Source organism: Nonomuraea sp. LPB2021202275-12-8 (assembly GCF_037044575.1).
Lineage (GTDB): Bacteria > Actinomycetota > Actinomycetes > Streptosporangiales > Streptosporangiaceae > Nonomuraea.
Genome location: NZ_JBAHWD010000018.1, coordinates 55597 through 168794, shown reverse-complemented (window position 1 = coordinate 168794; position 113198 = coordinate 55597). Strand labels below are relative to the sequence as shown.

At 71.3% G+C, this 113198-nt stretch carries 104 protein-coding genes (2 of these 104 only partly in view); 52 read left to right on the top strand and 52 right to left on the bottom strand.

The annotated features are described in order from the left end of the window. From V5E28_RS29275 to V5E28_RS29265, 3 genes are all read right to left on the bottom strand, one after another. Positions 1–11: the start of a PucR family transcriptional regulator gene (locus V5E28_RS29275; protein ID WP_336211516.1), read on the bottom strand. It extends 1609 nt beyond the left edge of the window; 11 of the gene's 1620 nt are visible here — the first part of the coding sequence; the start codon lies at positions 9–11; the stop codon falls past the left edge of the window. Positions 12–75: 64 nt separating this feature from the next. Beyond that, entirely contained in the window at positions 76–1695 is a 1620-nt protein-coding gene (locus V5E28_RS29270; protein ID WP_336211514.1) for an AMP-binding protein, read from the bottom strand. Between the two features lie 13 nt (positions 1696–1708). Beyond that, the gene (locus V5E28_RS29265) at positions 1709–2410 is read right to left on the bottom strand and encodes a TetR/AcrR family transcriptional regulator (protein ID WP_336211511.1); all 702 of its coding nucleotides are present in this window, start codon (positions 2408–2410) and stop codon (positions 1709–1711) included. Positions 2411–2465: 55 nt separating this feature from the next. Here V5E28_RS29265 and V5E28_RS29260 point away from each other — a divergent pair, with 55 nt between their 5' ends. Continuing rightward, entirely contained in the window at positions 2466–3914 is a 1449-nt protein-coding gene (locus tag V5E28_RS29260; RefSeq protein ID WP_336211508.1) for an MFS transporter, read from the top strand. A gap of 93 nt (positions 3915–4007) precedes the next feature. After that, positions 4008–4313: a hypothetical protein gene (locus V5E28_RS29255; protein ID WP_336211505.1), complete on the top strand. Its 306-nt coding sequence runs from the start codon at positions 4008–4010 to the stop codon at positions 4311–4313. A gap of 16 nt (positions 4314–4329) precedes the next feature. On the opposite strand, the gene V5E28_RS29250 is transcribed toward V5E28_RS29255, so the two are convergent. After that, positions 4330–5040, bottom strand: a complete 711-nt coding sequence (locus V5E28_RS29250; RefSeq protein ID WP_336211502.1) for an alternative oxidase — start codon at positions 5038–5040, stop codon at positions 4330–4332. A 213-nt stretch (positions 5041–5253) separates the two neighbouring features. Then, a complete protein-coding gene (locus V5E28_RS29245; protein WP_336211499.1) occupies positions 5254–5526 on the bottom strand; it encodes a WGxxGxxG family protein in 273 nt (90 codons plus the stop codon). Positions 5527–5816: 290 nt separating this feature from the next. On the opposite strand from V5E28_RS29245, the gene V5E28_RS29240 reads away from it, so the two are divergent. The 3 genes from V5E28_RS29240 to V5E28_RS29230 are packed head-to-tail and all read left to right on the top strand — an operon-like array spanning position 5817 to position 9769. After that, entirely contained in the window at positions 5817–7094 is a 1278-nt protein-coding gene (locus V5E28_RS29240) for an aspartate aminotransferase family protein (RefSeq protein WP_336211496.1), read from the top strand. Beyond that, on the top strand, positions 7091–8596 hold the full coding sequence (locus V5E28_RS29235) for a CoA-acylating methylmalonate-semialdehyde dehydrogenase (RefSeq protein WP_336211494.1): 1506 nt from the start codon (positions 7091–7093) through the stop codon (positions 8594–8596). Before V5E28_RS29240 ends, V5E28_RS29235 begins: the two co-directional genes overlap by 4 nt. A gap of 57 nt (positions 8597–8653) precedes the next feature. Continuing rightward, the gene (locus V5E28_RS29230; protein ID WP_336211492.1) at positions 8654–9769 is read left to right on the top strand and encodes an extracellular solute-binding protein; all 1116 of its coding nucleotides are present in this window, start codon (positions 8654–8656) and stop codon (positions 9767–9769) included. Positions 9770–9904: 135 nt separating this feature from the next. Here the strand turns inward: V5E28_RS29230 and V5E28_RS29225 are convergent, their stop codons facing one another. Beyond that, positions 9905–10081: a hypothetical protein gene (locus tag V5E28_RS29225; RefSeq protein WP_336211488.1), complete on the bottom strand. Its 177-nt coding sequence runs from the start codon at positions 10079–10081 to the stop codon at positions 9905–9907. Between the two features lie 232 nt (positions 10082–10313). Then, entirely contained in the window at positions 10314–11642 is a 1329-nt protein-coding gene (gabT, locus tag V5E28_RS29220; RefSeq protein WP_336211486.1) for a 4-aminobutyrate--2-oxoglutarate transaminase, read from the bottom strand. Positions 11643–11733: 91 nt separating this feature from the next. On the opposite strand from gabT, the gene V5E28_RS29215 reads away from it, so the two are divergent. Further along, the gene (locus V5E28_RS29215; protein WP_336211484.1) at positions 11734–13425 is read left to right on the top strand and encodes a PucR family transcriptional regulator; all 1692 of its coding nucleotides are present in this window, start codon (positions 11734–11736) and stop codon (positions 13423–13425) included. A gap of 27 nt (positions 13426–13452) precedes the next feature. Here V5E28_RS29215 and V5E28_RS29210 read toward each other — a convergent pair whose 3' ends face one another. Next, positions 13453–14079 (bottom strand): TetR/AcrR family transcriptional regulator, encoded by a 627-nt coding sequence (locus tag V5E28_RS29210; protein WP_336211481.1) that lies wholly within the window; start codon positions 14077–14079, stop codon positions 13453–13455. Positions 14080–14310: 231 nt separating this feature from the next. Here V5E28_RS29210 and V5E28_RS29205 point away from each other — a divergent pair, with 231 nt between their 5' ends. Both V5E28_RS29205 and V5E28_RS29200 read left to right on the top strand, forming a co-directional pair. Beyond that, positions 14311–15738, top strand: a complete 1428-nt coding sequence (locus V5E28_RS29205) for an aldehyde dehydrogenase family protein (RefSeq protein WP_336211479.1) — start codon at positions 14311–14313, stop codon at positions 15736–15738. 24 nt (positions 15739–15762) lie between these two features. Next, positions 15763–18342, top strand: coding sequence for an NACHT domain-containing protein (locus V5E28_RS29200; protein WP_442945880.1), 2580 nt, complete (start codon positions 15763–15765; stop codon positions 18340–18342). Positions 18343–18344: 2 nt separating this feature from the next. Here the strand turns inward: V5E28_RS29200 and V5E28_RS29195 are convergent, their stop codons facing one another. Together V5E28_RS29195 and V5E28_RS29190 are read right to left on the bottom strand one after the other, a co-directional pair. Beyond that, on the bottom strand, positions 18345–19505 hold the full coding sequence (locus V5E28_RS29195) for a trypsin-like serine peptidase (RefSeq protein WP_336211475.1): 1161 nt from the start codon (positions 19503–19505) through the stop codon (positions 18345–18347). Between the two features lie 55 nt (positions 19506–19560). After that, positions 19561–20547 carry a trypsin-like serine peptidase gene (locus tag V5E28_RS29190; RefSeq protein WP_336211473.1) on the bottom strand — a complete coding sequence of 329 codons (987 nt, stop codon included), beginning with the start codon at positions 20545–20547 and terminating at the stop codon, positions 19561–19563. 186 nt (positions 20548–20733) lie between these two features. On the opposite strand from V5E28_RS29190, the gene dxr reads away from it, so the two are divergent. Together dxr and ispG are read left to right on the top strand one after the other, a co-directional pair. Beyond that, positions 20734–21924 carry a 1-deoxy-D-xylulose-5-phosphate reductoisomerase gene (gene dxr, locus V5E28_RS29185; RefSeq protein WP_336211470.1) on the top strand — a complete coding sequence of 397 codons (1191 nt, stop codon included), beginning with the start codon at positions 20734–20736 and terminating at the stop codon, positions 21922–21924. Between the two features lie 40 nt (positions 21925–21964). Then, a complete protein-coding gene (gene ispG / locus V5E28_RS29180; protein ID WP_336211468.1) occupies positions 21965–23134 on the top strand; it encodes a flavodoxin-dependent (E)-4-hydroxy-3-methylbut-2-enyl-diphosphate synthase in 1170 nt (389 codons plus the stop codon). Positions 23135–23179: 45 nt separating this feature from the next. Here ispG and V5E28_RS29175 read toward each other — a convergent pair whose 3' ends face one another. Continuing rightward, positions 23180–24013, bottom strand: coding sequence for a MarR family winged helix-turn-helix transcriptional regulator (locus tag V5E28_RS29175; RefSeq protein ID WP_336211465.1), 834 nt, complete (start codon positions 24011–24013; stop codon positions 23180–23182). A 122-nt stretch (positions 24014–24135) separates the two neighbouring features. On the opposite strand from V5E28_RS29175, the gene V5E28_RS29170 reads away from it, so the two are divergent. The 4 genes from V5E28_RS29170 to V5E28_RS29155 all read left to right on the top strand — a co-directional run bounded on the left by V5E28_RS29170 (position 24136) and on the right by V5E28_RS29155 (position 28066). Further along, a complete protein-coding gene (locus V5E28_RS29170; protein ID WP_336211462.1) occupies positions 24136–24747 on the top strand; it encodes a hemerythrin domain-containing protein in 612 nt (203 codons plus the stop codon). A 545-nt stretch (positions 24748–25292) separates the two neighbouring features. Then, on the top strand, positions 25293–26885 hold the full coding sequence (locus tag V5E28_RS29165; RefSeq protein WP_336211459.1) for an alpha/beta hydrolase: 1593 nt from the start codon (positions 25293–25295) through the stop codon (positions 26883–26885). Positions 26886–26921: 36 nt separating this feature from the next. Then, complete coding sequence (locus V5E28_RS29160; protein WP_336211535.1) at positions 26922–27764, top strand: GNAT family N-acetyltransferase; 843 nt, start codon at positions 26922–26924, stop codon at positions 27762–27764. 38 nt (positions 27765–27802) lie between these two features. After that, positions 27803–28066: a hypothetical protein gene (locus V5E28_RS29155; protein WP_336211456.1), complete on the top strand. Its 264-nt coding sequence runs from the start codon at positions 27803–27805 to the stop codon at positions 28064–28066. A 34-nt stretch (positions 28067–28100) separates the two neighbouring features. On the opposite strand, the gene V5E28_RS29150 is transcribed toward V5E28_RS29155, so the two are convergent. From V5E28_RS29150 to V5E28_RS29135, 4 genes are all read right to left on the bottom strand, one after another. Further along, positions 28101–28478 carry a DUF3037 domain-containing protein gene (locus V5E28_RS29150; protein ID WP_336211454.1) on the bottom strand — a complete coding sequence of 126 codons (378 nt, stop codon included), beginning with the start codon at positions 28476–28478 and terminating at the stop codon, positions 28101–28103. Then, positions 28475–29284: a HipA family kinase gene (locus V5E28_RS29145; protein ID WP_336211451.1), complete on the bottom strand. Its 810-nt coding sequence runs from the start codon at positions 29282–29284 to the stop codon at positions 28475–28477. The genes V5E28_RS29150 and V5E28_RS29145 overlap by 4 nt, the downstream gene beginning before the upstream one ends. A gap of 123 nt (positions 29285–29407) precedes the next feature. Further along, positions 29408–30280: a TIGR03619 family F420-dependent LLM class oxidoreductase gene (locus V5E28_RS29140; protein WP_336211449.1), complete on the bottom strand. Its 873-nt coding sequence runs from the start codon at positions 30278–30280 to the stop codon at positions 29408–29410. After that, complete coding sequence (locus tag V5E28_RS29135) at positions 30277–31524, bottom strand: LLM class flavin-dependent oxidoreductase (protein ID WP_336211446.1); 1248 nt, start codon at positions 31522–31524, stop codon at positions 30277–30279. The genes V5E28_RS29140 and V5E28_RS29135 overlap by 4 nt, the downstream gene beginning before the upstream one ends. 92 nt (positions 31525–31616) lie before the next feature. On the opposite strand from V5E28_RS29135, the gene V5E28_RS29130 reads away from it, so the two are divergent. From V5E28_RS29130 to V5E28_RS29120, 3 genes are all read left to right on the top strand, one after another. Further along, a complete protein-coding gene (locus V5E28_RS29130) occupies positions 31617–32426 on the top strand; it encodes an LLM class F420-dependent oxidoreductase (RefSeq protein ID WP_336211443.1) in 810 nt (269 codons plus the stop codon). A 21-nt stretch (positions 32427–32447) separates the two neighbouring features. Further along, on the top strand, positions 32448–34109 hold the full coding sequence (locus V5E28_RS29125) for a protein kinase domain-containing protein (protein WP_336211438.1): 1662 nt from the start codon (positions 32448–32450) through the stop codon (positions 34107–34109). A 106-nt stretch (positions 34110–34215) separates the two neighbouring features. Further along, positions 34216–36423, top strand: coding sequence for a protein kinase domain-containing protein (locus tag V5E28_RS29120; protein ID WP_336211436.1), 2208 nt, complete (start codon positions 34216–34218; stop codon positions 36421–36423). Between the two features lie 51 nt (positions 36424–36474). On the opposite strand, the gene V5E28_RS29115 is transcribed toward V5E28_RS29120, so the two are convergent. Further along, entirely contained in the window at positions 36475–37254 is a 780-nt protein-coding gene (locus tag V5E28_RS29115) for an alpha/beta fold hydrolase (RefSeq protein ID WP_336211434.1), read from the bottom strand. Between the two features lie 238 nt (positions 37255–37492). Next, entirely contained in the window at positions 37493–38029 is a 537-nt protein-coding gene (locus V5E28_RS29110; RefSeq protein ID WP_336211432.1) for a TetR/AcrR family transcriptional regulator, read from the bottom strand. Between the two features lie 96 nt (positions 38030–38125). Here V5E28_RS29110 and V5E28_RS29105 point away from each other — a divergent pair, with 96 nt between their 5' ends. Then, positions 38126–40333, top strand: coding sequence for an MMPL family transporter (locus V5E28_RS29105; protein ID WP_336211430.1), 2208 nt, complete (start codon positions 38126–38128; stop codon positions 40331–40333). 40 nt (positions 40334–40373) lie between these two features. On the opposite strand, the gene V5E28_RS29100 is transcribed toward V5E28_RS29105, so the two are convergent. Continuing rightward, on the bottom strand, positions 40374–40970 hold the full coding sequence (locus tag V5E28_RS29100; RefSeq protein ID WP_336211427.1) for a dienelactone hydrolase family protein: 597 nt from the start codon (positions 40968–40970) through the stop codon (positions 40374–40376). 90 nt (positions 40971–41060) lie between these two features. After that, the gene (locus V5E28_RS29095; RefSeq protein ID WP_336211424.1) at positions 41061–41282 is read right to left on the bottom strand and encodes a hypothetical protein; all 222 of its coding nucleotides are present in this window, start codon (positions 41280–41282) and stop codon (positions 41061–41063) included. A 356-nt stretch (positions 41283–41638) separates the two neighbouring features. Between V5E28_RS29095 and gdhA the strand changes: the two genes are divergently transcribed. Next, positions 41639–42982, top strand: a complete 1344-nt coding sequence (gene gdhA / locus V5E28_RS29090) for an NADP-specific glutamate dehydrogenase (RefSeq protein WP_336211421.1) — start codon at positions 41639–41641, stop codon at positions 42980–42982. Here gdhA and V5E28_RS29085 read toward each other — a convergent pair. From V5E28_RS29085 to V5E28_RS29075, 3 genes are all read right to left on the bottom strand, one after another. Then, positions 42979–43629, bottom strand: coding sequence for an ArsR/SmtB family transcription factor (locus V5E28_RS29085; RefSeq protein WP_336211420.1), 651 nt, complete (start codon positions 43627–43629; stop codon positions 42979–42981). The two genes, gdhA and V5E28_RS29085, sit on opposite strands and share 4 nt — an antisense overlap. Further along, a complete protein-coding gene (locus V5E28_RS29080; RefSeq protein WP_336211416.1) occupies positions 43629–44129 on the bottom strand; it encodes a cupin domain-containing protein in 501 nt (166 codons plus the stop codon). Before V5E28_RS29080 ends, V5E28_RS29085 begins: the two co-directional genes overlap by 1 nt. Before the next feature lie 69 nt (positions 44130–44198). After that, positions 44199–45287, bottom strand: a complete 1089-nt coding sequence (locus V5E28_RS29075) for an alcohol dehydrogenase catalytic domain-containing protein (protein ID WP_336211414.1) — start codon at positions 45285–45287, stop codon at positions 44199–44201. Positions 45288–45411: 124 nt separating this feature from the next. Here V5E28_RS29075 and V5E28_RS29070 point away from each other — a divergent pair, with 124 nt between their 5' ends. The 3 genes from V5E28_RS29070 to V5E28_RS29060 are packed head-to-tail and all read left to right on the top strand — an operon-like array spanning position 45412 to position 50104. Beyond that, a complete protein-coding gene (locus V5E28_RS29070; protein WP_336211412.1) occupies positions 45412–46695 on the top strand; it encodes an ABC transporter substrate-binding protein in 1284 nt (427 codons plus the stop codon). Continuing rightward, positions 46692–49364 carry an ABC transporter permease subunit gene (locus tag V5E28_RS29065; RefSeq protein WP_336211409.1) on the top strand — a complete coding sequence of 891 codons (2673 nt, stop codon included), beginning with the start codon at positions 46692–46694 and terminating at the stop codon, positions 49362–49364. The genes V5E28_RS29070 and V5E28_RS29065 overlap by 4 nt, the downstream gene beginning before the upstream one ends. Then, positions 49364–50104, top strand: coding sequence for an ABC transporter ATP-binding protein (locus V5E28_RS29060; protein ID WP_336211407.1), 741 nt, complete (start codon positions 49364–49366; stop codon positions 50102–50104). Before V5E28_RS29065 ends, V5E28_RS29060 begins: the two co-directional genes overlap by 1 nt. Here the strand turns inward: V5E28_RS29060 and V5E28_RS29055 are convergent. Then, complete coding sequence (locus V5E28_RS29055; RefSeq protein ID WP_336211405.1) at positions 50092–50241, bottom strand: hypothetical protein; 150 nt, start codon at positions 50239–50241, stop codon at positions 50092–50094. The two genes, V5E28_RS29060 and V5E28_RS29055, sit on opposite strands and share 13 nt — an antisense overlap. 44 nt (positions 50242–50285) lie before the next feature. Next, positions 50286–50648: a hypothetical protein gene (locus V5E28_RS29050; RefSeq protein ID WP_336211403.1), complete on the bottom strand. Its 363-nt coding sequence runs from the start codon at positions 50646–50648 to the stop codon at positions 50286–50288. Positions 50649–50911: 263 nt separating this feature from the next. Here V5E28_RS29050 and V5E28_RS29045 point away from each other — a divergent pair, with 263 nt between their 5' ends. Then, on the top strand, positions 50912–51742 hold the full coding sequence (locus V5E28_RS29045; protein ID WP_336211400.1) for a TIGR03619 family F420-dependent LLM class oxidoreductase: 831 nt from the start codon (positions 50912–50914) through the stop codon (positions 51740–51742). Between the two features lie 106 nt (positions 51743–51848). Here the strand turns inward: V5E28_RS29045 and V5E28_RS29040 are convergent, their stop codons facing one another. Then, positions 51849–52310, bottom strand: coding sequence for a carboxymuconolactone decarboxylase family protein (locus tag V5E28_RS29040; RefSeq protein ID WP_336211397.1), 462 nt, complete (start codon positions 52308–52310; stop codon positions 51849–51851). Between the two features lie 233 nt (positions 52311–52543). Between V5E28_RS29040 and sigJ the strand changes: the two genes are divergently transcribed. After that, positions 52544–53410, top strand: a complete 867-nt coding sequence (gene sigJ / locus V5E28_RS29035; protein ID WP_336211394.1) for an RNA polymerase sigma factor SigJ — start codon at positions 52544–52546, stop codon at positions 53408–53410. A gap of 361 nt (positions 53411–53771) precedes the next feature. Here the strand turns inward: sigJ and V5E28_RS29030 are convergent, their stop codons facing one another. After that, positions 53772–55559 (bottom strand): CHAP domain-containing protein, encoded by a 1788-nt coding sequence (locus V5E28_RS29030; protein ID WP_336211392.1) that lies wholly within the window; start codon positions 55557–55559, stop codon positions 53772–53774. A 363-nt stretch (positions 55560–55922) separates the two neighbouring features. Between V5E28_RS29030 and V5E28_RS29025 the strand changes: the two genes are divergently transcribed. Beyond that, positions 55923–56567, top strand: coding sequence for a PaaI family thioesterase (locus V5E28_RS29025; protein ID WP_336211389.1), 645 nt, complete (start codon positions 55923–55925; stop codon positions 56565–56567). On the opposite strand, the gene V5E28_RS29020 is transcribed toward V5E28_RS29025, so the two are convergent. The 6 genes from V5E28_RS29020 to V5E28_RS28995 form a co-directional block, all read right to left on the bottom strand. Next, positions 56548–57297 (bottom strand): glucose 1-dehydrogenase, encoded by a 750-nt coding sequence (locus V5E28_RS29020; protein WP_336211387.1) that lies wholly within the window; start codon positions 57295–57297, stop codon positions 56548–56550. The genes V5E28_RS29025 and V5E28_RS29020 overlap by 20 nt on opposite strands. After that, positions 57284–59344: an acetate--CoA ligase family protein gene (locus V5E28_RS29015; RefSeq protein ID WP_336211384.1), complete on the bottom strand. Its 2061-nt coding sequence runs from the start codon at positions 59342–59344 to the stop codon at positions 57284–57286. Before V5E28_RS29015 ends, V5E28_RS29020 begins: the two co-directional genes overlap by 14 nt. Beyond that, on the bottom strand, positions 59341–60909 hold the full coding sequence (locus tag V5E28_RS29010; protein WP_336211381.1) for a class I adenylate-forming enzyme family protein: 1569 nt from the start codon (positions 60907–60909) through the stop codon (positions 59341–59343). Before V5E28_RS29010 ends, V5E28_RS29015 begins: the two co-directional genes overlap by 4 nt. A gap of 15 nt (positions 60910–60924) precedes the next feature. Continuing rightward, positions 60925–61248 (bottom strand): VOC family protein, encoded by a 324-nt coding sequence (locus V5E28_RS29005; RefSeq protein WP_336211379.1) that lies wholly within the window; start codon positions 61246–61248, stop codon positions 60925–60927. After that, the gene (locus V5E28_RS29000; RefSeq protein ID WP_336211377.1) at positions 61245–61607 is read right to left on the bottom strand and encodes a Zn-ribbon domain-containing OB-fold protein; all 363 of its coding nucleotides are present in this window, start codon (positions 61605–61607) and stop codon (positions 61245–61247) included. The genes V5E28_RS29005 and V5E28_RS29000 overlap by 4 nt, the downstream gene beginning before the upstream one ends. Positions 61608–61682: 75 nt before the next feature. Beyond that, positions 61683–63527 (bottom strand): protein kinase domain-containing protein, encoded by a 1845-nt coding sequence (locus tag V5E28_RS28995; RefSeq protein WP_336211375.1) that lies wholly within the window; start codon positions 63525–63527, stop codon positions 61683–61685. A 161-nt stretch (positions 63528–63688) separates the two neighbouring features. Here V5E28_RS28995 and V5E28_RS28990 point away from each other — a divergent pair, with 161 nt between their 5' ends. Beyond that, complete coding sequence (locus V5E28_RS28990) at positions 63689–64291, top strand: isochorismatase family cysteine hydrolase (protein ID WP_336211373.1); 603 nt, start codon at positions 63689–63691, stop codon at positions 64289–64291. Next, positions 64291–65028, top strand: a complete 738-nt coding sequence (locus tag V5E28_RS28985; protein ID WP_336211371.1) for an SDR family NAD(P)-dependent oxidoreductase — start codon at positions 64291–64293, stop codon at positions 65026–65028. The genes V5E28_RS28990 and V5E28_RS28985 overlap by 1 nt, the downstream gene beginning before the upstream one ends. A 21-nt stretch (positions 65029–65049) precedes the next feature. On the opposite strand, the gene V5E28_RS28980 is transcribed toward V5E28_RS28985, so the two are convergent. Then, entirely contained in the window at positions 65050–66225 is a 1176-nt protein-coding gene (locus V5E28_RS28980) for a serine hydrolase domain-containing protein (RefSeq protein ID WP_336211369.1), read from the bottom strand. A gap of 31 nt (positions 66226–66256) precedes the next feature. Here V5E28_RS28980 and V5E28_RS28975 point away from each other — a divergent pair, with 31 nt between their 5' ends. Genes V5E28_RS28975 through V5E28_RS28955 form a run of 5 tightly spaced genes read left to right on the top strand, consistent with a single transcriptional unit; the run spans position 66257 to position 72107 of the window. After that, on the top strand, positions 66257–67168 hold the full coding sequence (locus V5E28_RS28975; RefSeq protein WP_336211368.1) for a cyclase family protein: 912 nt from the start codon (positions 66257–66259) through the stop codon (positions 67166–67168). Between the two features lie 45 nt (positions 67169–67213). Beyond that, positions 67214–68158, top strand: coding sequence for a hypothetical protein (locus V5E28_RS28970; RefSeq protein WP_336211366.1), 945 nt, complete (start codon positions 67214–67216; stop codon positions 68156–68158). Next, positions 68155–69246, top strand: coding sequence for an NAD(P)/FAD-dependent oxidoreductase (locus tag V5E28_RS28965; protein WP_336211365.1), 1092 nt, complete (start codon positions 68155–68157; stop codon positions 69244–69246). Before V5E28_RS28970 ends, V5E28_RS28965 begins: the two co-directional genes overlap by 4 nt. 3 nt (positions 69247–69249) lie before the next feature. Further along, on the top strand, positions 69250–70476 hold the full coding sequence (locus V5E28_RS28960; protein WP_336211363.1) for a cytochrome P450 family protein: 1227 nt from the start codon (positions 69250–69252) through the stop codon (positions 70474–70476). Then, entirely contained in the window at positions 70473–72107 is a 1635-nt protein-coding gene (locus V5E28_RS28955) for a class I adenylate-forming enzyme family protein (RefSeq protein WP_336211360.1), read from the top strand. The genes V5E28_RS28960 and V5E28_RS28955 overlap by 4 nt, the downstream gene beginning before the upstream one ends. Before the next feature lie 91 nt (positions 72108–72198). On the opposite strand, the gene V5E28_RS28950 is transcribed toward V5E28_RS28955, so the two are convergent. From V5E28_RS28950 to V5E28_RS28925, 6 genes are all read right to left on the bottom strand, one after another. After that, on the bottom strand, positions 72199–74352 hold the full coding sequence (locus V5E28_RS28950) for a hypothetical protein (protein ID WP_336211359.1): 2154 nt from the start codon (positions 74350–74352) through the stop codon (positions 72199–72201). A 78-nt stretch (positions 74353–74430) separates the two neighbouring features. Then, entirely contained in the window at positions 74431–74730 is a 300-nt protein-coding gene (locus V5E28_RS28945) for a hypothetical protein (protein WP_336211358.1), read from the bottom strand. Between the two features lie 136 nt (positions 74731–74866). Beyond that, positions 74867–76390, bottom strand: a complete 1524-nt coding sequence (locus tag V5E28_RS28940; protein WP_336211356.1) for an AMP-binding protein — start codon at positions 76388–76390, stop codon at positions 74867–74869. 30 nt (positions 76391–76420) lie between these two features. Beyond that, on the bottom strand, positions 76421–77476 hold the full coding sequence (locus V5E28_RS28935) for an LLM class flavin-dependent oxidoreductase (RefSeq protein ID WP_336211354.1): 1056 nt from the start codon (positions 77474–77476) through the stop codon (positions 76421–76423). A 90-nt stretch (positions 77477–77566) separates the two neighbouring features. After that, positions 77567–78661: a M20 family metallopeptidase gene (locus tag V5E28_RS28930; protein WP_442945882.1), complete on the bottom strand. Its 1095-nt coding sequence runs from the start codon at positions 78659–78661 to the stop codon at positions 77567–77569. A 50-nt stretch (positions 78662–78711) separates the two neighbouring features. After that, entirely contained in the window at positions 78712–80256 is a 1545-nt protein-coding gene (locus tag V5E28_RS28925) for an AbgT family transporter (protein ID WP_336211349.1), read from the bottom strand. A 127-nt stretch (positions 80257–80383) separates the two neighbouring features. Between V5E28_RS28925 and V5E28_RS28920 the strand changes: the two genes are divergently transcribed. Continuing rightward, a complete protein-coding gene (locus tag V5E28_RS28920; protein ID WP_336211348.1) occupies positions 80384–81394 on the top strand; it encodes an Lrp/AsnC family transcriptional regulator in 1011 nt (336 codons plus the stop codon). Between the two features lie 30 nt (positions 81395–81424). Here V5E28_RS28920 and V5E28_RS28915 read toward each other — a convergent pair whose 3' ends face one another. The 4 genes from V5E28_RS28915 to V5E28_RS28900 form a co-directional block, all read right to left on the bottom strand. Next, complete coding sequence (locus tag V5E28_RS28915) at positions 81425–82864, bottom strand: sensor histidine kinase (protein ID WP_336211344.1); 1440 nt, start codon at positions 82862–82864, stop codon at positions 81425–81427. Then, positions 82861–84510 (bottom strand): FAD-dependent oxidoreductase, encoded by a 1650-nt coding sequence (locus V5E28_RS28910; RefSeq protein ID WP_336211341.1) that lies wholly within the window; start codon positions 84508–84510, stop codon positions 82861–82863. The genes V5E28_RS28915 and V5E28_RS28910 overlap by 4 nt, the downstream gene beginning before the upstream one ends. Before the next feature lie 68 nt (positions 84511–84578). Further along, on the bottom strand, positions 84579–85340 hold the full coding sequence (locus tag V5E28_RS28905; RefSeq protein WP_336211338.1) for an SDR family NAD(P)-dependent oxidoreductase: 762 nt from the start codon (positions 85338–85340) through the stop codon (positions 84579–84581). Between the two features lie 28 nt (positions 85341–85368). Continuing rightward, positions 85369–86256: an RNA polymerase sigma-70 factor gene (locus V5E28_RS28900; protein WP_336211336.1), complete on the bottom strand. Its 888-nt coding sequence runs from the start codon at positions 86254–86256 to the stop codon at positions 85369–85371. 98 nt (positions 86257–86354) lie between these two features. Here V5E28_RS28900 and V5E28_RS28895 point away from each other — a divergent pair, with 98 nt between their 5' ends. Continuing rightward, the gene (locus V5E28_RS28895; RefSeq protein ID WP_336211334.1) at positions 86355–87029 is read left to right on the top strand and encodes a ThuA domain-containing protein; all 675 of its coding nucleotides are present in this window, start codon (positions 86355–86357) and stop codon (positions 87027–87029) included. A gap of 33 nt (positions 87030–87062) precedes the next feature. Further along, entirely contained in the window at positions 87063–87557 is a 495-nt protein-coding gene (locus V5E28_RS28890; RefSeq protein ID WP_336211332.1) for an NUDIX hydrolase, read from the top strand. Here the strand turns inward: V5E28_RS28890 and V5E28_RS28885 are convergent. The 3 genes from V5E28_RS28885 to V5E28_RS28875 are packed head-to-tail and all read right to left on the bottom strand — an operon-like array spanning position 87533 to position 89950. Then, positions 87533–88411 carry an alpha/beta fold hydrolase gene (locus V5E28_RS28885; protein ID WP_336211329.1) on the bottom strand — a complete coding sequence of 293 codons (879 nt, stop codon included), beginning with the start codon at positions 88409–88411 and terminating at the stop codon, positions 87533–87535. The two genes, V5E28_RS28890 and V5E28_RS28885, sit on opposite strands and share 25 nt — an antisense overlap. A gap of 44 nt (positions 88412–88455) precedes the next feature. Further along, positions 88456–89079 carry a MerR family transcriptional regulator gene (locus tag V5E28_RS28880; protein ID WP_336211327.1) on the bottom strand — a complete coding sequence of 208 codons (624 nt, stop codon included), beginning with the start codon at positions 89077–89079 and terminating at the stop codon, positions 88456–88458. A gap of 22 nt (positions 89080–89101) precedes the next feature. Next, on the bottom strand, positions 89102–89950 hold the full coding sequence (locus V5E28_RS28875; RefSeq protein WP_336211323.1) for a LysR family transcriptional regulator: 849 nt from the start codon (positions 89948–89950) through the stop codon (positions 89102–89104). A 438-nt stretch (positions 89951–90388) separates the two neighbouring features. On the opposite strand from V5E28_RS28875, the gene V5E28_RS28870 reads away from it, so the two are divergent. Both V5E28_RS28870 and V5E28_RS28865 read left to right on the top strand, forming a co-directional pair. Beyond that, a complete protein-coding gene (locus V5E28_RS28870) occupies positions 90389–91465 on the top strand; it encodes a thiolase C-terminal domain-containing protein (RefSeq protein ID WP_442945879.1) in 1077 nt (358 codons plus the stop codon). 499 nt (positions 91466–91964) lie between these two features. Next, positions 91965–92477: a hypothetical protein gene (locus V5E28_RS28865; RefSeq protein ID WP_336211319.1), complete on the top strand. Its 513-nt coding sequence runs from the start codon at positions 91965–91967 to the stop codon at positions 92475–92477. Between the two features lie 224 nt (positions 92478–92701). On the opposite strand, the gene V5E28_RS28860 is transcribed toward V5E28_RS28865, so the two are convergent. Further along, the gene (locus V5E28_RS28860; RefSeq protein ID WP_336211318.1) at positions 92702–93118 is read right to left on the bottom strand and encodes a hypothetical protein; all 417 of its coding nucleotides are present in this window, start codon (positions 93116–93118) and stop codon (positions 92702–92704) included. 60 nt (positions 93119–93178) lie between these two features. On the opposite strand from V5E28_RS28860, the gene V5E28_RS28855 reads away from it, so the two are divergent. The 6 genes from V5E28_RS28855 (at position 93179) to V5E28_RS28830 (ending at position 99254) form a co-directional block, all read left to right on the top strand. Continuing rightward, on the top strand, positions 93179–94048 hold the full coding sequence (locus V5E28_RS28855) for a MurR/RpiR family transcriptional regulator (protein ID WP_336211315.1): 870 nt from the start codon (positions 93179–93181) through the stop codon (positions 94046–94048). After that, complete coding sequence (locus V5E28_RS28850) at positions 94045–94791, top strand: SIS domain-containing protein (RefSeq protein ID WP_336211312.1); 747 nt, start codon at positions 94045–94047, stop codon at positions 94789–94791. Before V5E28_RS28855 ends, V5E28_RS28850 begins: the two co-directional genes overlap by 4 nt. 128 nt (positions 94792–94919) lie before the next feature. Beyond that, entirely contained in the window at positions 94920–96278 is a 1359-nt protein-coding gene (locus V5E28_RS28845; RefSeq protein WP_336211309.1) for a cellulose binding domain-containing protein, read from the top strand. A gap of 12 nt (positions 96279–96290) precedes the next feature. Then, on the top strand, positions 96291–97556 hold the full coding sequence (locus V5E28_RS28840) for an extracellular solute-binding protein (protein WP_336211307.1): 1266 nt from the start codon (positions 96291–96293) through the stop codon (positions 97554–97556). A 4-nt stretch (positions 97557–97560) separates the two neighbouring features. After that, positions 97561–98439, top strand: a complete 879-nt coding sequence (locus tag V5E28_RS28835) for a carbohydrate ABC transporter permease (RefSeq protein WP_336211306.1) — start codon at positions 97561–97563, stop codon at positions 98437–98439. Then, a complete protein-coding gene (locus V5E28_RS28830; protein WP_336211305.1) occupies positions 98436–99254 on the top strand; it encodes a carbohydrate ABC transporter permease in 819 nt (272 codons plus the stop codon). The genes V5E28_RS28835 and V5E28_RS28830 overlap by 4 nt, the downstream gene beginning before the upstream one ends. A 2-nt stretch (positions 99255–99256) precedes the next feature. On the opposite strand, the gene V5E28_RS28825 is transcribed toward V5E28_RS28830, so the two are convergent. Further along, positions 99257–100222: an N-acetylglucosamine kinase gene (locus V5E28_RS28825; protein WP_336211304.1), complete on the bottom strand. Its 966-nt coding sequence runs from the start codon at positions 100220–100222 to the stop codon at positions 99257–99259. A 103-nt stretch (positions 100223–100325) separates the two neighbouring features. Here V5E28_RS28825 and V5E28_RS28820 point away from each other — a divergent pair, with 103 nt between their 5' ends. The 5 genes from V5E28_RS28820 to V5E28_RS28800 are packed head-to-tail and all read left to right on the top strand — an operon-like array spanning position 100326 to position 105170. Then, positions 100326–101171: a MurR/RpiR family transcriptional regulator gene (locus tag V5E28_RS28820; RefSeq protein ID WP_336211302.1), complete on the top strand. Its 846-nt coding sequence runs from the start codon at positions 100326–100328 to the stop codon at positions 101169–101171. Continuing rightward, the gene (locus V5E28_RS28815; RefSeq protein WP_336211300.1) at positions 101172–101906 is read left to right on the top strand and encodes an SIS domain-containing protein; all 735 of its coding nucleotides are present in this window, start codon (positions 101172–101174) and stop codon (positions 101904–101906) included. Positions 101907–101925: 19 nt separating this feature from the next. Continuing rightward, on the top strand, positions 101926–103338 hold the full coding sequence (gene ngcE / locus V5E28_RS28810) for an N-acetylglucosamine/diacetylchitobiose ABC transporter substrate-binding protein (protein ID WP_336211297.1): 1413 nt from the start codon (positions 101926–101928) through the stop codon (positions 103336–103338). Next, positions 103338–104249, top strand: a complete 912-nt coding sequence (locus V5E28_RS28805; RefSeq protein WP_336211295.1) for a carbohydrate ABC transporter permease — start codon at positions 103338–103340, stop codon at positions 104247–104249. The genes ngcE and V5E28_RS28805 overlap by 1 nt, the downstream gene beginning before the upstream one ends. 3 nt (positions 104250–104252) lie before the next feature. Then, positions 104253–105170 (top strand): carbohydrate ABC transporter permease, encoded by a 918-nt coding sequence (locus tag V5E28_RS28800; protein ID WP_336211293.1) that lies wholly within the window; start codon positions 104253–104255, stop codon positions 105168–105170. 4 nt (positions 105171–105174) lie between these two features. Here V5E28_RS28800 and V5E28_RS28795 read toward each other — a convergent pair whose 3' ends face one another. Then, on the bottom strand, positions 105175–106341 hold the full coding sequence (locus V5E28_RS28795; RefSeq protein ID WP_336211290.1) for an ROK family protein: 1167 nt from the start codon (positions 106339–106341) through the stop codon (positions 105175–105177). A 75-nt stretch (positions 106342–106416) separates the two neighbouring features. On the opposite strand from V5E28_RS28795, the gene V5E28_RS28790 reads away from it, so the two are divergent. Further along, complete coding sequence (locus V5E28_RS28790; RefSeq protein ID WP_336211286.1) at positions 106417–106977, top strand: GNAT family N-acetyltransferase; 561 nt, start codon at positions 106417–106419, stop codon at positions 106975–106977. Here the strand turns inward: V5E28_RS28790 and metE are convergent. Next, positions 106959–109139 (bottom strand): 5-methyltetrahydropteroyltriglutamate--homocysteine S-methyltransferase, encoded by a 2181-nt coding sequence (metE, locus tag V5E28_RS28785; RefSeq protein WP_336211283.1) that lies wholly within the window; start codon positions 109137–109139, stop codon positions 106959–106961. The two genes, V5E28_RS28790 and metE, sit on opposite strands and share 19 nt — an antisense overlap. A gap of 86 nt (positions 109140–109225) precedes the next feature. On the opposite strand from metE, the gene V5E28_RS28780 reads away from it, so the two are divergent. After that, on the top strand, positions 109226–110065 hold the full coding sequence (locus V5E28_RS28780) for a LysR family transcriptional regulator (protein ID WP_336211533.1): 840 nt from the start codon (positions 109226–109228) through the stop codon (positions 110063–110065). Here V5E28_RS28780 and V5E28_RS28775 read toward each other — a convergent pair. Next, on the bottom strand, positions 110058–110738 hold the full coding sequence (locus tag V5E28_RS28775) for a DNA alkylation repair protein (protein WP_336211280.1): 681 nt from the start codon (positions 110736–110738) through the stop codon (positions 110058–110060). The two genes, V5E28_RS28780 and V5E28_RS28775, sit on opposite strands and share 8 nt — an antisense overlap. Further along, positions 110735–111403, bottom strand: a complete 669-nt coding sequence (locus tag V5E28_RS28770) for a TetR/AcrR family transcriptional regulator (RefSeq protein ID WP_336211277.1) — start codon at positions 111401–111403, stop codon at positions 110735–110737. The genes V5E28_RS28775 and V5E28_RS28770 overlap by 4 nt, the downstream gene beginning before the upstream one ends. Before the next feature lie 125 nt (positions 111404–111528). Between V5E28_RS28770 and V5E28_RS28765 the strand changes: the two genes are divergently transcribed. Then, positions 111529–112890, top strand: coding sequence for an alkaline phosphatase D family protein (locus tag V5E28_RS28765; RefSeq protein ID WP_336211274.1), 1362 nt, complete (start codon positions 111529–111531; stop codon positions 112888–112890). 26 nt (positions 112891–112916) lie between these two features. After that, positions 112917–113198, top strand: the 5' end (the start) of a protein-coding gene (locus V5E28_RS28760) for a glycoside hydrolase family 3 protein (protein ID WP_336211272.1). The gene runs 1197 nt beyond the window's last position; the window shows 282 of its 1479 coding nt (coding positions 1–282); the start codon lies at positions 112917–112919; the stop codon falls past the right edge of the window.

Here is a 113198-nt window from a genome sequence, read left to right as displayed (position 1 = left end):
GTGGGCAGCACGTGGCCGAGCCTATCCGATCAATCTGTAAGAACGGACCAGTGCTGCCTGACACAGTGCCAGAGATCACTTCAAGAGCTCGTCCTCGCGGTACTCGCGGCCGGCCGGCTGGTCGCGCAACTCCACGCGGCGGATCTTGCCGGAGATCGTCTTGGGCAGCTCGCCGAACTCCAGTCTGCGCAGCCGCTTGTACGGGGCGAGCTCGCGCCGCGAGTGCTCGAAGATGGACCGCGCCGTCGCCTCGTCCGGCTCGAACCCGGGCGCGAGCGTCACATAGGCCTTCGGTACGGCCAGCCGCACCGGATCGGGGGCGGGCACCACGGCCGCCTCGGCCACGGCCTCGTGCTCCAGCAGCGCGCTCTCCAGCTCGAACGGCGAGATGCGGTAGTCGGAGGCCTTGAAGACGTCGTCGGTCCTGCCCACGTAGGTGATGTAGCCGTCGGCGTCCCGGGTCGCGACGTCGCCCGTGTGGTAGTGCCCGTCTCTCATCGCTTCACCCGATCCCGCGATATATCCGGACATGAGGCCCATAGGGCGGTTGTCGAGCGGAAGGCAGATCTCCCCGTCGTCGCCGGGTTCGCCGGTCTCCACGTCCAGCAGCACGATGTCGTAGCCCGGCAGCGGCCGCCCCATCGAGCCCGGTCTGACCGGCTCGCCCGGCACGTTGCCGATCTGGGCGGTGGTCTCGGTCTGGCCGTAGCCGTCCCTGATCGTGAGGCCCCACGCCTTGGCCACCTGGTCGATGATCTCCGGGTTGAGCGGCTCTCCGGCGGCCACCGCGGTGCGCAGCGGCAGCTTCCACGCTGACAGGTCCTCCTGGATGAGCATCCGCCACACGGTCGGCGGCGCGCAGAAGGTCGTCACCCGCTCGTCGCGCAGCACCTCCAGCAGTCCCGTCGCCGAGAAGCGGGTGTAGTCGTGGATGAGCACGGTGGCGCCGGCGTTCCAGGGGGCGAACACGTTGCTCCAGGCGTGCTTGGCCCAGCCGGGGGAGGACACGTTGAGATGCACGTCGCCTGGCCGCAGGCCGATCCAGAACATGGTCGACAGGTGCCCGGCCGGATAGGAGGCGTGGGTGTGCTCCACCAGCTTGGGCTGCGAGGTCGTGCCCGAGGTGAAGTAGAGCAGCAACGTGTCGCCCGCCCGGGTGGGGCCGTCGGGGACGAACCGCTCGGGCGCCTGCGTGCTGTCGTGGTAGGACAGCCAGCCGTAGGCGTCGCCGATCGCGATGCGGGTGTAGGGCCCGCCCTCGAACCTGCTCGCGTCCGCGGCGTTGGCGATCACGTGTGAGACGTCGCCGCGCTCGATCCGCTCGGTGATGTCCTTGGCCGTCAGCAACGTCGTGGCCGGGATGACCACCGCGCCCAGCTTCATGGCGGCCAGCAGTGACTCCCACAGCTCGGCCTGGTTGCCCAGCATGAGCAGGATCCGGTCGCCGCGCCGCACTCCTTGCTCGTGCAGCCAGTTGGCCACCCGGTTGGAGCGTACGGACAGCTCGGAGAAGGTATAGGAGACCTTCCCGGTGATCTTGAGCGCGATCGCGTCGGGGGTCTCGGCGGCCAGCACCCCGTCGAACCAGTCGAGCGCCCAGTTGAACTCCGCCAGCTCCGGCCATCGGAAGTCCCTGCGGGCGCTGTCGTAGTCGGCGTCGAGCAGGAAGTCGCGGGCCGCACGGAAATCGCTCATGCTCCGGATCCTGCTACGTCACCAGCCGCGCCTCAAGGCCATCGAGCATCGAGGCGAGCCCGAAGCTGAACGCCATCTCGCGCACGGCCAGCGGATCGGCGTGCTCGGCCTCCTGGATGACCTTCGCCAGCTCGGGGTAGTCGGCGGCGGCCGTGGCGACCGCCTCGACCATGCTCGCCCGGTCGAACGAGTGCTCGGCCACCGCCTGGTTCCACGCCACCTCGGGGATGGTCATGCCGAAGACGTACGCGGTGAGCGCGGTGTTGGCGTAGTCGATCTCCAGGCCGGCGAAGCCGGCGAGCTTGAAGGCCCGGCGGAGAGAGTCGGTGATGCCCATGGCGTTGGGGCCGAGCGCGGGCGTGCGCCCGATGAGCCCGACCGACCAGGGGTGGCGCAGGATCAGCTGCCGCAGGCCGCGGGCGAAGGCCCCGACGGCGTGGCGCCAGCTCGCCTCGGCGGGATCCGGCATCGTCATCCCGCTCCAGAACTCGTCGTAGACCAGCTCCAGCAACTCGTCCTTGTTGGCCACGTACCAATACAGGCTCGTCGCGCCCGAGCCGAGCTTGGCGCCGAGCTTGCGCATGCTGAGACCGTCGAGGCCCTCGGCGTCGAGCAGCTCGACCGCCGCCCTGACGATCTCGTCGCGGCTGCGGCCAGGGGACCTGGCCGGGCGGGGCTCGCGCGTCCAGACGGAGGTGAACTGCTTGCCGGTCACACCCTCAGGATAAATGCACTCGCACACTGTACGAGCCTTGTCGTACGGTGTGCGAGTGAACTCGAACGCTGTGCGAGATCCCCGTCGCTGGTGGACACTCGCCGTACTCTGCCTCTCGCTGCTGGTCCTGTCCGTGGACGGCACCGTGCTGAACCTGGCGATCCCCTCGCTGATCAGCGACCTGGGGGCGACGCCGTCCGACATCCAGTGGATCCTGGATTCCTACGTGCTCGCCTTCGCCGGGCTGCTGCTGACGGCGGGCAGCCTGTCGGACCGCTACGGCCGCAGGCTCTTTCTCATCATCGGCCTGGCCCTGTTCGGCGGCGCGTCGCTGCTGGCCGTGTTCGTCACCGAGCCGTGGCAGCTCGTCGGCGCCCGCGCGCTGATGGGTGTCGGCGGGGCGATCATGATGCCCTCGACGCTGTCCATCCTGATGACCGTCTTCGACGAGGCCGAGCGCCGCAAGGCCATGGCCATCTGGGGCGGGGTGGCGATGGTCAGCGTGATCGTGGGCCCGACACTGGGCGGCTTCCTGCTGGAGCACTACTGGTGGGGCTCGGTCTTCCTGATGAACATCCCCATCGCGCTGGTCGCGATCGCGGCCGCGGTGGTGCTGATGCCGGAGACCCGCAGCGCCGGGCGCAAGCTCGACCCGGTGGGCGTGATCCTGTCTGTCATCGGACTGACCGCGGCCGTCTACGTGATCATCGAGCGCGAGTTCGACCCGGTCGTCATCGCGGTCGCGGTGATCGCGCTCGCCGCCTTCGTGCTCTGGGAGCGCAAGTCCGACCAGCCGATGCTGCCGCTCCAGCTCTTCAGGAACCGCAACTTCAGCGGGGCCTCGTTCGCCATCCTGCTGATGTCGTTCGGGGCCGGGGCCGTGATGCTCATGCTGACCCAGTATCTGCAGTTCGTCCTGGGGTACGGCGAGATGCGGGCCGGACTGGCTCTGCTGCCGTACGCGGTGGCGGCGGCCGTCTTCAACGGGGTCGGCGCCGGGCTGGGGCAGAAGGTCAGCAACCGGACGCTGATCAGCGCGGGACTGGTCGTCATGGCCGGCGGTTTCGCCGTCATGGCCACCACCACCGGCTACCTGCCGCTACTCGTCGCCCTGGTGGTCATGGGCGTGGGCGGCGGGCTCGCCGGCCCCTCGGCCTACGCCTCGCTGATGAACGCGATCCCCCTGGAGTACGCGGGCGTCGGCTCCGCCATGAACGACACCGTGCAGCAGGTCGGCCTGGCCATGAGCATCGCCATCCTGGGCAGCGTGCTGGCCGGGGTCTTCACCGCCTCCATGCCCGAAGGCGCTCCCGAGGCGGCCAGGGAGTCCATCGGCGTGGCGTTCCAGACGCCCGGCCTGGTGGAGCCCGCCAAGCAGGCGTTCACCAGCGCCATGCACCTGGGCTCGTGGGTGGGGGCCGGGTTCTGCGTGGCGGCGGCGCTGCTCGCGCTCGCCGTGCTCCGGCCCTCGGCTCCCGCCGCCCCCGAGCCCGCGAGCGTCTGATGCCGTGACCGGAGCGGCCGGCGGTTCCCGCGCGGTCCACGGAGGCGGCGCGGATGGCATGCTGATATGCCCCGATCAGGAGGAGACAAGGGCATGACTCACCCCCTCGGCACGCAGCCCGCACCCCGGCGCACCCCTCTCAGCGTGGACGAGAAGGTCCGGGCCGAGGCCGCCTTCTCTCCCTACGTGGCCGAGCAACTCGTGGCCAACGGGCGGTTCAGGGTGAGCGCCGACACCCCGGACATGGTGGAGCTGTTCCAGAGGGTCGCCCGCAACGTGGGGGACCTGTTCGGGCGGCCCGTGGTCAGCTACGCCAACGGCCGGTACATCGTGATCACCTTCGGCCAGGAGGAGGCGCCCGATCTGTCCGACCGGGACGCCCTCTCGGCGCCGGAGTGACCGCTGCCAGGCGGCGTCAGCGGACACGGGGCTCGCGCATGCTCTCCAGGCTGTCGAGCTTGTGCGTCCGCTCGTCGTGGCCGATCTGCCGCAGCAGGTCGGCCACCGAGCGGTAGCGCCCGTACTCGGCGGCGTAGGTCCCGGGGTCGGGCACGAAGTCCAGGTCCGGGTTCTCCGCCACGAACGTCATGTACTCGTGCTCGGCGTGGTCCTCGAACTCGGCGTTCAGCCGGTAGCTCCAGTCGGGCCTGACCAGGAAGAGCACCCAGGACACGTGGTAGTAGAAGAACGCGATGACCCAGGGCGCGGCCTTGTGCAGCAGCCAGCCCTGCTTGTGACCGGACCGCTGGACGAGGTCCTGCATGATCAGCAGGTGCCACTGCTCGTTGTCCTGGTCGGCGCGGGCCTCCACGATCCGGTCGAAGACCCTGCGAGCCAGCGCGGAGCGCCCGGCGTGGCGGTGCACGGCCCAGTAGCCCATCCGCTCCCACGCCTGGTAGGGCACCCGCGCGATGATCTCCAGCATGGCGAACTTGGTGTAGGAGCCCTGTTTGCCGTACAGGATGTCGACGGGCTTGAACATCATCTTCGCCAGCAGGCTGTAGTCCATCCGCGGGGTGTCCAGCGTGTCCTGCTGGGCTCGGCGGAGCTGGTCGCGGTCGAGCTTGGGCGGGCCGGTGGGCGCTTCGGGGCGGCGGTAGGCGGTGAAGTCGGTGGTGATCGTCATGGCCGGTCTCCTCAGGTCGTTTGTTCGATGACCTGATAGTGGTCGACCGGGCCCATGCGGGTCGTCGGCCGCTGGAGGGCTTCTCCAGTGCCCCGGGCGGCGTAGCCGGGCCGGATTCCGTACGTCCTCAGGGGGACGGGTGATCCCCTAGGGGGCGTGGCGGGTCCCCGCACCGGGGCTCGCCGGTGCGGGGACCCGGTTCATGCGCCTGACCTACGGGCGCTGCGGGCGGTTGGTCATGTGCTCGGCCGTGCCGACGTGGCTCTTCTGCTTGCGCATACCAGCCAGGCCCAGCAGGCCGAGCAGGCCGAGCAGGCCCCACAGACCGCCGTTGCCGCCGCCTTCGTCACGGTTCTGGTTCGGCTGCGGCGACGGGTTGACCTGGCTCTGGGCGACTGGTGCGGCCGGTGTGTCCGCCGTGGCGGCGGCGGCCGGGGCGAGCGTCAGAAAGAAGGCCAGTCCCAGGCCCGTGAGAGTCTTGCGCATTGGGTTCCCCCGATCCGGCGGCCTCACGACCGCGGAGACCGCCTGTCGCGTCTCCTGGACGGTTCTCCAGAAGGCTTCCCCTCAGCGGGGAGATATGCCATATCTGCTGCTAGACGTAGCCATACCATCGCGAATCTCCCTCAAACCTCCTCGCCGGGGGCCGGAACCCGCTCCGGATGACAGGACATATAGTCATTAGGGGAGGTGGGTGGACAGTGTGTAAGAGGATTTGGGCGCATGGCGACACCTTGCGGTTGGGGTCAAACGCCGATAGCCGGGATACTCAAGACATGTCCGAGCTTCTTGCGCGCCACAGGGCAGTGATCCCCAACTGGGTGAGCCTCAACTACAACGAGCCCATCGAGATCGTCAGCGGCAAGGGCAACCGTGTCGTCGACGCCGATGGCAAGAGCTACCTCGACTTCTTCGCCGGCATCCTGACCAACATGATCGGCTACGACGTCCCCGAGGTGCGCGAGGCGGTCGAACGCCAGCTCGCCACCGGCGTCGTGCACACCAGCACGGTCTACCTGCTGCGCGGCCAGGTCGAGCTCGCCGAGAAGATCGCCAGGCTCTCCGGCATCCCCGACGCCAAGGTCTTCTTCACCAACTCCGGCACGGAGGCCAACGAGACCGCGCTGCTGCTGGCCACCTACGCCCGCAAGAGCGACCAGGTGCTGGCCATGCGGCAGAGCTACCACGGTCGCAGCTTCGGCGCCATCAGCGTCACCTCCAACCGGTCCTGGAAGAACAACTCGCTCTCCCCGCTGAACGTGCACTTCCTGCACGGCGCGGACCGGCAGCTGACCCAGTTCAAGGGCCTGTCCGACGCCGACTACATCGAGGCCTGCGTCGACGACCTGCGCCACGTGCTCGCCACGTCCGTCGCGGGCGACGTCGCCGCGCTGATCGCCGAGCCCATCCAGGGCGTGGGCGGGTTCACGATGGCTCCCGACGGGCTGTTCGCCGCCTACAAGGAGGTGCTGGACGAGCAGGGCATCCTGTTCATCTCCGACGAGGTGCAGACCGGCTGGGGCCGCACCGGCAGCGCGTTCTTCGGCATCCAGAACCACGGCGTGACGCCCGACATGATGACCTTCGCCAAGGGGCTGGGCAACGGCTTCGCCGTCGGCGGCATCGTGGCCCGCGGCGACCTGATGGACGCCCTGCCGGCGGTCGGTCTGTCCACGTTCGGCGGCAACCCGATCTCCATGGCCGCCGCCAACGCGACCCTCGACTACGTGCTCGACCACGACCTGCAGGCCAACGCCGCCAGGACCGGGAAGATCATCCTCGACGGCCTGCGGGAGGCCGCCGGTCGGCTGCCGATCATCCGTGACGTGCGCGGCAAGGGCCTGATGTTCGCCGTGGAGCTCGAAAGCCCCGCGCAGGCCGCGCGGTTCATGGAGGAGTCCAGGAAGGCGGGCCTGCTCGCGGGCAAGGGCGGCCTGTACGGCACCGCCATCCGCATGGCCCCGCCGCTCACCCTGTCGGTCGACGAGGCCACGGAAGGGCTGGGCATCATCGTCAACGCACTCGAGACCATCAACGCAGAGGCAGCTCAGTGAAGTCAGTCAAACACTGGATCAACGGAGCACTCGTCGACGGCGACGCCCGCACGAGCGAGCTCTTCAACCCGGCGACCGGTGAGGTCAGCGGCACCGTCGCGATGGCCTCGGCCGCCGACGTCGACGCGGCGGTCGCCGCGGCGGCGGCCGCGTTCCCCGGCTGGCGGGCCGCCTCGCTGGTCAAGCGGGCGCAGGTGCTGTTCCGGTTCCGCGAGCTCATGTACGCCCACCGCGACGAGATGGCCGCGCTGATCTCCGCCGAGCACGGCAAGGTGCACTCCGACGCGCTCGGCGAGGTGGCCCGCGGCCTGGAGGTCGTGGAGTTCGCCTGCGGCATCCCGCACCTGCTCAAGGGCGGCTTCTCCGAAGGCGTCTCGACCCGGGTCGACTCCTACTCGATCCGCCAGCCGCTCGGGGTCGTGGCCGGCATCACGCCGTTCAACTTCCCGGCCATGGTGCCGATGTGGATGTACCCGATCGCGATCGCGTGCGGCAACGCGTTCATCCTCAAGCCCTCGGAGAAGGACCCGTCCGCGTCGCTGCTCATGGCGCGGCTCTGGCAGGAGGCCGGGCTCCCCGACGGCGTGTTCAACGTGGTGCAGGGCGACAAGGTCGCGGTCGACCGGCTGCTGGAGCACCCGGAGGTGCGCGGCGTCTCCTTCGTCGGCTCCACGCCCATCGCCAGATACGTCTACGAGACCGGCACCGCCCACGGCAAGCGGGTGCAGGCGCTCGGTGGCGCCAAGAACCACATGCTGGTGCTGCCCGACGCCGACCTCGACCTGGTCGCCGACTCGGCCGTGTCGGCGGGCTTCGGCTCGGCCGGTGAGCGCTGCATGGCGATCTCGGTCGTGCTGGCCGTCGAGCCGGTGGCCGACGAGCTGGTGCAGAAGATCGTCGAACGGGTCGAGCGGCTGAGCATCGGCCCCGGCGACGACCCGGCGTCGGAGATGGGCCCGCTCGTCACCGAGGTGCACCGTGACAAGGTCGCCTCCTACCTCGACCTGGCCGTCGAGGAGGGCGCCAAGGTGGTCGTCGACGGCCGAGAGACGGTCGTGCGCGGCGGCGCCAAGGCGTCGGAGACGGCCGGCTTCTGGCTCGGCCCCACGGTGCTCGACCAGGTGCCCGCGGGCTCCCGGGTGCACACCGAGGAGATCTTCGGCCCGGTCCTGTCGATCGTCCGCGTCGGCTCCTACGAGGAGGGCCTGGAGCTCATCAACGGCAGCGAGTTCGGCAACGGCACGGCGATCTTCACCAACGACGGCGGCGCCGCCCGGCGCTTCCAGAACGAGGTCGAGGTCGGCATGATCGGCATCAACGTGCCGATCCCGGTACCGATGGCGTTCTACAGCTTCGGCGGCTGGAAGAACTCGCTCTTCGGCGACACGCACGTGCACGGCACCGAGGGCGTCCACTTCTACACCCGGGGCAAGGTCGTCACCTCCCGCTGGCTCGACCCCTCCCACGGCGGTGTGAACCTCGGCTTCCCCACCAACAAGTGACCCGTCCGGCGCGGGGAGGGATCAGCTCCCCGCGCCGTCGCCGGTAGGCTCGGGGGCGTGGATCGCCGTCGCATACCCGCCGTGGCGCTCGCCGCCCTGGCCATGGCCGTCACGACGGGCGCGGCGGGTCCGTCACCCAGCCCCAGCCCCACGGGCACTCCCAGCGCCAGCCCGACGCAGAGCGACGGCACGCTGCAGATCCTCACCTACCGCGGCTACGCCGAGTACGGCGGCACCAGCCCGCGGGCCAACTGGGCCGGCCCCTTCGAGAGGGAGACCGGCTGCCGTGTCGCCCGGCTCGACACCGTGCAGACTCCCAAGGAGATGGAAGACAAGCTCGCCGAGCGGCCCTACGACGTCATCTCGGCCGGCCCCGCCCTCGCGGGTGCCATGATCGAGGCCAAGCAGGTGCAGCCCGTCGACACGGCCAAGATCGAGGGCTACGACGACCTCGCCGAGCGCCTGCGCGACCTGATGACCGACTCCGGCACCGTCTACGGGGTGCCGTTCCTGTGGGGCTCCCACGAGTTCCTGTACGACTCTCGCGAGCTCGACGGCGGCGACGTGGCGAAGGTGCTCGCGGCGGACCGCGTCATGCTCAAGGACAGCCCGCTGACCCTCGCCGACGCAGCGCTCGCCGACGACGCGGTGGACCGGCCGTTCGAGCTGACCGCCTCCCAGCTCGACGAGGCGGCGCGGCGGCTGGCCGGGCGCCAGGACCGCACCTACTGGACCAACCCCCTCGACCTGGTCAAGGGCTTCGCCACCGGATCGGTCGACTACGCCCAGGCCACCCCCTACTTCCGCATGCTGCTGCAGAAGGCGAAGATCCCGGTCAAGGCCGTCGCGGCACGCAAGACCACCGGCTGGGTGGACTCGTGGATGCTCGGCGCGAACGTCACCGACACCGACTGCGCCTACCGCTGGCTCAACCGGATGACCGAGGCCGACACCCAGCGCGACGCCGCCGCCTGGCTCGGGCTGGCTCCGGCCAATACCAAAGCGTGCAAAGGCAGGGCGACCAGCGTGTGCGAGGCGTACGGTGCGACCAAGTCATACCGATTGGACCGCATCGCCTTCGCCGTGCGGCCTCCCGGGGATTGCCGGCCTCCAGAGGGGGAATGCACTGATTACGCCGCCTGGACCGAAAGGTGGCGCGAGCTTACGAAGTGAAGTGGGGGGCTTCTGATCCCCACGTGACCGTGCCGCGGGCGCGCCCATCCCCCGCTGGGTGCGACCTGCTGAAACGCCTCGGGCCTTCCCCCCGTCCCGGGGCGTCTCGCTTTCCCGGCTCGCTCGTACGGACTCTCAGCGGGAGGGGAAGGCCACCACGGTGGCCAGGGGCGCCGGGACCAGGGCCTCGGCGCAGTCGGCGCAGGCAAGGGCCGCCATGTCGTTGGGAAAGCGCCCCACGCGGACGCGAGGCCGCGGCCACCTCTTCTGGCAGACGACGCAGGCGTCGCCCTCGCGCTGCGCGGCGCTCATGCCCTCAGGGTCGAACGTCAACATGTCCCTTGCCGTTCTGATCGGACCCCAGTTCATCACGCTCCCCGCAGCGGTCGTCCGTCCTCATACCGGATCCGTTATAACCCCGCTCGCATCCGTGATCGTCTAGTTGCGCGTCAAGCCCGAGTGATTTCTCTACCCGGACAGCGCGTCTTACACCAACAAATCGGGCATCCAGCGACAAGCTGGATGCCCGATTTGGCAGGATTTTCTACAGGCTGGAGATCGCCTTCTCCAGGATGCCGAGACCCTCCTCCAGAAGGTCCTCGCCGATCACCAGCGGCGGCAGGAAGCGCAGCACGTTGCCGTACGTGCCCGCCGTGAGCACCAGGAGTCCCTCCGCGTGGCAGCGCTTGACGATCTCCTGCACGGCCGTCGGGTTCGGCTCCTTGGTGCCGGGCACGACCAGCTCGATGGCGATCATCGCGCCGCGTCCCCGCACGTCGCCGATCACGTCGAAACGCTCCCGCATCGCGTGGAGCCTGGGCAGCATGATGTCGCCGATGCGGCGCGCCCTGGCGACCAGGTCGTCCTCGGCGATGGTCTCCAGCACGCCGAGCGCCGCCTCGCAGGCCAGGGGATTGCCGCCGTAGGTGCCGCCGAGGCCGCCCGCGTGCACCCGGTCCATCAGCTCCGCGCGCCCGGTCACCGCCGCCAGGGGCAGCCCGCCCGCGATGCCCTTGGCCGTGCAGATGATGTCGGGCACCACGCCCTCGTCCTCGCACGCGAACAGGTCACCGGTGCGGGCGAAGCCCGTCTGCACCTCGTCGGCCACGAACACGATCCCGTTCGACCGGCAGAACTCGGCGATCCGCGGCAGGAAGCCCTTGGCGGGCTCGATGAAGCCGCCCTCGCCGGAGATCGGCTCGATCACCACGGCGGCCACGTTCTCGGCGCCGATCTGCTTGGTGATCATGTCGATGGCCTGGGCGGTGGCCTCCTCGGCGCAGTTCTCGGGGCCCGTCGGCCACCGGAACGGGTAGGCCAGCGGCACGCGGTAGACCTCGGGCGCGAACGGGCCGAAGCCCTGCTTGTAGGGCATGTTCTTGGCCGTGAGCGTCATCGTGAGCAGGGTGCGGCCGTGATAGCCATGGTCGAACACGACCACCGCCTGGCGGCCCGTGGCATGCCTGGCGATCTTGACGGCGTTCTCCACGGCCTCGGCGCCGCTGTTGACCAGGAACGTGCGCTTGCCGTGGTCCCCGGGGGTCAGCTCGTTGAGCTTCTCGCACACCTCGACGTAGGACTCGTACGGGGTGACCATGAAACAGGTGTGGGTGAAGTCGGCGACCTGGCGCTGGACCCGCTCCACGACCTTCGGCGCGGCGTTGCCGACGTTCGTCACGGCGATGCCCGAGCCGAAGTCGATCAGCGAGTTCCCGTCGGCGTCCTCCACCACGCCGCCGCCGGCGCGGGTCACGAAGACCGGCAGCGTGACGCCGATGCCGGGTGGGACGGCCGCCTGCTTGCGGGCCAGCAGTTCCTGTGACTTCGGGCCGGGGATCGCGGTGACGAGGCGCCGCTCCTGGGGAATGCTCATATGTCCGACGGTACGCCGGGCTTCCTCCTGCTCCGATGTGTCGATATGTCACACTGAAGGTGCTCACCTTTGCCGGAATGGACAACTCGCGATGGCGCCTTCGCTGCGAACCGTGGTGCGCCGGACCGGGCTGCGGCCGCTGGCCGGCGCGCTGGACTCGGCCGTGCGCTGGGTGGCGGTCAGCGAGCTGGCGGATCCGACGCCGTTTTTGGAGGGTGGCGAGCTGCTGCTCACCACCGGAATGCGGCCGGAGCCTGATTTTTCGGTATATGTCGCTCGGCTGGTGGCCCGTGGGGTGGCCGGGCTCGGCTTCGGCGTCGGCCCGTCCCACGACGAGGTGCCGCCCGCACTCGTCGAGGCGGCGGCCGCCTCCGGGCTGCCACTGCTGGAAGTGCCGCGCGAGACGCCGTTCATCGCGATCAGCAAGGTGGTCAGCGAGCTGCTGGCAGCCGAGCAGTACGACGAGATCGTCCGCGCCTTCGCCGCCCAGGGCCATCTGACGCGCGCCGCACTGCGTCCCGACGGGACGCACGCCGTCATCGACCGGCTGGCCAGGGAGATCGGCGGCTGGGCCGTCCTGCTGGACGAGTCGGGCGAGGTACGGCACGCCACCCGCGGCGCCAGGACCGAAGCGGTCTCGGCCGAGATCGCCCGGCTGCGCGGCAGGGCCCCCGGTGAGGAGGGCGGCGAGTCCGCCGGCTCTCGCCGCGGGGCCGAGCTCTCGGAAGGCGGGACTCCCGGGGACACGGCGCTCTCCGGGGAGCCGGGCGGTGAGGGGGCGCCGGGTGGGGGAGGAGCCGCGGGCACGCACGGTGCGGGAACGCACAGATCTCGGGCCCGAGGTATCGAGGCGGGCGGTGGCGGGGCCGGGGACGGCGGCCGAGCCGGTCGGCTGGGCGGCGGGCGGCTGTCCGCAGGCCCGGTGGGCGGACGGTTGCCTGCCAGCCTGGCGCTGGCCGGGCCGGGGGAGCACATCGTGGTGCAACCTCTCGGCGGTGGGCCTCGGCCGCGCGGCTTCTTCGCCGTCGGGGCGCCGCGGGCGTTCACGCCTGTGACCCACACCGTGGTCAACACCGCCGGCTCGCTGCTCACGCTGGCTCTGGAGCAGGGTGGCGCCCAGATGGAGAGCGAGCGGCTCCTTCGCGACGCCGTACTGCGTCTGTTGCTGTCAGGCGCGCCCGGTGCGGAGGAGGAGGCGCGGGCGGTCCTCGGGCCGCTCGGCGCGCGGCTGCCGGCCGAGCCGCTGGTCGTGCTGGCCGCGGGCGAGGAGGCGCTGGACGCCGTGGAGGCGGTCGCCTTCACCGCCCGGTCCGGCCCGGGGGCGGAGGTGCTGGCGCTGGTGGCCGAGAACGCGGCCGAGGAGGTGGCGCGGCTGGCCGGCGGGCCTGTCGGCATGAGCGCGCCGGGCACCTACCGGGAGTTGCGCGCCGGACTCGACCAGGCCCGCCGGGCCCACCACGGGAGCCGGGGCGGGGTGGTGCGCTTCGCCGAGCTGGCGGGACAGGGGCTGGTCGCCCTGCTCGATCCGGGCGCGGCGCGGGCGTTCTCCGCCGCGGTGCTGGCGCCGCTCGTCGCCTACGGGTCCCGGGCCGATCTGATCACGTCGCTGCGGGCGTACCTGGAGAGCAACGGCCACTGGGACGCCGCCGCGCAGCGGCTCGGCGTCCACCGGCACACCCTGCGATACCGGATGCGGCGCGTGGCGGAGCTGCTCGGCCGCGACCTCGACGACCCGGGGGTGCGGGCCGAGCTGTGGTTCGCCCTGGAGGCGGCCGGAGGCTGACCGGCCGGGCCATGGGTGCCTCGGCGGTCAGTTCTTCTCGACGAGGTAGCAGCAGATCGTCGCCGTCGTGACCGCCTCGTAGGTGCGGCCGTCACGCAGGTGCCCGGCCCGCTCCAGGCTGATGGCGCCCTGGGCCGCCGCCCACAGCGCGTCCGCGATCTTGCGGGGCTGCGTGGGGATGAGGTGCCCGGCGGAGATGCAGTCGGCGATCACCCGGTCGAAGATGTTGAGCGCCGCCCGGGCCAGGGTCCTGGCCCGCTCGCTGGGTTCGAAACCGGGGATCGCCCGTTCGAACATCAGGCTGTAGTAGCCGGGCTCGGCCAGGCACGCCTGGCGATAGGCGGGGCCGAGCGCCCTGAGGTGGTCGAGGGGATCCCTGCGCTGCAGGACCGCTTCGAGGTAGCGGCGGAAGCGCTCGAATCCCTCCAGGTAGAGAGCCTCGGCGAGGCCTTCCCTGTTGCCGAACATCGTGTAGATGACGGTCGTGGTGCATCCGGCCTCGGTTGCGATCCTGCGCATGGTCAGGCTGTCGGGACCATCGGTGATCAGCAGGTTCACCGCGACGTCCAGCAGCCTGGAACGAAGCTCGTCATGGCCGGCCCGTTCGCCCAACAGGTAGGCGCCTTGAAGCCCAAGCGGCGCCGAGGAGGTCATGGGCCCACGCCTTTCTGCTCGGGGGCCCGCCGCGCTGAGGGACCCGCATCGGTGACTTAGCCATGCCGGAGATCGTTCAAACCGCTCCGCATCGTAAACATCCCGAATTAGGTCTACTTCTGTTACATAGTGGGTATACAACCGGGCTTGTACTTAACGGTGGGGCGCCAGGGGCGTCTTGTGCACCCTGGTGTAAGTCCCCCTCCTTCCGCTTGGCATAACGTCGTGGGTATGGACGTGCGTACCTTCTGGCTCGCAGGGAGCCCCGCCACCGGGGACGACGAGCTCACCGTGACCAATCCCCACGACGGTCGCGAGGTCGGCAGGCATTCGGTGCCGACCGGCGCGCAGGTGGAGGAGGCCATCGCCGCGGCCCAGGGAGTGGCGGCGCAGGCGGCCGCGCTCCCCGTGCACGTGCGGGCGGAGGCGCTGGCCCACGTCTCGCGCAGGCTGGCGGAGCGGGCCGACGAGATCGCCCACCTGATCACGGCCGAGAACGGCAAGCCGATCTTCTGGGCGCGCGGCGAGGTCGGCCGGGCCGTCGCCACCTTCCGCTTCGCCGCCGAGGAGGCCCGCCGCTGGTCGGGTGGCGTGCAGCGGCTCGACACCGAGCCCGCCGCCGCCGGCCGGCTGGCCTATGTCTCCCGCGTGCCCTACGGGCCGGTGCTGGCGATCACCCCGTTCAACTTCCCGCTCAACCTGGTGGCGCACAAGGTCGCCCCGGCCATCGCGGTCGGCGCTCCGGTCATCGTCAAGCCGGCCCCCGCCACGCCGCTGTCGTCGCTGGTGCTCGGCGAGATCCTCGCCGAGACGGATCTGCCCGCCGGGATGTTCTCGGTGCTGCCGGTCCCCAATGACCGGGCCGCGGCGCTGGTCGAGGACCCGCGGCTGCCCGTGGTGTCGTTCACCGGCTCTGCCCCGGTCGGCTACGCCATCGCCGACCAGGTCCCGCGCAAGCACGTCACGCTGGAACTGGGCGGCAACGCGGCGGCGGTCGTGCTCGCCGACGCCGACCTGGACTGGGCGGCCCAGCGCATCGCGCTGTTCTCCAACTACCAGGCCGGTCAGAGCTGCATCGCCGTGCAACGCGTGATCGTGGAGCAGCCGGTCTACGACGCGTTCGTGGAGCGCCTGCTCCCGGCCGTCGGCAGCCTGGTCACCGGCGATCCGGCCGACGAGAAGACCCAGGTCGGCCCGCTGGTCTCGGAGGCCGCCGCGGAGCGGGTGGAGCAGTGGGTGCGCGAGGCCGTGGACGCGGGCGCCCGCGTGCTGGCCGGCGGCACCCGCGACGGCGCCACGTTCGCGCCCACGGTCCTCGCCGGCGCCCCGGCCGACGCGAAGGTCTGCCGCGAGGAGGTCTTCGGGCCGGTCATGGTGCTGCAGAGCGCCGCCTCGATCGACGACGCCTACGCCAAGGTCAACGACTCCCGGTACGGCCTGCAGGCCGGCGTGTTCACGCGCTCGCTGGACGCGGCCTTCCGGGCCAACCGGGAGTTGGAGGTCGGCGGTGTGATCATCGGCGACGTCCCCTCCTACCGGGCCGACCAGATGCCCTATGGCGGGGTCAAGGACTCCGGCATCGGGCGCGAGGGGCTGCACTCGGCCATGGAGGATCTGACTTACGAGAAGGTGATGGTTCTGACGGGTATTTCCCTCTGAGCAAAAATGCGACGATGAACGTCTATGGGGGAGAAGTACCGATACGTCGATGCTGTGCGCTCCCTTGGAGGCGCCGACCTGGCCGGCAGGGTGCTTGACCCTCTGCTCAGCGCCGGGAGTGTCGCACTGCTGCCCATCGGCGGGGTGGTGGAGGCAAGGCGCGAGCTGGTCGAGCTCGGCATCGAGCTGCTCGACCGCTGGCGGGACTGGCGTCCGGGGACCACCTGGCGGGCCCGTACGGACCGGTTCGAGGCCGCGCACGCGGTCCTCGTGGTAACCGCCTACTTCGAGGCGCTCGGCACGCTGGACCTGCCCTTCGCGCAGAGCGCGTGGGAGGCGCAGAAGGGCGACGTCCAGCACACCTGGGAGCTGGCGGCGCCGCTCTGCCCGGCGCCGCACCGGCCGTTCGCGCAGGCCGTCGCCGCCATCCGCGGCTACTACATCGCGCTCGGCCGGCAGCTGCTGACCTTCTGCAGAGACCTGGACCTGTGGGAAGGGCTCGACGACCACTCGCCACAGTGGGACGAGCTGGTGGACCTGGCCGTGCGCCGCTACATCGACCGCTACCGCAACGTCGCCAGGGACGTGCCGGAGTTCGCCTTCTGGGCGGGGATCGCCGAGCACGAGCCGAGCCTGGCCGGCATGGCCGACCTCGAACGGCTCATCTCCCTCGTGGCCGCCGGCGAGAAGCTGCCCGAACGGCTGGCGACCCTGGACCGGCTCCACCAGGCGGCGCTGGTGCGGCCCATCGCCGAGACGGGGGACCTGCCGATCGGCATGCGGCTCCCGACGCTGGCGCAGGCGTACGTGACCCCGCAGTTCAGGGCGGCGGAGATCGCCCCCGGCGACGACCCGAGCGCCGAGGAGTGGTGGGAGCGCCAGGAACTCCGCTCCGACCTGCCCGTCTTCCTGTCAGGCTTCCTGACGGCGTCGGCTGCCAGCGAGGTGCCGCTCATCGTGCTCGGCCAGCCGGGGTCGGGCAAGTCGGTGCTGAGCAAGGTCCTCGCCGCCCGCCTGCGCGACGCCCCCTTCCTGCCGATACGGGTGCCGCTGCGCGAGGTGTCGGCGACCGCGGGCATCCAGGAGCAGATCGAGCAGGCCGTCTACCACCTGAGCGGCGAGCGCCAGGACTGGCCCGCGATCGCCAGGTCGGCCGGCGGCACGCTGCCCGTCATCATCCTCGACGGGTTCGACGAGCTGCTGCAGGCGACCGGGGTGCGCCAGTCGGACTATCTGATGAAGGTCGCCCGCTTCCAGCACCGGGAGGCCGACGCAGGCCGGGCGGTCGCCGTCATCGTCACCTCGCGCACCGCCGTCGCCAACAGGGCCGGGCTGCCCGAGGGCACCGTGGTCGCCCGGCTGGAGCCGTTCGGCACCACCGCCATGCGGATGTGGCTGGAGGTGTGGAACGCGGTGAACTCCGACTACTTCGCGGCGGCCGGGCTGGAGCCCTTCACGATCGACGTGGCGCTGGCCCAGCGGCACCTGGCCGGGCAGCCGCTGCTGCTGCTCATGCTCGCCTTCTACGACGCCGACGGCAACGCGCTGCGCCGCGAGGCGCGCACGCTCGGGCAGGCGGAGCTGTACGAGCGGCTGATGACCAGGTTCGCCGAGCGCGCGCTGGCGAGGAGACATCCGCAGGAGCAGGTCGCGCGGCTCGTGGAGCGCGAGCTGCTGCGACTGTCGTTCGTGGCCTCGTCGATGTTCAACCGGGGACGGCAGTGGGCCACCACCCAGGAGGTCGACGCCGACCTGGAGGTGCTGCTGCCCGAGCAGCGCCGGACGCCGGGGCTCGCCACGCCGCTCAGCGCCGGGCACGAGGCGCTGGGCGGGTCCTTCTTCGTGCACCGGGCGCAGGCGGTCCGGGACGACGAGGTGCTGCACACCTACGAGTTCCTGCACGCCACCTTCGGCGAGTTCCTGATCGCCAGGCTCCTCGCCTCGCTGATGCGCGAGCTGGTGGCGCAGGAGTCGAGCCTGGTGCTCACCGGCGTGCACGACGGGCTGCTGCGCACGCTGCTGTCCTGGGCCACGATCTCCTCGCGGCTGCCCGTGGTGTCGTTCCTGCAGGAGCTGGTGCAGGACTCCGACCGGTGGCGGGCGGTGGTGTTACGGCTCTTCAGGGAGCTGGACGCGCGCGAGGACTCCTCCATCGCCGCCTACAGGCCGTGGATCGCCGGGCCGCACCGCAGATACGCCTACTACTCGGCCAACCTCATGGTGCTCGCCCTGGCGTGCGCCCCCGAGCTGCGGGCCAGCGAGTTCATGCCCGGGCACGAGGACGTGGTCACGGAGTGGCGCAGCTACGCCCTGCTCTGGCGCTCGCAGTGCGCGCTGGCCGAGTGGCAGAGCCTGGTGGACCTGGTGGCGGTGCGCCCGGTGTGGTCCCAGGACGACGTGCGCGAGCTGCATCTGAAGCTGTCGCTGCACGAACTGTGGGAGCCTGGGCCGTTCAGCTGGTCGTGGGCCGGTGTGGACAAGCTGCTCTCGATCGCCCAGCTCCGCCGGCAGATCATGTTCTCCACCCTGGCGGACGAGGGCTCCCTGCTCGCCCTGTACATGGACGACCTGCGTACGCAGCGCCAGCCGCACCGCCCGCGCTGACGTCAGGCCCGCTCCGCCGTGAGGTAGAGCTTCTTGGCGGAGTCGCCGAGGTAGGGACCGTACATGGTGCGCTGGTCGTTGCTGTACTTGAAGCTGCTCAGCGAGGTGATCGTGCCCTTGCCGGTGGCGGCGTCGAAGGTCGACATCCACGGGCCGCCGCTCGAGCCGGCCGTCATGTCGCAGCCGAGGCCCTGGTCGCGGGTGTCCCCGTAGGGGTCGTCGCGCAGCCGGCCCGAGCAGTAGACCAGATGCTCGCCGTCGTAGGGCGGGTCGGCCGGATAGCCGAAGCCGAAGGCGTGACCGCCGCGCGTGCCGTTGAAGGCGATCTGCTGCGTGCCCACCACGTCGGCGACGTGCCTGCCGCCCGAGGTGGACAGCGCCACCATGCCCACGTCGTAGCTGTCATCGGCCGTGCGCGACCAGGGGCCGGCCACGAACATGCGGCGGGCGGTCCACTGTCCGTACGGCCTGGGGCTGCCTGTGCCGTAGCCGGGAACGAAGGTCCAGTTCTCGGCCCATCCGCCGGTGCCGTCCTTGACGCAGTGGCCGGCGGTGACGACCACGTCCCGGTTCGCGCTGCGCACCGTGCTCGCCGAGCAGACGAAGTCGACTCCGGACATGGTCAGGAAGACCCTGCCGGTGGTCCTGGACACCGCGCCGCCGATCGCCCAGCGGGAGCCTGACGTGGTGGTCAGCGGCCTGGCCGACTGGTGCCGCGGCTTGTCGGCCTGCTTCGCGCCGCCGGCCGTACGCTCCCTGGGACCGGCCGGGAGCGGGACGCTGGAGAGGGTGCCGCTGGACAGGTCCGGGGTGGCGACGAGCCTCCCGTTGGACAGGTCCGGGGCGGCGCCCAGCCCGGTCTCGCCGGTCAGCCCGCCCAGCAGGCCGTCGCCCTTGGTCACGACGTCCAGCAGGCCGATCGGCAGGGCGTCGGCCATCCGCTGGGTGGTCCAGTAGTCGAGCACGCGCCGCTGGTCGGCGGGGCCGCGCGCGGCCACGTGCTCGACGACGTCGCCGCCTGCCGCCGTGTGGCCGGCCGCGGGGCTCGCGGAGGCCACGGGCGCGCGGCCGAGGTGCTGCTCGGGGGTCGCACCGATCAGAGCGGGGCCCAGCAGACCCGCGACGAGCGGTGCGGCCGCGAGCAGGGGGGTGCTCAGGGTCATGAGCCCCGAGTGTGCACTACGAGATGTGTTCTTGTGACTACTTTCGGTAAAATGCTCAGAGTGCGTTGGCGCTCTGTGCGGCTTGATAGACCGCTTGGGCATCTGTCCCGAAATATGGGCCGAACATCCAATTCGGGGCGAAATTGTATTTGAAGCTGTTGACCGAGTTCTGCGTCCCCAGGCCGGTCGCCTCGTTGAAATTCAGCATCCACGGACCGCCGCTCGAACCCCCGGTCATGTTACAGGTCAGGCCGAGGCTCCGGGACAGCAGGAAGTCGTCGAACGCGCGGCCGCTGCAGTAGATGAGCCGCGACCCGTCGTACGGCGCGGCGGCCGGGTAGCCGAAGGCGTACATCTGCTGGCGCCGGGCCTGGTTGAAGGCCACCCCCTGGCCGCCCACCACGTCGGTCAGCGCCTGGCCCTCCAGGGGCGCCACCACGGCGGCGGCGACGTCGAAGTTGATGTCCTCGCGCGAGTTCCACTGCGGCGTGGTCAGCAGCCGGGTGGCCACCCAGGTGCCGAAGGGCCGGGCGCCGGCGTCGTAGCCGGGCACGAAGACCCAGTTGGTGTGGAAGGCGCCGCCGAGCTTCACGCAGTGCCCGGCGGTGAGCACGACGCTCTTGTTCGCGCTGGTCACGGCGCTGCCCGAGCAGGAGGCGTTGCGTCCCTGGGTGGTGAAGAACACCCGGCCGGTGGTCTTGACGACCGCGCCGCCGCCGGTCCACGGGGAGCCGCCGCTGTTGGGAGCCAGCCGCCGCTGCGCCGCGGTGGGTGCCGTGCTCCACGCGGTGCCCGCGCTCGGCCCGGCGGAGCTCGCCGTCAGCCTGACCCCGCTCTTGGACGTGGGCACGTCCAGCGGCTGCGCCGCCTCCATCTTCTGGGAGGTCCAGAACCTCAGGACGGCGTTGCGCTCGCCGGCGGAGTCGGCGGCCGCCCGCTGGGCGGGTTTGGGCTCCTGCTGCGCCAGGGCCGGCGAGGACGGGAGCAGCATGCCCCCGGCGGTGAGGGTGAGGATGGAGAGCAGGGCAACTCTGCGTCGCATTACGTACCTCCCGGGACCGGATCGGAGATTGGAAGGTAACTGCGCCAATATCCCGATTTCTCATAATCTGCGCATTCGGCTATGGCGATATTCCGGCATAAGTGCGCTGGATTACCTGGGGTCACAGAGGTTGCCCAAGCCGCCACCCGGTGCCCGGACACCCTCGCCAGCGGCGACAATGGACAGGTGCATGAACAGACCCTCCGCTCCGTCGCCGTGCTCGGCTCCACCGGCTCGGTCGGCACCCAGGCCCTCGACGTCATCGCCGCCGATCCCGCCAGGTTCAAGGTCGCGGGGCTCGCGGCCGGCGGCGGCAAGGTCGAGCTGCTCGCCAGGCAGGCGGCGGCCACCGGCGCCGAGGTGGTCGCGGTGGCCGACCCCGGCGCCGTGCCCGCCCTGAAGGAGGCGCTGGCCGCGCACGGCGCCGGGCCCACGGTGCTCGCGGGCCCCGAAGGGGTCGCTGAGGTGCCCGCCTGGCCGTGCGACACCGTGCTCAACGGCATCACCGGCGCGCTCGGCCTCACCTCCACGCTGGTCGCGCTGGAGGCGGGCCGCACGCTCGCGCTGGCCAACAAGGAGTCGCTGATCATCGGTGGCCCTCTGGTCAAGCGGCTGGCCAAGCCGGGCCAGATCCTGCCCGTCGACTCCGAGCACTCGGCGCTGCAGCAGTGCCTGTGGGCGTCGGGGCCGCAGGGCTACGACCCGGACGTCGTCAGGCAGCTCGTCGTCACCGCCAGCGGCGGGCCGTTCAGGGGCAGAAAGCGCGAGGAGCTGGCCGACGTCACCCCCGAGATGGCGCTGGCCCACCCCACCTGGTCGATGGGCCCGATGATCACCATCAACTCCGCGACCCTGGTCAACAAGGGACTGGAGGTGATCGAGGCGCACCTGCTCTTCGACATCGGCTTCGACCGGATCGAGGTCGTGGTCCACCCGCAGTCGATCATCCACTCCATGGTCGAGTACGTCGACGGCTCGACCATCGCCCAGGCCAGCCCGCCCGACATGCGGCTGCCCATCGCGCTGGCGCTCGGCCATCCGGACCGGGTCGCCGGAGCGGCCAGGCCCGTCGACTGGACCAGGGCCCACACCTGGACCTTCGAGCCGCTCGACGACACGGCCTTTCCGGCGGTCGCCCTGGCCAGGCACGTCGGCACCGAAGGCGGCACCGCCCCCGCCGTCTACAACGCGGCCAACGAGGCGTGCCTGGAGGCGTTCATCCGGGGCGGGCTGCCGTTCCTGTCGATCGTCGACACGGTGGCCAAGGTCGTCGAAGAGCATCAGGTCACCGCCGCCGGATCGGTGGAGGAGGTGCTCGCCGCCGACGCCTGGGCCCGAGCCCGTGCGTCCGAACTCACAGCGGGGCAGTCCCGCTAGCTCCCTAGACTGGACAACGTCGTCGAACTCAAGGGTTGAAATGTCTTCTGTAGCACTCGGCATCCCGACGGTCCGCACCAAGCCGCTCGCCGAACGCCGCCACTCCCGCCGGATCATGGTCGGCAACGTGCCCGTGGGAGGCGACGCGCCGGTCTCCGTGCAGTCGATGACCACCACGGTCACCGCCGACGTCAACGCCACCCTTCAGCAGATCGCCGAGCTGACCGCCTCCGGCTGCCAGATCGTGCGCGTGGCGGTGCCGTCCCAGGACGACGCCGAGGCGCTGCCGATCATCGCCAGGAAGTCGCAGATCCCGGTGATCGCCGACATCCACTTCCAGCCGAAGTATGTCTTCGCCGCCATCGAGGCGGGCTGCGCGGCCGTGCGCGTCAATCCCGGAAACATCAAGAAATTCGACGACAAGGTGGGCGAGATCGCCAGGGCGGCGGCCGACCACGGGGTGCCGATCAGGATCGGCGTCAACGCGGGCTCCCTCGACCCGCGGCTGCTGCAGAAGTACGGCAAGGCCACGCCCGAGGCGCTGGTCGAGTCCGCGCTGTGGGAGTGCTCGCTGTTCGAGGAGCACGGCTTCCGTGACATCAAGATCTCGGTCAAGCACAACGACCCGGTCGTGATGATCAACGCCTACCGGCTGCTGGCCGCCAGGTGCGACTACCCGCTCCACCTGGGCGTCACCGAGGCCGGCCCCGCCTTCCAGGGCACGATCAAGTCCGCGGTGGCGTTCGGCGCGCTGCTGGCCGAGGGCATCGGCGACACCATCCGGGTCTCGCTGTCGGCGCCTCCCGTCGAGGAGGTCAAGGTCGGCGCCGCGATCCTGGAGTCGCTCGGCCTGCGCGAGCGAGGCCTGGAGATCGTCTCCTGCCCGTCCTGCGGCCGTGCCCAGGTCGACGTCTACACCCTGGCGGAGCAGGTTCAGGCCGGCCTCGAAGGACTCAAGGTGCCGCTGCGGGTCGCGGTCATGGGTTGCGTCGTCAACGGTCCCGGCGAGGCCCGCGAGGCGGACCTGGGCGTGGCCTCGGGCAACGGCAAGGGGCAGATCTTCGTCAAGGGCGAGGTCATCAAGACCGTGCCGGAGTCGCAGATCGTGGAGACCCTGATCGAAGAGGCGCTGCGCCTGGCCGAGGAGATGGGCGTCGACGTCGATCTGGATGACGACGCGGCCCCGGGCGCCCAGGTGACCGTCAGCTGATCGACCATCCCGGCCGGCGGATCGCCGGCCGGGGCTCTTGCCGCGTCATGAGGCCAGCAGCTTGATGAGCAGGGCGCGTAGCTCCCGCTCGGCGTCGGCGCCGAGGATGTCGAGGACCTCGGCCCGCAGGCGCGCGGCGACTTCTCGGACGGCGACGAGGCGCTGCCTGCCGAGGTCCGTGAGCTCCAGCGCGTAACGGCGGCGGTCGCCGGGGTCCTGACCTCTGGCCACCAGCCCGAATCTGACCAGCTCGTCGACGATCTGGGCGGCGGCGGGCTCGGTGATGCCGAGACCGCGGGCGAACTGCTGCTGAGGGCATGGCCCCAGCTCGGCGATCACGCCCAGGGAGCCGAAGTGCCTGGTGCGCAGGCCCAGGTCGGCCAGGAGCGCGTCGCCCATGCGGCGCAGCCGGTAGTGGGCCTGGGCGACCAGGTAGGCGGTGGCCTTGAGCGGCTCGGGCTCCGGCAGCAGGAGGCTCAGCAGCTCGTTGAGCCGCTGCCGTTCGGCCGGCGTGAGGGCGGCGGTGACCCGGGCGTCGCGTTCGGCGACCGCCTGCCGCATGGCGTCCCTGGCCGCGCGGCCCTCCTCAGTGATCGACAGCACGTAGGAGCGCCGGTTGCCGGGGTTGCGGGTGCGGGTGAGGTAACCGGCCTCCTGGAGCCGGTCGACCAGGCGCACCATGATGGTCCTGTTGATGCCGAGCCGTTCGGCCAGCTCGTACTGGGAGTCGGCATCCTGGTCGGCGAGCGTGTCGAGCACCACGAAGTCGCGTGACTGCGGGTCGTCGGCCAGCGCCTCGCCGGTGAAGCGCGCGTACGCCCTGCGCAGCAGCCCTCCCACGGACTCCCGGAGCATCATCGGGAGCGTCTGATCCGCCACTGTCCCACCTCCGGCGCGCAGCTTACCCAAGACGGTGATGGTTACCTGCCCAATTAGTTGGCAGATTGACGGTTTTGCTCAGGGATGGTTATGGTCATTGACGTCTCTAGGAGAGGATCGACATGACCTACAAGCTCGACATGACGATGATGTTCGCGATGCACGACGCTCTCCGGCGTGAGCTGGAGCGCATCGCCCGCGTGGCGGCCAGACCGGGCGACGACCCCCGGCAGGCGCTGCGGACGGCCGTCGGCTGGGAGCTGTTCAAGACCTTCCTGCTGGTGCACCACACCGCCGAGGACCTCGCCATCTGGCCCGTCATGCGGCGTGAGTTGAGCGGGGACGACCTGCTCCTGCTGGACGCGATGGAGTCCGAGCACGCCGCCATCGACCCGCTGCTCGAAAGCATGGACGCCGCGCTGACCGACCGCGAGCACGGCCTGGAGAGACTCGGCGGCCTGGTCGACGCCCTCGTCACCAAACTGGGCGGCCACCTGCGCCACGAGGAGTCGGAAGGGCTCCCGCTGATCGACGCCACGCTGACCGAGGAGCAGTGGCGCCGGTTCGGCGAGGTCCACCGCGAGCGCGTCGGCGCCGACGGGCCGCGCTATCTGCCCTGGGTGCTCGACGGCAGGGACCCCGCGCCCATCCTCGGCCGCATGCCCGCCGCCATCCGCGAGGCCTACCGCGACGAGTGGCGCCCCGCCTACGACCGCCTGACCCTCTACCCCTGACAAGGAGGCCGCCATGCCCGAGATGGACGTGCTCGACCAGAACGTCTTCCTGGAGCAGGCCTTCGGCGCGCCCGTCCTCCGAGACCTGAGCGAGCGGGAACTGGAGCCGTACCGCAGGCCGTACCCGACGCGTGACAGCCGGCGCCCACTGCTGGAGTGGCCGCGCGCGATGCCGCTCGGCGGCGAGCCCGCGGACGTCGTCAGTCGGATCGAGAAGTACGGCGCGTGGCTCGCGGCCAGCGCCGACGTGCCCAAACTCCTGCTGACCTTCGACTCCTCGCCGACCCTGATGGTGGGCCGGGAGATGGCCGCCTGGTGCGCGGCCAACATCGCCGGCCTGGAGATCGAGCACTGCGGGCCATCACGCTCCGGAGGACCGGCCGGAGGCCATCGCGGCGGCTGTCGCCGGCTGGGCCGACCGGCACGGGCTCCGCACCCCCGCCACGGGGTGATCAGAGAAAGGCAAGATTTTCTCCATACACACCGTCATCGAGCCGCTACGTACGGCAGTATCTCCTCGCCTAGGGAGTTGGGGGAGGAGCCGGGTGAAACGGGTCGTTGGGCTGGTGGCCGGGGTCGCTGTGCTGGTCGTCGGGGTGGTGCCGATCGCGGTGGCCGCCGAGACGGGGCGGGTTCCCGCCGTGGAGCGGAGCCTCGGCGAGAGGGTGATGTGGCAGGCATGCCCGGCAACGGACAGCAAGACGGCGGTGGCCGCGAGCATGGAGTGCGCCACGGTCCGGGTGCCGCTCGACCACCGCGAGCCGTGGGGCCACTCGATCAAGGTGGCGATCAACCGGATCAAGGCCAAGGTGTCGCGTGACGGCAACCACCTCGGCACGCTGCTGGTCAATCCGGGAGGTCCGGGCGCCTCCGGGCGCACGCTGGCGCAGTACGTCGCCGCCGCGCTGCCGGGCAAGCTCGCCGAGCGCTACGACGTGGTGGGATTCGACCCGCGCGGCGTCGGCGCCAGCCAGCCGGCGCTGCGGTGCGTGGACCCCGAGGTCTACTACCGGGCGCCGCGACCGGACGCGGTCCCGCGCACCCGCAGCGACGAGAACGTGCTGCTCAGCAGGGCGGCCCAGTACGCCAACCAGTGCGGAAACCTCTGGTCGTGGCTGCTGCCGTACATGACCACCGAGAACGTCGCCAGGGACCTGGACACCATCCGCGCCGCACTCGGCGAGGAGAAGATCAGCTACCTGGGCTACTCCTACGGCACCTACATCGGGTCGGTGTACGCCACGCTCTTCCCCGAGCGGGTCAAGCGTCTCGTCCTGGACAGCGCCGTCGACCCCGACAACGTCTGGTACGAGGCCAACCTGACCCAGGACCGCGCCTTCGAGCGCAGGCACCGCGCCTTCCTCGCCTGGACGGCCAGGCACAACAGCGTCTACGGCCTCGGCCAGACGACGAAACAGGCCAGGTTCGCCTGGTATGCGATGCGTGCCAGGCTGCATGACCGCCCGGCGGGCGGGCTGGTGGGCGCCAGCGAACTCGACGACGTCTTCACCGTGGCCGGCTACAGCGACAAGGTCTGGCCGGAGTTCGCCGCCGCCTGGTCCGCCTACGTCCGGCGGGGCGACCCGAAGCTCCTGATCGCCTCCTACGACAGGCACGGCACGAGCGACGCGGAGGACGAGAACGGCTACGCCGTCTATCTCGCCACCCAGTGCCGCGACGCCGCCTGGCCGCGCGACTGGGCGAGATGGCGGACGGACATGACCAGGATGCACCGCCGGGCGCCGTTCCTGACCTGGCCCAACGCCTGGTACAACGCGCCGTGCGCGTTCTGGCCGGTGGCCGGCGGCACCCCGGTGAAGGTCCAGGGAACCTGGCGGCTCCCGCCGATCCTCGTCATCCAGTCGCGCGGTGACGCCGCCACCCCCTACGCCGGTGCGGTGAACCTGCTCAGGCACTTCCCGACCGCCCGCATGGTCGAGGAGACGGGTGGCAACCACGGCGTGGCGCTCGGCGGCAACCGGTGCGTGGACCGTCACCTGCTCACGTACCTCACCGACGGCACGGTTCCGCCGCAGGGAACGCGCTGCCAGGCGCAGCCGGAGCCCCGCCCGGCGGCGCACATGGGGTCAGGAGGGGTGCTAGGTCACGAAAGGCTCACCGAGGTGCTCGCCAGATGAGCTAATCGATGGCCCTTCGCGTAGTCTGACCATGTGATGCTGCGTACATCGGCGTCGCGTGTCCTCGACGACAGCGACCGGGACGAGGTGCTCGGGCTGCTCGACACCGACCCGGTCGCGAACGTCTTCGTCTCCTCTCGGGTGCGGAGCGTCGGGCTCAATCCGGCACGGCTCGGCGGGCAGATGTGGGGCTTCGGGCCGCGCGGTGCTCTCGCCGGGCTCTGCTATGCCGGAGCCAACCTGGTGCCGGTCAACGCCGGCCCCGAGGCGGTGCACGCGTTCGCCGACCGCGCGCGCAAGCAGGGCCGTCGATGCTCGTCCATCGTGGGCCCCGTCGACGCGGTCTCGCTGCTGTGGGAGCGGCTGGAGCCTCACTGGGGCGCCGCCCGGGCGATCCGCTGGGCGCAGCCGGTCATGGCCACCGCCCGCCAGGCTCCCGTGCCCGCCGACCCTCTGGTGCGGCGGGTGCGGCCGGACCAGTTCGACACCCTGCTGCCGGCCTGCGTGGCGATGTTCACCGAAGAGGTCGGCGTTTCACCCAACCTCGGCGACGGCGGCGCCCTCTACCGCACCCGGGTGGCCGAGCTCATCCGCATCGGCAGGTCCTACGCTCGCGTCGAGGGCGGCCAGGTGGTGTTCAAGGCGGAGATCGGCGCGGTCACCCCGCACGCCTGTCAGGTCCAGGGCGTCTGGGTGCATCCCGAGCTGCGCGGGCGCGGCTACGCGGTCTCGGGCATGGCCGCGGTCGTGGAGGCCGCCCTGGCCTGCTTCGCTCCCGTGGTCACGCTGTACGTCAACGACTTCAACCATTCGGCGCGGGCCGTCTACCGCAAGGTCGGCTTCCGCGAGGTCGACACGTTCATGTCCGTGCTCTTCTAGGCGTCAGCGCCTCAACGCCTTCGCCTGCGTACCAGGACATGACATCCAGGAATGATCCTTGTGACCGGGGCACCGGCGAGGCGCTCGGCCGGCCACTGCGGTTCGAGGGGCTGTCCGAGGCCGAGGCCACGGCCGAGCTGAACGCCGCCATGCCACCGGCGTACGCCGAGGCCTTCCTCGGCTTCTTCGCCGAAGGCAAGCTGGACGAGTCACAGGTGCTGCCCACCGTGGAGCAGGTCGCCGGCCGCCCGCCGCGCACCTTCGCGCAGTGGGCGCGGGCCAACGCCGGCGCGTTCCGCTGATGACCGAGGCCGTCGTCGGCCGCGCCGGGACGGCTCAGAGGCGCACGAGCTTGCCGAACAGGCGCGACAGCTCGGCCTCGGGGTTGGTGGTGAGACCGGCGTGCACAGGGCCGGTCTGGACGATCGTGCTGCGTGGCGCGGTCAGCCAGCGGAACCTGCCGCCCAGCGACTCTCCGGCCAGCGGGCCCGCCTCCGGGCCGCACGCCAGCTCGTAGGCGCCGAGCGCCTCCTTGACGCAGTCGACGTCGGCGGTGGGGTCGAGGGCGCGCAGCCGGCCCGGGTCGAGCTCGACCCGGGCGCAGAGGTAGGCGCGCGGCTGGCAGTAGAGCAGCACGCCCGCGTTGATCAGCTCGCCGCGCTCCACCCGGGGAACCACGCGGATGGTCGCGTACTCGTAGACGTCCCTGCTCACGTGCGGCCTCCGCGCCAGAATTCGCCGACCGATCCCGGGCCCGCACCGTGCGCCTTCGGCGCCGTACGGGTGAGCCACTCTCCCTGGCCGTGCGCGCGCTGGAGCAGGTGCTCGACGTAGGCGCGCCGTACGGCTGCCGCCGTGTCGAAGCCGGGCTCGCCGTCCAGCCACTCGTCCGGCACCAGGGCGGTCACGGTCTCGAGCAGCTCGCGGGTGATCCGCGGGCGCAGCTCACCGGCGGCCGTCCGCAGGTCGCCGGCGAACGGCGCCAGCACGTGGTCGCTCGCGTCGAACGGCCGCTGGGGGTCGGCCGTCCTCCAGTTGTGGTGGAACCAGAGCGCGGCCCCGTGGTCGATCAGCCAGATGTCACGATGCCAGAGCAGCAGGTTGGGGTTGCGCCAGCTCCGATCGATGTTGTGGATCAGGCCGTCGAACCAGACGAGCCGCGCGGCGAACGCCGGATCGGGCGCCCAGGCGAGCGGCTCGAAGCCGAGTGCGCCGGGCAGGAAGTCGACGGCCAGGTTGCGGCCGGTGCTGGCCTTGAGCAGGTCCTGCACCTCCTCGTCCGGCTCGCGGATGCCGAGCTGGGGATCGAGGTCGATGATCTTGAGCTCGGGTGTCCTGAAGCCGAGGCGCCGGGCCAGTTCCCCGGAGATGATCTCGGCGACGAGGACGCGCCTGCCCTGGCCCGCTTCCCGGAACTTCACCACGTAGGTGCCGAGATCCTCCGCCTCGACCACGCCGGGCAGCGACCCGCCCTCCCGTAGCGGCGTCACGTAACGTGTCGCCGCGATCTCTTCCAGCACGCCACGAGGCTACCGCGCCGCGGCGGACGCTCTGCCGGGGCGTCGGAGGGCCGGCGAACCGGCCGAACGGCTGATGGCGGGATGCCCCGGCCGCGGCGAAGGCACCCGGAACGGTAGATCGGGTCAGCGCAGCTTCGCGATGACCTCCTCGGCGAAGCGCTCCATGGTGGCGATCTTGAGGGCCAGGGTGCCCTCGCCGTACTGGGCCTTCTCCTGCGGGGTGGCCAGCCACCAGGGGGCGGCCAGGGTGCCGGTGACGCCCTTGCCTGCGAAGTAGCGGTAGGTGTCGGCGTCGGGCATGACCGCCAGCGGCGCGATGATCTCGAACGGTCCGGTCCTGCCGTGCTCGTCCAGGTGCCGCCTGAGCGACGCGAGGACCTCGTCGAGCTGCTCCTCGGTGTAGATGCGGTTGCCGATCCAGCCGTCACCCGCCCGTGCCGCCCTCTTCAGCGCCGCCTCGCTGTCCCCGCCGACCAGGACGGGGATCCGTGCCTCCGGTGTGGGCGAGATGGACAGGGCCGGCAGGCCGTCGAGGGTGACCGTCTGCCCGGCCCACAGCTCGCGCAGCACCGGGAGCATCGCGTCCAGCCTGCGTCCCCGCGTGTGGAAGTCCTGCCCGGTGGCGACGAACTCCTCCTCGCACCACCCGACCCCCACGCCGAACGACACCCGGCCGGCCGACAGGACCGCGGCCGTGGACACCTGCTTGGCCACGGTGAACAGGTCGCGGGCCGGGGCGATGTAGACGTTCGGCGAGAACCGCAGCGTGCTGGTCACCGCCGCCATCGCGCCGATCGTGACCCACACGTCCGGCCAGTGCGTCTCGGCGTTCCAGCGCGGCCTGCCGGTCTTGGAGTAGGGGTACGGCGAGCCGAAGTCGGCGTAGAACAGGTGGTCCGACAGCGTGAGCGTGTCGAACCCGCACCGTTCGGCGACCCGGGCGAGCTCGACGAACTGCCCGGTCGGCACGAAGGAGGCACCTAGCCAGAATTTCACTGGAACTCCGGGATGACCTTGGTGGCGAACAGTTCGAGGTTGCGCTTGACCGTGTCGAGCGGGAGCACGCCCTGCTGGCCCTGCATGTAGAGGCCGAACCACTCCAGGTCGGGCATCCGGTCGAGCATGCGCTGGATGCCGCGCTTGACGTCGTCCGGCGTGCCGAACAGCGCCATCTCGACCTCCCTCATCCGCTTGGCGTCGCCCTTCTCCGGCGAGATCGGCCGATGCTTCTCATCCTCCTTCTTGCGCAGCACCTCCAGATAGCCGAAGGGGCCGAAGAAGGCGGCGAAGTCCTTGGGGATGTTGCGGCCGTAGGTGTTGATCGCCTCTTCGGTGGTCTCCGCGATGCCGACGATCTTGAGGATGCCGGTGTGCTCGCCCAGCTTGTAGTCGCGGCCCTGCTTGGCCGACTCCTCCTGGTAGAGCTTGGCCTTGGCGGCGTGGTCGTCCGGGTCGGGGGTGAACAGCCACGGCAGGATGTTCTCCTGCGCGGCCCTGATGACCGACCGGTCGGAGATCGTGAAGGGCTGCCACAGCTCGGGGTGGGGGTTCTGGTACGGCCTGGGGCAGACGGAGACCGCCTGCACCTTGCCGTCGTCGGAGATCTCGTCCGGCGCGCCGAACGTCCTGGTCCACTCGACGGCCGGCCAGCCCTCGATGCCGTCGTAGGGATAGGGCACCTCGTAGTCCAGCACGTCGGACTTGTAGCGGAGGGTCTCCTGGGTCCACGCCATCTTCATGATCTTCAGGACTTCGCCGAACACGTCGAAGTTGCGCGTGTCCGACGCCGAGCCGTCGGACCTGGCCGCCGCCGCGTGCCAGCGCTGGCCCAGGACGTTCATCCAGCGGTTCTGGTAGCCGCGGGCCACGCCGAGCCGCAGCCGCCCCTTGCAGAACTGGTCGAGCAGCGCCACGTCCTCCGCCGCCCTGATCGGATCCCAGGCCGGGAGCACCATGCCCAGCGGCGCGAGCAGGATCCGCTCGGTCCTGGCCGCCAGATCGGTGAGGAACATCAACGGGTTGACCGAGAACTCCATGCCCTCGGAATGGAAATGGTGCTCGGTCATCATGAGGGCGTCGAACCCGATCTGGTCCGCGTGCACGGCGATCTCCCGCACCTCGTGCAGCAGCTTCTGATACGACTCCGTGTCTCGCCCGATAGGCCGCTTGGCCTTGGCGTTCTCCTCGGCCGCATAACCGGAGCCGGGAATCTGCGGATTCAGGAAGATGGAAAACTTCACCGGGAGACCTCTTTCCGCGGGGCGTATCTCTGTCGGCAAGCTACTCTAGAAATCTTTGCCGAGCAATCGCTTGGTTGACTTAGGAGGGCTCCATGCGGCTTGGTCTCACGATGTTCGCCACCGATCAGTCCATGCCGGTCCACGAGCTTGCCAGGGCGGCGGAGGAGCGCGGCTTCTCCTCGCTCTTCCTGCCCGAGCACACCCACATCCCCGTCTCCCGTCGTACGCCCCCGGCCAACGGGGACGCCGAACTGGCCGAGGAGTACAAGCGCACCCACGACCCGCTGGTCGCCCTGTCCTTCGCCGCGGCCGTGACCGAGAGACTGCGGCTCGGCACCGGCATCCTGCTCGCCGCGCAGCGAGAGCCGATCGTCACCGCCAAGGCCATCGCCACCCTGGACCACCTGTCGGGCGGGCGGGTGGTGGCCGGCGTCGGGTTCGGCTGGAACGTGGAGGAGATCGAGAACCACGGCGTGCCGTACCGGCAGCGCCGCGAGGTGGCGCGGCGGAACGTGCTGGCGATGCGGGCCCTGTGGCGGGACGAGGTGGCCGCCTTCGACGGTTTCGAACCGTCCTGGTCGTGGCCCAAGCCGATCTCCGGTCCGCCCGTCTACGTGGGTGGCGCGGCGGGTCCCAAGCTGTTCGCGCATGTCGCCGAGTACGCCGAGGGCTGGATGCCGATCGGCGGCAGGGGGATCAAGGAGGCACTGCCGGCCCTGCGCGAGGCGTGCGAGAAGGCCGGGCGGCCGATGGCCCGCGTCATGCCGTTCGGCACGCTGCCGACCCACGCGAAGCTCGGCTACTACGCCGAACTCGGCATCGAGGAGACGGTGCTCGGCGTGACCAGCGGCCCGGCGGGCTCGGTGCTGCGGCAGCTCGACGAGTACGCCCGATTCATGTAAGGGCTGCCATAATGGAGGCCTATGTCCGAGCTCCGTGCCGCTGACCCGCGTCGCCTTGGCGCGTACCGGCTCTCAGGACGGCTCGGCCAGGGCGGCCAGGGTGTCGTCTACCTCGGCCACACCGGCAACGGCGCCCAGGTCGCGATCAAGCTGCTGCACGCCAGCCTGTCGGCCGACCCGGCGGTGCGCCGCAGATTCCTGGCCGAGGTCGAGGCGGTGCGCAGGGTCGCGCCCTTCTGCACCGCCCAGCTCCTCGACGCCGACCTCGAAGGCGACCGGCCCTACCTGGTCAGCGAGTACGTGGACGGCATCTCGCTTCGGGAGCACGTCATCGCCAAGGGGCCGCGCACCGGCGGCTCGCTGCACCGCCTGGCCATCGGCACCGCCACCGCCCTCGGCGCCATCCACCGCGCCGCCGTCGTGCACCGCGACTTCAAGCCGGGCAACGTGCTGCTCAGCCTGGACGGCCCACGAGTGATCGACTTCGGTGTCTCCCGGCTGATGGACAGCGCCGCCACCACCGGCAGCATCCCCCTCGGCACCCCCGCGTACCTGTCGCCGGAGCGCATCAAGGGCGAACCCGCCGGTCCCGCCGCCGACCTGTACGCCTGGGCCCTGACCGTCGCCTACACCGCCACGGGCAGGCACGCCTACACCGCCGACACCCACCAGGAGGTCCTCGCCAGGATCCTGTACGGCAAGCCGGACCTGGGCACGCTGACCGGGAGACTGCGTGAGCTCGTCGACGCCTGCCTGGCGCCCGAGCCGGGTGACCGGCCGGACGCCGAGGAGGTGCTCCGGCGGCTGCTGAACCAGGACATGACCGGCGACGTCCTCTCCACCGGCGCGATGGCGGCTGTGGACATCACCGGCCCACCTCCCGGCCGCTCACCTGGTCGGCCTGCTACGACTGTCGGCGACGCCGATCCCGATCATCCGTCGGAGACCGACGACACCACCGCTCCCACGGCTCCTCCGGCCGGCGTCGCCACCGTCGCGTGGCGAGTGCGAGGGCCGGGCTCAAGTGGCGGCTCCACCGGGAGCCGCAGCGCGCTGGCGGCGCTCGTGGACACGTCCGCGTCCACGTACTCGCCCGCTCCCACCCCGTCGGGGCCCGCGCGGGGGCCGGTCTCCACTCCGTCCCCGTCTCCGGATGCCCGGTCCTCGCCTGCGCGGGCGCAGACTCGGGAGCTGCCCGCGCTCGGACCGGCGCGACCGCCCGCCACGGGCACTCCCGGCAACACGGGCAGCACGGGCAGCACGGCGGGCAGGGTCAGGCGTCGGCCGAAGACGTGGCAGCTGGCGGTGCTGGCCGCCGGGCTGGCCATCGGGATCGCCGCATGGGTGTTCTGGTCGCAGGGCGCGGGCGGGCCCGGGCTGGAGGGCACCTGGACCGGGTCGGCCGAGCATCCGGGCGCCGAGCGCGTGTTCCCGGTCGAGATCCGGCTGGCGGGCGAGCGCGACTCCAGCATGCGGTGGGGGGCCGACCTGCACTGCTCCGGGAGGCTCAGCGGGACCGCGCGGGAGATGGTGTTCGAGCTCGGCGACGTCAAGGGCGAGGAGTGCCATCCGGGAACGCTCCGCATCCAGCCGACCGCCGACGCCGACCAGATGGCCATCTCGGTGATCCGCCAGGGTGAGCAGGAAGTCGCCTATTCGGGCACGATCTCCCGCACCTCGTGACCGCGAGTGTCACGGTCAGGCGGCGATGACCCGGTCACCGTTGACTCTCCGGCACCGGTTGCCTTCAGTGGAAGGGTAAAGGGGTGGCGGCGAGGGGAGGCGCCCCGTGCCAACGGCGCAGCCGCTGAGAACGGGGGACCCGCGGCGGCTCGGCGGCTACGAGCTCGGCGGGCGCCTGGGCGAGGGCGGCCAGGGCGTGGTGTACCTCGGGACGAGGGACGAGGACACGTACGCGGTCAAGCTGCTGCATGGGCCGGTCGGGGACGAGCGGGCGGCGTTCCTGCGCGAGGTGGAGCTGGCCAAGCACGTGGCCAGGTTCTGCACGGCCCAGGTGGTCGACGCCGGGTTCGACGACGGCAGGGCGTACATCGTGAGCGAGTACGTCGACGGGCCGTCGCTGGCCCGCGAGGTCATGCTCACCGGGCCACGCCGCGGCGGCGCGCTCGAACGGCTGGCCGTCGGCACCGCCACCGCGATCACCGCCATCCACCGCGCGGGCATCGTGCACCGCGACTTCAAGCCCCAGAACGTGCTCCTCGGCTCCGACGGCCCCCGCGTGATCGACTTCGGCCTGGCCAGGGCGCTGGACGCGGCGGCGACGCTGACCGGCAGGGGTGTCGGGACCCCCGCCTACATGGCGCCGGAGCAGATCACCGCGTCCGCGGTCACCGGGGCGGCGGATGTGTTCTCCTGGGGCGCCACGATGTGCTTCGCCGCCAACGGCACCGCCCCCTTCGGGCAGGACTCGGTGGCGCCGGTGCTGCACCGCATCCTCACGGCCCAGCCCGAGCTCGGCCGCCTCGACGGGGAGCTCAGGGAGCTGGTCGAGGCGTGCCTGGACAAGGACTCGCGCAACCGGCCCAGCAGCAGGGATCTGCTGCTCGCGCTGCTGGGGGGCTCGGGCGGGCTGCCGGCCGAGGTGCTGCGCTCCCCGCCGCCGCACATCCTCCGCGCGACGCCCGTCCCCGGCTTCGCCGTACCTCCGCCCAGGACCGAAGCCTCCTCCGCCACGCATCCGCCTGGGGAGGTCCGGGTGCCCGGTGCGGATGCGGACACCTCTTCTCCCGGCACGGGTCTGGACGCTTCGCCTCCTGTTACGGCGGGCTCGTCCAGCTCTGATCAGGACGCGACGGGTCCGCACACCTCTTCCCCTGGCGCGACGGGCGGCGGCGGCTCCGGGGCGGCCGACGCCTCGTCCGGTTCGCCTTTCGCCCCCATGGCCGAGCCCGAGGCGACGGGCGCGGCACACGGATTCCGGTTACCCGAGGACCGCCGGCGACCGGAGCAGCGCGCGGCCTTCGGGGACGCCGAACCGCACGGCTCCGAAGCCGCTCCGGAGCGCCCGGCGGACGAAACCTCGCGACAGGTCGCGTTATCCGAGACGGTGCCGAAGCGCCGGAGCCAGGCGCTGGGCCGGGCGGGGCTCGCCGCCACCGGAGCCCTGCTGGTGAGCGCCGCCGTGGTGGTCACGCTGCTGGCGCCGCCGCTGGGTGAGAGGGGCCGGCCCTCGCAGGGCGGCGCGCAACCCTCCGCCGCCGACGTCGGCCCGGTGGCGACCGTGTCCCCGGTGGACAAGTCCACGCCGATCAAGGAGAAGCAGAGCGCCAAACCGCGCAAACCTCCCGCTGACGACCCGCCCGTGGTCAGACCGGTGAGCATCCCGGTGCCTCCCCTGGCGGGTCTCAGCCGGGCGGCGGCCGTCAAGGCGATCCAGCGAGCCGGGCTGGTGGCGGGCGAGGTCACCCAGGTGGACTCCGCGAAGAAGATCGGCGAGGTGCTGAGCAGCCGCCCCGCGGCCGGCACCGCCGTCCCCGAAGGCGCAAGGGTGTCGCTTCAGGTGTCGGCGGGCCTGCGGGTCCCCACCGTCGCCGGCATGCGACGCAAGTCCGCCGAAGCCGCCCTGACCGGTGCCGGCCTTGCGGTCGGCTCGATCACGAGAACCTGCGCGCCCGACCCGAACGGCCAGGTCCTGTCCAGCACGCCGAAGGCGGGCAGCCGCGTCTCGGGCGGCACCCCGGTGTCACTCGCGGTCGCCCGCCACGGCGCCGTCGTGCCGTCGGTGATCGGCCAGTCCCGCGAGAACGCCCGCGCCGCCCTGCGCGCGGCCGGCTTCACCGTGACCATGCGCGGCCAGGTCGTGGAGGACGAGTCGCAGCTCAACCTCGCCGTCGCACAGTCGGTGAAGCCCGGCATCTGTGCCAAGCCGGGAGCGTCCGTGCTGGTCAGCGTGGGCATCTCCCCCCAATCGGGCCCGGACCCCACTGAGCCAACCCAAACACCAACAGAAACCCCCGAGCCACCCGCCAGCCCCTGACGCGGGCCCTGAGTCAGACCCGAACCACCGCCGGGCTCTCCGCGGCGGGCGTCAGCCGCGGCGGAAGAAGTCCAGCACGGCAGGACCCGCGACCTCCCGGAACTCCTCGAAGTAGGCGTGCCGGGCGCCGGGGATCATCAGCATCGACGCGCCGGGGATGCGGCCGGTCAGGAGGGGGGCGTTGGCCGCCGGGTTGAACACGTCGTCGCTCCCGTGCACCACCAGCGTCGGGGCGGTGATGGCAGGCAGCACGTCCCAGGTGTCGTGGCCGGCGCTGGCTCGCAGGTGACGGCGTCGCGCGTGGGCGGGCATGGCCGGGTCCCCGACGGTCTGGTGGGGCCCGGGGTGGCGGGAGAGCCAGTTGGGGGTGTACATCAGCTCCAGCAGCGCCCGCTCCGCCGCCTCGCGGTCGGGCTGGGCCAGCGACCTGCGCACCTCGGCGTCACGTTCGACGCCGTGCGTGCCGCCGGGCGAGGTGCAGCCCAGCACCAGGGCCGTCACGCGGCCGGGATGGTCGGCCGCGAGCCACTGGGCCACCCGCCCGCCCATCGACGTGCCGTACACTCGCGCCCGATCCACGCCCAGGTCGTCCAGGACGGCGATCGCGTCGGTGGCGAACCCCCTGGTGGTGTACGGCGCGTCCGGCTTGCCGCTGTCGCCGGTGCCCCGGTAGTCGAGGGTGATCGTCAGGTGGTCGGCCTCGAAGTCCTCCCTGACGCCGTCCCACCAGTGGTGGTTGTTGGCCTGGCCCGCCAGGAGGAGGAGCGGTTCGCCGCTGCCGCGGACCTGGTAGGACAGCGCGGTGCCGTCCTGGGCTGTCGCTACTGGCAAGGTGGAGACCTCTTGTGCGTTCGAACGGATGGGGCCTCCGGCATCGTAGGCGAACGCGGAATCGCTACTTCAGGGCCCCCGCCGTGAGCCCGGCGGCGATGCGGCGCTGGAAGAGCAGCACGAGCAGCGCCACCGCGGCTGTGATGTGTCCGGCCTTCATCGGGGGGTGCCTCCCAGCGTGACGGTCCAGCCTTCGAGCCGGACCTGTCGGCCGCCCAGGCGAGGAGGTGGCCAGGCCCTAGAGCTCCTCGATCGCCAGTGTCGCGCGCAGGAGGGACTCGTGTACGCGCTCCGGCGGCAGGTCCATGGTGTGCACGACGCCCCACTGCAGCGCGCCCAGCACGGCCCAGCCCCGAATCCTGGCCTCGTCGTCCGGATCCGGGCCGATGAGCTTGGCGAGCACCTCGTCGCGGAAGGTCCTGATCGCCTCGCCCGTCGATCCCGGCGGGGCGTCGTCGGCGCGGCCGATGTCCTCCATGAGCAGGCGGAGCACGGCGCGGTGCCGCACCACGAAGCCGACCAGCGCCTCCACCGTCGCCCGCCTGTCGCCGCCGAAGTCGGCGCCGAGCAGCGTGAGCATGTCGTCGGCTGCGGGCGCGAGCAGCTCGGCGGCGAGCCGGTCCTTCGGGTGGAAGTGGTAGGCGACGGCCGTCTTCGTCAGTCCCACGGCGGCGGCGATGTCGGCAAGTGAGGTGAGGGCGTAGCCGCGCTCGGCGAACAGCTCCTGAGCCGCTGCCAGGATGCGGGTGCGGGTGTCGTCGGCTGTGGTCATCATCTCATTTCCACGGGTGCTACAGCCTTCCCGATATGTCCGGCCTTATCGTATGGCCTGAACGACCGTACAGGACGGGCGTCGAAGAGGGGGCAGGCGATGTCGCGCTTTCTGGGTCGGCTGGGCGGCTGGTGCGCGAGGCACGGACGGATCGTCCTGGCATTATGGGTCATCGCCGCGGCAGTCCTGATGGGCGGCAGCCTCGTGCTCGGCAGCCCGGTGAGCAACGACGCCACCATCCCCGGCACCGACGCGCAGCGCGCCCATGACCTGATGCGCGACGGGTTCGGCCCGGGATTCGAGCCGGGCGGCACCGTACAGCTGGTGGTCTACGCCCCGCAGGGCAAGCTCATCGACGAGGAGCGCAAGCAGGCCGTCGAGCGGGCCGTCGACAGCATCCGCACCCGGCCGCACGTGGTGGAGGTCGACTCGCCGTACCGGACGGGAGGCATCGCCGCCAACCTGCAGATCGGCCTGATCACCGTACGCATGGAGGGGCACGACAGCTCCAAGGTCGCCGAGAACACGGCGGTCCTGTCGAAGGCGGCCGAGCCGGCCAGGGAAGCAGGGCTCGAAGTCGTCCCCGCGGACAGCTCCACCCCCGCCGACAAGGAGATCACGACCGGACCGAGCGAGATCATCGGTGTGGTGTGCGCGCTGCTGGTGCTGATCTTCGCCTTCGGCACGCTCACCGCCGCGCTGGTGCCCATCTTCACCGCGCTCGTCAGCGTCGCCTCGGGGCTGGGGGTGATCGGCCTGCTCGGCCACGTCATGGACGTGCCCAAGCAGGCGGGCATCATGGCCACGATGATCGGCCTCGGCGTCGGCATCGACTACGCGCTGTTCCTGATGTCCAGGCACCGCAAGTTGCTCGCCTCCGGCCTGCCGGTCCAGGAGGCGGTGCGCCGGGCCGTGGCGAGCTCCGGCGGGGCCGTGGTGTTCGCCGGCGGTACCGTGATCATCGCGCTGAGCGCGCTCATGCTGGGCGGGTTCCCGCTGCTGCGCACTCTGGGGTGGATCACCGGGATCTCCGTGGTCACGGCCGTCCTCACCGCGATCACGCTGGTGCCCGCCCTGCTCGGGCTGCTCGGGCACCGGGTCAACGCGCTCAAGGTGCCCTTCCTCGGCCGCCGTCCCGAGTCGTCCGGCTGGGGCGGGCTCGGCGCGTGGGTGGCGCGCCGGCCGTGGGGGGTGCTGCTGGGCAGCGTGCTCGTGCTGGCCACGCTCGCCGCACCCGCCCTCGCGATCAAGCTGGGGCCGCTCGACGAGGGGTACGGCGCGCAGGGCGAGCCGTCCCGGCGGGCCTACGAGCTGATGGCCACCGGGTTCGGCCCCGGCAGCAACGGCCCGATGACCGTGGTCGCGGCCGTGCCCACCGAGGTGAGCGCCTCCGACGCCGTCGTCGAGGAGTTGAGCCGCGAGATCGAGGGCGTCGACGGGGTCGCGCACGTGTCACCGGCCAAGGTCAGCGAGTCCGGCCGGACCGTCATGATCCAGGCCGTCCCCGACTACGCTCCCAGCGATCCCCGGGCCGCCGACGTCGTCAGGGAGATCCGGCGGTTGGACGTGGACGGCGTGGACCTGCACGTGGGCGGGGAGGTCGCCGGGCTCGCCGACGCGGCAGACCGGATGGCCGAGCGCACGCCGCTCGTCATCGGGGTGGTCGTGCTGCTCAGCGCCCTGCTGCTGCTCTTCGCCTTCAGGGCGCCGGTCGTCGCGATCAAGGCCGCGCTGATGAACCTCGTCTCCCTCGGAGCCGCCTTCGGCGCGCTGGCGCTGGTGTTCTCCATCGGGCTGGGCACCGGCCTGATCGGCATGGACGCGCCGGCGAACAGCTCGTACCTGCAGACGATCTTCTTCTCCGTGCCGATCGAGACCTACGTGCCGCTGATGCTGTTCGCGGTGCTGTTCGGGCTGTCGATGGACTACGAGGTCTTCCTGCTGACCGCGGTGCGGCAGGCGTACGTGAAGCACGGTGACAACGCGCGCTCGGTCGCGGAGGGGCTGGGATCGACCGGCCGGGTGATCACCTCCGCCGCGCTGATCATGGTGGCCGTCTTCACGGCGTTCATCGCCTATCCGGACCCGATGGTCAAGACCTTCGGGGTGGGGCTGGCGGTGGCCATCGCGGTGGACGCGACCGTCATCCGGGGGTTCCTGGTGCCGGCGACCATGGTGCTGCTCGGCCGGTGGAACTGGTGGTGCCCGCGGTGGCTCGACCGGCTGCTGCCCAACCTGTCGGTGGAAGGGCACGAGGAGGAGGAGCCTCGGCCGGTCCCGGTGCGTCAGCCCGTCGCCCGGCTGTGAGCTCCGACCCGGTCGAGGCGCTCGGCGCGCAGGGGCACGGCTACGCCGACGGCGGCAGGGCCTGCCCCGCTCCGAGGAACCTGAGCACCCGCTCGGTCAGCAGTTTCGCGGCAGGCCCGTCGTAGTCGGGCAGGCTGCTGTCGGCGAACATGTGCCGGTCGCCGGGGTAGAGGAACAGCTCCGCGTCGGCGGTCGTCTCGACCAGGGCGCGGGCCGCTTCGAGGTCGCCCTCGTCCACGAAGGACTCGTCCCGGTCCATCCCGTGGATCTGGACCGGGACCCCCTCGGGCCAGACGCCGCCGAACTCGGACAGCGGGACGCAGGAGTGGAACAGCAGCGCGCCCTTCGCGCCGGCTCGCGTCTGGGCCAGCATCTGCGCGGGCAGCACGCCGAGGGAGAATCCGGCGTAGACGAGCGCGCTCGGCAGCCCTTCGGCGGCGGCTCGTCCGCGCTCGACGATCGAGTCGAACCCGGCCTCCCTGACGTAGTCGAGGCCCTCCTTGAGCGTGTCGAAGACGCGGCCTCCGTACAGGTCCGGGACGTGGACGGTGTGACCCGCCTGCCTGAGCCTGTCGGCGAACGCGTGCACACCCGACGTCAGCCCATGCACGTGATGGAACAGCAGCACCTCGGCCATTTCGCTCCCTTCGCTCCGCGGCGCCCGTTCGGCGCCGCCAGGACGAGCATCTCCTGAGCCTCCGACATTTCCGTCGCGCGCGGGTCGCGGTCAGGTCTGGACAGAGATGACCACTCTGCGGTTCTTCGCCCGCCCCGCCGGGTCGTCGGCGGCGGCGGGCTTGACGGTGGCACTGTCGAAGTCGAAGAGCACGTCGGCCTTGAGCGCGTAGGCGATCGAGCCGTCGCCTTCGAACACCTCGCTCTTGCCGACCTCGTACGACTTCAGCTCCGCGCCGGGGATCTCCACGCCGGGCACTTCCACCCCGGGCACGTTCAGGCCGGGCACCTCGGCGGCCGGGATGCACTCGTGGGGACTGGGCCGGTGTGGTGCCGGCGGCTTGAGCGGTGGGTGTCTGGCGCTCCGGGCCCCCGCCTCCGACAGGACGATTCTGGATCAATCCGCACGAGGCGAGCACGGCAGTCAACGCCACGGCGCCGACGGCTACTGCGATGCGCATGTCGAACTTCCGGGGGATGTGGCAGGAGGCCCGATCCTAGAAGGGACACCTTCAGGATCCGTATAGCGAGCTGTCGGGCGACCACACCGCGGCTACCCGCCTCCCGGATCCGGCTCACACCCGGCCGCACCCTAAAGTGAAGAGATACGGTCGTGAGCTGGGAGAATCTGTGTTGCACGAGAAAGTGTCGTCCATCTACGACAACGTCCTCCGCCGCAATCCTGGAGAGATCGAGTTTCACCAGGCGGTGCGCGAGGTCCTCGAAAGCGTGGGCCCGGCTCTCGGCAAGCATCCCGAATACACCGAGTCGAAGATCATCGAGCGCATCTGCGAGCCGGAGCGGCAGATCATCTTCCGGGTGCCGTGGGAGGACGACCGCGGCGAGGTGCAGATCAACCGCGGCTTCCGGGTCGAGTTCAACAGCGCGCTGGGCCCGTACAAGGGCGGGCTGCGTTTCCATCCGTCGGTCTACCTGGGGATCGTCAAGTTCCTCGGGTTCGAGCAGATCTTCAAGAACAGCCTGACCGGCCTGCCCATCGGCGGTGGCAAGGGCGGCTCGGACTTCGACCCCAAGGGGCGCTCCGAGCGGGAGGTCATGCGCTTCTGCCAGAGCTTCATGACCGAGCTCTACCGCCACATCGGCGAGCACACCGACGTTCCCGCCGGTGACATCGGCGTCGGCGGGCGTGAGGTGGGCTTCCTGTTCGGCCAGTACAAGCGCATCACCAACCGCTACGAGTCCGGGGTGATCACCGGCAAGGGGCTGACGTACGGCGGCGCCCAGGTGCGCACCGAGGCGACCGGCTACGGGTGCGCGTTCTTCGTGGAGGAGATGCTGAAGGCGCGCGGCACCTCCTTCGACGGCAAGCGGGTGGTGGTGTCCGGCTCCGGCAACGTCGCCGTCTACACCATCGAGAAGGTCCAGCAGCTCGGCGGCGCGGTGGTCGCCTGCTCCGACTCCTCCGGCTATGTGCTCGACGACAAGGGCATCGACCTGGAGCTGCTCAAGCAGGTCAAGCAGGTGGAACGCGGCCGGCTGGACGCCTACGCGGCACGCCGCGGCGAGCACGTCACGTTCGTGCCGGGCCACAGCGTGTGGGAGGTGCCCTGCGAGGTGGCGATGCCGTCCGCCACGCAGAACGAGATCACCGGCCGCGACGCCGCCGCGATGGTCGAGGCCGGCTGCCTGGCGGTCGGCGAGGGTGCGAACATGCCCACGACGCCCGAAGGGATCAAGGTGTTCCTGGACGCGGGGGTCGCGTTCGGTCCCGGCAAGGCCGCCAACGCCGGCGGCGTCGCCACCAGCGCGCTGGAGATGCAGCAGAACGCGAGCCGGGACTCGTGGACCTTCGAGTTCTCCGAGCGCCGCCTGCAGGAGATCATGCGTGACATCCACGGCCGCTGCCTGCAGACCGCCGACGAGTACGGCATGCCGGGCAACTACGTGGCGGGGGCCAACATCGACGGCTTCCGCCGGGTCGCCGACGCGATGCTGGCCCTCGGCCTGATCTAGGGTCCCTGCACGCCGTGCCCCGAGCGGCGCCAGCCGATGAGGCCGCCGTCGAGGGGGCGCGCCCGGTAGCCGTGTGAGCGCAGCAGCTCCACGGCCCGGGGGGAGACCACGCAGTAGGGGCCGCCGCAGTAGGCGATGATCTCCGCGTCCCCGGGGATCTCGCCGAGCCGGTCCCGCAGCTCCTTGAGCGGCACCGACACCGCGCCGGGCACGTGGCCCTCGGCGTAGTCCTCGGCCGAGCGCACGTCCACGACCACCGTGTCCGGATCGGCGAGCCGCTCGGCCAGCTCGCCGGCCGACACCGCCTCGAACGAGCCGAGCCGCTCCTCGATCGCGTCCCGCAGGTCGGCGAGCCGTTCGTGGGCGAACCGCTGGAAGTGGCCGAGGAAGCTCGACACCGGCTCGTCGGCCAGCCGGTAGTAGACCCGGGTGCCTTCCTTCCGGCTGGTCACCAGGTGGGCGGCGCGGAGTTGCTGGAGCTGGGCCGAGGTGTTCTTCAACGCGACCCCGGCCTCCTCCGCGAGCTCCTCGACCGTACGCTCGCGCTGGTCGAGCACGTCGAGCAGGCGCAGCCGCACCGGGCTGGACAGCGCCTTGCCGATGCGGGCGAGGTGCCGGTAGATCGGCTCTTCCGGGAAGTCGGGCATCAGACCATGTACTGGTCGTGGCGCAGGTAGAGCTCGGTCCACTCCTCGTCGCTGAGCTGCCGTCCGGACACGTTGATGTCGGCCAACTCCTCGAAGTAGCCCTCGCGCGGTGCTCCCGGGGTGAAGAGGATCAGCATCGTCGCCGGCTCGCCGGACTCGTTGCAGAAGGCGTGGATGCCGCCCTCAGGCAGGAACAGGAAGTCGCCCGGTGCCCCGTCCGCCCACTTGACGCCGTTGTAGAGCCGGATGCTGCCGGACAGGACGTAGAAGGACTCGGTGATCGTCCGGTGGAAGTGGGGGCTCGGCCCGCCCGGCCGGGGCCCCATCTCCCACCGGTAGAGCCCGAACGCCCCGTTGGTGGAGGCCCCGGTGCCCAGGTAGTGCACCTGGGTGCCGTCGGGGGTCGCGCTCATCCGCAGGTCCGGCTCCTGTCCGCCCGGCCGGAAGATGCCGCTGGTCTCGCCGCTCTCGCCCAGGTAGCGGGCTGGGGGGTACGACATGCCGCCTCCTCTAATCTTCTAATGTTCTTTAGATTAGCGGAAGCTGTACGGGACGGGAAGGCCTCGGGCTCAGAAGACGATGACGGTGCGGGCGACGGCGCCCTGGCGGGTGTGCGCGACCGCGTCGTCGATCTGCTCCAGCGGCAGCCGTTCGCTGATCAGGCCGTTGAGGTCGAGGCGGCCGCGTAGATACTGCTCGGCGAGCATCGGCAGGTCGCGCTGGGGGGCCGCGTCGCCGCCCTGGGTGCCCATGAGGCGGCGGGAGGCGAACAGCACGCCGGGGTCGAGCTCGATCGCGTGGCCGGCCGGGGGGCTGCCGACCATGACGGTGGTGCCGCCGGGCTGGGTGGCGGCGAAGGCCCTGGCGAGGACGCCGGGGACGCCTGTGACGTCGAAGACGTAGTCGACGCCGCCTCTGACCAGGTCGCCCACCTGGGACGGGAGGTCGCCGGGCACGAGGGTGTGGGTGGCGCCGAAGCGTTCGGCCAGCTTGAGCTTCTGGTCGGCCACGTCGGCGGCGATGATCGTGGTGGCGCCCGCGAGGACCGCGCCCTGGACGACGTTCAGGCCGACGCCGCCGCAGCCGACCACCAGGACCGTGGAGCCGGGGGTGACCTTGGCGACGTTGAGCACCGCGCCGACGCCCGTGACGACGGCGCACGCCAGCAGGCACATGGCGTCGAACGGGGCGTCCGGCGCGATCTTCACGCACATGGCCTCGCTGACCACGGTGTACTCGGCGAACGAGCCGATGCCGATGAACCGCCGGGTCTCCTCGCCCGCCAGCGTGACGCGGGGCGGGCCGCCCATGATGGCGGTGGTCCTGGCCCGGCCGGAGCACAGGTGGAAGCGGCCGGCGCCGCAGCCGCGGCACTTCCCGCAGGGGCCGTTCATGGCGATGATGACGTGGTCGCCGGCCTTGACGCCGGTCACCCCCGGGCCGGTGCTCTCCACGACGCCGGCGCTCTCGTGGCCGAGGATGAACGGCAGGCGGGCGACGACCGGGCTCTTGCCGTCGATGGCCTTGAGGTCGGAGCCGCACACGCCGGAGGCCTTGATCTGGACGCGGACCTCGCCGGGACCGGGGTCGGCTATCTCTACGTCGCGGATCTCCATCGGGGCGTGGAAGCCGGTCAGCACGGCCGCGCGCATCAGCATGCGCCCACGCTAGCCCGGCGGCCGATCACGAACAAGCGGTTGCTCGGTCGTGTGTCGTTGACACCTTTTCCGGGCGAACTTACGCTGACGCAAAACCAAGCGAGCGCTAGGCCAAAGCAGCTGGGTGCCCGCCGTACGCAGGGAGGTCATGGTGCGGCGACAGCACACGGTACGGCGGGGCGTGGCGGCGCTGGCGGCGGCTGGACTGCTGGCCGGGTGCGCGGCCGAGCAGCGCGCCGGCGGCACACAGGGCGGGGCCGCGCCGGGCGTCACGGCCACCACCGTCCGGATCGGCGGCGTGCTGACCAAGACCAGCGCCAGCGGCTACTCCACCAAGGACGCGGAGATCGGCGCCAAGGCCAGATTCGAGCGGGCCAACGCCGAAGGCGGCGTCCACGGGCGCACGATCGAGTTCCTCGGCGCGGAGGACGACGGCCAGGACGCGGCCAAGGGCGACGCCGCCGCCAAGAAGCTCGTGCAGAAGGACCAGGTGTTCGCGCTGGTGCCGGTGCACGCGCCGAACTTCGGCGGCGCCGCCTTCCTGGAGCAGCAGGGCGTGCCGTGGTTCGGCTGGGCGACCGGGCCGCAGTGGTGCGGCACCAAGACCGGGTTCGGCTACAACGGCTGCCTGGCCCCCAAGCAGGGCGCGGGCTCCCAGACGTGGTGGGGCAGGCAGATGGCCGACCTGCTCGGCGGCGCCGAAGGCAAGAGCGTGTACGTGCAGACCTCCGACTCCAGCGGCAGCAAGTACGGCGGGACGACCATCTCCCAGTCGTTCACCGCGGCCGGGTTCGAGCTCGCCGGGGTGAACTCTGGGCTGCCCGCCGCCGCACCACCGCCCGACTGGCTCCCGTACGTCAACAAGATCATGAGCTCGGACGGCGGGGAGCCGCCCGACGTCGTGGTCTCGGTGATCGCGGGCACCAAGTTCAACGTGGGCCTGTACTCGGCGCTGAAGCGGGCCGGCTACCAGGGCGTCCTCACCGACGCCACCAGCTACGACGCCGCCATCCTGAAGGACCAGGCCAGCGCGCAGGCGCTGGAGGGCGTGATCGCCGCGCCCATGTTCGAGCCGTTCGAGTCGGACGCCCCGCAGATCGCCCGGCTCAAGGCCGACGTCGAGAAGGTGGCGCCGGGCACCACGCTGACCCAGCACCTGGCCATCGGCTACTGGGCGGCCGACATCTTCCTCGACATGCTGACCAAGGCGGGCAAGGACCTGACCAGGGAGAAGTTCCTGGCCACCGGCAACGGCTCCTACGCCTACGACAATCCGGGCTTCGGCCGGATCCGCTACCCGAAGGACCACAGCGAGCCGAACGGCTGCGGCGCCCTGGTCAAGCTGGACGGCGGCGCCTTCCAGGTGGCCAGAAGCATGAAGTGCTTCGACAACGTGCCACTGCGATGATCGTCGGCTACGTCCTCAGCGGGCTCGTCACCGGTGCGATCTTCGCGATCATGGGGTCCGGCCTGACCCTGTCGTACGCGGCGACCGGGGTGTTCAACTTCGCCCACGGCGCCGTCGGATTCCTGACGGCGCTGGTGTTCTACCAGTGCAACGTGGCCCTCGGGCTGCCCGCCTGGCTGTCCGCGCTGATCGCCGTCGCCCTGTTCGCGCCGTCACTGGGATACCTGCTGCACAGGGCCATGTTCGCCGGACTCGCGCAGGCGGGGGAGACCGCGCAGATCGTCGGCACGATCGGGCTGACGATCGCACTGCCCGCCCTCGGCCTGCTCGTGGTGGACCTGCTGGGGCTGCCGAGCGCGGACGCCACCGCGCTGCCGCGCGGCATCGGCCCGCACCCGGCGCAGGGCATCGAACTGCTCGGCGCGCGTCTGGACACCGACCAGCTCATCACGTTCGCCTTCTCGGCGGTCACCGCCGTAGGGCTCTGGGCGTTCATGCGGCACACTCCCTACGGCCTGCGCATGCGGGCTTCGGTGGACCGGAGGCGCCTGGCCACGCTGCGCGGCGTGGACGTGGACGCCACCTCGGCCCTGGCCTGGACGCTCGGCTCCGGCCTGGCCGGGCTGGCCGGGGTGCTGGCCGTCTCGGTGGTCGGGCTCGACGCCACGGCCTACACGGTGCTGCTGTTCGCCTCGGCGACCGCGGCGGTGTTCGGGCGGCTGCGGTCGATCCCGTGGACGTTCGCCGCCGGGCTCGGGCTGGGCGTGGTGCAGAACCTGGTCGCCGGATACACCGACTTCCTGGAGGAGGTCACCGGGCTGCGGACGGCGGTGCCGGTCATCCTGCTGTTCGCCGGGCTCGTGCTGCTCAACAGGTCGCGGGAGCGGGTGGCGGGCAGCACGGCCGAGGACGCGCCACCGCCGGACCACCTGGCCGGGGTGCCGCTCTGGCGGCGGCGGCTGCCGTGGGTGGTGGGGCTGGTCGCGCTGCTGGTCTTCACCTTCGCCGGGTCGGAGTACTACGTGGGCGTCGCCGCGCAGGGGCTGGTGCTGGCGCTGATCTTCTGCTCGTTCGTGGTGGTCACCGGGATCGGCGGGATGGTGAACCTGGCGCAGGCGTCCTTCGCCGCGATGGCGGCGCTGACCTGCGGGTGGGCGTTCGCCTCCGGGCTGCCGTTCCTCCCGGCGATCCTGCTGGGGGTGCTGGCGGCCGGTGCGGTGGGGTTGCTGGTGGCGCTGCCCGCGCTCCGGCTGGGCGGGCGGGTGCTCACGCTGGCCACGCTCGCGCTGGCGCTCCTCGCCGACCAGGTGCTGTTCCAGGTGGACGCGTTCAGCAACGGCACGATCGGGTGGCCGCTGCCGGCACTCGGCTTCGGGTTCGCGGACACGTCCGATCCGCGGGTGCGGGTGGTGCTGCTGCTCGTGCTCATCGGGCTCGTCGGTCTTCTGGTGAAGAACCTCGAAAGATCGGCTTCTGGTAGGGCGATCCTGGCGGTCCGGTCCGCGCCTGCGGCAGCCGTCACCTCGGGGCTGTCCGCCCCGCGCACCAAGATCCTGCTCTTCGTGCTCGCCTCCGCGATCGCCGGGCTGGGCGGCGTGCTGTACGCGATCTCCAAGGGGTCGATCACGGCCACGGATCTGCCTGCCTTCTCCGGGTTCGTCTGGCTGGCCGTGGTGGTGCTGCAGGGCGTGCGGCGGATCGGCGGCGCGGTGCTCGGCGGGCTGATCGCCGTCATCTTTCCCGAGCTGCTCGGCACCTGGGACGTGTCGGCGCACGTGGGCGCCATCCTGTTCGGAGCGGGCGGGATGGTTCTCGCCAAGCACCCGGACGGTGTCCTGGCGCAGCTGGCCGAGGCCCGCCACCGCCGCCGCACGCGCGGGCTGGAACGCGAGCAGGCCGTGGCACTCCAGCGCGAGTCGGCGGATCTGGCAGCCGGCAGATCGCCCCGGGTGGAGGTCGGCGGGCAACCCGCGCCTGCGCCCGCCGACGTGGCGCTGTTCCGGCTGGAGAACGTCGTGGCCGGTTACGCCGACTGCACCGTGCTGCGCGGGGTGGACCTGGCCGTCCGGCCGGGCGAGGTGGTCGCGCTGCTCGGAGCCAACGGCGCGGGCAAGTCCACCACCTGCGCCGTCGCCGCCGGAGACCTTCCCGTCACCGCCGGGCGGGTGCTGCTCGACGGTGCCGACATCACGGCCTGGCCCGCCCACCGCAGGGCGCGGGCCGGCGTGCTGCTGGCCCCCGAGGGCCGCGGCGTGTTCCCCGGCCTGACCGTGGAGGAGAACCTGCGCACCTGGCTGACCGACCCGGGCCAGGTGTACGAGCGCCTGCCGCTGCTCGCCGAGCGCCGCGCCGTATCTGCGGGGGCGCTGTCTGGCGGCGAGCAGCAACTGCTCACCCTCGCTCCCGCGCTGGTCCGCCCGCCGCGGGTGCTCATCGCCGACGAGCCCTCACTCGGCCTCGCGCCACTGGTCGTCCGGCAGGTCTTCGAGATCTTCGCCGAGCTCCGGGAGCGCGGGGTGGCCCTGCTCCTGGTGGAGGAGAAGGCCACGGAAGCGCTGCGGATCGCCGACCGGGTGGCGTTCATGCGGCTCGGCCGGGTCACCTGGACCGGCCCGCGCGCCGAGGTGGACGGCGACCGCCTGACCGCCGCCTATCTGGGGGTGTCCTGATGCTGGCCGTACAGGACGTGTCCGTGACCTTCGGCGGGGTGAGCGCGCTGTCGGAGGTGTCGTTCGAGGTGCCCGGCGGCCAGGTCTGCGGGGTGATCGGGCCGAACGGCGCGGGCAAGACGACGCTGTTCGACGTGGTGACCGGGCTGCGCAGGCCGGACGCGGGCCGGGTGCGCGTGGGGGGCGAGGACGTGACGGGGGACTCCCCGGTGCGCCGGGCCAGACAGGGGGTGCGCCGTACGTTCCAGCGGCCGCAGGTGTTCGGCCGCCTGACCGTGGCCGACAACGTGCTGGCGGCGCTGGACTGGCATGGCGGCGGCGGTGGCCTGCTCGCCGACCTGGCCGGATGGCCTGCCCGGCGGCGCCTCGAACGCGAGCGCCGGGCCCGCGCGGCCGAGGTGCTGGAGCTCTGCGGGCTGGGCGGGCTGCGCGACGCCTACGCGGCCGCGCTGCCGATCGGCCAGCGCAGGCTGGTCGAGCTGGCCCGCGCCCTCGCCGACCGGCCGCGCCTGCTGCTGCTCGACGAGCCCACCTCCGGCCTGGACGCGGGCCAGACGTCCCGGCTGGCCGAGGTCGTCGCCGCGCTGGACACCACCGTGCTGCTGGTGGAGCACGACATGGGCTTCGTCATGGGCGTCTGCGACCGGCTCGTGGTCCTCGACCTCGGCAGGGTGATCGCCACGGGGCCACCGGAGCTGATCCGCGACGACCCCGCCGTCCGCGCCGCCTACCTGGGCTGACCGCCCAGCACCTCGAAGAGGCGGGCGCGGACCCTGGCCGCCTGCGCCGGCGCCGAGGAGACGGAGGTGGTCTCGGAGTCGCCCCGATAGCCGTGCCGTGCTCTGACGAGCGGTGCGTGAGCCCGGTCTCTGGACACCGAAGCCTGCCGGGCGGGACCGAGCCCGGGCTCACGTCATCCGGTCAGTCGGCGCAGATGGCGAAGACGCTGATGCCGACGTCGTTGTAGCCGATCTGGCGGCCGATCCCGATCCAGCCGCGCCCGTCATCGGTGGGGAAGGAGCCGACGAGGATCGCGCCGTTGCCGCGCGCCTCCGCGCCGCCGCCGAGCACCCTCTTGGTGCCCGGGCAGTAGAGGGTGCGGCGCTGGAAGTTGGGGACGTTGGCGTTGGGCAGGCTGACCAGCTGATAGCCGGATGGGAGAGCGGAGACGGCGGCCATCCGGGAGGTGGAGGTCACGTTGGCCGTCGCCGGTCCCGCCGCTGTCAAGCACGTGGTGGCTGTGAGGCCCGCGAGAGCGGCGAGGGTGATGCGGTTCAGCTTCATGGTGCTCCTTTGCTCGTCGCACCGGGCATGCGGCGGCCGGCCCTGAAAGGGGAAGGCTGTGATGCTGAGGGAACGCATGCCCGGGGCGACATGAGTGGTACACGTGCAGTATCCGGTCAACTACGGAGAGTGTCGATGGGAAATCCTGTTCGACTGACTTGAGGCGCCGGCCTCCGTGGGATGCTGGCCTGCTAACCAAGCGTGCGCTAGCTTGGGGAGGTGAACGTCGTTGGAGTCGACGGACCCGGCCGGGAGCGGTGGCCATGAGGTTCGGCGTCCCGCTCGGACTCATCCATCCGGCCGCGTGGAGGGACGTCGCGGTGGCCGCCGACGAGCTCGGCTACGAGTCCGTGTGGCTGCCCGAGCACCTCGTCTTCACCGCCGACCTGTCCCTCGCCACCTACCCCGGCTCTTCCGAGCCCGCCATCAAGCCGACCACGCCGCTCTTCGACGCGCCCGCCTACCTGTGCTACCTGGCCGCGCTCACCACCCGGATCAGGCTCGGCACCGCCGTGCACCTGCTGGCGCTGCGGCACCCGTTCGTGTCGGCTCGTGCCTTCGCCACACTCGACGCGGTCTCCTCCGGCAGGGCCGTCTGCGGCGTGGGCGCGGGATGGTATCGGGGAGAGTGGGACGCGGCCGGGGTGCCCTTCGACTCGCGCGGAGCGCGGCTCGACGAGACCATCGAGGTGGTCAGGCGACTGTGGAGCGAGCCTCTGGTCGAGCACTCGGGCACCTTCTACGCCTTCCCCGAGGTGGCGTTCGAGCCCAAGCCGGTCCAGCGCCGCCTGCCCATCCTGGCGGGCGGCGAATCGGGCGCCGCCCTGCGCAGGGCGGCCCGGCTGTGCGACGGGTGGATCAGCATGCCGCACACGCTGGAGTCGATCCGGCCCCAGCTGCGCCGGCTGGCGGCCTACGGCGGGGCCGGGTCCGTCACGGTGCACGCCTACGAGTCGGCCTCACCGGACGAGGTGGCGTCGTGGGCCGCGCTGGGGGTGGACCGGCTGATCGTCCGGCCCTGGACCCGCACCCGAGACGCGGTCGCCGCCCTCACCGCCTTCGCCGCCGACCACGACCTCACCGGTGCCGGCTAGGGCTGTTCCAGAAGTGGATCACATGGGTGATCCACTTCTGGGATGATCTATGGGTGGGTCGTGGTGATTTGACCGCCGCCGCGCAGTGGGCGGCCTGGGCCTGAGGTCACTTCGTGTAGCCCTGTCCCGCGCCCCTGCCCGGTACAGGCTTGCCAACCAGAGCGACGGGGATGAAGTAGAAGATCTGGCTGATCGCCAGGGTGAGCGTCCAGAGCGCTGTGTCGTCGTAGTGCGCGGCTGCCCTGGCGTGCAGTTCGTCAGGGACACGCTCCCCGAACGTGTTCGGGGACAGGACGGCCTCGGCGAGCTCCAGCGCGACCCGTTCAGTATCGGTGAAGTAGGGGGCGTCGCGCCAGGTGGCCACGGCGGTGATGCGTTCCTCGCTTTCCCCGTCCTTACGGAGGCTGTCGGTCTGCATGACGGTGAAGTATGTGCTGCCGACGAGCTGACCGATGCGCAGCTGCACCAGATCGATGGTGCTCTGCGGGATCGAGCCGTTCCCGATGGCCTTGACGGTGGCGCCGGGAACCGCTGCCAGCTCGGGGATGAGCTTGATGGGGTCGGGCATGCGTGACTGCAAGCGGTTCGGTTCGGTCGTCGTGGACATAGTCGTTTTCCCTTCTGGTTCTCCAGTGGTGTTCCACCAGTTCGACGACACAGCCGCCGAAAGTGTGAAGTGACGCGCCGACATCACATTCGGGCGCGCCGAATCGTCGGACTGGTGAGAGCAGACACGACCGAGGGAGCCGTCGGCACATGACCATGCATTCCGCGCCAGGACCCGACGAATTGAGTGCGATCGTGAGCGAGCGGCCTCAGCTGATCAATCTCGCGTACCGGCTGCTGGCTTCTGTGGCCGACGCCGAAGACGTCGTTCAAGAGACCTTTGCCCGCTGGTACGCCATGTCCCCGCGGCAGCGGGAGGCCATCGCCTCGCCCGGCGCCTGGATGACGACGGTCGCCAGCCGCATCTGCCTGGACCTGCTCGGTTCGGCGCGGGCCCGGCGGGAGCACTACGTGGGTGAATGGATCCCCGAGCCGCTGCCCGATCGGGCCGACGGCACCGCGGTGGACCCCGCCGATCGCATCACCCTCGACGAATCGGTCAGCATGGCCTTTCTCGTGGTGCTGGAGTCGATGACCCCGGCCGAACGCGTCACGCTCATCCTGCACGACGTCTTCCGCTTCACCTTCGTCGAAGTGGCCGGCATCGTCGGCCGGACGCCGCAGTCGTGTCGGAAGCTGGCCTCCTCCGCCCGCCGCCGCATCCAGGTTTCGCAGGCTCCCCTCACTTCGGCGGTGCGGCAGGCCGGCATCGTCGGGGAGTTCAAACGGGCATGGCAGGCCAAGGACATCGACGCCCTCATCGCCCTTCTCGACCCCGACATCACCGCGATCACCGACGGCGGCGGTCTGGCCAGCGCCGAACTGCTTCCCATGCACGGCGGCGAAAAGGTCGCCCGCGCCTGCCTCGACATCGCCGACCGGCTGGCGGGCCTCACGCTCCTGGAGCGAACGGTCAACGGCCAGCCCGGCCTGGTAGCCGAGCAGGACGGCGTCATCGTGACGGTGTACGCGTTCGAGATCACGGACGACCGGATCAAACACATCTGGGCGGTACGCAATCCCGACAAACTCCGCTCCTGGACGGGAGGGCCACAGACCTAGCCCAAGGTCCCAGGCCGCGTGCACCACATGGTCGGCGCATAGCGGGTAGCTAGGGGCTCGGGTGGACCGCCTGCCCCGGCGACGGACCGGCCGGATCAGTTCGCGGCGGGGGGCGCGGGTCGAACGCCCCGTCCGCCCGGTGGGGACTCATCTGGCGCACCGCCGCCGAGACCGACCTCATCCGCGCGTTCGCCCGGACCGCGGCCGACCTCGACGCCGCTGACCGCGGGACATCCGGGGAGGACGAGGGCGGCAGGCGGCTCTAGCACTTTCGGCCCCACAGGCGATGGGAAGGGCGGGATGTGCGTTCGAGGTCCTCGACGGCCCTGTGGGTCCTGCCGACAGGGCCGTTCGTGGTCGTTCAGGCGCGGTGGCGGCCTCTGCGCGAGCTCGGCGTGCGGGAGCCGCCGTGGCCGGGCGGCGCGGTGCGCTGGTGCGGCGGTGACGCGGTGGCGGGGGTGGCCCCGAACGCCGGAGGCCGGCCTTCGGGCTGCGGCGAGCCGGCCATGGCCATGGCCTGCGGGTCGGGGTGGGCGGATCTGGTCTGGGAGGACCGGTGGCGGCGGCCACGTAGCGGGGTGTCCTGCGCGAACGGCTCGACGAACTGCCTGTCGACAGCGGACGGGCGGTGGCGGCGGCCGCGCGGGGACTGCGTGACGAAGCCGGTCGGATCCTCCAGCGGGTGCTCGTGGCGGCGCCGCCGGCCGCAGTAGGCGCCGTAGGAGTGCTCGCGGCGGGTGGTGGAGGCCGTGGCGCCGCCGCGCGAGGACGCCGAGATCGGCGCGAACGCGTCGAACTCGCTCGCCGCTCCCGGGGTGCGGGAGAAGGGCTCGAACCCGCTGGTCGCCTGCCCCGCGTGGGTGAACGGCGTCGCCCGCGGATCGAGGGGGAACGGCTCGAACCCGGTCGTCGTCTGCCCGGGACGGGGGAGCGGCCGGGGGGCGCTCGACGGCAGCGGGGTGCGGGTGAAGGCGTCGAACTCGCTCGTCGCCTCCGGGATGACGATCGGCTCGAACGCCGGGAACGCGGCTGTGGCGGCGCGCTGCAGTGACTTGAGCGCGGTGACGGGCTCGGCGGCGTCCAGCAGCGGGCGGCGCGTGCCGGCCAGCTCGACGGTGCTCCGGCGCGGGGTGCGCTCGGCGGCTCGGCTGGGCGGGGCCTGCTTGCGACGGCGACGACGGTGAGAGGGGACGGCGGCGGGGGCCGGTGCTCCGGCGAGGGCCGGGCGCAGCCGCAGGCGCTTGGTCTTGGCGATCGCCAGCACCGCCAGGGTGGCCACCAGGGCGGAGGTGAGGATGGCGGGGGAGCCGAGGGCGGCGGAGGGCGGCGTGGCGGCGACGGCGTCCGTGATCACGGGGATGGGTCCGGTCGTCACCGCGCTGGTGTCGGCGGTGGAGTGCTTGGCGTGCTTGCCGGACTTCTTGGGAACCGCCGGGGACGTGGTCGTGCCGGACGTCGTGGCGGGGGCCTCGGCCTTGGACGAGGCGCTGGGAGCGGGAGCCTCGGCCTGCCGGGACTCCTTCTTGGGCGTGGTCTTCGGCGCCGTCAGCGGCACCTGCGCCTGCTCTTCCCGCTGGACGTACGGGATCTCCGCGCTGAGCTGCTCGGGCAGCTGGAGCGTGCCAACGTTGGGGCCGGTGACGGCGGGCTTCTCCTCGGCCTGGTGCCCCTCGCGACGGTTCGCCTTCTCGTCGAGCCGCTCCTTGATCTTCCACGGATAGCCGTAGCCGACGACCTTGCTGGTGTCGCGTTCCTTGCGCTTGGCGACGCCGCCGTCGATGTTCCCCTCGATGGTGAAGATCCTGCCGCCTTCGACCCTGGTCACGATGCCCACGTGGTCGATCCGGCCGATGCTGTTGGAGCCGCTCCAGTCGTAGAAGACGAAGGCGCCGGGCTGGGGCTCGGTCCCCCAGGCGTCCTGGCTCCTGAACCACTTCGCGTGCGCCACGGTCCAGGCGAACTGGCCCATCCACTCCTCGTAGCCGAGCTTGTGCGCGGCCCAGGAGAGGAGCATGTCGCACCAGGGAGCCGAGGTGTAGTCGGCGTCGAACTCCACGTTCTTGCCGTACCAGCTGCCGAACTTGGTGTAAGCGCCGGCCTTCTCGGCGTAGCCGAGCTCACTTTCGAGCAGCTCGATGAACTTCTTCATCTCAGGGGTCATGGAAGTGTGGGGGCAACCCTTCGGGCGAGTCCGGTTTCGTCCGAGCAGCCCGGGGTACCGGGGATAACCCGGGACACTTGGGACGAAACCGGAGACCTGTAGTCATCCGTGATGCAGGAGGCTACCGGTACGGGTCGGCAGGTCAAGCACGCGCCAAGGGAGCTTCACGCCGTCCCCATGTCGGAAGCCGCAGGTCAGAAGTATTACGGAAATATCACGACAAAGGTGATTCAACGCAGAAAAGATCTACGAAATCTCCGCCAATTTCTCTCTCCGCCGCCACGTTGAAGCGGAGAGTGACCGTGTCCGCGTCCGAATGGAATTCGGTAGAACGTGTTCTAAGATGCGGTCATGACCATCGAGACCGCCACCGGTGAGGCCCGGGTCGAGGCCCTGTGCGCCCTGGCCGAGCAGACCAGGGAACTGATGGAGGCCGTGGCGATGACCGGCGTCGCCGCAGAGGAGCTGGCCGCCGTCACCGCCGAGTTGCGGGCGCTGACCGACCGGCTCGACGCGGCCGGCCGTACCGCGCCGCATCCCTTCGAGATCGCCCCCGACGGCAGCGTGCGGACCCTGGGCAACGCCGTCATCGGCGCCGGGAACCCGTTCGCGTTCCCCCTCGTGGTCGAGCGGCTCGCCGAGGGAGGGGTGCGGGCGGCGGTGACGTTCCGGCCGTTGCACGAGGGGCCGCCCGGCGCGGTGCACGGCGGGATCAGCGCCATGGTGCTCGACCATCTCCTGGGCCAGGCCGCGGCCGCCGCGGGGTTCGCGGGCATGACGGCCACGCTGTCCATGTCCTACCGCGCGCCCGTGCCGTACGGCACCCCGGTGGTGGCGACGGCCCGGCACACCCGCGCGGAGGGCCGTAAGAGCTGGTCGGACGGCCGCCTCTCGCTGCCCGACGGCACCCTGCTGGTGGAGGCCACGGGGCTGTTCGTCACGCCGGCGGCGTGGGTGCGCGACAGCTCCGGCCGGGTCAGTAGCCCGCGCCCGTGAGCAGGCCGCCGTCGACCGTGAACTCGCTGCCCGTGCAGTAACTCGACCGGTCCGAGGCCAGGAACGCCACCACGTGCGAGACCTCGACCGGCTTGGCGAACCGTTTGATGACCATCGACTTCACGAAGGTCTCCGCGTCCACCTCGGCCATCAGGTCCGGGTCCATCACCATCGAGGTGTTGATCGCGCCCGGATGCACCGAGTTGACGCGGATCTTGAACCTGGCGAGCTCGCGGGCGGCCGACTTGGTGACGCCGCGGACGCCGAACTTGGAGGCGGCGTAGGCGGACAGGCCTTCGGCGCCGATGAAGCCCTCGATGGAGGAGATGTTCACGATCGAGCCGCCGCCGGCCGCCTTCATGGGCTCGATCACCGACTTGACGCCGAGCCAGGTGCCTCTGAGGTTGACGCCGACGATCCGGTCGAACTCCTCTAGCGACATATCGCTGATGCGCCGAAATTTCAGGATCCCGGCGTTGTTCACCAGGATGTTGAGCGCGCCGTACTGGCCGGTGGCCGTCGCGACCGCACGCTCCCACTCCTCAGGGCTGGTGACATCGTGGTGCACGTACGTCGCCCCGGTCTCCTCCGCAAGCGCCTTGCCCTCCTCGTCGAGCACGTCGCCGAACACCACCCGCGCCCCCTCCTGGAGGAACAGCCGCACGTGCGCCTCGCCCATGCCGCGCGCCCCACCGGTGACCAGCGCCACCTTCCCGTCAAGCAGTCCCACAACGCCCTCCCGCCGCCACGGCGACCGCCGCCGCCTCCATCGATCGGTACACGGGAATCCCCGCGGCCGCCATGATCGCCCCGATCTCGTCCTCGACTCCCGCGGGGGCGCACTCGCCGTTCCTGGTCACCAGCGTGACCCTGGTGGCGAGCTCACGCTGCGCCCGCGCGAGCTCGCGCGCGTACGCCAGCAGCGGCTCGGGCGCCGTCCCGTAGGTGAAGAAGCTCTGCACGTTCACGTGCGCGACCACATCACGGTACGGCCGGCCGCGCACGGCGACCCCGATCGCCTCGCGCACCAGGCCGGGCTTGCCGCGAGGTCCCACGGGGACCTCCAGCGGGTTGCCGGAGGTGTGGATGCCGAGCCCGGCCAGCTCGCCGGGCACCGCGTCCGGCAGGGGGTCCAGCGCCACCCCCGCCCGGGCGAACGCGTCGGCGGCGAGCACGCCCGCCCCGCCGCTCGGCCCGATCACCAGCGTCCCGTCGCCCGCCGCCGCCCGTGAGCCGTGCGCCTGGAAGTACGCCAGCACCCCGATCAGCTCGTCCTGGCTGCTCACCAGCGCGACGCCGGCCTGGTCGGCCACCGCCTCCCAGATCCGCGACTCGCCCACCAGCCCGCCGGTGTGCGAGGCCGCGGCCCGTTGCCCCTGCTCGGTCCGGCCGCCGACCAGCAGCGCCACGGGCACGCGGGCAGCGGCCAGCGCCTCGTACAGCGCCCGGCCGTCCCGCGGGTCCTCCAGGTAGAGCCCCACGGCGCTCGTCTGCCGGTCCTGCGACAACCACCGGAGCAGCTCGGCCGGGGTGACGTCGATGGCGTTCCCCACGGTCGCCACCCGGCTGAAGGCGAGCCCGCGCCGCTCCCCGACCTTGATCACCTCTCCGGCCAGCCCGCCGCTCTGCGAGATCAGCGCGACCGTCCCGGCCGGCCCCAGCCCGCCGCCGACGAAGGTCTGCCGCCCGCGCGGGCAGTAGACGCCCATGCAGTTCGGCCCGAGCAGCCGCGTCCCCGCCGCCCGCGCGGCGGCGAGCAGCGCGCCTTCCAGCTCCGGCCGCCCCATCTCGCCGAAGCCGCCGCTCATCACCTGCACGTACGCCACCCCGGCGGCCTGCCGCACCACCTCGGCGCACCGTTCGGCGGGCACGGCCACGAGCGCGTAGTCGACGTTCGCCTCGGCCAGCGACGGCACGGCGGGCACCCCGGCGATCTCGCTCGCCTCCGGATGCACCGCCACCAGCGGGATGCCGGCGGCCTTGTAGAACTCCAGGAACATGTTGCCGAAGTTCGGCCTGGTCGTGGACGCGCCGACGACGGCCACCGCCGCCGGCTCGAAGAGTGCCCCGAATCCGACGCCCTCCCGGGACGGGGCGGCGTCCGCGGTGTGGGCCGGGAGGTAGCGGGCGTCCACCGCTGTGACGCCCGACGCGGTGGCGATGACCGGGTTCAGCTCGAACTCGCCCAGCTCCAGGCGCTCCCACAGCCCGCCGGGCCCGCCGATCGCCATCAGCAGCGCGACGACCGCCTCCAGATCCACGGGCTGCGCGCCCCGGTGGCCGTTCAGCAGCGCGGCGCCGCGCAGGGACGCCAGCATGCGTCTCGCGTCAGGCTCCGACACCGGGCACAGGCGCAGCGCCGTGTCGCGCAGCACCTCCGCCAGCACCCCGCCCAGTCCGGCGAGCAGCACCGGCCCGAACCCCGGATCGCGCACCAGCCCGACGATCAGCTCGACGCCCGGGCTCGCCTGCTCCTCGACCAGGAAGCCGTCGGCGGCGAGCCCCTGCGCTTCCAGCCGGGTGGCCATCTCGGCGGCGGCGTCGGGCACCTGCTCCCTGCCGAGGCCGAGCACCACCGCCCCCACGTCCGACTTGTGCACCAGCCCCGGCCCGAACGCCTTGAGCACCAGCGGCTCCGCCAACTCCGCCACAGGTCCGAAGGCAGGGGCGCCGCACGACACCACGACTCCGCGCGGCACCCGTATGCCGGCCTCCCGCAGCAGTGCCTTGACCTCGTGCTCGGCCACCACCGGCCGGAGCTCCGCGAGTCCGCTCATCCGAGCAGGTGGCCGTGCTGCTCGCGGATCTCCCGGCGCAGCAGCTTGCCGGGGCCGCCGGAGGCGTCCTCGAAGTGCGGCAGCGCGTCCACGACCACGATCCGGTCGGGCTGCCGGTGCGATGGGAGGGTGTCGGCCAGGGCGAGCGCCAGCTTGGCGGCGTCCAGGGTGTGCCCGGCGCGCGCCACCACCGCCAGCAGGATGCGCTGCTCGGCCGCCTCCTGGCCCTCGACGTGCGCGGGGACCCCGACGGCGCCGGCCTCGGCGACCCCGTCCAGGGAGCTGACCGCGTCCTCGATCTCCGCCGGCTGCGTCCAGGCGCCGCCCTTGAGTATGGCGTCCTCGCGCCGCCCGAGCACCCGCAGTACGCCGTCCGCGGAGACCGTGCCGAGGTCGCCGCCGACGTACCACTCGCCGCGCAGCACCTGCGCGGTCCTGTCCGGCAGCCCGTCGTAGCCGGCCATCCGGTGCGGCCCCGCCAGGTTGATCTCGCCTGCCTCGCCGGTGACCCGGGCGCCCGCCGGGTCCGTCACCCGGACCGCGTTGCCGGTGCGGGCGCGGCCGGACGAGCCGAGCGGGGTGGAGCCGTCGTCCACCCGCCCCATGCAGGTGTAGGGGGCCTCGGTCTGGCCGTAGTAGGCGTAGACGGCCGCGTCCGGCAGGCGCTGCCTGATCCGTTCCAGCATGGTCGGCGTGAGCGGCTCGCCGCCCAGCATGATGACCCTGATGGAGGACAGGTCCACGCCGGTGTGGTCGGCGGAGCCGAGCAGTGCCGCGTAGAACGACGGGATCTGCGACACGTGCGTGACCCGCTCCCTGGGCACGACCTTGAGGAAGTTGGCCGGGCCCCAGTCCTGCTCCAGGACGAGCCGCATCCCGGCGTACAGGGCGGGGCCGACGATGGCGGGGAACCCGATGCCCCAGATGATGGCGCCGGTGCCGAACACCGACTCGGCCGAGCGGGGCACGTCGAGCCAGATCTGGGCCGTCGCCAGGCAGGAGGCGTGCGTGTGGACGACCGCCTTGGGCAGGCCGGTGGTGCCCGAGGTGTAGTAGAGGGCGAGCGGGTCGTCGTGGAAGCCGCCCAGGGGCGGCTCTTCCTCCGAGGCCGTCGCGGCCAGGGCGTCGAGGTCGATCGCGTCCGCGCCGGGGCCGCCCACCTTGATCCAGGTGGTCACGTCCGGCAACGACGGCCTGATCTCGGCCACCGCCTGCTCGACCGTGGAGTCGTACACGAAGGCGGTGCACCGCGAGTGCTCGACGACGGCGCGCAGCGTGTCCGCGGGCCAGTAGGGGTTCAGCGCCGCGGTGATCGCGCCCAGCTTGGCCTGCGCCAGGTAGACCTCGGCCACGCGCAGGGTCTCGTTCAGCAGCGCGGCGACCCGCCGGCCGGGGGTGACGCCCGCGGCGAGCAGCGCGTGCGCGCGCCGGTTGACGATCCGGTCGAGCTCGCCGTAGCTGAAGCTCCGCTCGCCGCAGTAGGTGAGGGCCACCTGGTCGGGCGTGCGCATCGCGCCGGCGGTCAGGATCGCGTGCCCGTAGTTGCCGTAAGGTGATCGCGCCATGGGGGTGCCTCCAGGTCAGAGGGGCGAATAGAGCACGAAGACGTTTCCTGAGGGGTCGCGCAGCACGGCGCGCGTCTCATGCGGCCCGCTCTCGGGCGCGCGCACCACTTCGGCGCCCCGCGCCGCCATGTCCCGTACGGCCAGCGCCACGTCGTCCACCTTGTACGAGGGCGCGGCCGAGGTGGTGACGTGCTCGGCGGGCCCGGCCAGCGCCACCGTCACCCCGCCCGCGTCCAGCGCGGCGAACCTGTCGCCGTCGCGGAACTTCACCGGCAGCCCGTAGAAGGCGATGGCCTGGTCCAGGTCGGTGACGGGGATCAGCACGTTGCCGAGCCTCACAGGGGCCTCCAGTGCGGTAGGTCGTCGACGAACGTCACCCGCACCGGCATTCCGATGCGGACCTGCTCCGGCGGGCACCCCACGACGTGCCCGAACGCGCGCACGCCCTCGGGCAGGTCCACCCAGGCGGGCACGTACGGCTCGCGCCCCCGGTAGGCGGGCGCGAAGGAGCGGTGCACCACGGTGAACGTGTGCACCACGCCCCGGCCGGACACCGGCTCGAAGACCAGCTCGCCACCGCCGCACCACGGGCAGCTCGCCTCCGGGAGGTGGACCCGGCGCGCGCAGGAGGTGCAGCGCTGGACGAGCAGCTCGCCGCGCCTGCAGGCGGCCCAGTAGGCCGAGGTGTCACCGCTCATCGATTGCCAAGCTAGCGCACGCTTGGTTGCCCGACAAGCGCCTTGCCGACAGGGCGGACGGCGGCGCTCCGAAGATCAGGGAGATGGGTCGGGCGCCGCCGGGGAGGTCCTCGCCGAAGTGGCCCCCGGGGCCACCGCGGAGGTCCTCGCCGTACTCGCGTCAGGCGTGGGGTCGGGAGGCGGTTGCCGAGTGGGGGCGGTGAAGGGGGCCTGCGACGGGGGCGGGGTTTCGGTGGGGCTCTGGGCGGGGGTGGCCTGGCGGGTGGCGCAGGCCGGACCGTCCACGACCACCTCGCTGATCTGGGGTCCGTTGGCCGCGGCCGGATCCGTCATCGCCACGATGGCGAAGTAGGCCCGCGTCCCGCACGCCACCGCGCCCAGGTCGCGCCGCACCCCGCTGGTGTAGTCGGTCCTGCCGGTGAGGGTGCGCGTCTCACGCGCCACCTCGCGGGCCGGTCCGTCGCCGTCACGCCGCATGTACGTGATGCTCAGCCGGACCCGTCCTGGACCGTCGGCCGTGACGCGCACCGAGCCGTCGGAGCCGTTCCAGGACAGGATGCCCGCCGCGCGTACAGCGGGGGGCGGCGCCCCGGCGGTTCGCCGTCCGGTCGGCAGGGCGGCGGTCGGCGCGGTGGTGGGGGCGGTGGTGGGCGCGGTGCTCGGCGCGGTGGTCGGCGCGGTGGTCGGCGCGGTGGTCGGCGCGGTGGTCGGCCTTGTGGCCGTCGCCGGAGGTGTGGCCGTGGGGCGGCGGCCGGTGGGAGCGGTGGCGGGTCCGGTCGAGTCGGAGCCGGTGGGATCGGGTCCGGCGGAATCCGGCGCGGTGGAGTCGGGAGGGCCGGAGTCGGGGTCCAGTGCGCTGGGCGTCTCCGGCGGCGGCAGCAGCACCGTCGCAGGCCCCGGCGGCGGCCGTCCGCCCGACATCAGCAGGCTGGCGGCCAGGGCGGCGACCGTGGCCCCCGCGACCCACAGGTACGGCGGCCACCTGGGCACCCTCAGCAACAGGTGGCGTACGCGGGTCGCCGCCGGGCCCGGCCCGGCCGCTCGCGCGGGGTCCGGCCTGGCCAGCGGGAAGCGCAGGGCGAGCAGCGTGGCGAGCTCGGCCAGCTGCCGCCGGCCGCGCTGCTCCCACCCGGCCCCGTACCCGGCCTCGGCATCCCGCTCCAGCTCGGCGGCGAACTGCCGGGCCGAGGCGTACCTGAGCGCCGGATCCTTGGCCAGCCCGCGCCTGAGCAGGCCGCGCAGCGGGTCCGGGACGATCTCCAGCGGCACCGGTTCCACCAGGTGCCTGTCGCGCAGCGCCGGGACGTCCTCGGCCCGATAGGGAGGGCGCCCGCGGACGGACTCGAACAGCAGGCAGGCCGCCGCGTACAGGTCCGCGGGCGGCCCCGCCGCGCCCAGCGTCCACAGCTCCGGCGACATGTACGGCGGGCTGCCCGCGGGCACGCCGGGCTCCTCGGCGTGCACCACGATCCCGAAGTCCGACAGCTTGCTCGCGCCGTCCGCCTGGACGAGCACGTTCTCCGGTTTGATGTCGCGGTGGGCCACGGCCCTGTCGTGCGCGGCGGCCAGGGCGGTCAGGGTCGTCTTGAGTACCGCGAGCCCGGCCTCGGGGGCGACCTGGCCGTGCTCGGCCAGGATGGTGCGCAGCGACACCCCGTCGACCAGCTCCATGACCACGGCCGCGCGGGAGGCGGTCTCGACGTACTCGTAGAGCCTGACCGCGTTCGGGTCGTCGATCTCGACCAGGGCGGCGGCGTCCTCGCGGTAGCGGCGCATGAACTCGGCGTCCCTGCGCAGGGTGGCGTTGAGGTACTTGACTGCCACGTAGGCGCCGGTGGCCTGGTAGGTGGCGAGGAACACGCGGCCGGTGCGGCCCTCGCCGAGCTGGCGTACATCGCGGTAACCAGGGACCAACTCCAACCCCCCGTTGCAGGCGCGTCTTGGGTTCGACGGTCTCACTCGGGGTTCCGGTTGTCACGACTGCGGATATTTCGTCCGAAGTTAAGTAGATATAGCCGGATGGTCGCTCTCGCGCGTACGCTTACCAAGCAAGCGCTCGGCTAAGAATCGCGGGAGGTCCGGTGGGCACGGCCGTGCTGGTCATGGAGATGCAGAGGGGCGTCGTCGGCGATCTCACGAGATTTCCGGACCTGGTGGATGCGTGCCGCCGCCACGACGTGATCGCCAACACCGCCACCCTGCTCCAGGCGGCCAGGGCGGCCGGGATGCCGGTGATCCACTGCACCGCCGCCTTCCGCCCCGACCGGGCCGGCTCCCACACGGGCAACTGCCCGTTCATCGTCGCCCTGCTCAAGGACCCCGCCCACATGCTCGACGGCACCCCGCCCGTGGACGTGCTGCCCGAGCTGCGCGAGGAGGGGGACCTGGAGAGCCGGCGGCATCACGGCTTCTCCCCGTTCACCGGCACCGCGCTCGACACCCTGCTCCGCTCGCTCGGCGTCTCGGCCGTGGTGGCGGCCGGCGTCTCGCTCAACCTCGGCATCCCCGGGCTGGCACTGGAGGCCGTCAACCTCGGCTACCGGGTCACGGTGGTCACCGACGCGGTCGCGGGCATCCCGGAGGACTACGCGCAGGCCGTGCTGAAGCACACGGTCAGCCTGCTCGCCACCCGCGCCACCACCGCGAACCTCGTCGAGGAGTGGAAGGCCGGAGGCGGCCGGTGATGGACGGGATGCGGCTCGACGGGCGGACGGCCGTGGTGACCGGGGGAGCGGGCGGGATCGGCTCGGCCATCGCCGCCGACCTGGCCTCGCTCGGCGCACGGGTGATCGTCGCCGATGTGGACCTGCAGGGCGCGGAGAAGGTGGCGGCCGGCCTCGCGGGCGCGTCGGCGCTGGCCGTCGACCTCGCCTCGCCCCCGTCGATCGAGGGCTTCACCGCCGTCGCCGGGCAGGTCGACATCCTCGTGCACAACGCCGGCGTCTCCATCGTGGAGCAGTTCACCGAAGGCGACCCGGCCGGCTGGGACCTCATGTGGCAGGTGAACCTGCGCGGGCCGATGCTGCTCACCAAGCTGCTGCTGCCCGGCATGCTGGCCGGGGAGTGGGGGCGGCTGGTGTTCGTCTCCTCCGACGGCGCCAGGGCAGGCTCCGGCGGTGAGGCCGCCTACGCGGCCACCAAGTCGGGGCTGTTCGGCCTGGCGAAGACGCTCGCCCGGGAGGTCGCCAGGGCGAACGTCACCGCCAACGTGGTCTGCCCGGGCCCCACCGACACGCCGATGCTGCGCCGCGTCGGCGCCGACCGGCCAGGCCTGGTCGAGAAGATCGCCCGCGGCATCCCGCTGCGCCGCCTCGGCACCCCCGCCGACGTGGCCGGACTCGTCGCCTACCTGTGCACGGATCGCGCCGCCTATCTCACCGGGCAGACCCTGTCGGTGAGCGGCGGCGTGACCATGCACTGAGATGCGCTGACACCCATGCGATCACAGCGACTCGTAGACCGCCTGCGTCAGGTGATAGGCACGCATGCTGCCGGAGACGGCGTCGGCCATCTTGTTCATCACGTAGCCGACGGCCAGGCCGTGCTCGGGGTCGCCCAGGCCGAGGAACCCGCCCATCCCGCTGTGGCCGAACGCGCTCGGGGACGGCGACAGGAACGTCATCGCGGGGCGCATGTAGCCCAGGCCGAACGAGCTGTCCACGTACAGCACCCGGTCGGGGCCCGTCACCCGGGGGCGGACGGCCTCGCGCAGCGTCTCCGGGCGCAGCAGCTCGCCGGCGACCAGCGAGCGGTAGAAGCCGGCGAGGCCGGCGGCCGAGGTGACGACGCCGGCGGCCGGCCAGCCCGCGCGCAGGACGACCGGGTTGTTGGCGCCGCCTTCCAGGAGCTGCATGCTCGGGTTGCCCAGAGCGCGGTTCATCAGGCTCCGGGGGTCGCGCGCGGCGGCGGCCATCCGGGTGAACACGTCGGCGTCGTCCGGCGGGCCGGCGGTCGCCGCGGGCTCCGGGACGGCGGTGACCGGGCCGGAGCGGCGGTCGGGGCCCTTGAGCCGGGCGGCGCGGTCGATCACGAAGTCCGGAGCGCCCACCCACAGGTCCAGCCCCAGCGGGCCGGCGATCTCCGCCGCCACCAGGTCGCCGACGGACTTGCCGGTCACCCGTCGGACCACCTCACCCACGAGGAATCCGTACGTCAGCGCGTGATAGCCGTGCGCCGACCCCGGCTCCCAGCTCGGCGCCTGGGCCGCGAGCCGGGCCGCGATGGCCGGCTGGTCCTCGAACTCCGCCACCGGCACCGGCTCGTCGATCGTCGGCAGCCCGGCCTGGTGGGTGAGCAGGTGCTCGACCGTGATCGACGCCTTGCCCTCGGCCGCGAACTCCGGCCAGACGTCCGCCACCGGCGCCGACACGTCCACCAGCCCCCGCTCGGCGAGCTGGAGCAGGACGGTCGCGGTGATCGCCTTGGTGCAGGAGTAGGCGAACGCCGGGGTGTCGTGCTCCCAGCGGCGCCCGGTGTGCCGGTCGGCGACCCCGTCCCACAGGTCCACGACGAGCTCGCCGCCGTAGTAGACCGCGAACGCGGCGCCCAGCTCCAGGTCTTCGGTGAAGTGCCGCTGGAAAACCTCGCGCACGCGGGAGAAGCGGGGATCGCAGTGCATCGGACCTCCGGGAGGGGAAGGGAGTGCTTACGTGGTCTCCGAGCCTAACAATTGGGGTCGTTTCGGCCCAGAAGACCAGCGGGGGACGCTGAACCTGCTCACCCCGCCGGTCGTGCTGCAGGCGCTCGCGAGCGCCATCGAGGGGCGGGTGCTCAGCCTCGCCATGCCGATCAGGGGCGCCACCTCGTCCCCGGCCCCCACGACCGTGCCGCATCTGAAGGGCCGCCCGCTGCCGCAGCACTTCATGTCCGTCGACGGCGGGGACTACGCGGCCGGGGCCAGGCCGGTGGGCGCGGGCCTGCGGGTGGCCGACGACGCGCTGATCGTCACCCACCACGGCACGACCACGCACATGGACGCGCTGTGCCACATGTGGTCGGGCGACGAGCTCTACAACGCCCACCCGGCCACCCGGGTGCGCTCCTACGGCGCGGGCCGCTGCGGCATCGAGCAGGTGGGCGGGGTGGTGGCCCGTGGCGTGCTCTTCGACGTGCCCCGCCATCTCGGTCTGGAGCACCTGCCCGCCGAGTTCCGCATCCCGGCGGAGCTGTTGGCGGAGATGGGGCCGGAGCCCGCGCCGGGGGACGTGGCCATCGTGCGCACCGGCTGGCCCGCGGTCTGGCGGCGTTCGCCGGAGGAGTACTGGTCCGGGCAGCCGGGCCTGTCGGCGGGCGCGGGACGCTGGCTGGCAGCGCGTGACGTGGCGGTGGTGGCCGCCGACAACGCCGCGATCGGCGGGCTCGACGACCGGCAGCTCGCCACGGAGTCGCTGGAGGACGACCTGCACCTCGTCCTGCTGCACCGGCACGGCATCCACCTGATCGAGATGCTCTGGCTCGACGAGCTGAGCGCCTCCGGCCGCACGGACTTCCTGTTCGTCGTCGCGCCTCTCAGGATCGAGGGCGGCACCGGGAGTCCGGTGAACCCGCTGGTCATCCTCTGACCCCCCTATCGATTGTCACGATTTGTGTTGATAGCATCACATACTGTGACTACTTCGAGACGCGTAGAAATCGGCTGGCCCAGCCTGGGCATGGCCGTCACCGCTGAGCTGGACGAGCGCAACGCCGCTCTGGCACAGAGCCTGTGGGACGCGCTGCCGTACCGCAGTCTCCAGGGCCACGCCCTCGTGGCGGGCCACCACCTCTACCACGTCGCTCCCGTTCACGACCTGCTCCACCGTCCGGCCACCTACGCGGTGGACCGCCGCACCGTGCCCGACGGCACGATCTTCGCCTCCCGCCTTCAACACCTCGGCATCAAGTACGGCGAGCTGACCGAGCCCATGCCCGCCACCCCGATCGGCCAGGTGGTCCCGGACGACCTCGACACGCTGGGGGAGGTGGGCCGCGAAGTCTGGGAGGCGGTCTACCGGACCAAGAAGCCCGTCGTCGCCGAGGTCAAACGCGCGGGAGAGGTCAGCGGTCACCGCATGTCGCGCCTGACCGTCGCGAACCCGGAAGTCGACGCCCTGATCGCCGACCTGCACGAGGAGACGGAGCGGATCTGGCTGGAGCCGCCAGAGGAGCTGGTCGACCTGCACGAAGGCCGCATCCCGTCCTGCGCGGGCAGCTACGAGACCGTCCTGACGACGCTGCTGTTCGTCAACGGCGAGACCCGCCCGCTCGGCTACGCCTGCTACGGCGGCCTGATCCGGGCCGCCCACGAGGACATGCCGCTGGACTCGCTGCGCCAGATGGCCCGCGTCCTGGCCAGGACGCCCGCCGAGTTCCTCGGCTACTGCGGCCTGCAGAAGCTGTGGGCCTACACCGAACGGCTGCTCGACAGCCTCGACCGCATCGAGGACCGCGACGACTTCGTCGCCCTCATGGCGCACATGGCGCTCTACGTCAACTGCCTCGGCGGCTGGAACCTGCACCTGTTCCCCTGGCAGGTGGGCGACCACCTCCGGCGCGTGCGAGCGTTCTCGTGAGGGGACAGGCACGGGTCGTGGTCATCGGCGGCGGGGTGATCGGCCTGTCGATCGCCTTCCACCTGGCCGAGGCCGGCGTCGACACCGTGCTGCTCGAACGCGCCACGCTCGGCTCCGGGGCGTCGCGGGCCACGGCCGACGTGGTCCGCGCCTACTTCGCCGGCAACCCGGTGAGCTCGGCCATGGCCGTCCGGAGCCTGAAGGCCTACCACGCCTTCCCCGAACGGCCAGGCGCCGAGCTGCCGCTGCACCGGGTCGGCTACCTCGTGCTGTTCACCGAGCAGGAACAGGTGGCGGCGTTCGAGGCCGACCTGCCCGCGCAGCTCGCCGCCGGGGTGCGGGTCGAGCTGATCGACGCGCGGGAGGCCAGGCGGCTCAACCCGCTCGTCGGCGGCGACCTGCCGCTGCTGGCCGCCGCCTGGTCACCGCAGGCGTACGTCTCCGACACCGCCGCGATCGTCGGCGGCTACGCGGAGGCGGCCAGGAGGGCCGGTGTGCGACTGCGCACCGGCTGCCCGGTCACCGCCGTCGACGCGGGCGGCGGCCGGGTGGAGACCGCCGACGGCGTGATCACGGCCGACGCCGTGGTCTGCGCCGCCGGCGCCTGGTCCGCGCCCCTGGCCCGCTCGGCGGGGGTGGACCTGCCACTCACCGAGCCGGTCGTCCAGGAGCTGCTCGTCACCGACCCGCTGCCGCCCATGCCCGGCATCCCGGTCACCCTGCACGCGGCCAGCGGCCTGCTGGTGCGGATGCGCGGCGACCGGCTGCTGATCGGCATGGGCTATCCGGGTCCCGACAGGGACGCCTGGCGCGCCGAGGTGGCCGCCCAGCTCGCGGTCACGTACCCGAGCCTGGCGGGGGCCGGGCTGCACACGGCGTGCACCGGCACCCGCGACGCCAGCCCCGACCGCACCGCGTTCATCGGGCACCGGCCGGGGCCGCCCGCCTTCCTGTACGCGGCCGGGTTCTCCGGGCACGGCCTGTGCAACGCGCCGGCGGCCGGCGAGCTGGTCCGTGACCTCTACCTGGGCCAGGATCCGTGGCTCGACGTCGCCACGCTGGCCGCGACACCGGAACGGGTGGGATGAGCCATGAAATGCCGGCACGCGGAATTCACGCTCGATCCTGCCACCAGCGACGTGCACGCCGACAACAACCGGCTGCGGGAGCTGGGGCCGCTGGTCCCGGTGGAGATCGAGGGGGTGCGCGCGTGGGCGGCGACCCGCTACGCCACGCTCGCCGCCGTCCTCGCCCACCCGGACCTGTCCAGGGACGTGCGTCACTGGGATCCGGACGGACGGGCCGCCGTCTCGGCGGCCACCGCCGTCGGCAAGATCACCTCGGACACGTCCATGCTGAACTCCGAAGGCGAGGCGCACCGGCGGCTGCGCACCCCGCTGACCAAGGCGTTCACCGCCCGCCGCGTGCGGGAGCTGCGCCCGCGGGTCGCGCGGATGGCCGCCGACGTCGTCGACCGGCTCGCGGAACTGCCGCCGGGACCGGTCGACCTCAGGCAGCATTTCGCCTACCCGCTGCCGCGCGACGTCATCTCCGAGCTCATGGGCATCCCGGAGGCCATGCGCGAGCAGCTGCACGACCTCACCGACGTGGCCGCCAGGGTAGGCGACGGCCCCGACGACGTCAGCGCCTCCCGGACCGCCCTGTACGAGCTGCTCGACAAGGTCATCGAGGTACGGCGCGGCACCCCGGGAGACGACCTGATCAGCGACCTGATCGCGGTCCGCGAGCAGGACGGCGAGCGGCTCAGCAGGTCCGAGCTCCTCGACACGATCGAGCTGCTGTTCATCGCCGGGCACGTGACGACGGTCAACCTCCTCACCAACGCCGCCCGTGCCATGCTGACGCGGCCCGACCAGCTCGCGCTCGTGCTGCGCGGGGAGCGGCCGTGGAGCGCGGTGGTCGAGGAGACGCTCCGCTGGGACTCGCCCGTCGCGCACTTCCCGATGCGCTATGCCGTACGGGACCTGGAGATCGACGGGGTCCGGCTGCGCAAGGGCGAGGCGGTCGTGGCCTGCTTCGCCTCGGCCGGGCGTGACCCTGACCAGTACGGCGAGCGGGCCGGCCGCTTCGACGTGGCCGCCCCGCAGCCCGGGCACCTGTCGTTCGGCCACGGCACGCACTTCTGCCTGGGCGCGCCGCTGGCCAGACTGGAAGGAGAGGTGGCCCTGGCCGCGCTGTTCGAGGCCTATCCGGGGATGACGCTCGCCGGCCCGGACAGCGGGACGCGCCCACTCGGCACGGTCCTGGGCAACAGCACCAGGAGCCTGCCGGTGCTGCTCGGTGAGAGGTCGGGATGAGCTTCGGCCAGGCCATCGTCGACGGACTGCGCGCCGCGGGCCCGCGCGAGGTGCTCGCGCGCGGCCCGCGGCGGCTCACCGGCGACGAGCTGCTCGCCATGGTGTCGGGCGCCGCGGGCGAGCTGGAGGCCCGCGGCGTGCGGCCCGGCGACGCCATCGCCTGCCTGAACGGCCGGGGGCTGGAGTCCGTCGCCGGCCGGCTCGTGGCGTTCGCCCTGGGCTGCCCCGCCATCCAGGTGCTGCCCGGACTTCCGGTGGAGGTCGCGGCCGGGGCCATGCGCGCGCTCGGCGCCACGGCCCTGCTGTACGAGCCGGACCGCCAGGAGGAGGCCGAGCTGCTGCTCGCCGCCTGCCCGGTGCCCGTCCACGGCCCGTTCGGCCGCATGCTCGCCACGCCGGGCGCGCGGCCGGTGACCCTGCCGGTGACGCGGCCTGACGAGCTGTCGTCGGTGACCTTCACCGGCGGCACCACGGGAGAGCGCAAGGCCGTCGCCTACAGCCACCGGACGGAGACGGCACACTTCGCGGCGGCGCTCGCGATGCTGGGATCCGGGCCGTGGCGCCTCATGGTGTGGCCGGGCCACCACCTGCCCGGCCTGATGGCGCAGTGGACGCTCGCCACCGCGGGCACCGCGGTGCTGGCCGACGACGGCGAGGACGGGTGGGAGGTGATCGCCAGGGAGCGGGTGACACACGTGCTCGCCGGTCCGCCGTTCGGCTTCTACACCCTGACCCGGCGGCTGCCGGCCGAGCCCGCCCGCGTGCCCCTCCTGCTGTACGGCGGCGCGGCGGCGGTCCCGGCCCGCACCTGGGAGGCGGCTCAGCGGCTCGGGCCGGCCCTCATGCAGTCCTACGGGCTGACCGAGGCCGGGTTCGTCACCGCCCTCCCGCCAGCCGACCACGCCTACCCCGGCCTGCTCGCCTCCGTCGGGCGTGCCGTGCCCGGCGTCGAGCTGGAGGTCCGCGACGAGGATGGCGCCGCGGTGCCGGTCGGCGAGGTCGGTGAGGTGTGGGTACGCTCGCCGCAGGTCATGACCGGGTACGTGAACGATCCGCGGCGCACCGCCGAGGCCCTGCGGGGCGGCTGGGTGCGCACCGGAGACCTGGGCCGGCTCGACGGCGGCTACCTGTTCCTCGTCGACCGCGTGGAGAACCGGCTGCCGCCCGGCGTCCACGCCTACCCGATCGAGCACGTGCTCACCAGCCATCCGGCCGTGGCCGACGCGGCGGTCATCGCGCTGCGCGGCCCGGACGGGCATGCGGTGACGGGTGCGGTGGTTCAGATGAACGAGCTCGACACGGACACCGACACGGACACCGACACGGACGCCGACACGGACACGGTCACCGGCACCGGCCGGGACGCGCTCGGCCCGGACGCGTCGCGGTCCCGGAGCGTGGTGGAGGCCGCGCTGCGTGAGCTGGTCCGGCGCTCGCTCGGCCCGTCCTGCGAGCCCGGGCACCTGTGGCTGGTCGACGAGCTGCCACGCACCACCGCCGGCAAGCCGGACAAGGCCGCGCTGCTCGCGCGCTTCCAGCCCCTCGCGGAGGAGCGGGCGGCCAGCGCCCCGAACAGCGCAGGCGCGGCCGGCCGCGCCCCGAACGGCGGGGACGCGGCCGGCCGCGTGTGAGGGAGGGCGGCTCGCGAGCCGCCCTCCCTCGTGCCCGCCGGCCAGCGGGGTTCCGCGCCTCCCGGAACCCTCGCCGGTCGCCCGGTGCGGGCTAGCTTCCCGGCTTCTCGGCCTGCTCCTCCTTGGCCCTGCTGACCGTCTCCCGGACCGCCGAGACGACCGAGCCCAGCACGGCCCGCTGCTCCAGCGTGTCCGCCAGGGTGTCGGCCAGCCTGCCGCCGAGCCGCTCGTCGCCGCGCCTGGTGAGGGTCCTGGCCACGCGGGTCACCTCCTCGGTGAGGCGGATGTGCCCGAAGGTCTCGGCGGCGGCGTTCATGTCGTCGTACGCCATGGTCAGCATCCGCTCGGCGACGTCCGGCTGCGGGTTCGTCACGGCGAACCTGCGGTCCTCTCCCTGGCCTTCCAGCACCCTGCCGGGCACCGCCGTCACCCGGGCCACGCAGGCCGCCGCGTGCCTGGCGACCGCCAGGTCGGGCTGCCGTTCGGTGACCTCGCGCAGGGCGTCCATCGCGCCGTCCATGACGCGGCTGCCGCCGAAGGCCAGCACCCGGCCGACCTCGTCGGTGAACATGTCGTCGGCCGCCCGCTCGTGCTCCCGCGAGAGCGGACGGGTGACGCGCAGGCCCAGCGGCGCCGAAAGCACGTCACCGCTGTCGGTGCGCACGGCGGCGTAGGCCAGGTAGGAGCCGGGCTCGTCGATCAGCCAGCCGGTCCGGCCCGCCGACAGGAACAGCGGCGCGTACAGCGACTCGCCGGGCTGCAGCACGTGCGGATCCGGAGCGGTGCACGTCTGCGCGTACGGAATCCACTGGTGCGCCTCGTGACCCTCACGCCGGACCACGACGCCGAGCCTGTCGCTGCGCAGGATGTTGCGGTCCACGACGAGCGGGACGGCGGACACGTTCTTGAGCTTGAGCTCGGCGGTGACCGGCTCCAGCATCTCGTAGCGGGCGCTGGTGCGGTTGAGCCGCAGCGTCAGCTGCAGCAGCCCGCCGGTGCTCGCCCGTGCCTGCTCGAAGCCGTGGTGGTCGAACCAGGGCGCGTTGCCGTGCTGCACGAACCGGGCGGGCGCGTGCCGCAGGAAGACCAGCTCGCTCTCGCTGAAGAGGTAGTAGAAGTCGGAGAAGAACGCCTGGGGGCCGCCCGCCACCACGAACGGGTAGTTCATCGGGCTGCGCGCCTCCGGCTCGTCGGCCTGCGACGGGAGCCACGGTGTGCCGAACGGCGCACCGAGCGACTTCTGCCAGGAGTGCGCGAGGTTGAAGGTGTGCCCGATCTCGTGCAGGGCCGTCCAGAACCTCATCCGCTGCACGGCCGCCAGCGCGTCCGGGTCGCCGGGAGGCGGATCGGAGATGAAGGAGTTCAGGAAGATCGCGCATCCCTGGCGCTGGGCGGTGCCGATGTCGTCGAACATGATGCCGCCGAGGCCGTGACCCGACTCGTGCCGGCCGGCGAAGAGCGTCCAGATCTGCCACTGCGGGACGTCGGCCCACTTGGTCCAGTGCCTCTGCATGGCGTCGTGCATCTCGAGGTCGGACCAGAGCGCGTCGTTCATGGCCTCGCTGATGTCGATCTGGTCGCCGCCGCCGGTGTTGGCCATCCGGATGCCCTGGCGGGAGTAGGCGCTCTCCACGGTCAGCGTGAGAGCGGGCAGGTCAACCGGCCGGTTGGGGTGCGAGTGCAGGGGATACGAGGTGACGAGCGAGGCGTCGCTGGCGCAGTCGAACTCGATGCCCACGGTGCGGAAGTGCGAGTCGCGGTAGCCGTACAGGCGCGTCGAGGGCGGTGCCCCGCCGCCCGTGAAGCGCACTCGGGCGACGCGGCCGCCGGGCAGCGCGCCGAGCAGCCGCGCGGAGATGTGGGTGTGCGACAGCAGCGACGGCGGGCCGTCCCGGTAGGTGATCATGCCGTTGTAGGTGTGGGCGGCCGCGTCGTAGGTCACCCTGGCGATCCAGGTCAGCCGCCCGACGAACAGCTTGAAGATCGTCCCGCTGATCGTCATGGTGGGCGCCAGCCCGTCCACGTCGACGCGCAGCTCCTCGATCGTGATCGCGGCGGGCGCCGCCTGCTCCGCCTCCACCTGCACGTCCGGAGCGTCCTGCCCGTCCGACATGTGCGGCACCGGCACCGGCCTGCGCAGGTAGACGCCGCTGCGCCGGATGCGCGGGAGCAGGTCGGCGCCCGCCTCCTCGGCGACCTCGTCCAGGCGCCTTACCATCTCCTCCCGCTCTTCCTGCTTGGTCATCGCGCTCTGTGTTGCACGCTTGTCCGTGGCAGCCACTGTGGCCTCCTCAGCCTGAGTCCGGCTCCCTCCAGGCGGTGCTCAAAGGTGACGCAGCGGGGTGTCGTCCGCGCCGATGCGCAGCCCGGCAGCCGCTCGGGAGACCCGCACGACCGGCGCCGTCGAGGAGTCGGCCACCACCGACACCGGTCCGCCCGCTTCCGGGGCGCGTACCTGGATCCGGTGCGCGCCGGGCGCGACCTCCACCGTGAACGTGTGCGCCGATCCGATCTGTGTCCGCGTCCGCACGCCGGCCTGGTCGAAGACGACCTCCCCGTCCAGCAGGACCGTCACCCGTTCGCCGGAGAACCCCTCCTGCAGCGCGATCGTCAGGCTCGGCATGGGCCCACCTCCTGGAGCTTTCGCCTCACGCTAGAACGGGGAGAGCTCCCAGGGCCCCAGGGGAGGAATCAGGGATAACCCTGGGTGGCGCTGCCGGCCCGGAGCCGGGCGCAGGGGTGGTCACCGCCCGCCCCGGTCAGCCGCCGGGGTAGCCGCCGCCGCCGTGGGCGGCGTCCAGGGCGTCGTAGTCGGGGCTGAAGCCGCGCTTGGGGATCGCGTCCACGAAGGTCACGTGCTTCGGCTTCTTGTACGACGCGAGCCTGGCCTTGACGTGGTCGACGAGGTCGTCGGCGGTGGCTTCGGCGCCGGGGGCGAGCGCCACCAGGGCCTTGACCGCCTGGCGCCACGTGGGGTCGGGGACGCCGATCACGGCGGCGTCGGCGACGGCCGGGTGGGTCTTGAGCGCGCGTTCGACCTCCGCCGGGTAGATGTTCTCGGCCCCGGACTTGATCATGCGGAGGCCGGGGCCGACGAAGGTGATGGTGCCGTCGGGTTCGCGGCGGCCGAGGTCGCCGGTGTGGTGCCAGCCGTAAGCCGACTTAACAGCATTTAAGTCAGGTCGGGCGAAATATCCGGAGAAGAGGGTTTTGCCGCGGGCGCAGATCTCGCCCACCTCGCCGGGCGGCACCTCGGTCCCCTCCGGGGCGAGGATGCGCACCTGGACCAGCGGGGAAGGACGCCCGGCGAAACCCGCCGCGCCCGGAGCCAGCCCCAGGAAGGTCAGCATGCCGCCCACCTCGGTCTGGCCGTACCCGCCCATCTTGGAACGGCACCACGGAGAGTCGTCCACCGTGATCATCTCGTCCCACTCCTTGGAGTGGGAGACGAACCTCAGCGACGACAGGTCGTACTTGCCCCCGGCGTTCGCCGCCGCCACCGCGTCGATCATCTGGCCGAACAGGAACGCCTGCGTGACCCGCTCGGCGTCGATCAGGCGGCACACCTCCTCGGCGTCGAAGGCCGGGGTGAAGACGTTCGTGCCGCCGATCTGGAAGGTCGCCAGGCAGAACATCATCGTGCCGACGTGGAACAGGGGGCCGTTGTCGAGGAAGGTGAAGCCGGGCTCCATCTGGCGCACGACCAGCAGCGACGTGCTGTGGGCCAGCAGCGCGGCGCTGCTGAGCAGGGCGGCGTTGGGGCGGCCGTCGAACGCGGCCGTGTAGAGCGCCAGGGTGGGCTCGGCGTCGTCCACCTGCGGGAAGTCCCTCACCGTCCCGCCGGCGACGAGCGCCTCGTAGCCGGCTCCCGCCTGAACCCACAGCGCCGTACCGGCACCTGACGTGGCGGGGGGAGTCGTCAGGCCGGCGTGCAGTGCGGAGGTGGTGTCCGAGGGCTCCCAGACGACGACGGCCGGGGTGAGATCGTCGAGGACGAAGCGGAGTTCGTCCTCGGACTGGCGCCAGTTGGCCGGGCACAGGACGGCGCCCAGGCGGGAGCAGGCCAGCAGGAGTTCGAGGACGGCGTGGGAGTTCTGGCCGAGCCAGAGGACGCGGGCGCCCGGTGTGACGCCGCGGGTGGACAGGGCGTCCGCCAGGCGGGTGACCCGGGTGTCGAGGTCGGGGTAGGTGAGCCGTACGTCGCCGTCCACGACGGCCGTGACCTGGGGGCGGCTGCGGGCGTGTTCGGCGAGGACGTCTGAGAGGGACAGGCTGTGGAGCATCTCGCCTCCAAGGGCCGTACAGCGGGAATGTCAGGCAAAAGCGGGCATGACCTCGGCGGCGAAGAAGCGCATGACCTTCTTCATCTCCTCCAGCGGCATCGGCCTGGTGCTGCCGAAGTCGCACAGCAGGTTGGCGAACCCGGCGTCGCGCAGCAGCGTGATCTGGTCGATGACCCGCGCCGGATCCCCGATGACCTCGAGCTGCTCCCAGCGGAAGTCCGCCGAGACGGTGCCGCCCTTGAGGTAGCGGTCCTGGTAGTACTCGAAGCCCTGGGCGGCCCGGCCGGTCTTGGGGTCGATGGGCGCGCTGCGCTCGTTGAAGATGCGCGACCGGTCGAACGCCGCCTCGAACCTGGCCTGGTCCGCACGGGCCTCCGCCACGGTGGGCGCCACGTAGACGCTGCGCGCCACCACGAGCTCCGCGCCCGGCGGGTGCCCGGCGGCCGCCGCCGTCTCCTGCCAGGTCCGCGCCGCCTGGACGACCTTGCGGAAGGTCGCCGCCGGGTCGGCGAGGATGGGCAGCCCGCGCTCGGCGTACAGCGTGACGGTCTCGGGGGAGACGGCCGCCACGTGGATGGGCGGGTGCGGGGCCTGCACGGGCCGGGGCGCGAGCGACACCTCCGCGCCGGTCCGGTAGAACTTCCCCTCGTGCTGGTACGTCTCCCGCGTCCACAGCCCGAGGATGACCTCCAGGGCCTCGTTGCACCGGTCGCGCGCCTCGGCCAGGTCGATGCCGAACCCCTCGAACTCGAAGCTCTGATAACCGCGCCCGATCCCCAGGTCGAGCCGCCCGCCGGAGAGCACGTCGACCAGCGCGGCCTCCTCGGCGACGTGGATCGGATCGTGCAGGGGGAGCACCACGATGCCGGTGCCGAGGCGGATCCGCGAGGTGCGGGCGGCGGCGTGGGCCAGCATGGTGAAGAGGTTGGGCACCACGCCGTAGTCGCGGAAGTGGTGCTCGGCCAGCCGCACGCCGTCGAAGCCCAGCTCCTCCGCCAGCTCGATGAGCTCCAGGTGATAGTCGTAGACGTCCTTGAAGCTCTGACCGTCGAACCGGTGGAACAGGTGGAAGGTGGAGAACTTCATGCGGCGGCCTCTCAGCGGAAGAACCAAGCGCTCGCTTGGGACATTACCACGCGCCTCGAGACCTAGGCGAGCACCCCGCCGACCGGCCCGCTAGGCGAGCGCCGAGACCAGCCCGATGGTGAGCGCCGTGCGCTCGGGGATGTGCTCGACCAGCACGTGCTCGTGCCGCGCGTGCGCGCCGTTCCCCACCGCGCCCATGCCGTCGAGCACCGGTCGCCCCAGCGCCGAGACGAAGTTGCCGTCGCTGGCGCCGCCCACCGAGGTCTCCTCCAGATCCCAGCCGAGCCCGGCAGCGGTCGCCTGCGCCTCCTTGAACAGCCGCTCCGACGGCGGGTTGGGCGTCATGGGCGGCCGGTTCCAGTTGCCGGTGACGGCGACCGTCACCCGCGGGTCGCGGGCCCGCAGGCTCGCGAACACCTCGTCGATGCGGGCCATCTCCGCGAAGTCCGTGACCCGCACGTCGACGCCGCAGGTGGCGATGCCGGCGGCCACGTTGCGTCCGGTGCCGCCGCTGATCAGGCCGACGTTGACGGTGGTGCCCAGCTCGGGCGCGCCGGAGGCGGCGATCTCGGTGACGAGCTCGGCCAGGGCGTGGACGGCGCTGGCGCCCGCCGTCGGGTCGAGCCCGGCGTGCGCCTCGACGCCGGTGACCGTCACGTCGAACAGCCCCACGCCCTTGCGCGCGGTCTTCAGCGCGCCGTGCTGCGACGCCTCGAACACCAGGCAGGCCAGCGCGTCCGCGCCGGCGGCCTCGATGTGCCGCCGGGAGAACAGGCTGCCGATCTCCTCGTCGCCGTTGAACAGGAACCGCACACCGGGATGCGGCAGGCCGAGCTCGCGCAGCCCGCGCAGTGCCCAGATGGACTGCACCAGGCCGGACTTCATGTCGAACACGCCGGGGCCGGACACCTTGCCGTCCGCCACGGTGAACGGCCACCCGGCGAGCGTCCCGATGGGCCAGACCGTGTCGTAGTGGCTCATCATGAGCACGGTGCCCGGAGCGGTCCCGTGGTAGGCGAGTTCCAGCACGTCACCGTACTGGCCGCCGTCGCGCAGGACCTCCTCGTCCGGCGCGCCGAGCCGCTCGACGGCCAGCGCGCGCACCCCGCGCAGTCCCTGGACGAGCGCGGCCTTGTCGTAGCTGTGCGTCTCCAGATCGACCAGGGCCTTGAGGTCGTCCAGCATGGCGGGCAGCGCCTGCCGGGTCCAGTCGGTGATTGACACGAGAATCCTTCCTAGGCGACGGGTGCGCCGGGGCCGAGCGGGATGCCGAGCCACCAGAACACGAAGAACAGCAGCGTCCACACGATGAGCAGGGTAAGCGCCAGCGGGATGGTCATCGAGGCGAGGGTGCCGATCCCGGCCGAGCGCCGGTAGCGCTGCAGGAAACCCAGCGCCATCACGAAGTAGGGGCTCATCGGGGTGATGGCGTTGGTGCAGGAGTCGGCGATGCGGTAGAGGGCCTGGGTGTATTCGGGCGGGATGTTCAGCAGCATCAGCATGGGCACGAAGACCGGCCCGACCAGCGCCCACTGGGCCGACCCGCTGGTGACCACCAGGTTGATCACGGTGACCACGAGCAGGATGCCGAGGAACACCACCGGCCCCGACACCCCGGCCGACTTGAGCAGGTCGGCGCCGTTGATCGCGATGATCTCGCCGATGCCGGTCCACTTGAAGTAGGCCAGGAACTGGGAGATGGCGAAGAACAGCACCAGGATCGGCGCCATCTCGCGCAGCCCATGGGCCATGAACGCCGGGATGTCGCGGCTGCTCGTGATGCTGCCGGCCGCTCTGCCGTACGCCCAGCCGACGGCCAGGAACGCCAGCGCGAGGAAGAGCGCGATGGAGCCGAGCAGCGGCGACTGCACGATGCTGCCGCCCTCGCCCCGCAGCGGCGAGCCGGTGGGCAGGACCGCCAGCACGACCGCGGCGACGAACACCACGAGGGTGACGAGCGCGGCCTTGAGCCCGCGCCGTTCGGCGGCGCCGAGCTCCAGGGAGCCGAGGTCGTCCTCGTCGGCGTCCTCGTCGACGGGCAGCGACTCGACCCGGCGGGCCAGCACCTTCTCGGTCACCAGGGTGATCACTCCGGCGAGGACCAAGGAGGAGGCGATGGAGAAGTAGTAGTTGGCCAGCGGGGTGACGACGTAGGCGGGGTCGATCGTGCTCGCCGCGGCCGTGGTCAGCCCCGACAGGATGGCGTCCACGGGCGTGACCAGGGGGCTGGCGTCGTAGCCCGCGGAGATGGAGACGAACGCCACCACGATGCCGAGGATCGGGCTGCGGCCGACCGCGCGGAAGGCCAGCGCGCCGAGCGGGATCAGCACGACGTAGGCGGCGTCGGAGGCGACGTGCGAGACCATGCCGGTGAGGGCCAGCGCGAACGTCACCCACCTGGGCGACACCTTCGCGACGCCGGAACGCAGCACGGCCGCGAGCAGCCCGGACCGCTCGGCGACCGCGACGCCGAGCATCACCACCAGGATCGTGCCCAGCGGCGGGAACGAGGTGTAGTTCTCGATCGCACCGCTGATCATCGTCTGCACGCCGTCGGCGGACAGCAGGTTCTTGGCCGCCACGGTCTTGCCCGTCGCCGGGTTCACGGCCGACACGCCGGCGGCGGCCAGGCCCCAGCTCACCAGGCCCAGTACCGCGCTCAGGATGACGAACAGCCAGAACGGGTGAGGCAGCTTGTTGCCGAGGCGTTCGATGCCGCTCAGGACGCGCAGCACCCCGTTCAGCGAACGTGATCCCGTCGTTGCCTCGGATGTGGTCACCGGTCTGGCCCCTTTCCCTATTTATGGTCATCCATTAGAAGAGCTATGACGGATTTTGGCAAGTAAAATGTTCTCGGCGCCTGAATCTGTCGAAATATCACTCGAAGATGGGAGATACAGTCAGGACATGCTGGACGATGCCGACCTGGACCTGGTGGCGGCGCTGCAGGTCGCGCCCCGCGCCTCCGCCGCCGCGCTGGCCGCCGTGCTGGGCATGTCCGCCAGCACCGTTGGGCGGCGGCTGGCCAGGATGGAGGAGCAGCGGATCCTGCGGGTGATCGGGCAGCTCGACTGGCCGGCCCGCGCCGAGGGCAACCCGCGCCATGTCTGGGTCACCACCGCCCCTGGCGCCTCGGAGCGGGTGGCGCGCGCCCTGGCGGACCTGCCGGAGGCCCAGCTCGTGGCGGAGACCTCCGGCAAGTCCGACGTCTACTGCGCCGTGCACCCCGTGGACCGCGCGCAGGCCCGCGAGCTGCTCGCCTCCCGCATCCCCTCGGTGCCCGGCATCGTCGCGACCCGTTCGGAGCTCGTGCTTCGCGCCCTCACCAAGGCCGACTCCTGGCGCCTGCACCGGCTGGCGGACTCCCAGGTCAAGGCGCTGACCGAGCCGGCCGAGCCGCCAGCCGCCGTGCCGCACGCCGGGCCGCCCGACGTGCGCGCCGCCGACGAGCGCGGGGTGCTCGACCTGCTACGGGCTGACGGCCGGCTCACCGCGGCGCAGGCCGCCCGGGCGCTCGGACTCAGCCAGTCCACCGCCTACCGGCTCATCCAGTCGCTGCTGCGCCGCGGTGTCGTGCGCCCCCGGGTGGAGATCGAACCGGCGCTGCTCGGCTACTCGCTGGAGGTCGTCATCGCGCTCACCACCTCGCCGGGCGCCATCCGGCCGGTGGCCGACGAGCTGGCCCGACACCCTTCGGCCCGCTACGTCTCCATCGTGGCGGGCACCACCTCGGTCATCCACCAGGGCGTCTTCAAGCACGAAGAGGACCTGGGCGACTTCCTGACCAGGGACCTCGCGCACCTGCCCGGCATCACCGCCCTACAGGTGTCGGTGGTGCTGCGGATGCTGCGCCGCTACTGGATCTACCGCGAGGACGGCCGCCTGCTCGACCGGCGCGACGCCGGCGCGCCCGTATGACGAGTCGGCGCCATCACGTGGCGCCGCGGCTCATTCGGACGGGACCGCTGCGGACTCCCGCAGCGGCAGCCGCACCTCGAACCAGGTGTCACCGGGCACCGAACGCACCTTCAGCTCACCGCCGTGCCGCCCGGCCACGATCCGGTAGGAGATGTCCAGCCCGAGCCCGGTGCCCTGGCCGACGGTCTTCGTGGTGAAGAACGGCTCGAAGATCCGATCCCTGATCGCCTCCGGCACGCCGTGGCCGGTGTCGCCGATCTCGATGATCGCCTCGTCCTCGTCGTGGGCGGTGCGGATGGTCAGCGTGCCCTCCTCGCCCATGGCGTCGAGCGCGTTGTGGATCAGGTTCGTCCACACCTGGTTGAGCTCGCCGCCGTAGGCGGGGATCGGCGGCAGCGTCCGGTCGTAGTCGGTCACCACGCTGATGCCGGGCGGGATCTTGCCACGGAAGATCGCGACGGTGCTGTCGAGCAGCTCGTGCACGTCGAGCACCTGGAACGGCGCGCGGTCCATCTGGGAGTACTGCTTGGCGGAGCGGATCAGCGAGGTGATCCGCTCGGTCGCATCGGTGACCTCGCCCAGCATCTGCGAGATCTCGACCGCCTCCGACAGCCAGCGCAGCGCGGCGGGCGTGTGCTCCTCGCCCACCTTCGTGCACACCTTCGCCAGATGCTCCTTGCCGAACCCGGCGTTGACCAGCGGTGAGGCCAGGTCCCAGGCATCCTCCACGCCCAGCTCGTCCAGCGCCTCGCCCAGCTCGTCCTCGGCGTCGGAGATCTCCATCGGGCTACGGGCGGGCAGCTTGCCGACCGCCTCCGTGCACGCCTCCTGCATCTCGATCAGCGCGCGCAGCCGCTCCGGCGGGATCCCGTTCTCGGCGAGCTGGGCGAGCTCCATGCGGGAGACCCTGATCAGCGAGCGCAGCTCGCTCACGGCCCGCACGGCCGCCGCGGCGGGGTTGTTGAGCTCGTGGGTGAGCCCCGCGGTGATCGTGCCGAGCGCGGTCAGCCGCTGCCGCCTGTCGATGATCTCGCGCTGCATCCGCCCGCCGGACTGCAGGCCGTCGAGCAGGTGCATGGCCATCGGGAACCACTCGGTCACGATGTAGGCGAACTTCCTGGCCGGCAGGATGAACACCCGCGACGGCGCGGTGGCGCGCAGCGTGTGCTGGTAGGTCAGGGGCGCCCGGTCGCCGAGGTAGGCGGAGGTGGCCCCGCCGTACACGCCCGGCTGGGAGGTGCGCGGCATGGCGACGGTCCCGGCGCTGACGGTCTCCGAGACCATCTGCAGCTCGCCCTCCACCAGCACCGCGAAGCACTCGGCCGGCTCACCCTGCCGGAGGATCTCCTCGTCCTGCTCGAACGAGCGGATCTGGCCGCTGTTGGCCAGCTTGGTGAGCTGCTCGTCGGTCAGGCGCTCGAACAGGAACAGCTTGCGCAGCTCGTCGATCTCCACGTCCACGGTGGTCATTGCTTCTCCAAATAGCGGTGCACGAGCGCGACGGCCATCGCGCCCTCCCCGACGGCGGAGGCCACTCTTTTGATCGACTCTGCTCGCACATCCCCTGCGGCCAGCACTCCCGGCACGTTGGTCTCCAGGAAGTACGGCTCGCGCCTGAGCGTCCAGTTGCGCGGCCGACGCCCGCCCTGCACGAGGTCGGGACCGGTGAGCAGGAACCCCTTCCCGTCCCGCTCCACGGTGTCGCCGAGCCAGGAGGTGTAGGGCTCCGCGCCGATGAACACGAACAGCCACTGCGTGTCGACCGTGCGCTCCTCGCCGCTGGTCGAGATCGACAGCTGCTGCAGGTGGCCCTCGCCCGCGCCGCCGGTCACCCGGGACTCCAGGTGCACCTCGATGTTGTCGATCGCCTGGATCTGCTCGATGAGGTAGTGCGACATGGACTTCTCCAAACCGTCACTCCTCACCAACAAGTGGACCTTGCTCGCGAATCCCGACAGGTAGACGGCCGCCTGCCCGGCCGAGTTGGCGGCCCCCACGATGTAGACGTCGCTGTCCTGACAGGAGGGCGCCTCGGTCAGGGCGGCGCCGTAGAAGACGCCCCTGCCGACGAACTCGTCCAGGCCGGGCGCCTCCAGGCGGCGGTAGGTCACCCCGGTGGCGAGGATCACCGCGTGCGCGGCGATCTCCCCGCCGTCCTCGAACCCGATGACCCGCGCCTGCCCGCGCGGCTCCAGGAGGGTGACGTTGCGCGCGGTCAGCAGCTCGGCGCCGAACTTCAGCGCCTGCCTGCGCGCCCGGTCGGCGAGCTGCTGGCCGGACACGCCGTCGGGGAAGCCCAGGTAGTTCTCGATCCTGGAGCTCTGGCCCGCCTGCCCGCCTGAGGCGTGCGCCTCGACCAGTACGGTGTTGAGCCCCTCGGACGCGCCGTAGACCGCCGCGCCCAGTCCCGCCGGCCCTCCGCCGACCACGATCAGGTCGTAGAAGTCCGTGGCCGGGGTGGTCGACATGCCCACGGTGGCAGCCAGGGTGGACTGGTCGGGAGCCTGCAGCATCACGCCCTCGGAGGTGACCACCAGCGGCAGGTGGCAGTCGTCGCCCGCGGCCGCCACGAGCTGGGCGCCCTCCGGGTCCTCGGCCAGCATCCACTGATAGGGCACATGGTTGCGGGACAGGAAGTCGCGCACCTTGTAGGACGGCGCGGACCAGCGATCGCCCACCACCCGCAGCTCCGCCGCCGGCACCCGGTCCGTCCGCTGCCAGGCGTCGAGCTGGCCGTCGATCACCGGGTAGAACTTCTCCTCCGGCGGATCCCACGGCTTGAGCAGGTAGTGGTCCAGGTCCACCACGTTGATGGCCTGGATCGCGGCGTCGGTGTCGGCGTAGGCGGTCAGCAGCACCCGCCGCGCGAACGGGTACATGTCCATGGCCGCCTCGAGGAACTGCACCCCGTTCATCTGCGGCATCCGGTAGTCGGCGAGGATGGCCGCCACCTCGTCGCCGCGCAGCCGCATCTCCTTGACCGCTTCGATGCCCTGGTCCGCCGCCTCGGCGCGGACGATCCTGTACTGCTGGCCGTAGCGGCGCCGGAGGTCGCGGGCGACCGCCCTCGACACGCCCGGGTCGTCGTCGACCGTCACGATGACCGGCTTGTCCATGCCCCCGCCTTCCCGTCAGTCCTTTGAATTGTAGGCATTTGTACCTAAGGCTCCGGGCAGCCGTCCGGTCATGCGATGACGCGGCTCTCTCCTCCGTCCACCAGGAGCGAGATCCCGTTCACGAACGAGGCGCGCTCACTGGCCAGGAACGCCACCACGTCGCCGACCTCCTCGGGCCGCCCGATCCGGCCCACCGGCACGCCCGCGGCCCGCGCGGCCAGCCCTTCCTCGTCGCCCGCCAGAGCGCGCAGCCGCTCGGTGTCGATCGGGCCCGGCATCACGTTGTTGACCAGCACCCCCTCGCCGCCCACCTCGCGGGCCAGCGTGCGCACCAGCCCGGCGACGGCCGAGCGGGTGGCGTTCGACAGGGCGAGCCCGTCGAGCGCCTCGCGGGCCGATCTGCTGGTGATCGTGACGATGCGGCCCCACCCCCGCGCGCGCATCTCCGGCAGCACCGCCCGCACGAGCCGTACGGTGCCGAGCAGGTTGCGCTGCACCGCCACGTCCCAGTCGGCCAGGCTCGCGTCCACGAACCGGCCGGGAGGCGGCCCGCCTGCGTTGGCCACCAGGATGTCGATGGGGCCGACCACGTCGCGCGTCTCCCGCACGATCCGCTCGGCGGCCCCCGGGTCCTCCACGTCGGCGAGCACCGCGTGCACCACGCCGCCGAACTCCTGCAGCTCCACCACCGCGTCGGCCAGCCGTTCGGGATTGCGCGCGCTCACGCACACGTCGCATCCCTCCCGCGCGAGACTCTTGGCGGCGGCCAGCCCGAGGCCCGCGCTGCCGCCCGTGACGAGTGCCACCTTGCCTGAGATGCCGAGATCCATGGGGGCGACTATAGATCCCGCGAGCGGGTCAGGAGGGCGGGCGCACCCGGCCGAGCTTGTCCGGGTTCCGCACGACGTACAGCCCGCTGATGCGGCCCTCGTGCACGTCGATGGCCATGAGCTGGCGGCTGGCCCCGAGCTGCGTCCAGATCACCGGCTGACCGTTGGCCTCGCCGATCGTGGGAGGGCCGAAGGAGTAGCGGGCCATCAGCCCGGTGAGGAACGCCAGCACCTTGCGCCGGCCGTGGATCGGCCGCAGCGCGGACCTGACCCTGCCGCCGCCGTCGTTCCAGCTCACCACGTCCTCGTGCAGCAGCTCGGTGAGCGCGTCCAGGTCACCGCCGCCCGCCGCCTCGATGAACTTCGTCAGCAGCTCGGTGTGCTCGCGCGAGGACGGCCGGAACCTGTCGCGGCCCTCCGACAGCCGCACCGAGGCCCGGTGGTGCATCTGCCTGGCGTTGGCGACGGACGAGCCGACGATCTCCGCGATCTGGTCGTACGGCAGCTCGAAGGCCTCCCGGAGGACGAACGCCGCCCGCTCGGGCGGCGAGAGCCGCTCCATCAGGTGCAGCGTCGCGAATGACACGGTGTCGCGCAGCTCGGCGGTGTCCAGCGGGCCCGCCTCCGCGGTCGGGACCGGCTCGGGCAGCCAGGGGCCGGTGTAGGCCTCCCGCTTGACCCTGGCGGAGCGGAGCTGGTCCAGCGCCAGCCGTGACACCACGGTCAGCAGGAAGGCCCGCGGCTCCCTGATGTCACCGCGGTCGGCGCCCGACCAGCGCAGCCAGGCCTCCTGCACGACGTCCTCCGCGTCCCACATGCTGCCGAGCAGGCGGTAGGCCAGTCCGAGCAGCATGGGCCGGTACTCCTCGAAATCCGCGACCCGCTTCACGTCGGGCAGCGTACTCACTTCGCACACGGGCACTCCTCTCCCTGTCCTGAAAGGACGGGGGAGGCACGCCGGATGTGACACAGGGGCGGGTGGAAATGCCGGGACGGCCGTGATGAGCTTGGCGCGTGGCACGAAACTTGATCCTTTCAGGAGGCCCGTTCCACGACTTCGACGCCACGTCGGCCGCCCTCGCAGAGGTGCTCGCCGATGTGGGGGTCGAGTCCGAGATCACCGAGGACATCGCCGGCGCGCTGAGCGAGCCGTCGGAGGTCCAGCTCATCACCTTCAACGCGCTGCGCTGGCAGATGAACGCCGACCGCTTCGCCGGCCTGCGCGACCGGTGGAGCTTCCGCCTCCCCGCCGCGGCCCGCACCACGCTGCTGGACCACCTCGACCGCGGCGGCGGCCTGCTGTGCATGCACTCCGCGTCGATCTGCTTCGACGACTGGCAGGGCTGGCCGCGGGTGCTGGGCGGCTGCTGGACCTGGCCCAAGTCCCACCACCCGCCGCTCGGCTGGACCGGCGTGCGGGTGCACGGTGGGCACCCGATCGTGGACGGGCTGCGCGACTTCGACCTCGTGGACGAGGTCTACAGCGACCTCGACGTGCTGCCCGACGTCCGCCCGCTGGCCTCCTCAGGAGGTCAGCCGCTGGCGTGGGCCCGTCCGGTGCGGCGCGGCCGGGTGTTCTATGACGCGCTCGGCCACGACACCAGGTCCTACGACAACGAGATCCACCGCTCCCTGCTCCAACGAGCCGCGCTGTGGCTGCTGAAACGTCCGGTCACCGGCACCGGCTGAAGAATGTCACAGCCGCCTGCGATCGTGGGCGCCGTGGAGGAACTCGTAGAACTCGTCGACGACCAGGACGATGTGCTCGGCGTGATGGATCGCGCGGAGGCGACCAGGCGAGGCCTGCTGCACCGCATCGCCACCACGATCTGCCGTGACGAGCGGGGCCGGATTCTCGTCCACCGGCGCCCCGGCCACCTCGCCCGCTTCCCCGGCTACTACGACGTGATGGTGGGCGGGGCCGTCGGCGTCGGCGAGCCCTACGCGCAGGCTGCGGCCAGGGAGCTGTTCGAGGAGCTCGGTGTGCGGGTGCCGGTGCGGCCGGTGCTCAGGTTCCTGTGCCGGGGGGTGGCCGGCCCCTACTGGCTGGGGGTGCACGAGGCCGTCGTTCCCCGTGAGCTGCGTCCGGATCCTGAGGAGGTGTCCTGGCACGGCTGGATGAGCGAGGCGGAGCTGCGGTTGGCGGTGTGGCGCTGGCCGTTCGTGCCGGACGGTCAGTACGCCTTCGGCCGCTACCTCGCCTGCGCGCCACGCTGAGTCACGAACGTCGCGATGGCGTCGGCCAGCTCATCGGGCGCGTCCTCGGCCAGGTGGTGGCCGCTTTCGACGGCGTGGCCGCGCACGTCGTCGGCCCACGAGCGCCACACCTGCAGAGGATCGCCGTAGAGGTCCTCCATGTCGTCCCGCGTCGCCCAGAGGAAGAGCATCGGGCAGGCGACCGTACGGCCCGCGGCCCGGTCGGCGTCGTCGGCGGCGCGGTCGAGGCCCAGGCCGGCCCGATAGTCCTCGCACATGGCGTGCACGGTGAGCGGGTCGTGGATGGCGCGCCGGTAGTCCTCGTACGCCTGAGCCCCCATCTGCTCGGGGTCGCCCCGATACCACGCGTCCGGGTCGGCGTTGATCACCCGCTCGGCGGGCTTGGCGGTCTGGCCGAGGAAGAACCAGTGCCACCAGCGCGCCGCGAACCCCGCGTCGCAGCGGGCCAGGGCCTCGCCGATGGGGACGCTGTCCAGCACCGCCAGGTGCGTGACGGCGCTGGGGTGGTCGAGGGCCAGCCGCTGGGCCACGTAGGCGCCGCGGTCGTGGCCCACCACGGCGAACCGGTCGTGGCCGAGCGCGCGCATGAGGGCGACCATGTCCCTGGCCATCGCGCGCTTGGAGTAGGGCTCGTGGTCGGGGGTCGACGGCGGCTTCGACGAGCGGCCGTATCCCCTCAGGTCCGGGCACACCACCGTGTGGCCGGCGGCGAGCAGCGGCGCGACCCGATGCCAGGTGGCGTGTGTCCTGGGGTGCCCGTGCAGCAGCAGCACCGGCGGGCCGTCGCCGCCGTGCCTGACGAACAGTTCCGCCTCGCCGACGTCGATCCTGGCTTGCTTGAAATCGTCGAACATCCGGCCGCCCTACCCGGCGCAGGCCGCCTGACGCGTCCGGACGGTCAGCCTCGCCCGCCGCCGAAGCGGCGGGCCGACTCCGACTCCTGGGCCAGGCGGCGCAGGGCGTCGAAGGCCCGCCCGTACAGGACCGTCCCCAGCACCAGGGCCTCGACGGCGGCGTCACGCGGGCCGTCGAACGGGATCGAGTCCAGCTCGACCTCGGTGACCAGCTTCTCGGCCGCCTCCGCGTACGGCGCGAGGTCCGCGGTGAGGCCGAGCTGGCGCATCCTGACCACGGTCTGCGCCAGCTCGTTCCTGGCAGGGGCCGAGGGATCGACGTGCCAGCCCAGGCCGTCGAGGAGGGTGTCCACCTGGGTGCGGGCCGTGGCCCACTCCGGGGTCGGCTCCGGCTCGACCGAAGGGCTCAGGGCGTACTGGGCGGTGCCGAGCAGGTGGTGGACCGGCAGGGACTCGTCCTGCACCGCTTCCACCACCTGCTTGATCGCGGCGACCGGCAGCCTGCCCACCTCCAGGAGCGCTCTGATCAGGCGCAGTCTGCGCAGGTGCGACCCGTCGTACTCGGCGCGGGTGGCCGCCATCTGCTCCCCCTGGTGGAGCAGTCCTTCGCGGAGGTAGTACTTGATCGTGGGGATGGCCACGCCGGACTTGGCGCTGAGCTCGGACATGCGCATCCTTTGGATATTAGCGCTATCCAGATCGTGCCAGATGCCGGGCCGCGCTGATCAGGTCGTGCACGTCGGCCTGGCGGTTCCAGAGGAAGACCACCTCGATCGGCGGCACCTCTTCCGCGATCGGCACGAACGCCAGCTGCTCCGGCACCGGCGTGCCGTCGCGCACGCACAGGGTGTACCCCGCGCCCTCGCTCACCATGGCGATCGCCAGGTCATGGGTGGCGGCCGACGGCCCGAGCCGCGGATGCAGGCGGTGCCGGACGAACGCCTCCAGGAACCTGCGCGCCCCCGCCACCGCCTCCGACTCGGGCATGACCAGCGGCTCAGCCGCCAGATCGGCCAGCGACAGCCGCTCGTGCCCGGCCAGCTCGTGGTCGCGGCGGAGCAACGCGCGCACCGGTGCGCGGTGGACGAGCATCCGGGCCACGCCGCGCGGCAGGGAGCCGGGGGCGTACCCGAGCCCGGCCTGGAGCGCCCCGTCCACGATGGAGACGATCTGCTCGGCCGTGCCCATCGGGGCCACGCGCAGGCGCGTGTGCTGGAGCTGGGCCAGCAGGCCGGCCATCACGTCGCTCAGCCCGTCGGCCACCCCCAGCCGCGTCGTCTGCCCCTTGCTCCTGGCGGCGATCACCGCACGCTCGAACGCGTCCACCGCGACGGTCGCCTGCGCGAGGAACACCTCACCCGCCTCGGTGAGCCGCACCCCGCTGGAGGAGCGGGTGAAGATCTCCACCCCGACCTCCTTCTCCAGCGCCCTGAGCTGCTCCGACAGGGTGGGCTGGGCGATCCGCAGGATGGTGGCCGCACGGCGCAGGCTGCCGGCGCGGGCGATCGTGATCGCGTAGCGGACGTGGCGTAGATCCATCGCTCACCTCGGGTGATGGTGATGGGCTCTCGATGATCGCACCTCGTCTTACAGAAGTGGATACCTGTCGTGAAGAGGCTCAGTTGACCCCGGGTGACGATATTCACCCGTAATTCACCCGTACGAACCCCGCATCCGTCCGCAGAACCCCACCTCCGTCCGGCCCATACCTCCACGTGCGACGCGATCACCACGTACCACCCGGATCTTCCGCGTACGGCCCGGTCCCGGCGGACGGCCCCGTCTCCGTGGCCCGTGGGGGGATTCACGTGTGGCCCCACACCCCTCCTGTACCAACCGAAAATCGCCGAGCAAGCGCTTGTCTGGAGGGTCCGCCGGGCGGTAGCGTTTGCGGCGGAAACCGCATGCGCCACTGGCCGGGGCAGCTTCGCGCCCTGCTCCGGCGAGTGGTGCGAGGAGCCACCGGTCCGGCAGGAGGTGGGCATGCAGCCCTTCGCCGGAAGGGCGGCCATCGCCGGGATCGGGATGACGGCACTGACGCGCGAGTCCGGCCGCACCGAGCTTGACCTGGCACGCGAGGCCTGCCGAGCGGCATGCGCGGACGCCGGGCTCGAGCCCGCCGACATCGACGCCGTGCTCAGCTATCACCTGAACGACTCCGCGCCTGTCACCCAGGTCGCCAGGGCTCTGGGCATCGAGCGGCTGGGCTGGCACAACGACATCGCCGGCGGCGGCACCCAGGCAGCGTCGATCCTGGGGGACGCGGCCATGCTGATCCACGCGGGTTTAGCCAGAAATATCCTCATTTATCGCGCCCTGAACGGCCGTTCCGGGAAACGTATGAACACTGTCTCCACCGGCCCCCAGGAGCGTTTCACGTACGGGCTGGCGGGCCCGATCCCGATGTTCGCCATGGCCGCGACCCGCTACCTGCACGAGACCGGCCTCGGTGAGCGGCACCTGCACGCCGTGGTGGCCCAGTCCAGAGTCAACGCCGCCGCCAACCCGCGGGCGCTCAGGAGGCAGCCGCTGCCGTACGAGGAATACCTGGCCAGACCGTACGTCTCCACCCCGCTGCGCACGGTGGACTGCTGCCAGGAGACCGACGGCGCCTGCGCGCTGGTGGTCAGCGGCGTACTGGCGGGCCCGCATATCCAGGCGGTGGTGCGCGGGGGAGGCCCGGGCAGCTCCGCGATGGACCGCGCGCCGGACGTCACGGCGATCTTCTCCGCGTACGTGGCCCCGATGCTGTGGGACGCCTCCGGCATGCGCCCGTCGGACGTGGACGTGGCGCTGCCGTACGACGCGTACTCGTGGCTGGTGCCCAGGCAACTGGAGGACTTCGGCCTGGTGAGCCGGGCCGATCTCGGCCCGTACCTGCTGGAACGGCGGCACACGTGGGTGAACCCGCACGGCGGCCTGCTGTCGGAAGGGTACGTGCACGGCCTGAACAACGTCGCGCAGGCCGTCCGGGAGCTGCGGGACGGGCGTGAGGTGGCGCTGGTGACGGGATTCGGCGGCAGCTACGGCAGCGCGGCGCTACTCGCGAGCTGAGGCTCCCGAGCCTGTGATGTTGGACAACGAGGGTCAGGCCCAGCAGAAGCCCGATGGTGTTCAGTGGCGCGCGACAATCATCACTGAAGTGATCAGCCAGGATGGCGCGTGGTTCATCAAACGATGCGAGATGGCCGAGGGTGTGGGCAGCCCACACCCTAGGCCATCCCTGGCGTATAACGGAAAAGGCTGGTCATGACCCAACGGCGAACGGTGCGCCTCGTAGTCCTGATGGCGGCAAGCGTCCTCTTATTGGTCGAGGCCCTTCACTTTTCCGCCGATGAACCTGGACGTTTTCGCGAAATGTATTCCGGAGCCGTTCAAATGGCACATCCAGAGCATCGGTTGATCGACTCAGGCGCAACAATCGGTCCGATCTCAACACGCCTTGAATTTTCGGTCGATGAATATGGCGGATCGGAGGCGGGCCCCCTCAAGGGCTCGGGTGAGCATGACTGCTTTTAGATATCTCGGCAAGTCACTACCCCCGGATATGAAAATGACGGGCATGCTCCAGTCTTTTGGTGGTGGGCAAGGTGCGGATGATGGTGCGAAGATGCAAGCGCGTCGCGAGCTCACAAATCTGGCGGAGAATACTTTCTCCGCTGCGATAATCGAGCTGACCGAACCTTTGGATGAGCAAAAGCTGGACACGACATTCGCGGGCTTGGTGGATACGAAGACGGACACGTCATTCCTGTTCCTGTCCGGCCTGGAAACGGGAATGAGCAAGCCGATCTTCTGGCGACCTTGCGCCGTCTATCGCGCTGCCGTGTGCGAGCGGACGTCCAGTCTGGAACTCTATCGCCGATGGGTGTCCCGGTTCTCCTGGCCGGACGGAATCGGCCTGGCACAACTCGATCTGAACATCGACCGATTGCGAGAGGCCGCGCAAGAAGGGCGTGTCTATGGATTGCTTGCCTCCGGGTATTCTCAACGCAGGCTGTTGGAGATGTTGAACATGCCTGAAGTTCGTACAATACGCATTGTCGAGACATGGACCCTGGGTTGAGCAGATCACATTCATGACGAGCGGAAGTGGACCCACCGGGTCGACCCCGCGGATCCTCCTATTCGGTCAGGTTCACGGCAACGCCTTCTGTGAAACGGGCGTGCCATTTGCCGGACTCGGCAGGGGAGAGGAGCGGGGCTGCCGCCAGCCAGGCTGCCGCTCCTGCGGGATCGCCTCCGCCACGATGGCCGTCGCCGCGGGATCTCCTGCCGCCGCAGCCTGGCTCACCAGCGGTGCCAGCTCGGCCAGGGCCAGCAGTGGCCGTCGGCCGTGGCCGTCACGGTGTGGTTGGTAATTTTTGCCGCGATGGCGCCCGTTCCTGAGATCAGCACCGTGCCCGAGGCCGTGTCCGAGCCCGCGCTGAAGGCCGTGACGACGTCGCCGACCGGCCGCACCACGGCATTGCCGGGGATGGGAGGCAGGCTGTCGTGGGCGGGTCGCTGTCGCCGATCGGCGCCGAAGACGCGCTCCACCAGCGCCTCGAGGACCGCGGCCGACACGTTCGCGCACGCCTGGTCGAATCCCACCGCCCCCGGGTTGCCTCCTGCTGCACTCCCGCGCCCCACCGCGCAGCCGTCGAGTGTGAAGACTGCCGTGCGGGTTGAGGTGCCGCCGGCGTCGACGCCCAGGACCAGCGTCATGTCAAGAATTATTGCCGGGACCCCTTGACGCGGCCAACGGGTGAGCATAATTTTCACCGCGTGGAACTACTTGGCCGGATCAGGACCGAGCGGCACGAGATGCCCGACGCGTTGCGCAAGGTCGCCGACGCGATCCTCGACAACCCCGGCGAGGCCGCCAGGCTGACGATCGTCGATCTCGCCGAGCGGAGCCGCACCTCCACGGCGACGATCACCAGGTTCTGCCGGGCCCTCGGCTTCGCGGGCTACGCCGAGCTGCGGGTCGCCGTCGCCACCGAGACCGGGCGGGTGGCGCAGCAGACCTGGCAGACCGACATCGGCCAGGAGATCCTGCCCGACGACAGCCTGGAGAAGGTGCTGGGCGTGGTGTCGGGCAACGACATCCGGCTGATCCAGGAGACCGGGGACCAGCTCGACCTCGCCGTGGTCGCCAAGGTGGCGCAGGCCGTGGCGGGGGCGGGGCGGGTGCTGCTGTTCGGGGTGTCGAGCAGTGCCGCGGTCGCCAGCGAGATGGAGTACCGCCTGCAGCGGATGCGGGTGCCCACCTGGAGCAGGTCCGACGCCCACAGCGCGCTCACCGACGCGGCGCTGCTCGGGCAGGGTGACGTGGCCATCGGGATCTCCCACAGCGGCAGGACGCGGGAGGTGATCGAGGTGCTGGCCGAGGCCGGCAGCCACGGCGCGATCACGGTCGCGGTGACCTCGCATCCCCGCTCGCCGCTGGCCGAGGTGGCCGAGCTGGTGCTGACCACGTCCAGCCGCGAGACGACGTTCCGGTCCGACGGGTTCGCCGCGATCCACTCGCAGCTGCTCGTGCTGGACGTGGTGTACGTGTCGGTCGCGCAGCGTACGTACGAGCGGACCAGGGAGGCGTTCGATGTCACGGTTCAGGCCGTGGCAGGACATCGCCTGCCAGAAGGAGACGTATGACGATAAATCCGGAGCTATTTGCTGAGCACATCGCTCACCTCGTCCAGACGATCCCGAAAGATCCGGCGATCCCTCAGGCCGCAGCCCTGTTCACCCAGGCGCTGACCCGAGGCGGCGTCATCCAGGCGTTCGGCTCCGGCCACTCCGAGGCGGTCGCCATGGAGATCGCCGGCCGCGCGGGCGGCCTGGTGCCGACGAACCGGCTCGCGCTCAGGGACATCGTCCTGTACGGCGGCGCCCCCAGGTCCGAGCTGGACCGCTACGACCTCGAACGGGATCCGGCCGTCGCCCGCACCATCCTCGACCACGCCCCCGTCCACGACGACGACCTGTTCGTGATCATCTCCAACTCCGGCGTGAACGGCGTCGTCGTGGAGCTCGCCACGCTCGTCAAGCAGCGCGGTCACGCCCTGGTCGCCATCACCTCGCACGCGCACAGCGACGCGGTCGCGTCCCGCCACCCGTCGGGCCGCAAGCTCGCCGACCTGGCCGACGTGGTGCTCGACAACCGGGCGCCCTACGGCGACGCCATGCTGCCCCTGCCCGACGGAGGCGCCACCGGAGCCGTCTCCACCATCACCTCAGCCCTGCTCGCCCAGCTGGTCGTGGCTCAGACCGTGAGCAACCTCCTCCAGGCGGGACAGGTTCCGCCGGTCTACCTCTCGGCCAACGTGCCGGAGGGCGACGCGCACAACCTCAAGCTGGAAGCGCTGTACGCGGGCCGCATCCGCCGCGGCGCCTGACCTCCTCCGCACGTACGACCTCGTCGCCGCGCACGACCGCCGCGGACCACATCACACGACAGCCGCACGACAGCTCTGTTTGGCATGCCGCACATTCGGGGGCCGCTGAAACAAGGAGAACCCCACCCATGTCGCGAAATTTCCGAAAAGTATTGCTGTCCTTAGCCATCCCCCTCGCCCTGATCGCCTCCCTGGCCATCGCCAACCCCGCCAGCGCCGAGCAGGCCATCCGCCTGCAGTACCGCACCAGCGCCCCGGGCAACACCACCGCCCAGGCCGAGCCGTGGCTCCAGCTCTTCAACGACGGCACCACCACGATCCCGCTCAACCAGGTCAAGATCCGCTATTACCTCACCGGCTCTGAGTCCTACCGCTTCGCCTGCTCCTGGGCGGTGGTGTCCTGCTCGACGGTGACGGGCCACTTCGTCCCCCAGGCAGCCGGAGCCCAGTATCTGGAGATCGGCTTCACCTCCGGCTCCCTCGCCGCCGGCGCCACCACCCGCGACCTGCAGCTGCGCTTCTACCGGGCCGACTGGCAGAGCTTCACCCAGAGCGACGACCACTCCTACGGCGCCCAGACGTCCTACGCCGACTGGAGCAAGATCGCCGTCTACGTGGGCGGCGAGCTTGCCTGGGGCACCCCCTCGGGCAGCGATCCCGGACCGTCGCCCGACCCGACGGATCCGCCGCCCGGCCCCGGCGGCGTGCTGTTCGACGATTTCACGTACACGAACTCCTCGGACCCGAGGCTGGCGCAGCGTGGCTGGACCGTGCGCGGCAGCTCCGGCGGCCCCGGCGTGCCCGGCGCGACCTGGTCGCCGTCGGCGATCACGTTCCCGGGCGGCCTGCTCACGCTCGACTCCTCGACGAACGGCACCGCCTCGGGCACCGTGCACACCGAGCTGTCCACCGCGAACCGCAAGTTCTTCGAGGGCACGTACGCGGCCCGAGTGCGCTTCACCGACGCCCCCACCAGCGGCCCTGACGGCGAGCACGTGGTGCAGACGTTCTTCACCATCACGCCGCTCCGCTTCAACCTGGACCCCGACTACGGCGAGCTCGACTTCGAGTATCTGCCCAACGGCGGCTGGGGCGAGCCCGGCAACATCCTCTACGCCACCAGCTGGGAGACCTACCAGGGCGAGCCGTGGCAGGCGGTGAACGTCCACACCGAGGAGCGGACCAGCTTCGCCGGCTGGCACGACCTGGTCATCCAGGTCTCGGGCGGCCGTATCAAGTACTACGTCGACGGGCGCCTGTTCGCCGACCACGGCGGCATCCACTACCCCGAGACGCCGATGTGGCTCATGTTCAACCAGTGGTTCATCGACCTTCAGGCGGCCACCGGCACCCGCACCTACAGGCAGCAGGTCGACTGGGTCTACCACGCCAAGAACGAGGTCGTCTCGCCTGCCGGCGTGCAGAGCCGGATCAACGCCCTCCGCGCGGAGGGCACCGCCTTCCGTGACACCGTTCCCAACCCGTAGCGAGAAGGCATCATGACGCACCGACTCACCGCCGCGGTGGCGGCACTGGCACTGGCCGCGGCGGCGTGCGGCTCGACCCCCGAGACCTCGGCGGGCACGCCGGCGAGCAGCGGCCCCGCCAAGCTGGCCGTCTGGATCATGGACGGCAGTGTCACGCAGGACCTGCTGAAGACGTTCGAGACCCGCTACGAGGCCGCGCACCAGGGCGTCGACCTCGACCTCCAGATCCAGGCCTGGGACGGCATCGGCGAGCGGGTGACGGCCGCGCTCGCCAGCACCGACCCTCCCGACGTGATCGAGGTGGGCAACACGCAGGTCGCCCAGTACGCGGCCAGCGGCGGCGTCCAGGACTTCACCGCGAAGGTCGCCGACCTCAAGGGCGAGGACTGGCTGCCCGGCCTGGCGCAGCCCGGCAACATCGACGGCAAGCAGTACGGCGTGCCCTGGTATGCCGCCAACCGGGTCGTCGTCTACAACAAGGATCTGTTCGCCGAGGCGGGCATCGAGGCCCCGCCCAAGACGAGGGACGAATGGCTAAATATCACGACAAAGCTCAATAAAGGTGGTAACCAGGGCATCTATCTGACCGGGCAGACCTGGTACGCCCTGGCGGGGTTCGTCTGGGACGAGGGCGGCGACCTCGCCGTCCAGGAGGGCGGCGCGTGGCGCGGCGCCCTCGACACCCCCCAGGCGCTGGCCGGGATGGACTTCTACCAGCGCCTGCAGGCCCTCGGCAAGGGTCCCAAGGACGCCGACGAGGCCAACCCGCCCCAGCACGAGGTGTTCGCCCAGGGCAAGGTGGCGCAGATCATCGCCGTCCCCGGCGTTGCCGCCCGCGTCCTGGAGGTCGAGCCGAAGCTCAAGGACAAGATGGGCTTCTTCCCCATCCCCGGCAAGACCGCCGACAAGCCCGGCGCCGTCTTCACCGGCGGCTCCGACCTGATCGTCCCGGTCGCCTCCAAGCACCAGGACGAGGCCTACGAGGTGGTCAAGGCCCTGGCCGGCGAGCAGTTCCAGACCGAGCTCGCCAAGGCCATGAGCTTCGTGCCCAACCGCACCTCGCTCGCCTCGGTGCTGTCCGGAGACGAGGGCACCGCCGCCATGGCCGCCGCCGCGGCGGTGGGCAGGGCCACTCCGAACACCCCCAACTGGGCCGCCGTCGAGGCCACCTCGGTCATCAAGCAGTACATGACCGCCGTGCTCACCGGCGCGGACCCGGCCACGGAGGCCAAGAAGGTCTCCGAATCCATCGCCACGACACTCAACAGCGGGTCCTGAGCCCGTGCGCGACCGTTCGCTCTGGCCCTACCTGCTCATCGCGCCCACGGTGGCGGGTGGGGCCTTCCTCCTGCTCTACCCGCTGCTCAAGGCGGCCGTGATCTCGCTCCAGCACTTCCGCATGGGCGAGCTCATCAGGGGCGGGGCCGCCTTCATCGGCCTGGACAACTACCAGGAGCTGCTGGCAGGGCAGGAGTTCTGGCAGGTCCTGCTGCGCACGCTCGTGTGGACCGCGGTGAACGTGGTGCTCATCGTGGTCCTGTCCACCGGCGTCGCCCTCATGCTGGTGCGGCTGCGGCGCGGCATGCGCCTGGCTGTGATGAGCGCGCTGGCCCTGGCCTGGGCCACCCCCGTGATCGCGGCCACGACGATCTTCCAGTGGCTGTTCCAGTCCGAGCTGGGCGTCGTCAACTGGCTGCTGGGGACGCTCGGCTTCGACTCCTTCACCGGCTACGCCTGGTTCGCCGACGGCACGGCGACCTTCGCCGTCCTGGTCATCCTCGTCGTCTGGCAGTCGGTGCCGTTCGCGGCGCTCACCCTCTACGCGGGGCTGACCACGATCCCGGCGGAGCTGTACGAGTCGGCCAGGATCGACGGCGGCACCGGCTGGCAGGTCTTCTGGAAGGTCACGCTGCCGATGCTCAGGCAGCTCTTCGCCCTGATCGTCTCGCTGGAGGTGATCTGGGTGGCCAAGTGCTTCCCGCAGATCTGGGTGCTGAGTCAGGGCGGCCCCGGCGACGCCACCACCACCCTGCCGGTGTACGCGTTCAAGATCGCCCGGGTGCTGCACCGGTACGACCTGGGCTCGGCGGTCGCCATGCTCACCGTCGTGATCCTCGCCGTGGCCCTGATCAGCAACCTGCGACGGATGGTCCGCTCATGAGAAGGCTCACGCTGAACGCCGCGGCGCTGGTCGTGCTGGTGGTGATGAGCTTCCCGGTCTACTGGATGTTCCTCACGGCGTTCAAGCCGACCAGGGACATCCAGTCGGAGACCCCGACGTTCTGGCCCGCCAGCCCCACCCTGGAACACTTCGCCACGGCCGTGAACGCGCCCGGGTTCTGGACCTTCTGGCGCAACAGCCTGCTGGTCACCGTGGTGGCCGTGCTGCTCGCGCTGCTCGTGGCGCTGCTGGCGGCGTTCGCCGTGGCCAGGATGCGGTGGCGGGGGAGGGGCGCGTTCGTGGTCATGGTGTTCGCCGCGCAGATGGCGCCGTGGGAGGCGCTGCTGGTGCCGGTGTTCATCATCGCCAGGGACACCGAGCTGCTCGACTCGCTGGCGATGCTGACCGGGGTCTACTTCATGATCACGCTGCCGTTCACGATCGTCACGCTGCGCGGGTTCCTCGCCGCGATCCCGCTGGAGCTGGAGGAGGCGGCGCAGGTCGACGGGTGCAGCAGGCTGGTGGCGTTCAGGAGGGTGGTGTTCCCGCTGCTCGCGCCGGGGCTGATGGCGACCTCGCTGTTCGGTTTCATCACCGCCTGGAACGAGTTCGCCTTCGTCAACGTGCTGATCATCAAGGATCAGGACAAGCGGACCCTGCCCGTCTGGCTGTCGTCCTTCCGCGACGTCTTCGGCACCGACTGGGGCGCGACCATGGCCGCGGCCAGCCTGTTCGCGCTGCCCGCCCTGCTGCTGTTCCTGTTCCTGCAGCGACGGGTGGGTGCCGGCATGACGGCTGGCGCGGTCAAGGGCTGAGATCAGGCGGGGGCGGTGAAGCGGGCGTGCAGCGCGTCCCTGTCGCCTTCATGCAGCAGGTCCCGGGCGGCCAGCCAGGCCGCCGCCCCCGCCGTGTCCAGCGCCGTCGCCACCGGCTCGCCCTCCAGCAACTCCAGCACGGCCTGCCGTACCGGGCCTTCGTTGGTGAGCACGCTGCCGGCGAGCACGACGGGACCGGAGGCGTGCACCCGCCTGACGGTGTCGACCAGATGCCCGGCCGCCTGCCCGGCGATGGCGAGCGCCCTCGGGTCGCCCGCCGCCGCCGCCTGGCTCACCAGCGACGCCAGCGCGGCCAGGCGCATGTGATCGGCCTGCGCGAGGCGTACGAGACGATCGGCGGTGTCGCGCGGCGAGAAGCCGCGCTCGGCGCCGAGGAAGTGCTCCAGCACCAGCTCGGTGAGCGGACCGGAAGGGGAGCCGCCGGACGTGGCGAGCCGGTCGCGGTCGAGGGCCGCCACCACGGCCTTGGCGGCGGCGCGGCCGATCCAGAAGCCGGAGCCCTCGTCGCCGAGCAGCCAGCCGAGACCGTCGGCGACAGAGGCCATCTCGTAGCCGGCGATCCGGGCCGCCACCGCGCCCGTGCCCGACAGCAGCAGCGACCCGTCGGGGGACGGCGAGCCGGCCACATAGCCGATCACCACGTCGCCCGTGAGCCGCGGACCGGCCGGGATGCCCAGGTCGGCCCAGAGCTTGGCCAGCTCGGGCGCCATCGACTGCACGTGCCCGGCGACCCCGGCCAGGGAGGCCACCACGCTGGAGCCGTCATGGCCGATCAGAGCCTCGCGCAGCGTGGCACCGATGGCGGCGACCGCCTTGACCAGCCCGTGGGCACTGGGATTGCCCGCACCCCCCCTGGCGTAGCCGACTCGGACGCCGTCGAGCGTGTGCACCGCGACACGGGTGGAGGTCGCGCCGGCGTCGACTCCGACCACGAGCGAATAAGTCACGATCAGATTGTGGGTCTTGACGTGACCGACAAGCAAGAATAATTTTCGCCAGAAGACGCGATATCCGGAAGGAATATTCGTGACTTCAGGAGCCCTAGGGCGTGTGGAGACAGAACTGTCCAGTCTGCCGGAGGCGTTGCGCCGGGTCGGCGAGGTGATCCTCGGCGATCCCGCCGAGGCCGCCCGGTCGACCATCATCGCGCTGGCGGAGCGCGCGGGCAGTTCGCCCGCGACCGTGACACGGTTCTGCCGCGCCTTCGGCTTCTCCGGCTACGCCGAGCTGCGGGTGGCGCTGGCCACCGAGACCGGCAGGGCCGCCCAGGCCGGATGGGGCGCCGGGGTGGGCCACGAGATCGGCCCCGACGACCCGATCGACGTCGCCGTCGAGGTGATGGCCGCCGCCGACACCCGGCTCATCCAGGACACCGCCGCCCAGCTCGACCTCGACGTCGTGGCCAGGGTCGCCGACGACCTCGTCGCCGCCCGCAGGGTGCTCCTGGTCGGCGTCTCCACCAGCGGCAACGTCGCGACCATGCTGGAGGGCCGGCTGCGCCGCATCGGCATCCCGTGCTGGAGCGCGGGCGACGCGCACGAGGCGCTGTCGGAGGCGGCCCTGCTGGGCGCGGAGGACGTCGCGATCGGCATCAGCCACCGGGGCAGCACCCGCGAGGTCATGGAGGCGCTGGCCGAGGCCGGCAGCCACGGCGCGACGACGGTCGCCGTCACATCCTTCGCCCGCTCCCCGCTGGCCGAGCTCGCCGACCTGGTGCTGACCACAGCCAGCAGGGAGACCACGTTCCGGCTCGGCGGGCTCGCCGCCGTCCACTCGCAGCTGTTCGTGCTCGACGCCGTCTACGTGGCGGTCGCCCAGCGCACCTATGAGCGCACCAACCAGGCCTTCGAGCTCACGATCAGCGCCGTGGAGAGCCACCGTGTGGAAAGAGGCTGAATGACGTACGCATCCATGGCCCTTGAGCTGGCCCGCCAGGTCACCGAGACGCAGGCGGAGCCGGTGCGGCGGGCGGCCGACGCCCTCGTGGCGTCGCTGCGGGCCGGCGGCGTGGTCAACGCGTTCGGATCGGGACACTCCGAGGCCATCGCGATGGAGATCGCGGGCCGCGCGGGCGGGCTGGTGCCGAGCAACCGGCTCACGCCCCGAGACCTCGTGTTGTACGGCGGGGAGCCGCCCAGCGTGCTCACCCCCGAGCTGGAGCGCGATCCGGCCGTCGCGCACCGGATCTACGAGCTGGCGCCGGTCGAGCCGCAGGACGTGTTCGTGCTGGTCTCCAGCTCGGGCGTGAACGGCGCCGTGGTCGAGCTGGCCTCGATCGTCAAGGAGCGCGGCCACTCGCTGATCGCGATCACCTCGGTCAAGCACAGCATCCAGATGACCTCGCGGCATCCGTCTGGCGGCAAGCTGCTCGACCTGGCCGACATCGTGCTGGACAACGGCTCGCCGTACGGGGACGCCCTCCTGGAGCTGCCCGGCGGCGGCAGCTACGGAGCGGTCTCCACGATCACCTCGGCGCTGCTGGCTCAGATGATGGTCACCGAGGCGGTGGATCGGCTGGTGGCCCTCGGCGAGACGCCGCCCGTATACCTGTCGGTGAACGTGACCGGCGGCGAGGAGCACAACAAGGCTCTGGAGAGCCGCTACGCAGGACGTATCAGACGTGGAGCTTGACTAGTCAGGAGTAATCGATATGCCTAACACCCCCCATGACATCACCCGGCGCTCGCTTCTTCGCGCCGCCGCTCTCGTCCCCGTGGCCGGCGCGCTCGCCGCCTGCGCCACTCCCCAGGCCCAGGCGCCGGCCTCGTCCGCGTCCCCGGCCGCGACCAGCGCAGCCAACCCCTTCGGCGTGGCTGACGGCAAGCCGCTGGAGGTGTGGATCTTCGACGGCGGCTTCGGCCAGGACTACGCCAAGAACATCCACCAGCCGCTGTTCAAGGCCAAGTATCCGAAGGTCGAGATCAAGCACAACGCCACCAAGGAGATCACCAAGGTCCTGCAGCCCCGGTTCGCCGGCGGCAACCCGCCCGAGGTGATCGACAACTCCGGCGCCAACGCCATGGACTTCGGCGCGCTCGCCCAGGACGGCCAGCTCGCCGACCTCGGCCCGCTGCTCGACGCGCCCTCCTGGGACGACCCGAACACCAAGGTCAGGGACACCATCGACCCGGCGGTCATCGACCTCGGCACCTATGACGGCACCTTCAGCGTGGTCGGCTACGTCAACTACATCCACGGCATCTGGTATTCGCAGAAGGTGTTCAAGGAGAACGGCTGGGAGACGCCCAAGACCTGGGACGAGTTCCTCGCCCTCTGCGAGACGATCAAGAAGTCGGGCAAGATGGCGGCGTTCACGTACGCGGGCAAGCACCCCCAGTACCTCTACGAGCCGCTGCTGACCATGGCCGCCAAGATCGGCGGCAACGAGGTGCTCGTCAACATCGACAACCTCGAGGACGGCGCCTGGACCACCGAGGCCATGAAGACCGCGGCCACGGCCTGGGCCGAGATCGGCGCCAAGTACCTCATGGAGGGCACCGCCGGCCTCGACCACGTGCAGACGCAGACGGCCCAGAACAAGAACAAGGTCGCCATGCTGCCCTGCGGTTCATGGCTGGAGAACGAGCAGAAGACGACCACCCCGGCCGACTTCGAGTACGGCATGTTCCCCATTCCCGACTTCACCGGCTCGGACAAGCTGCCGTACGGCACGCTGCACAGTCAGCCGAGCGAGAACTTCATCGTCCCGTCCAAGAGCGCCAACCCGCAGGCGGGCATGGAATACCTACGGGCCATGCTGTCGAAGAAGGCGGCCGGCGACTTCAGCGAGCTGGTGAAGACGGTCTCGACGGTCAAGGGCGCGGGCGAGGGCCGGCAGCTCTCCTCGGGCGCGGCGGCCGCGACCAAGGCGCTCGCCGACGCGGGCGCGAACCTCGTCTACTACCGCTGGCGGTCGTGGTACCTCCAGCTCGACGACGAGGTCAAGGCCGCCACCGGCGAGCTGATGAGCGGCAGGCTCAAGCCGGACGCCTATCTGGAGCGGATCCAGAAGAAGGCCGACGACATCAAGGGCGACTCGTCCATCAAGAAGTACAAGCGCTGATGTTCAACTCCTATCGCCGTGGGCTGTTCATCACCGCGTTCCTGGCGGCCCCGGTGACGCTCTATCTGGTCTACGTCATCTCGCCGTACATCCAGGCGTTCTACATCGCGATGACCGACTGGCGCGGGGTGAGCGCCACCCCGACCTTCGTCGGGCTGGACAACTTCGTCAGGCTCTTCTCCGACAGGATCTTCTGGAAGGCGGTCAGCCACAACGCGGCGTTGCTGGTGCTGCTGCCGCTGACGACCATCGTCATCGCCCTGTTCTTCGCCTTCCTGCTCAACGTGGGCAGCGCGGGGCGGGGCGTGGGGGGCGTCGCCGGGTCGAAGTTCTACCGGGTGGTGTTCTTCTTCCCGCAGGTGCTGGCCGTGGCGGTCGTCGCGGTGCTGTTCCAGCAGGTCTTCAGGCCCGACGGCAGCGGCATGCTGAACGGCCCGCTGATGGCGCTGGGAGCCCGGCCGGTCGGCTTCCTGTCCGATCCGGACATCGCCTTCTGGTCGGTGCTCGGCGTCATGGTGTGGCAGGCGGTCGGCTTCTACGTGGTGCTGTTCTCCGCCGGTCTGGCCTCCATCCCGCGCGACATGTTCGAGGCGGCGCAGATCGACGGGGCGGGGCGGCTCAGCCTGTTCTTCCGCATCACCCTGCCCCTGCTGTGGGACACCGTGCAGGTGGCCTGGGTCTATCTCGGCATCCTGGCGCTGGACGTGTTCGCGATCGTGTGGGTGATGACCGACCAGCACGGCGGCCCGGACTTCTCCACCACGGTCATGGCCGCCGAGATCTACCGCAACGCGTTCCAGTATTTCCGCTTCGGCTACGCCTCGGCGCTCGGCGTCGTGATGTTCTTCTTCACCATCGGCTTCGCGATCCTGTCGCTGCGCCTGTCCCGCCGCGAACGAATCGAGTACTGACACATGACGACGATGATTTCGTGGACGGTCGCGAACTCGCGCAAGCTGGCCCGCCAGGAGCGCCGGCGGCAGCTGGGGCCGATGGCGGTGCTGACCCACCTGGCCCTGCTGCTGTGGACCGTGCTGACGGTGGTGCCGATCCTGTGGACGTTCCTGGCCTCGGTCAAGAGCGAGGACGAGATCTTCGGCGACGCCTGGTCGCTGCCCGCGACGCTGCGCTGGGACAACTTCGTCCGGGCCTGGGAACAGGCGCACATCGGGCAGTACATGCTCAACAGCGTCATCGTGGTGGCCTTCAGTACGTTCGGCACCATGCTGCTCGGGGCGATGGCCGCCTACGTGCTGGCCCGCTACCCCTTCCGCGGCAACCGGGCCGTCTACCTGCTGTTCGTCTCGGGCCTGGCCTTCCCCGTCTATCTGGCGCTGACGCCGCTGTTCTTCGTGGTGCAGAACATGGGCAACGTGCCGCTGGTCGGCCCGTTCATCGGGCTGAACACGCACGCGGGGGTGGTGCTGGTCTACATCGCCTACTCGATGCCGTTCACTGTGTTCTTCCTGGCGGCGTTCTTCCGCACGCTGCCCACGGCGGTGGCGGAGGCGGCCATGGTCGACGGCGCGTCGCACACGCGCGTCTTCTTCCAGATCATGCTGCCGATGGCCAGGCCCGGCCTGGTGAGCATCACCATCTTCAACGTGCTGGGCCAGTGGAACCAGTATCAGCTCCCGCTGGTGCTGATTCAGGAGCGCGACAAGTGGGTGCTCACCCAGGGCATCGCGGACATCTCCACGGCCGCCGGGTACGACCAGGACTGGGCAGCCCTGTTCGCCGCGCTGACACTGGCCATCCTGCCGATGCTGGTCGTCTACACGATCTTCCAACGGCAGATCCAGTCCGGCCTGACCACGGGAGCGTTGAAGTAGCGCCTCAGGACGGCCGGGTGACCAGCAGCGGGTCGTCCAGGATGGCGGCGGCCGCGAAGCAGGTGGCGCCGTGCAGCTCGGCGTCACGCACATGGCCCGCGGCCCGGACCTCGAACGGTGGCGAGCCCCGCTGCGGATCGCGCGCGATCACCGGCGCGAGCCACCGGGCGAGCCTGCCGAAGTGGCCGCCGAGCACGACCACCTGCGGGTTGAGCAGCATCCGGGCGTGCGTGACGACGGCGCCGATCCACCCTGCGGCCTCCTCCAGCGTCCGCAGGGTGGTGAGGTCCCCCTCCTCGGCCCGCTCTACGAGCTCGTCCAGGCCCTGCTCGTGCTCACCGAGGCCGGCGCGGTCCAGCAGCGCGGGCAGCGACACGTAGCGCTCCAGGCAGCCGCGCCGGCCGCAGGGGCAGGCGAGCCCGCCCGCCTCCACCACCACGTGACCGAGCTCGCCCGCCGCCCCGTGGGCCCCGTAGACCAGGTGGCGGTCCACCACGATGCCGCCGCCGACGCCGGGCCCGCCCGCGAGGTAGATCAGGTCGCGCACCCCGGTCAGGCGCAGCAGCTGGTATTCGGCCCAGGTGCCGAGGTTGCCGTCGTTGGCCAGGACGACAGGTCCGATCCCCGGGGCGAGGTGCTCGCGCAGGGCGGCGAGCAGCGGCGCCCGCCGCCATCCGAACGGCACGCTCGTCACGATGCCGCGATCCGTCCAGCCCGGTACGCCGACCACGACGGACACCGTCCGCCCGTGCCCGTCGCCCACCGCCCGTGCGACGTGCTCGGCCAGTGCCTTGGCCATCTCGCCGGCCTCCGGCGCGCACAGCCCGTGCGGCGCCCGCTCGTGATAGCGCTCGCGCTCCGCCAGGTCGGTGACCCGCACGTCGATGGTCCGCGGGTTGAGCCGGACCCCCACAGCGGCCACCGAGCTGCCGCTGAGCGTCAGCAGCCGCCGCGGCCGGCCGGCGGACCCGGTGCCGCGTAACCCCACCTCCTCCACCAGCCCGTAGCCGATGAGCTCCCCGACCAGGCTGGTGACCGCGCCCGCGCCGAGCCCGGTCTCGGCCGAGACCTGAATCCTGGAGCTCTGGCCGTGATCGCGCAGGTGGTGCAGGACGAGGGAGAGGTTGTGGCGCCGCAGGCTCAGCACGTCCGCCGCCTCGGAGTCCTTCACAGCGGGATTGTACTTTTCCTAGCGATCGATAAATGGTGTAGCGATGCGCCGGAATTTTCTGATTTCCTGCGCACCATGACCTCAATGTGGGTGGGTGAGCGAGTCCGGCTGCGCGCGATCGAGCCCGACGAAGGCGAGGTGTTCCTCGCCTTCGAGGAGGACACCGACGCGGCCAGGAACGGCTGGCGGATCGCGCCTCCGCGCTCGGCCGAGCGGGCCAGGCAGTGGGCCGCCGAGCTGGCAGCGAAGGAGTCGGACCTGGACGAGGTCAAGCTGGTGATCGCCACCCGGGACGGCGACGTCCCGGTCGGCATGATCAACACCCACCAGGTCCACCGGCACCACGGCACCTTCGCCTACGGCATCTCGATCGGCACCTCGCACCACCGCAAGGGCTACGCCGGCGACGCCATCGTGGTGCTGCTGCGCTACATGTTCCACGAGCGGGCCTTCCAGAAGGCGGAGGCGTGGGTGTACGCCTCCAACGACCCCTCGCTGGCGCTGCACCGGCGGCTCGGCTTCGTGGAGGAGGGCCGCCGGCGCCGCGGCCGGTTCGCCGCCGGCCGCTACGAGGACGAGTTCCTGTTCGGCATGACGACGGAGGAGTTCACCGAGCGCTACGGCCGGGCCCTCTGACCGACCTCGGCACGCAGCCTGCCGGTCGCCGCGACCACGTTCGCCAGAGCCGCCTCCACCTGCTCGTAGGTGCGGGTCTTGAGCCCGCAGTCCGGGTTCACCCACACCCGTTCGGCGGGCAGCGCCTCCAGGGTCCTGCGCAGCAGGGCCTCGACCTCCTCGCCGGAGGGCACCCGTGGCGAGTGGATGTCGTACACGCCCGGCCCCAGGCCGCGGCCGAAGAAGCCGACCGCGTCCAGGATCCGCGCCCCGGACCGGGCCGACTCGATCGTCGTCACGTCGGCGTCCAGGCCGTCGATGGCGGCCAAAATCTCGTCGGCGTCGGAGTAGCACAGATGGGTGTGGATCTGCGTGCGGTCACCGGCGCCCGAGGTGGCCCTCCGGTAGGCGGCGACGGCCCACTCCAGGTAGCCGGCCTGAGGGGCGCGCCGCAGCGGCAGCAGCTCGCGCAGCGCGGGCTCGTCCACCTGGATGATCGACACCCCCGCCGCCTCCAGGTCGCGCACCTCCTCGCGCACCGCGCCGGCGACCTGGAACACCACGTCACGCAGCGGCAGGTCGTCGCGGACGAACGACCAGGCCACGATCGTGACCGGGCCGGTGAGCATGCCCTTGACCGGCCTGTCGGTGAGCGACTGGGCATGGCGGGCCCACCGGACGGTGATGGGCTCCGGCCTGGCCACGTCGCCGTGCAGGATCGGCGGCCTGGTGCAGCGTGAGCCGTAGGACTGCACCCAGCCGTTCCGGGTGACGGCGAAGCCGTCGAGGTGCTCGGCGAAGTACTGCACCATGTCGTTGCGCTCCGGCTCGCCGTGCACGAGGACGTCGAGCCCGAGCCGCTCCTGCACCCGGACCACCCGCTCGATCTCCTCCTCGACCCGCCGCTCGTAGTCCTCGGCGCCCAGCGTGCCCGCCACCAGCGCCGCGCGGGCCGCCCGCAGCTCGCCGGTCTGCGGGAACGAGCCGATCGTGGTGATCGGCAGCACGGGCAGCCGCAGGTGCGCGGCCTGCGCCGCCGCCCGCACCGGGTACGGGCTGCGCTCCTCGGTCGCGAGCGCCTCCGGCCGCGGCTGGGGCCGGATGACCGGCTCCGCGCCGTCGAAGCCCGCGCGCGCCAGCTCGACGACCTCGGCGACCTTCTGCTCGGCGAACGCCAGAAGTCCCTTAAGCTCCGGGTCCAGGTCCGGCTCGGCCCGCACGTCGTACGGCACGTGCAGGAGCGAGCACGAGGTGCTGACCACGACGTGCGCGGCATGCTCGCGTACGGCGCGCAGCGCGTGCGCCGCCCGCTGCGGAGCCGTCCGCCATACTTCGCGCCCCGACACCACGCCCGCGACCACCGTCTTGCCCGCCAGCGCCGCCAGCCCGTCGAGCCCGCCGCGCACCAGGTCGACGCCGATCGCCTCCACGGGGGTGGCGGCCAGGACGGGCAGCGCCTCGCCCAGGTGGCCGAAGTAGGAGGCGACGAACAGGGCGGGCCGTGCCGCCACGGCCGCGAGCCGCTCGTAGGCGGTGCGCACCGCGGCCAGCTCCTTCGGGGTGCGGTCGGCCACCAGCGCGGGCTCGTCGAGCTGCACCCACGCCACGCCCTCGGCGGCCAGCACGCCGAGCAGCTCCTCGTAGCAGGCCAGCACGTCGTCGAGCCGGTCCAGCGCCGCGGCCGGGTCGGCCGACAGCAGCAGGAACGTGATCGGCCCGATCACCACGGGCCGCGTCTCGAATCCCAGCTCGCGCGCCTGCCGCAGCTCGGCGAGCGGCTTGGCGGCGTCCAGCTTGAAGGCGGTCTCCGGCCCGACCTCCGGCACGATGTAGTGGTAGTTGGTGTCGAACCACTTCGTCATCCGCAGCGGAGCCAGCCCGTCGGTGCCGCGGGCCATGGCGAAGTAGGGGTCGGCGGCGTCCCGAAAGCGCTCCGGCACCGCGCCGAGCAGCACGGCCGTGTCCAGCACCTGGTCGTAGAGCGAGAACGTGTTGGACGGCAGCGCCGCCAGCCCCAGCTCGCCCAGCCTGCGCCAGGTGTCCTCCCGGATCGAGGCGCCCACCCGGTCGAGCTCGTCGCGGCTGGAGCGGCCGTCCCAGTAGGACTCCAGCGCCCGCTTCAGCTCCCTTCGCGGGCCGATCCTCGGGTATCCGAGCACGGTGGACTGCGGGAAAACGGACATCGATGCTCCATGCGTCAGCGGTTGATCGGAACGCTCGCATCCTGCACGGCAGGCCCGCCATGGTGCATCATCTATTCGTGGTGCTTATGCTCAAGGAGATCCAGTGCTTCGCCGGGGTCGCCGCCAGGCTCAGCTTCTCCGGAGCCGCCGCCGACCTGGGGCTGTCCCAGCCGGCCATGAGCCAGGCCATCACCAGGCTGGAGCGGGCCGCCGGGGTCAGGCTTTTCGACCGCACCGCCCGCGAGGTCCGGCTCACGGCCGCGGGCAAGGCCCTGCTGCCCTACGCCGAGCAGGTGCTGGAGTCCGCGTCGGCCTTCTCTGCCGAAGCGGCCCGGCTGGCCCGCCCGACCATTCATCTTGCTTATCCACCACTTGTCGGCGCGCTGGCCGCGAGGATCGCCAGGCGGATGGCCGGCCGCACCCCGGCGATCGGGGTCGAGCTGAGCGTGGCGGGACGGGCGGCCGCCTCGGCGGCGCTGGAAGCCGGAGAGGTGTCGGCGGCGATCCTCGCCACCCCGGCCCCCGCCCGCTTCGTCACCGCGGCGCGCTTCCACGTCACGGTCGACCACGTGGCCGTCCCCACCGGGCACGCCCTGGAAGGCAGGCCCGCGCTGGAACCGGCGGACCTGGCAGGTCAGGTGCTGCTCACGCCGGGCAGCAGGCCGTGGGCGGGGCTGCCGGGCCACCGCCGCATGGCGCCCGACGACGACTTCGCCGCCGCGCTCGACCTGGTGGCCGCGGGCGCCGGCCTGCTGCCGATCCCGCACCTCCTGGTCAGAACCGTCCGGCGTGACGACGTCAGGTTCGTCCCGCTGCAGGCGCCCGACCTGCGCATCACCTACGCCCTGGCCTGGTCCAAGGAGCGCGTCACGGCCGAGCTGCTCGCGCTCGTGCAGGCCGTACAGGAAGCCCTGTGGACTAGGTGACCGGCAGGTTCTTCAGCGCCTCGCGGCGGCTCAGCCCCGAGATCCCCTTGGCCTGCACGTAGCGGACCACCTCGCGCGGGCTGGTCTTGGCGTACTCGCGCAGCGCCCAGCCGATCGCCTTACGGGCGAAGAAGTCGTTGTCCGACAGGCTCGGTTCGATACAGGCGTACAGCAGCGCGGTGTCGGTGCGGGACTTGAACCGGTTCTGGCACAGGATCGCGGTGCGCCGCTTCCACAGATCGTCGTCGTGCGCCCACTGCAACATCAGCGGCCGCATCGAGTCGGGGAACGCGGCGAGCAGGGCGCCGACCCGGTGCGTGGCCAGCTCGTCGACCAGATCCCACCAGGCGCCGCTGACGATCATCTCCTCGTACATCGGCACCGTGTAGAGGGTCTGGTAGTCGCGGTAGAGGTGATAGCCGGTGAGCTGGACCGCCGCGTAGAGCTCCTCGCGGAACTCGGCCGCGCGCCACAGCGCGAGCACCGCCCGGCGCCACTCGGGCGCGCTGTCGATCCGGTTGCTCGCGAACACCCGCTTCAGCGCAGCCCGCCTCGGCCCGGCCTGGACGCCGAGGAAGGGCATCTTGGACTTCATGTACGCCTGCATCGCGACGGCCTTGTCCGGCTCCGCCGCCTCCCGCAGTGCCAGCCGCACCGCCTCGCCGAGGCTCATGCTCGCTGGGACGTCCGCTCGCCGGTGGCCAGTCCGTCGAACAGCACGGTGATGTAGTGCTCGGCGAGCCCGGTCGTGTTGAGCCTGCCGCCGGGGCGGAACCAGCGCACCGCCACCCAGATCGTGTCGCGGATCATCCGGTAGGTCAGCTTGGGGTCGACGTCGGCGCGGAACAGCCCGGCGGCCTGCCCGGCCTTGATCTGCGTGACCCAGATCTGCTCCACCTCCTCCTCCGCCTTGACCAGATAGTTGAACCGCTCGAACTGACGCAGATAGTTCCAGTCGTTCTGCATCACGGTGATCGCGGCACGATAGGGCTCCAGCGTGCCGAAGCCGATGCGCACCATCTCCGACAGGACGCTGCGCGGGTCTCCACCGGTGTCGAGCGCGGCCCGATAGCGGGCGATGAGATCATCGAGGAAGGTGGAGAGCACCTCGTCGACGATCGTCTCCTTGGAGTCGAAGTGGTGATAGAGGCTGCCCGACAGGATGCCCGCCTCCTGGGCGATCTCCCGGACGGTCGTGGCCTGAAAGCCCTTGCGCGCGAAGAGCTCCGCCGCGAGCTTGACGAGATGGTCACGGCGCTCGGACGCGGGGCCTGAGGAGGCCGCTCGCTGGCGCTTCGCCGGGGTGGCGGTGCCGCCGGAGTTCTTTCGCGTTGTCACGTACCCATTATGGGCCCTGAGACAATCGCTTGTTCACCTAACCGGCCCAGCTCATACGCCGTTCCGCGTAAGACCAAGCGCTTGCTGTAACGCACTGCCGGACGACTTTGAGTCACCATGAGAGCATGGCCGATCCGTTCACCCTCGGCGTCGCTTCGGGGGAGCCGCTGCCCGACGGTGTGATCCTCTGGACCCGATTAGCCGTCAACCCCCTCAGCCCCGATCCCGCCCGGCCGGGCGGGATGGCGCCCAGGGCGGTGACGGTGACCTGGCAGCTCGCCGAGGACGAGCGGTTCGCCACCGTCGTCCGGCAGGGCACCGCCCAGGCGCTGCCAGAGTGGGCGCACAGCGTGCACGTGCGCGTCGACGGGCTGCGGCCGGGCGCCGACTACTTCTACCGGTTCAGATCCGGCGCCGACCAGAGCCCCGTGGGGCGCACCAGGACCGCCGACGACCCGGCCGCCACCCGCCCGGTGCGCTTCGCGGTGGCCAGTTGCCAGCGTTACGAGCACGGCTTCTACACCGCCCTGCGCCACCTCGCGGGCGAGCGGCCCGACGTGGTCTTCCACGTGGGCGACTACATCTACGAATCCCGCCAGGCGGCGCAGTTCGTGCGGCGGATCGAGCAACCGGACGCGGCCACCACGCTGCACGCCTACCGCAACCGCTACGCCCGCTACAAGACCGACCCCGACCTGCGGGCCGCGCACGCCGCCGCGCCCTGGGTGAGCACCTGGGACGACCACGAGGTGCTCGACAACTACGCGGGCAGGGGCGACGGCTCGGCGGCCTTCCTGAGGCGCAGGGCCGCCGCCTACCAGGCCTACTACGAGCACCAGCCGCTGCGGGTCCGCCCGCGCGACGGCGAGCTGCGGATGTACCGCAGGCGCAGCTACGGCACGGTCGCCGACTTCATGGTGCTCGACGCGCGGCAGTATCGCGGCGCGACCACCATGCTCGGCGCGGCCCAGGAGGCGTGGCTGCTGGCCAGGCTGCGCGACAGCCCGGTCAGGTGGAAGGTCCTCGTGCAGCCGCTGTTCTTCGCCCGGCGCTTCGTCCCCGGCCCACCGCCCAACCTGCGCGCCGACTCCTGGGACGGACAGCCGGCCGAGCGCTCGCGCATCCTGGCCGCCGGCGCGTCGGGCCTGGTCGTGCTCAGCGGCGACGTGCACAACGCCTGGGCGGGCGACCTCAAGGCCGACTTCCTCGACCCGGGCTCGGCCACCGTCGGCGCCGAGTTCGTGGCCTCGGGGATCACCAGCCGGCCGCCGGTCACCGACAGCGCGGCCGTGCTGGGAGCCAACCCGCACCTGAGGTTCTTCGACGGCCGCCGCGGCTACCTGTCGGGCGTCGCCGGTCCTGAGGAGTTCCGGATCGCCTTCCGGGCGGTGGACTTCGTCGACAGGAAGGGCGCCCCCGTCGGCACCGCGGCGGAGTTCGTCATGGACGGAAACGGGCTGACGTTCGGGAATGCCTCTAGCAAATAAGAAACTTTCCTATTAGATTTCGGGTCATGCCCAAGAGCGTTGACCTCCTTCGCCTGGCCGACGCCGTGCTCCTGCCGGGGTTCGTCGGCCACACTCCTCCCGACTGGGTGCGGCGCAGGCTCGGCGACGGGCTGGCCGGCGTCGTGCTGTTCTCCCGCAACATCGCCGGCCCCGGCCAGGTCGCCCGGCTGACGGCGGCGCTGCGCGCGGAGAACCCAGCGGCCCTGGTCGGCACCGACGAGGAGACCGGCGAGGTGACGAGGCTGGAGGTCGCCACCGGCAGCACCCGGCCCGGTGGATACGCGCTC

Bases quoted from the DNA above. Each gene is read 5' to 3' on its own strand.
- V5E28_RS29270 (WP_336211514.1), bottom strand. From the start codon at position 1,695: ATGAGCGATTTCCGTGCGGCCCGCGACTTCCTGCTCGACGCCGACTAC.
- V5E28_RS29255 (WP_336211505.1), top strand. From the start codon at position 4,008: ATGACTCACCCCCTCGGCACGCAGCCCGCACCCCGGCGCACCCCTCTC.
- V5E28_RS29250 (WP_336211502.1), bottom strand. From the start codon at position 5,040: ATGACGATCACCACCGACTTCACCGCCTACCGCCGCCCCGAAGCGCCC.
- V5E28_RS29245 (WP_336211499.1), bottom strand. From the start codon at position 5,526: ATGCGCAAGACTCTCACGGGCCTGGGACTGGCCTTCTTTCTGACGCTC.
- V5E28_RS29240 (WP_336211496.1), top strand. From the start codon at position 5,817: ATGTCCGAGCTTCTTGCGCGCCACAGGGCAGTGATCCCCAACTGGGTG.
- V5E28_RS29225 (WP_336211488.1), bottom strand. From the start codon at position 10,081: ATGAGCGCCGCGCAGCGCGAGGGCGACGCCTGCGTCGTCTGCCAGAAG.
- gabT (WP_336211486.1), bottom strand. From the start codon at position 11,642: ATGAGCATTCCCCAGGAGCGGCGCCTCGTCACCGCGATCCCCGGCCCG.
- V5E28_RS29215 (WP_336211484.1), top strand. From the start codon at position 11,734: ATGGCGCCTTCGCTGCGAACCGTGGTGCGCCGGACCGGGCTGCGGCCG.
- V5E28_RS29210 (WP_336211481.1), bottom strand. From the start codon at position 14,079: ATGACCTCCTCGGCGCCGCTTGGGCTTCAAGGCGCCTACCTGTTGGGC.
- V5E28_RS29205 (WP_336211479.1), top strand. From the start codon at position 14,311: ATGGACGTGCGTACCTTCTGGCTCGCAGGGAGCCCCGCCACCGGGGAC.
- V5E28_RS29200 (WP_442945880.1), top strand. From the start codon at position 15,763: ATGGGGGAGAAGTACCGATACGTCGATGCTGTGCGCTCCCTTGGAGGC.
- V5E28_RS29195 (WP_336211475.1), bottom strand. From the start codon at position 19,505: ATGACCCTGAGCACCCCCCTGCTCGCGGCCGCACCGCTCGTCGCGGGT.
- V5E28_RS29190 (WP_336211473.1), bottom strand. From the start codon at position 20,547: ATGCGACGCAGAGTTGCCCTGCTCTCCATCCTCACCCTCACCGCCGGG.
- ispG (WP_336211468.1), top strand. From the start codon at position 21,965: ATGTCTTCTGTAGCACTCGGCATCCCGACGGTCCGCACCAAGCCGCTC.
- V5E28_RS29170 (WP_336211462.1), top strand. From the start codon at position 24,136: ATGACCTACAAGCTCGACATGACGATGATGTTCGCGATGCACGACGCT.
- V5E28_RS29160 (WP_336211535.1), top strand. From the start codon at position 26,922: ATGCTGCGTACATCGGCGTCGCGTGTCCTCGACGACAGCGACCGGGAC.
- V5E28_RS29155 (WP_336211456.1), top strand. From the start codon at position 27,803: ATGACATCCAGGAATGATCCTTGTGACCGGGGCACCGGCGAGGCGCTC.
- V5E28_RS29130 (WP_336211443.1), top strand. From the start codon at position 31,617: ATGCGGCTTGGTCTCACGATGTTCGCCACCGATCAGTCCATGCCGGTC.
- V5E28_RS29125 (WP_336211438.1), top strand. From the start codon at position 32,448: ATGTCCGAGCTCCGTGCCGCTGACCCGCGTCGCCTTGGCGCGTACCGG.
- V5E28_RS29110 (WP_336211432.1), bottom strand. From the start codon at position 38,029: ATGATGACCACAGCCGACGACACCCGCACCCGCATCCTGGCAGCGGCT.
- V5E28_RS29105 (WP_336211430.1), top strand. From the start codon at position 38,126: ATGTCGCGCTTTCTGGGTCGGCTGGGCGGCTGGTGCGCGAGGCACGGA.
- V5E28_RS29100 (WP_336211427.1), bottom strand. From the start codon at position 40,970: ATGGCCGAGGTGCTGCTGTTCCATCACGTGCATGGGCTGACGTCGGGT.
- V5E28_RS29085 (WP_336211420.1), bottom strand. From the start codon at position 43,629: ATGCCCGACTTCCCGGAAGAGCCGATCTACCGGCACCTCGCCCGCATC.
- V5E28_RS29080 (WP_336211416.1), bottom strand. From the start codon at position 44,129: ATGTCGTACCCCCCAGCCCGCTACCTGGGCGAGAGCGGCGAGACCAGC.
- V5E28_RS29075 (WP_336211414.1), bottom strand. From the start codon at position 45,287: ATGCTGATGCGCGCGGCCGTGCTGACCGGCTTCCACGCCCCGATGGAG.
- V5E28_RS29065 (WP_336211409.1), top strand. From the start codon at position 46,692: ATGATCGTCGGCTACGTCCTCAGCGGGCTCGTCACCGGTGCGATCTTC.
- V5E28_RS29060 (WP_336211407.1), top strand. From the start codon at position 49,364: ATGCTGGCCGTACAGGACGTGTCCGTGACCTTCGGCGGGGTGAGCGCG.
- V5E28_RS29050 (WP_336211403.1), bottom strand. From the start codon at position 50,648: ATGAAGCTGAACCGCATCACCCTCGCCGCTCTCGCGGGCCTCACAGCC.
- V5E28_RS29045 (WP_336211400.1), top strand. From the start codon at position 50,912: ATGAGGTTCGGCGTCCCGCTCGGACTCATCCATCCGGCCGCGTGGAGG.
- V5E28_RS29040 (WP_336211397.1), bottom strand. From the start codon at position 52,310: ATGCCCGACCCCATCAAGCTCATCCCCGAGCTGGCAGCGGTTCCCGGC.
- V5E28_RS29030 (WP_336211392.1), bottom strand. From the start codon at position 55,559: ATGAAGAAGTTCATCGAGCTGCTCGAAAGTGAGCTCGGCTACGCCGAG.
- V5E28_RS29025 (WP_336211389.1), top strand. From the start codon at position 55,923: ATGACCATCGAGACCGCCACCGGTGAGGCCCGGGTCGAGGCCCTGTGC.
- V5E28_RS29015 (WP_336211384.1), bottom strand. From the start codon at position 59,344: ATGAGCGGACTCGCGGAGCTCCGGCCGGTGGTGGCCGAGCACGAGGTC.
- V5E28_RS29010 (WP_336211381.1), bottom strand. From the start codon at position 60,909: ATGGCGCGATCACCTTACGGCAACTACGGGCACGCGATCCTGACCGCC.
- V5E28_RS29000 (WP_336211377.1), bottom strand. From the start codon at position 61,607: ATGAGCGGTGACACCTCGGCCTACTGGGCCGCCTGCAGGCGCGGCGAG.
- V5E28_RS28985 (WP_336211371.1), top strand. From the start codon at position 64,291: ATGGACGGGATGCGGCTCGACGGGCGGACGGCCGTGGTGACCGGGGGA.
- V5E28_RS28980 (WP_336211369.1), bottom strand. From the start codon at position 66,225: ATGCACTGCGATCCCCGCTTCTCCCGCGTGCGCGAGGTTTTCCAGCGG.
- V5E28_RS28960 (WP_336211363.1), top strand. From the start codon at position 69,250: ATGAAATGCCGGCACGCGGAATTCACGCTCGATCCTGCCACCAGCGAC.
- V5E28_RS28955 (WP_336211360.1), top strand. From the start codon at position 70,473: ATGAGCTTCGGCCAGGCCATCGTCGACGGACTGCGCGCCGCGGGCCCG.
- V5E28_RS28950 (WP_336211359.1), bottom strand. From the start codon at position 74,352: ATGACCAAGCAGGAAGAGCGGGAGGAGATGGTAAGGCGCCTGGACGAG.
- V5E28_RS28945 (WP_336211358.1), bottom strand. From the start codon at position 74,730: ATGCCGAGCCTGACGATCGCGCTGCAGGAGGGGTTCTCCGGCGAACGG.
- V5E28_RS28940 (WP_336211356.1), bottom strand. From the start codon at position 76,390: ATGCTCCACAGCCTGTCCCTCTCAGACGTCCTCGCCGAACACGCCCGC.
- V5E28_RS28935 (WP_336211354.1), bottom strand. From the start codon at position 77,476: ATGAAGTTCTCCACCTTCCACCTGTTCCACCGGTTCGACGGTCAGAGC.
- V5E28_RS28930 (WP_442945882.1), bottom strand. From the start codon at position 78,661: ATGCTGGACGACCTCAAGGCCCTGGTCGATCTGGAGACGCACAGCTAC.
- V5E28_RS28920 (WP_336211348.1), top strand. From the start codon at position 80,384: ATGCTGGACGATGCCGACCTGGACCTGGTGGCGGCGCTGCAGGTCGCG.
- V5E28_RS28915 (WP_336211344.1), bottom strand. From the start codon at position 82,864: ATGACCACCGTGGACGTGGAGATCGACGAGCTGCGCAAGCTGTTCCTG.
- V5E28_RS28910 (WP_336211341.1), bottom strand. From the start codon at position 84,510: ATGGACAAGCCGGTCATCGTGACGGTCGACGACGACCCGGGCGTGTCG.
- V5E28_RS28905 (WP_336211338.1), bottom strand. From the start codon at position 85,340: ATGGATCTCGGCATCTCAGGCAAGGTGGCACTCGTCACGGGCGGCAGC.
- V5E28_RS28885 (WP_336211329.1), bottom strand. From the start codon at position 88,411: ATGTTCGACGATTTCAAGCAAGCCAGGATCGACGTCGGCGAGGCGGAA.
- V5E28_RS28880 (WP_336211327.1), bottom strand. From the start codon at position 89,079: ATGTCCGAGCTCAGCGCCAAGTCCGGCGTGGCCATCCCCACGATCAAG.
- V5E28_RS28875 (WP_336211323.1), bottom strand. From the start codon at position 89,950: ATGGATCTACGCCACGTCCGCTACGCGATCACGATCGCCCGCGCCGGC.
- V5E28_RS28865 (WP_336211319.1), top strand. From the start codon at position 91,965: ATGACGGGCATGCTCCAGTCTTTTGGTGGTGGGCAAGGTGCGGATGAT.
- V5E28_RS28860 (WP_336211318.1), bottom strand. From the start codon at position 93,118: ATGACGCTGGTCCTGGGCGTCGACGCCGGCGGCACCTCAACCCGCACG.
- V5E28_RS28850 (WP_336211312.1), top strand. From the start codon at position 94,045: ATGACGATAAATCCGGAGCTATTTGCTGAGCACATCGCTCACCTCGTC.
- V5E28_RS28845 (WP_336211309.1), top strand. From the start codon at position 94,920: ATGTCGCGAAATTTCCGAAAAGTATTGCTGTCCTTAGCCATCCCCCTC.
- V5E28_RS28840 (WP_336211307.1), top strand. From the start codon at position 96,291: ATGACGCACCGACTCACCGCCGCGGTGGCGGCACTGGCACTGGCCGCG.
- V5E28_RS28830 (WP_336211305.1), top strand. From the start codon at position 98,436: ATGAGAAGGCTCACGCTGAACGCCGCGGCGCTGGTCGTGCTGGTGGTG.
- V5E28_RS28815 (WP_336211300.1), top strand. From the start codon at position 101,172: ATGACGTACGCATCCATGGCCCTTGAGCTGGCCCGCCAGGTCACCGAG.
- ngcE (WP_336211297.1), top strand. From the start codon at position 101,926: ATGCCTAACACCCCCCATGACATCACCCGGCGCTCGCTTCTTCGCGCC.
- V5E28_RS28805 (WP_336211295.1), top strand. From the start codon at position 103,338: ATGTTCAACTCCTATCGCCGTGGGCTGTTCATCACCGCGTTCCTGGCG.
- V5E28_RS28800 (WP_336211293.1), top strand. From the start codon at position 104,253: ATGACGACGATGATTTCGTGGACGGTCGCGAACTCGCGCAAGCTGGCC.
- V5E28_RS28790 (WP_336211286.1), top strand. From the start codon at position 106,417: ATGACCTCAATGTGGGTGGGTGAGCGAGTCCGGCTGCGCGCGATCGAG.
- metE (WP_336211283.1), bottom strand. From the start codon at position 109,139: ATGTCCGTTTTCCCGCAGTCCACCGTGCTCGGATACCCGAGGATCGGC.
- V5E28_RS28780 (WP_336211533.1), top strand. From the start codon at position 109,226: ATGCTCAAGGAGATCCAGTGCTTCGCCGGGGTCGCCGCCAGGCTCAGC.
- V5E28_RS28775 (WP_336211280.1), bottom strand. From the start codon at position 110,738: ATGAGCCTCGGCGAGGCGGTGCGGCTGGCACTGCGGGAGGCGGCGGAG.
- V5E28_RS28765 (WP_336211274.1), top strand. From the start codon at position 111,529: ATGGCCGATCCGTTCACCCTCGGCGTCGCTTCGGGGGAGCCGCTGCCC.